The following is a 114,132-nucleotide window of genomic DNA, read 5'->3' as shown; positions in this document are numbered from 1 at the left end:
CGTTGGATATGAGCTTTGCCGAAGCGCTCGGGCCCGAAAATCAGGAAGCGCCGGATGCTTATGAGCGTTTGGTGATGGACGTGATCCGGGGCAACCAAACCCTGTTCATGCGCGGAGACGAGGTCGAGGCCGCTTGGGCCTGGACCGACCCGATCATTGCGGGGTGGCGGGCGCGCGGCGACGTGCCTAAACCCTATGACAGCGGCAGTACCGGTCCCGGCGACGCCGAACTGCTGATGAAACGCGACGGTCGCCATTGGCAAGGGATCAAGCCATGAAGATTCAGGAATATGCCGACAGGGACATGCTGGCCATTGATGTTGCCAACGTTCTGGCCGGAGAGTTGGAGGCTGCGCTGCTGCACAACGATGTCGTGGCTTTTGCGGTTCCCGGCGGCACCACGCCCGGACCGATCTTCGACAGCCTGTGCGCCGCGGACCTTGAATGGGAGCGTGTCCGTGTGCTGCCCACCGACGAACGCTGCGTCCCGGCAGACAGTGACCGGTCGAACGAACGATTGATCCGCGACCGTCTTCTGACCAACCGGGCGGCGGCGGCGGACTATGTCCCGCTCCATATTCCCGGCAAGGCGCCCGAAGAGGTTCTGCCCCAAATCGAAGCTCTGATCGAGCCGCTGCGCCCGTTGGCGGTGCTGGTTCTTGGAATGGGCGACGACATGCATACGGCCTCGTTGTTTCCGGGGATGGAGGGACTGGCGCAGGCATTGGCCAGCAACGCACCGGCATTGGCCGTTGCTCGCCCGCAGACGCAGCCCGAGACGCGCATCACACTGACGGGTCCGGTTCTGGATGGGGCGCTGTCCAAACACCTGGTCATCTATGGTGAACAAAAGCGCGCAGCGCTTGAGCGTGCCATGAGCCTGCCGCCCGAAGAGGCGCCAATTGCGGCAGTCTTGGATGGAATGACGGTACACTGGGCGGATTGATCTCATGCAACTGGACACTCTCAGAACCCTTGCCGCGCAGGCGGCGGATACCCGCATCCTCGACCTGTTTGCGCAGGATCCCGACCGGGCGCAGAGCTTCTCGGTCTCGACCGGCGATTTGCTGTTCGACTATTCGAAGACCCTGATCGACGCGGACATCCGCGCGGCGCTGATCGACCTGTGCGATCAAGCCGGTCTGGCCGAGCGGCGCGACGCGATGTTCCGCGGCGACAAGATCAACGAGACCGAAGGCCGCGCGGTGCTGCATACGGCGCTGCGCAATCTGGACGGCGGCCCGGTCGAGGTTGATGGCCAGGACGTGATGCCCGACGTTCTGGACACCCTGCAGCGCATGCGCGTGTTCGCCGAAGAGGTCCGGGGCGGAACGGCCCAGGGGGTAGGGGGCAGCTTTACCGACGTGGTGAATATCGGCATCGGCGGTTCGGACCTTGGGCCGGTGATGGCGACGCTGGCGCTGGCGCCCTATCACGACGGGCCGCGCCTGCACTATGTCTCGAACGTGGATGGCGCGCACATCGCCGACACGCTGCGCGAACTGGACCCGACGCGGACGCTGGTGATCGTGGCGTCCAAGACATTTACCACCATCGAAACCTTGACCAACGCGCGGACGGCGCGGGCCTGGATGCTGGACGGCGGCGGCGACCCGGGGCGGCAGTTCGCGGCCGTGTCCAGCGCCGTGGACAAGACGGCGGACTTCGGCATCCCGTCTGACCGCGTGTTCGGCTTCGCCGATTGGGTCGGCGGGCGCTATTCGGTCTGGGGTCCGGTTGGACTGCCGGTGATGATTGCGGTGGGCTCGAACGCCTTCGACGCGTTCCTGCGCGGCGGGCAGGCGATGGACGTGCATTTCCGCGCCGCGGGCTGGGCCGAGAACATGCCGGTGATGCTGGCGCTGGTGGGCTTCTGGCACCGTCAGGTGCTGGGTCATGCCAGCCGCGCGGTTCTGCCCTATGACCAACGGCTGCTGCGGCTGCCGGCCTACTTCCAGCAGCTCGAGATGGAATCGAACGGCAAATCGGTGGCCATGGACGGCTCGGCGCTGAGCGTGCCTTCGGGGCCGGTGGTCTGGGGTGAGCCCGGCACCAACGGGCAGCACGCGTTTTACCAACTGATCCATCAGGGCACCGACGTGATCCCCTGCGAATTCATGGTGGCCGCCGAAGGCCACAAGCCCGAACTGGCCCATCATCACCGTCTGCTGCTGGCCAACTGCCTGGCTCAGTCCGAGGCGTTGATGCGTGGCCGGTCGCTTGAGGAAGCGCGAGCGCGCATGGCCGAGATGGGCCTGCATGGCGACGAGTTGGAGCGTCAGGCCCGGCATCGCGTGTTCCCGGGCAACCGGCCCTCGACCACGCTGATCTATCCGCAGCTGACGCCCTTCGTTCTGGGCCAGATCATTGCGCTGTATGAACACCGGGTGTTCGTCGAAGGCGTGCTGTTGGGCATCAACTCGTTCGACCAGTGGGGGGTGGAGCTGGGCAAGGAGTTGGCCACCTCGCTGGGGCCAATCGTCGATGGCGATGCGGGCACCGAGGGCAAGGACGGCTCGACCGCCGCACTTGTGGCCTATGCGCTGCGGCACCGGGGCTGAAGCCCTGCAAATCTGACGGCCTGCCGCCACGGCAGGCCGCATTCTTTTATTGTCAGACAATTAAATGATTGGCAGGATCGGCCCCGAGGAGAAGCCCTGGGGCCGGCCATGCCGCCGTGTCGCCTGGCCGCAACAGACGCCGCATCAGGCCGGCGCGATGAATGGGAGGATGTCCATGCTGGGACAGATGATGACGCAGCCGCTGTTGATTTCGTCACTGATCGATCATGCTGCGCGCTATCATGGTCAGACCGAGATCGTGTCGGTCGAAACCGACGGAACCGTCACCCGGACGAACTGGGGCGAGATCGCCGCCAATGCCCGGCGACTGGGGTCGGCGCTGACCAAGCTGGGCTTGCAGCCGCAGGACCGGATCGGCACCCTGGCCTGGAACAACCGCCGGCATCTGGAAATCTACTATGCGGCCTCGGGTGCCGGGTTCGTCTGCCACACGATCAATCCGCGCCTGTTCCCCGAACAGCTGGTTTACATCATCAACCATGCGCAGGACCGGGTGCTGTTCTTCGACGCCACCTTCATCCCGCTGGTTGCCGCGATCCGCGATCAATTGACCGAAGTGAAGCATTTCGTCCTGATGGGACCGCGCAGCGAGGACGCACTGCAGCAGATCCCTGGACTGGAATTCTATGACGACTTGATCGAGACCGGCGACGCCGATTTCGAATGGCCGGTCTTCGATGAAAACACCGCCTCGAGCCTGTGCTACACCTCGGGCACGACCGGCCACCCCAAAGGCGTGCTGTATTCGCACCGTTCGACCGTTCTGCACAGCTTTGCCTCGAACACCCGCGACGTGATCGGGTATTCGGCGATGGATGTGGTGATGCCGGTGGTGCCCATGTTCCACGTCAATGCCTGGGGGTCGCCCTATGGCTGCGCCATGTCCGGTTCGCAGATGGTGTTGCCCGGGCCGGACCTGCATGGCGAGGCGCTGGTGAACCTGATCGACACCTATGGCGTGACTCTGGCGATGGGGGTTCCCACGATCTGGCAGGGTTTGCTGGCCCATGCCGCCAAATGCGGCACCAAGCTGGAAAGCCTCGAACGTACGGTGATCGGCGGCGCGGCGTGCCCGCCCTCGATGATCGCGACCTTCCGGGAAAAATACGGCGTCGACACCGTGCATGCCTGGGGGATGAGCGAGATGAGCCCGCTGGGCACTGCCAACATTCCGCTGGCCAAGCATCGCAAGCTGCCGATCGAGGAACAGCACAAACTGCGCGAGAATCAGGGTCGTCCGCCCTTTGGGGTCGAGCTGAAGATCGTCGATGACGACGGCAACGACTTGCCGCATGACGGGGTCACGCAGGGCGACCTGATGGTGCGCGGCCATTGGGTGTTGGACAGCTATTTTCAGCTGCAGGATCAAGATCTTCTGCAGGATGGCTGGTTCGCCACCGGCGATGTGGCGACGTTGGACCCCGATGGCTACATGACCATCCGCGACCGCTCCAAGGACATCATCAAGTCGGGCGGTGAGTGGATCAGCTCGGTCGAGCTGGAAAACATCGCCGTAGCGCACCCGAAACTGGCCACCGCGGCGGTGATCGGCGTGCCGCATCCCAAATGGGACGAACGCCCGCTGCTGGTGGCGGTCAAGGCTGAGGGCGAAGATCCGTCCGAGGCCGAGCTGCTGGAGTTTTTCGACGGCAAGATTGCCAAGTGGCAGGTGCCGGACAAAGTGGTCTTCGTCGACGCGCTGCCACTCAATGCGACGGGCAAGGTCCTGAAACGCAAACTGCGGGATGAATTCAAGGACGCCTTGGCAGGTTAACGCTTAATTTCTAAGGATTTTTGGCTCCGGCGGTAGGGATCGAACCTACGACCAATTGATTAACAGTCAACTGCTCTACCGCTGAGCTACGCCGGAACTGAGGGGCGTGTACCAATCTGCAAAGACGAGGTCCAGACGAAAATTGCTTTCTCCGGACGAATTGCGCGCTCCAGGTTTCCGTTTCGGATTTCAATCGGGCTGCACAGGTTTGTTGTTTCCTGCGGCAGTGAATCGTTGCGTTGATCTACGCGCCGGCCGCGACGTGATCGTTTCATCCGGATCAGAAAGAGACTAGCCTCTCGATAATGCACCATGCTTCGGTGAACCTGTTGAAACCGGAAAGGAACCCAAGATGCGGACAGCTTGCAGGATTGTAGCGAAGCTTTTCTTCTTTGTTCTTGCCGCGCCGGGGATCGCCCAAGAGGCCGGAACCCTGATCACCGGCGCTCGGATTTTCGACGGGGTCAGTTCCGACCTGATCGAGGGTCAGGACGTTTTGATCCGAGACGGCATGATCACGGCCCTTGGTCCTGATCTGGATGCGCCGGAGGGGGCGACGGTGATCGATGCGCAGGGTCGGTTCCTGATGCCCGGATTTGCCGACATGCATGCGCATCTGATGTTTCAGATGCCGTTCGGAATCGCGTTCAATGCCGATCGCGAATACTGGGCCTATGTTGCCGCAACCGTCGCCGAACAATACCTGATGCAGGGGTTCACGACGGTCCGCGATGTCGGCGGGAACTCGTTTTCACTGAAACGCGCCATAGATGAGGGCATCCTGGTGGGGCCTCGGGTCTATCCTTCGGGTCCCATGATCTCGCAGAGCTCGGGCCACTCGGATCATCGGACAGACGCAAACGAGCCCGGGTCATTGGTGTTCGAGCCCAGCATTCCGATGAAATACTTCCATGTCGCAGTTGCCGATGGGCGTGACGAGGTTCTGAAAACCGTGCGCGAGGTGTTGCGCCGCAGGGCCTCGCAGATCAAGATTTCCGTCGGTGGTGGGACCGGATCATTTGCTGATCCATTGGACACCACGCAGTACACGGCAGACGAAATCCGTGCAGCCGTCGAGGCGGCAGAAGACTGGAACACCTACGTAACCGCCCATGTCTACAACTCGGATGGCATCATCCGCGCCGTCGAGAATGGGGTGAAGTCCATCGAGCATGGCAATCTGATGAGCGAAGAGGCCATGCGCGTCATGATGGAGCATGATGCCTGGCTGTCGCCGCAGGTCATCGTCTACACATTCCATCCGGCAGGTTACAACGACGAACAAAAAGCCAAGCATGACGAAGCCTATGACGGCATCAACCAGATGTTCACCATGGCAAAAGAGCTTGGGTTCGAGAATATCGTCTTCGGCACGGATGTGATCACTTCTCCTGAGATGATCAAGCGCGCAAACGAGGAGTTCGTTCTGAGAACGGAATGGTTCGACAATGTCGAAATACTCCGTCAGGCAACCTCGAAATCAGCCGAGTTGCTTGCCTTGTCGGGGCCGCGCAATCCTTATCCCGGGGCGCTGGGTGTCATTGCGGAAGGTGCTCATGCGGATATCCTTCTGATTGACGGGAACCCTCTGGAGGACATGTCTGTCATGACCGAATACGAAGAGCGCTTCGATCTGATCATGAAAGGCGGGGTGATCTACAAAAACGAACTGTAGCGGACGGTCTGCTGTGCAAATGCATGGCGGACCAAACTTGCGTCACAGGCGCTGGAAAATCCTCTGATGTTTCCCGGGTGTGGATGACAGGATTGGGCTGATCGAAAGACCAAACCCGATCTAACGGCGCAGGTCCTTGGAAGCAGTCTGATCGCATGCGTTGAACCCGCTGAAAACTCCGCGTGTCGGATCGGCAACCGACTACACACGGGACGTGAGCGGTTGGGTGCGCCACAAACTTCTGAAATCAGAGGATTTTGGCTCCGGCGGTAGGGATCGAACCTACGACCAATTGATTAACAGTCAACTGCTCTACCGCTGAGCTACGCCGGAACTGAGGCGCATATAGCAATCCGGTTTTTCGGCGTCCAGAGGGGAAAAGCACCGAGAGCGAATTTTTTGCGCGTTCAGGAGATGCGATGAAAACTGGTTTGCACCGACAGTGCGCCCCGGGGGGCGACGCGGTCTTTTCCGGTCAGATCCACCAGATGGGCAAACACGTTGCGCTCGGCCGCTGGAAGCAGGGCAGGCGGGGTTTCGACATAGATCCGCTGGGCCAGATCCCGGGCTGTGCCCGGGCGCTCGGCCAGCGCGTCGAGGATTTGTGCCTCACGTTCGAGCCGGTGGCGGATCAACCATTCAAGCCGACCCGAAGGGTCTGTGATCGGCGCGCCGTGTCCGGCATGGAAGACGGACCAGTCGCGGGCGCGTAGCCGGTGGCAGGCTTTCATGAAGTCTGTCAGATCGCCATCCGGAGGCGAAACCAGTGAACTGGCCCAGCCCATTACGTGATCGGCGGTGAAACACACGTCTCCCCAGGCCAGCGCGATGTGATTGCCCAGATGACCCGGCGTGTGAATGACCTCAAGGCCCCATCCGTCCCCCTCGATCCTGTCGCCGTCCGCCAACTCGATGTCCGGGCGGAATTCCGTGTCGATTCCCTCGCCGCCGCCGGCGAGGCCTTGCTCGGCCAGTTGGGACATGATCGCGCTGCGCCCTGCCTGTGGCCCGCCAAAGGCGTAGATCGGGGCACCTGTCCGCTCTGACAGCGGGGCAGCCAGCGGCGAATGGTCCAGGTGGCTGTGGGTGACCACGATATGGCTGATCTTTTGCCCGGGTTGCAGCGCATCCAGAATGGCCTGCATGTGACTGCCGTTCAACGGTCCGGGGTCGATTACGGCAAGGTCGCTGGTGCCCAGGAGGTATGTGTTTGTCCCCAGATAGGTCATCGGCGACGGGTTTGGGGCCAGCAAGAGCCTGAGGCCCGGCTGCAGGGCGACAGGGATCCCCGGTTTCGGGTTGAAATCGTCTGCTGGCAGCATCTTGGCCTCTTTCTCTTGGCGGGGCAGCCCGCTAGGTTTAGCGCATGTCCTCGCGCTGGCTCAAACCCTATTTGCCCCGCAGCTTGTATGCCCGGGCGGCCCTGATTCTGGTGCTGCCGGTGATCGTGGTTCTGTTGGTGGTGTCGGTGGCATTCGTGCGTGAACACCTCGAGGATGTGACCGGTCAGATGACCCGGGCGGCGTCGCGCGAAGTGCGGCTGGTTCTGGAAGACATTCAGGGTGCCGAAACCCAACAGCAGGCGCTGGCCGCGGTGCGTCCGGATCTGAGGGTGCTGGACATGCAGGCCCGTTTTCTGGGGATCAACGAAACGCCTACGATTGAACCTCGGCGCTGGTATGATTTCATCGCACCGCAGATCGACGCTGATCTTCGAGAGCTGCTGCCGAACCTCGTAGCGGTATCGTTGCCGGACAGTCAGGTCGCGACTTTGTTCTTGAACACCCATCTGGGTGTGTTGGAGCTTGGCTTTGATCGCCGGCGTCTGTCGACGGTCGCTCCGCACCAGTTGATCGTCACGATGCTGTTCTTTGCGGTGATCATGACCTCGATTTCGTTCTTGTACATGCGCAATCAGTTGCGGCCGATCACTCGGCTGGCCGACGCGGCGCAGGCTTTTGGTCGCGGTCGGGTCGTGCCGTTCACCCCCGGAGGGGCCGTCGAGGTGCGGGCCGCTGGCAGCGCGTTTCTTGACATGCGCGCCCGGATCGAGCGGCAGATCGAGCAGCGGACCCTGATGCTGTCGGGTGTCAGCCATGACCTGCGAACGCCTCTGACCCGGCTCAAGCTTGGCCTGTCGATGCTGCCCGAGGAAGATGCAAAGCCGCTGCTTCAGGACGTGAATGAAATGCAGTCACTCTTGGATGCCTTTCTTGATTTCTCGCGCGGCGCGTCCGAGGGCGAGCAGGTCGAGGTTCGTCCGGATGAGCTTTTGCGCTCGATCGTGGATGATGCGCAACGGGCCGGACAAAGTGTCGAGTTGCTGTCGCCCGAAGGGCAGGGCGCAGTGATGCTGCGTCCGACTGCGATCCGCCGCGCCGTGGAAAACCTGATCGGCAATGCGGTGCGCTACGGGTCGCACGCGATGGTCAGCATGACCCTGACTGACAAATCGCTGCGCATTCGGGTTGAGGATGATGGCCCCGGCATCCCGCCCGAGCAGCGGACCGAGGCGGTGAAACCGTTCAGCCGGTTGGACCCGTCGCGGAACCAGAATCAGGGCAGCGGGGTGGGCCTCGGGCTGGCGATCGTTGCAGATATCGCCCGTGTCCACGGCGGTGTTTTGCGCCTGGGACAAAGCGAACGCTTGGGCGGTTTGTGCGCGGACATCATCATCGGGCGGTGATTTCGGCCGTATTTGGTAGGCCCGGAGGGACTCGAACCCCCAACCAAAGCGTTATGAGCGCTCTGCTCTAACCAATTGAGCTACAGGCCCGCCTGAGCGCTTGGGTACCACGCAGAACGGCCGCGTCAAGCCTGACCGTTGCAACGCGGCGCACAATCGACTAACCCGCGCTGAAAGCATTCATGAGGGAACGGCCATGACAGCGGGCAAGAACGGCATCACCTATGCAGATGCGGGCGTGGATATCGATGCGGGCAACGCGCTGGTCGACCGGATCAAGCCCGCCGCCAAGCGGACGAACCGCCCCGGCGTCATGAGCGGCCTTGGCGGGTTCGGCGCGCTGTTCGACCTGAAAGGGGCAGGGTATTCCGACCCGATCCTGGTGGGGGCAACCGATGGCGTGGGCACCAAGCTGCGGATTGCGATCGACACGGGCGTGGTCGATGGTGTGGGGATTGACCTGGTGGCCATGTGCGTCAACGACCTGATCTGCCAGGGGGCCGAGCCGTTGTTCTTCCTGGATTACTTCGCCACGGGCAAGCTGGACACCGAGACCGCCGCGCGGATCATCGAGGGCATCGCCGAGGGCTGCGTCCGATCGGGCTGTGCCTTGATCGGGGGTGAAACCGCCGAGATGCCGGGGATGTACCCCGATGGCGATTTCGACCTGGCAGGCTTTGCTGTCGGCGCGATGGAGCGCGGCAGCGATCTGCCCGCCGGTGTGCAGGCCGGGGATGTTCTGCTGGGGCTGGCCTCGGACGGGGTGCATTCCAACGGCTACTCGCTGGTGCGTAAACTGGTTCAGATCTCGGGCCTGGGATGGGATGCGGATTCGCCCTTCTGCGACGGGCCTTTGGGAGAGGCGCTGCTGACGCCCACGCGGCTCTACGTCAAACCCGCCCTGGCCGCGATCCGGGCCGGTGGCGTCCATGCGCTGGCGCATATCACCGGCGGTGGGCTGACCGAGAACCTGCCGCGCGTGTTGCCCGACGATCTGGGTGCGCAAATCGACCTGAACGCCTGGGATCTGCCGCCGGTGTTCCGTTGGATGGCGGAAACCGGGGGCATCGCCGAGGCGGAAATGCTCAAGACCTTCAACTGCGGGATCGGCATGATCGTCGTCTGTGCCGCCGACCGCGCCGATGACTTGGCCGCCCTGCTGTCGGATGCCGGCGAGAGCGTCGCGCGCGTCGGGTCGGTCACCGAAGGGGCGGGCGTCAGCTACGCAGGCAAGCTGCTGTGAGCCAAAAGCGCGTCGCCATTCTGATTTCAGGGGGCGGGTCGAACATGGTGTCGCTGGTCGACAGCATGACAGGCGACCACCCGGCGCGGCCCTGTCTGGTTCTGTCGAACAATGCGGATGCTGGCGGCTTGGCCAAGGCGGCTGATCGCGGGATTGCCACAGCCGTGGTCGATCACCGACCGTTCGGTGGTGACCGCGCCGCGTTTGAGGCCGAGCTGTGCAAGCCGCTGCTCGAGGCGCAGCCAGACATCGTCTGCCTGGCGGGGTTCATGCGCGTGCTGACTGGCGATTTCGTGTCCTGGTTTCATGGGCGGATGCTGAATATCCACCCCTCGCTGCTGCCCAAGTACAAAGGGCTCAACACCCACGCCCGCGCCATCGCCGCAGGGGATGCCGAACACGGCTGCACCGTCCACGAGGTCACCGCGGCGCTGGATGATGGTCCGATCTTGGGGCAGGCCCGGGTTCCGGTCGAACCCGGCGACACCCCGGATTCGCTTGCTCGGAAGGTGTTGGCCTGGGAACACAAGCTGTATCCGGCGGTTCTGGAGCGCTTTGCCCGTGGCGATCGCGCACCGGTGTTACTCCCCTGATCTTGCGCCAGAGATTTACATGAGCGGCCAATTCGGCCTATGGTCTGGCCAAGCGCTCGGGGCAGAAGAAACCAACGGGCAATGACCAGAGCAAGAGCAAGAATAGCAAGCGCATGAAGACCCTCAAAACCACGCGAGAGTTGGCTGACTTCTGCAAGGCTGCCGCCCAACACCCCTATGTGACCGTCGACACCGAATTCCTGCGCGAGCGGACCTACTACTCCAAGTTATGTCTGGTCCAGTTGGCCGTGCCCTCTGAAGACGAGGACAGCGCGGTATTGGTCGATCCGCTGGCAGACGGCTTGTCGCTTGAGCCGCTTTACGAATTGTTCCAGAACGAAAACGTCGTCAAAGTGTTCCATGCCGCCCGCCAGGACCTTGAGATTTTCTGGGTGGAGGCCGGTATTTTCCCCAAACCGCTTTTCGATACGCAGGTCGCTGCAATGGTTTGTGGTTTCGGGGAACAGGTTGGCTATGAAACGCTGGTTCGCAAGATCTGCAAACAGGGTCTGGACAAGACCTCGCGGTTTACCGATTGGTCGCGGCGCCCGCTGAGCGAGGCCCAGCAGACCTATGCGCTGGCGGACGTGACGCATCTGCGCAAAATCTATGAACATCTGGCCGCCGAGCTGGAGAAATCCAAGCGCAGCCATTGGGTGGCGGAGGAGTTGCGCGTTCTGACCGATCCCGCAACCTATGACATCCGCCCCGAAGAGGCATGGCGGCGGGTCAAGACCCGGACCAACTCGGCCAAGTTCCTTGCGGTGGTGCGGGAGCTTGCCCGGTTCCGTGAGGAATATGCCCAACAGAACAACGTGCCGCGCAGCCGCGTGTTCAAGGACGATGCGCTGGTCGAACTGGCGTCGACCAAACCACGTACGCATGCTGATCTGGGCAGCTCGCGTTTGCTGCTGCGCGAAGCGCGCAAAGGTGCCATCGCCGACGGTATTCTGGCCGCCGTACAGGCCGGTGTGAATTGCCCGCCAGAGGATCTTCCCAAGGTGGACAACAGCCGGGACAAGATCAAGGTGAACCCCGCGCTGGCTGATCTGCTGCGGGTATTGCTGAAGTCAAAGACGGAAACCGCAGGGGTCGCTGCCAAGCTCATCGCGACCAGCTCGGAGCTGGATCAGATCGCGGCTGGGGACCGTGACGTTGCTGCGATGTCCGGCTGGCGGTTCGAGGTTTTTGGTGAGGACGCGCTCAAACTCTGCAGAGGCGAGATTGCCTTGGCAGCGAAGGGACAAACTGTTCAGGTCGTCCCCCTGTAAGATCGAATTCAGCGCCGACGCGATTCAAGGGCGTTCTGCTGACCGACCACGCGGATCAGACGAATGCCTTCAAGATCCTGACGGCTGACATTGACCGCATCGGTCACTTCACGCGTACGTTCGGGCCCCTGCGCAGTGGCATAGGTCGGGTAGTTCACGCGGAAAACGAACTCCATAACGCCGTTCTTCCGGTTTTCCTCGGATTCGACGAAGGTGAGCTTTGCGTCATAGGCGCCCTGGCGGAAGGCGGTGCCTTGCGCGACAACGATTGCCCCCGAGGCGTTCGGTTCGATCCGCAGCTCGGTGATGGTGGTGATCGGTACGCTGGTATCTTCGGGTTCAGGGCGCGCGAACAGTCCCCGGCCCGAGCTTTGCTTCGGCACCAGCGCATCTGCGTCGCTGGCCGATGTCTCGACCGGGGCAGGGGTGCTGTTCCCGAACCAGTTCGACGGGTTTGCCCGGGAATCGCGCCAGCTGCTGCAGGCGGACAGGGTCAACAGGGCGACAAGAAGGACGGAAACAGTTTTTTGCATGGACCCAAAGCTTTGCAAGGTATTACCCGCACTGGGTTAGCCTACTTTCGGTCGTTTGAAAAGGCGCCCATGGGGGTGGACACCGGACATCGGGCGACTTAGGTCAGAACCAGAACCGCAACCAGAGGACCCACGTTCATGGCCACGCCTGCCTTTGAGGAGATTGTCGAGGATTTCGAGTTCCTTGAGGACTGGGAAGACCGGTACCGCCACGTGATCGAGCAGGGCAAGGCGATGGAGCCGCTGGATGACGCCTTGAAGGTGCCGGCAACCAAAGTCCATGGCTGCGCCAGTCAGGTCTGGCTCCATCCGGTGATCGAAGATGGTGTTTTTCGGTTTGACGGCGACAGCGACGCGCTGATCGTGCGCGGTCTGATCGCTGTATTGCGCTCGCTTTACAACGGTTTGCCCGTTGCCGAAGTGGAGAAGGTCGACGCCGCGGCCGAGCTTGCCCGATTGGGGTTGAATGAACATCTGTCGGCCCAGCGGTCGAACGGTGTGCGTGCGATGATCGACCGAATCCGAGACGTAGCGCGCGAAAACGCCTGAGCCGGATTCGCCACTCGGTGGCCAATCAGGAAGAATTGGGGCGTGCGCCGGCCCAGTCTTTCAGCGTGGTCTCGAGATCGCCATATCCGGTGAAACGCCGTTCGAACTCCAGCCCCATCCGATCCGCGCATTCCTGTGCCCGACGGGTCAGTTCGGGGTCATCTGTCTGCGCCTGGTAGATCAGCTTGGTGTAATTTCCGAAATACATGTCGCGCAGTTCCGGATGCCGATCCAGTCCCAGCGGCTTCCAGACGAACGCATCAAATTGTCTGGCCAGAAAGTCGGTCAGGTAAAAGGCCGTAGTCTCATCGTCGCCGCGTTCGGCGAATTTGTCGTTTCCTTCGAAGAAGGAATAACAGTGCGGCCCCCGCACCATCTCGACACCCAGCCGTTTGCACGCCTGCTCCAACAGTCCGCCGGTCCCGCAATCGGCATAGACGACAAAAATCCGGTCATACTGGTTGCGATGCTTGGCGACGGCATCCTCGACGGCCTGAGTGATCCGTTCGGGATAGACATGCAGGATGGCAGGCAGGCACGTCAGTGCAAGGTGGTGCCAGCCGTTGCGTGTCTTCAGGTCCAGAATCTCGCGCGCCAAGGCACCGCAGGCGATCAACAGGATGCTTTGCTGCGCATCCATCTCGTCAAACCCCTGTTCCGTCAGGCGTTTTTCGTCAGGTATGTCGTGGTGCGGCATGTGTCGCCTCCGCAAGGTTCCAATGTCAAATGACCGCGAAATAGCCCCGGATGCAAGTTCGCGGCCTTTGGGATCCACACTCGGCACCTGAGTTTCGATCTCGTTGTGATGCCACGGCCCGGAAATGAAAAAGCCGCCCGAACAGGCGGCTTTGACAAAACAAGGCGTGCAGGATCAACCCGCCAGTTGGTTGTGCTTGCGCGAGACGAACTCCTTGGCGGTTTCGACCGCAACCGCCGCGTCCCGGCAATAGGCGTCAGCGCCGATCGCCTTGCCGAACTCTTCGTTCAGCGGGGCGCCGCCTACCAGCACGATGTAATCGTCACGCTTGCCCTGTTCGACCAACGTGTCGATGACCACTTTCATGTACGGCATGGTCGTCGTCAGCAGGGCCGACATGCCCAGAATATCAGGCTGCTCGGTTTCAAGCGCTTCCAGGTAGTTTTCGACCGGATTGTTGATGCCGATATCGACAACCTCGAAACCGGCGCCTTCCATCATCATCGAGACGAGGTTCTTGCCGATGTCGTGGATGTCGCCCTTGACGGTGCCGATCACCATCTTGCCAACGCGCGGAGCGCCGGTTTCCGCCAGCAGAGGCTTGAGGATGGCCATGCCGCCCTTCATCGCGTTGGCGGCCAGCAGAACTTCGGGCACGAACAGGATGCCGTCGCGGAAATCCTGGCCGACGATAGTCATGCCGCCGACAAGCGCCTTGGTCAGAATGTCATAAGGTGCCCATCCACGTTCCAGCAGGATGTTCACGCCTTCTTCGATCTCTTCCTTCAGACCATCGTAGAGGTCATCAAACATCTGTTCGACGAGTTCGTCGTCGTTGAGTTCCGACAGGACGATGTCTTCTTCATCGGACATGGGTCATTTCCCTGAGCTGGCGGGCCTTGCGCCCTTGGTGGCTGTTTTTCCCGTTTTGGCCATTTCGCCGCAGTTAGACTGTGACGATTGCGACCTCGGCGGTTCCGAGACCGACCTATAGGTGAAAATCTTGCCGCGCTCGACGCCAAATTTCACATGATCTTTCTGAGCGGTATTCATGGGTTCTGTGCATGAGACAAGGCGGGCAACTGTGATGGCAGACTTGCCGCGGAAACCCGCAGATGCTAGGAATTACGTGAACAAAGAGGGAACAAATATGCCGTTGCGCCACACTATTTCCGGGCGAGGTGCCGTATCGAACGATGCTGGTCGGTACGAGGCGTATGCGCACGAAGCGGTCGATGACGGCTGGGAGGATCCCGAGCCTCTGCCTCCCTTGCGAACCTCGGTTCGGGACGAGGTCGCGAAATCGCTGATCACCTACAACAAGTCACCGGATCTGCCATTTGACCGGTCGATCAACCCGTATCGCGGGTGCGAACACGGTTGCGTCTACTGCTTTGCCCGACCCACCCATGCATATCTCGGTCTGTCTGCCGGGTTGGATTTCGAAACGCGACTGATCGCACGTCCGAACGCGCCGGATGTGCTTGCGCGCGAGCTTTCGTCCGCGCGGTACAAGGTGGCGCCGATTGCGCTGGGTACAAATACGGACCCGTATCAGCCGATCGAAAAAACACGTTCGATCACAAGAGCCTGCCTGGATGTTCTGAGAGATTTCAACCACCCGGTTGCGATCGTGACCAAGGGCGCTTTGATCGAACGAGACATCGATATTCTAGCTCCGATGGCCGCCCTTGGGCTGGTCCGGGTCGGCATCTCGCTGACCACGTTGGATGATGGTCTGTCGCGGCGGATGGAACCGCGTGCCCCTGCACCAAGACGCCGGCTGCTCATGATCCGAAAGTTGACCGAGGCCGGGATACCCGTTCGCGTCATGACGTCCCCGATCATACCGGGACTGACCGATCACGAGCTTGAAGCGTTGTTGGAGGCGGGCCGCGACGCAGGCGCGGATGCGGCCAGTTGGATCATGCTGCGGTTGCCCCGCGAAGTCTCGCAACTGTGGCAGGAATGGTTGACCGAACACGAGCCCGGTCGCGCCGAAAAGGTCATGGCGCGGTTGCGCGAAATGCACGGGGGCAGGGACTACGACCCGCGGTGGGGGCATCGGATGCGCGGCGAGGGAATCTACGCCGAAATGGTCGCCAAGCGGTTCAAGTCTGCGATTGCGAGGCTTGGCTTGGCGACCACAACTCCCAAACTGCGTTGCGACCTCTTTGCCCGGCCCGCGCGGGCCGGGGATCAATTGTCACTGTTCCAATAAGAAAAGACCCCGCTCGATGGCGGGGCCTGTTGTCTGTCTCAGCGGTTTTCGATGTCGACGTAGTCGCGCAGAGTTTCGCCCAGATACAGCTGGCGCGGGCGGCCAATCTTGTTCTGAGGATCGGCGATCATTTCTTTCCACTGGCTGACCCAGCCAACGGTGCGCGACAGCGCGAAGATCGGGGTGAACATCGAGGTCGGGAAACCCATCGCCTCGAGGATGATGCCCGAGTAGAAATCGACGTTCGGGAACAGCTTCTTGTCGACGAAATACGGATCTTCCAGTGCCTGTTTCTCAAGAGCCTTGGCGACCTGCAGTTTCGGGTTGTTCTCGATGCCCAGCAAGTCCAGAACCTCATCGGCCGACTGCTTCATCACTTTGGCGCGCGGGTCGAAGTTCTTGTACACGCGGTGGCCAAAGCCCATCAGGCGGAACGGATCGTTCTTGTCTTTGGCGCGTTCGATGAATTCGGGGATGCGGTCGACGCTGCCGATTTCTTCCAGCATCTCCAGGCAGGCCTGGTTGGCGCCGCCGTGCGCCGGGCCCCAAAGGCAGGCGATACCGGCCGCGATGCAGGCGAACGGGTTCGCGCCCGAAGACGAGGCCAGACGCACGGTCGAGGTCGAGGCGTTCTGCTCGTGATCGGCGTGCAGGGTGAAAATCCGGTCCATGGCGCGGCTGAGGATCGGGTTGACGACGTAATCCTCGGCCGGAACCGCGAAGCACATGTACAGGAAGTTCGACGCGTAATCCAAGTCATTGCGCGGGTAGATGAACGGCTGACCGATCGAGTACTTGTATGCCATCGCAGCAATTGTCGGCATTTTGGCGATCAGGCGGTGCGTCGCGATTTCGCGCTGGCGCTCGTCGCCCACGTCAGTCGAGTCGTGATAGAAGGCCGACATGGCTCCGACCACGCCCACCATCGTAGCCATCGGATGCGCGTCGCGGCGGAAGCCACGGAAGAAATAGTGCATCTGCTCGTGGATCATGGTGTGGCGGGTGATGGTCGTTTCGAACTCTTCCAGTTCGTCGGCCTTGGGCAGGTATCCGTACAGCAGCAGGAAGCACACTTCGAGGAAGTGCGATTTCTCGGCCAGTTGGTCGATCGGATAGCCACGGTGCAGCAATTCGCCCTTTTCACCGTCGATATAGGTGATGGTGCTGTCGCAGCTTGCGGTCGAAGTGAAGCCTGGGTCGTAGGTGAACACGCCGGCCTGACCGTAGAGCTTGCGGATGTCGACTACGTCGGGTCCGGCCGTTGGCGAATGAACCGGCAACTCATAGGTTTTTCCGTGGACGGTCAGAGTCGCTGTCTTGTTGCTCTCGGTCATGTTTTCCCTTCCTCAATCATACGAATGCCGGCTCGCTGACCGACAAAACGGGCGGTGATCGCGCAAGTCTGCGCGAGTCAGGTCGTAGCGGAGCAGCGTTACCCGAATGTGAAGTCAGGACTGTGCCGCTGCATCAGAAATCCGTGCAATGGTCTCATCCCGACCTAGCACGAGCATCATGTCAAAAACCGAAGGTGTGACGGCCCGACCCGCCAACGCAGCCCTGAGGGGGCCAGCCAGCTTGCCGAACTTCAACCCGTTTGCCTCGGCAAACGAATTGAGGGTCTCCTCCAGTTCGTTCCGGGTCCAGCTAGCATTTTGCAGCTGCGGCGTCAATTGATCCAGTATACCGTCGGATACAGAACTCAGCGCCTTTTCTGCCTTCTCATCGCGCTCGATCGGTCGCGAAGTCAGTGCAAAATGCGCCTTTTCAAGGAGTTCCGGAAATGTACGCGCCCGATCCTTGAGGCAATACATCGCACGTTCCAAATCACCCGATTGTGTTTCTGTCAGCGCAGGCAGGCCAGCGGCGTCCAGATATTCTTCGATTTCTTGCCGCAATGCAGCATCATCGGATATGGCGATGTGCTGTCCGCACAAGTTCTCGAGCTTTTTCAGATCGAACCGCGCCGGGCTTTTCCCGATTCCGTCCAGGTCGAACCATTCCTTGGCCTGTTCATCGGTAAAGAACTCGTCGTCCCCGTGGCTCCAGCCCAGGCGCGCCAGATAGTTTCGCATACCGGCGGCAGGATAGCCCATGGCCTGATACTCCTGCGCGCCCAATGCGCCGTGCCGCTTGCTGAGTTTCTTTCCGTCAGGGCCGTGGATCAGCGGGATGTGCGCCCAGACCGGAACTTTCCAGCCCATGGCTTCATAGATCATCATCTGCCGCGCCGCGTTGTTCAGGTGGTCGTCGCCGCGAATGACATGCGTCACACCCATGTCGTGGTCATCAACGACCACCGCCAGCATATAGACCGGTGTGCCGTCCGAACGCAGGAGGACCATGTCGTCCAGCTGATCGTTTCGGATGGTTACGTCACCTTGGACCTTGTCGCGGATGACGGTTGTGCCATCCTGCGGAGCCTTGATCCGCACAACGAAGGGGCGGTCGGGGTGTGTGCTGGGGTCGGCGTCGCGCCACGGGCTGCGGAACAGGGTCGACTTGCCCTCGGCCCGGGCCTGTTCACGAAAGGCCGCGATTTCTTCCTGGGTCGCAAAGCACTTGTATGCTTTGCCTTCTGCCAGCAGCTGATGCGCGACTTCGGCGTGACGAGCTGCGCCCTCGAACTGGCTGATGACATCTCCGTCGTGGTCGAGCCCGAGCCAGCTCATGCCCTTGAGGATGGCCTCGGTCGCTTCGGGCGTTGACCGTTCTCGGTCCGTGTCTTCGATCCGCAGCAGGAACTTTCCGCCTCGACCACGGGCGTAAAGCCAATTGAACAGCGCAGTACGGGCTCCGCCAATGTGCAGATAGCCGGTGGGCGAGGGTGCAAATCGGGTGACGACCTGATCGGACATTATAGTGATTAACCTTTTGGTAACCGCGTTGAGCGTAGAGTCGAGCCTGTCTAACGAGCCTCAAGGACGGGGGCAACCATGCGTGTTGTGGCGTGGGTCGAAGGTGCGTTGCTAAACCAGCGAGGGCACCTTTTGCCTTGGTCTCCGGTTTGTCTGGCCATCGGCATAGGCCTGTATTTCGCAATCCGATTCGAGCCGGATGCGCGGACTTATTCGGGCCTGTCCGGGTTGGCCCTGCTTGCCATTTGGGCCAGCCGCCGGATGTCGTCTGCCTGGGCTCCGTTGGCAATAGGGGGGGCGCTGGTCGCCGTTGGGTTCATCCTGGCGGGTGCTCGCGCTCACATGGTTGCAGAGCCGGTTTTGAAATGGCGCTATTACGGCCCGGTTGAGGGGAGGGTCGTGGCGTTGGATCGCTCTGCTTCGGATGCGCTGCGGGTTACGCTGGACCAGGTACGGATCGGGGACGTGCCGTCGGACCAAGCCCCGCGGCGCATCCGACTTTCGTTGCATGGCGACCATGTACCGATTGTGCCAGGGCAACGCGTTATGACGACGGCCCATCTGTCACCGCCGCAAGGCCCCGTCGAGCCTGGCGGCTTTGATTTTCGCAGACACGCCTGGTTTCAGCGCTTGGGCGCGGTCGGATACGCGCGCACGCCAGTGGTCACCGCCGCTCCGTCCCGCTTTGAGGCCGGGGTGCGTGTCGCTGCCGTGCGCATGGCCATTTCCGACAGAGTGAGAGAAGTGCTGCCAGGTGATGTCGGCGGCTTTGCCGCAGCTGTTTCGACCGGGGATCGCAGCGGCATCAGCGCCGCCGCTTTGGACAATTTGCGCGCGTCGAACCTTGCCCATCTGCTTGCAATCTCCGGCCTGCATATGGGGTTGTTGACGGGGTTCGTCTTTGTGACTTGCCGGGTGCTGCTTGCGGCCTTGCCCGCCTTGGCGTTGCGGTGGCCGGTTCGCAAGGTTGCCGCGGTCTGCGCGCTGATCGCTGCAACGCTCTATCTGTTGCTTTCTGGGGGCAATGTCGCGACCGAGCGCGCCTTCGTGATGGTATCGGTTCTGTTTGGGGCGGTTTTGATCGATCGGCGTGCCATATCTTTGCGGGCCGTCGCGGTTGCGGCGCTGTTGGTGCTGTTTCTTCGCCCCGAATCATTGCTCAGCCCCGGATTTCAGATGTCCTTTGCCGCCACGACAGCACTGGTCGCGGTTTTCGGTGCCCTTCGCGACGTTGAGGTTCCAAGAGTGCCCAAGTGGTTGCGCCCGGTGGGTGGGCTTCTGTGCTCCTCGGCGGTCGCTGGTTTGGCGACGGCCCCAATTGGTGCGGCACATTTCAACATGGTGTCGCACTACGGCTTGCTGGCCAACACCCTGTCCGTGCCGGTTGTGGGATCCGTCGTGGTTCCCTCGGCAGTTCTGGCAGCGATCCTCGCGCCTTTCGGGCTCGAGGCCGTTGCGATCCATGTGATGGGTATCGGACTGGCGTGGATCCTGGCCGTCTCGGACTGGGTGTCCGGCCTGGATGGTGCACGGGGCTTCGTTGCCAGCTCGCCCGGTTTTGTCCTGCCGCTGTTTTCCTTGGGTGCGCTGTGGGTCATTTTGTGGCAGGGACGCAGCCGCTGGGTCGGAGTTTTTCCGATGGCGTTCGCCGCAGTATTCTGGGGACAAGGCCAGCGGCCCGAGGTGCTGATCGCCGATTCAGGTGGTTTGGTCGGGGTGATGACCGAGAAGGGCCGCGCGTTGAGCAAGGAAAAAGGCGCTGGGTTCGTCGCTTCGGTCTGGCTTGAAAACGATGGAGACGGAGCAACCCAGCCGGAGGCTGCGGGCCGGTGGCCATCGGCCCCAGATCTTGTTCAGCGATATCCTTTGGAGGATTTCCAGCTGGTCCACATCACGGGCAAGCGCGCGGCGCAGCAGGTCACCGTTTGCCGACCGGGCGAACTCGTGGTTTCTGCCGTGCCGATCAAACTGACCGGTGACTGCGCCGTTTTTGATCCTGACCGACTGCGAAAGACCGGGAGCCTTGCGATCCGCCAAGGAAAGCTGTTCAGCAGCGCTGATGCGACGGGGCCGCGCCTTTGGTCACCGGCTCGGCCTGACGGCTTCAGTAAGTCCGAATAAGTCCGACGAGACGCCCTTGAACCTTAACCTTGTCCTCGGGCAATACCCGCGTTTCGTAAGCGGGGTTGGCGGCCTCGAGCGCGATCGCCTGGCCGCGCCGGAAGAACCTTTTGAGGGTTGCTTCCTGGTCTTCGACCAAAGCCACGACGATGTCGCCATTGTCTGCCGACGATGTTTCGCGGATGACGACCACGTCCCCGTCATTGATACCGGCGTCGATCATGGAGTCTCCGCGCACCTCAAGGGCATAGTGTTCGCCACGGCCCGATACCATCGTGCCCGGTACCGCAACATGATGGGAAACGTGGCTGATCGCCTCGATCGGAACACCGGCGGCAATTCTGCCCATCACTGGAAGTTCGAGAGCGTCCACCGACACAGGCTCGACATTGGCGGGGCGGGGCAAGCTGGGCTTGTCACCTTCGATCACGCGGGGCGTGAAGCCGGCGGTCGGCTCGCCTCCCAGACTTTCGGGCAGTTTCACGATCTCGATCGCGCGCGCCCTGTGGGCGAGACGCCGGATGAACCCACGCTCTTCCAGCGCGGTGATCAACCGATGGATGCCGGATTTGGATCTCAGGTCCAACGCCGTTTTCATTTCGTCAAAGCTGGGTGGAACACCGTCCGCCTGAACGCGTTTGTGGATGAATTCCAGCAAATCCAATTGCTTCTTGGTCAGCATCGCTCACACCTCGTTGCCCATGCGTTTTCTTTTGTTCTACGCATGTTCACGTTTTGTGTCAATGGATTTGCCGACTGAACCTAGATGGGCAGGTAGGACACCGTTTCCCCCGCAGCCCGCGCGGGATCGTTTGGAGGGCGCATCAGCAAGGCGTTCGACCGCGCCAGAACGCTGAGCAGCGAACTGTCCTGATCCTCGAATGCGCGTATCCCATTGCTTTCCAATCGAGCGCGCATGTAATGCTCGCGCGGGCCGTTCGGTGGCAGGGCTTCCGACAGGATGGCCTGATGGAGAATCGGATCAACAGTCTGGATGCCAAGCATCTTTTTGACCAAGGGGATCAGGAAGAGATATCCGCAAACCATCGCGCTGACTGGGTTGCCGGGCAACCCGATCATCGCCGCATCACCCAGCCGCCCCGCCATCAGTGGTTTGCCGGGGCGCATCAGGACCTTGTAGAAGGATTGTTCGAGCCCCAGCCGTTGCGATGCTTCGGCCACAAGGTCGTAGTCTCCCACCGACGCTCCGCCAATTGTCACGACCAGATCGGAGCCTTCGGCCAAGCCAAATGCGGTTTCCAGCGATGACAGTGTGTCTTGTGCCACTGGCAACATGCGAACATGTGCGCCAGCATTCTCAAGCAATGCTTTGATGCCAAACGAGTTCGAGGCAATGATCTGGTCAGGTCCCGGAGTTTCGCCCGGCGTGACCAGCTCGTTTCCCGTGGCGATCAGCGCGATCTGGGGTTTGGTGGCCACGGAGACGGTCGGAACATTCATCGCCGCCAGCAATGCAAGATCCTCAGGCGAGAGGACTCGCGGTGCACTAACCGTATCGCCGATGGTGAAGTCCACGCCTGCCAGTCGGATGTTGGTTTTTTGGCCGGGTTCTTCCGTGATCGTCAACAGATCGCCGCGCAGGTCGGTATCTTCCTGGATGACGACGAAATCTGCCCCGTCGGGGACCGGAGCCCCGGTGAAGATCCGAACCGCCTGGCCCGGGCCAACCGTGCCGGTGAAACGCTGGCCAGCGGCGGCCTCACCGATGACCTTGAACATCGCGTGACGTTCCACTTCGGCTGACTTCAGCGCATATCCATCCATTGAAGAGGCGGCAAAAGGGGGTTGGTCCCGCTCGGCTTTGACATCCCGCATCAGCACTCGACCGGCCGCGTCAGCAAGCGCAATCTGCTCTTCGGGCATGGTGGCTACCAGGCCGAACAGCAACTGTCGGGCTTCTTCAACCGTTATCATTTCGCCTCGTAACGACCTGACTTACCGCCATCTTTCAGCAGAACGCGGATCCCCCCAATTTCCATCGCCTTGTCAACGGCCTTGGCCATGTCATAGACGGTCAGCGCCGCGGTAGACACGGCTGTCAGGGCCTCCATCTCGACACCAGTCTGACCGGTGGTCTTGACCGTCGCTTCGATCTGCACGCCGGGCAGGTCCGGGTCCAACGTCAGGTCAACCGACACCTTGGTGACAGGCAAGGGATGGCACAGCGGAATCAGGTCCGGTGTCTTCTTTGCCCCCATGATCCCGGCCAACCGGGCAACCCCCAGAACATCGCCCTTCTTCGCGCGGCCTTCGGAAATGATTTCAAAGGTTTGTTGCGCCATTTTTACGTAACCCGCGGCAACGGCGACGCGGTTTGTCGTGTCCTTGTCCGATACATCGACCATATGGGCCTGGCCGTCGCTGTCAAAATGCGTCAGGGGCATCACATGACCCCCGGCACCAGCGGGTTCGACAAAATGTGACGGGTTGCGGCGGCGACGTCCTGCTGCCGCATCAGGCTTTCTCCGATCAGGAAACACCGGGCACCATAGCGGGCGATATCCGCAAGGTCTTCCGGGGTGTTCAGCCCGCTTTCGCACACGATCATGCGATCAGCGGGAACCAGCTTGGACAAACGACGAGTGGTATCAAGCGAGGTCTCGAACGTCTTGAGATTGCGGTTGTTTATCCCGATGAGAGGGCTTTTGAGATCGGCCGCGCGCTCAAGCTCGGCCTCGTCATGTACCTCGATCAGGACATCCATGTCCCAGTCAAACGCGGTCTGTTCCAGTTCGGCGGCTTGCTGATCGTCGACTGATGCCATGATGATCAGGATACAGTCGGCACCCAGCGCCCGCGCTTCGACCACTTGATAGGGATCATACATGAAGTCCTTGCGCAGTGCCGGCAGCGAGCATGCAGCCCGGGCGGCGGTCAGGAACTCCTTGGCACCCTGAAAGCTGGGTGTGTCGGTCAAAACCGAGAGGCAGGCGGCGCCACCTTCTTCATAGGCTTTTGCCAGCGCGGGCGGATCGAAATCCTCACGGATCAAACCCTTGGACGGGCTTGCCTTCTTGATTTCGGCGATCAGGCCATAACCGCGGCGACTTGCCGTGCGCAGAGCCTCCACAAAGCCGCGCGTTTCAGACGCTTCGCGGGCTTGTTGCTCGACCTCGTCCAGGGGAACTTGGGCTTTGTCGGCGGCGACTTCTTCCAGCTTGTAGGCCTTGATCTTGTCCAGAACGGTTTCGGTCATGCGGCTTCCTGTGTGAGTTGTGCCAGAGCAGCAATCTTGTCTTTCGCCTTGCCGCTGTCGATGCTTTCGGCGGCCATTTCGACGCCTTGTTTCAGGTCCGGTGCAGCTTCGGCGACCACAAGGGCCGCAGCCGCGTTCAGCAGGACCGCATCCCGGTAGGCCGACGGCGCGCCATCCAGCAATGCGCGGAACGCGACGGCGTTTTCCTCGGGTGTTCCGCCCAGAATATCTTCAAACGGATGAACCGGCAGGCCCGCATCTTCGGGATGCAGTTCGACCTCTTTCACCCGTCCGTCCTCAAGCGACGCGACCCAGCTGATGCCAGTAATCGTCATCTCGTCGGTCCCGTCCGAGCCATGTACCAGCCAGGCGTGCTCGGCCCCGAGCAGACCAAGGGTTTCCGCCATCGGTCGGATCAGGTCGCGGCTGAAGGCTCCGGTCAGCTGCCGCTTGACACCGGCGGGGTTGGTCAGGGGGCCAAGGATGTTGAAGATGGTTCGGGTACCAAGCTCTTGCCGGGTGGGCATGACATGGGCGATGGCCGGGTGATGCATGGGCGCCATCATGAACCCGATGCCGACGGTCTGCAAAGCCTTTTCAACGACTTGCGGCCCGACCATCACGTTGATTCCCATCTGTCCCAATGCGTCGGCGGCCCCGGATTTCGAGCTGAGATTCCGGTTGCCGTGCTTGGCCACGGTCACGCCCGCGCCAGCCACGACAAAAGCCGTTGCGGTCGAGATATTGAGCGTGCCTTTCCCGTCACCGCCGGTTCCAACGATGTCGATCGCGCCAGATGGCGCTTTGACCGCGTTGCATTTCGCGCGCATCACGGCGGCGGCGGCGGCATATTCCTCGACCGTTTCGCCGCGCGTCCGCATGGCCATCAACAGACCGCCGATCTGGCTGGGCGTGGCGCGACCCTCAAACAGGATCTCAAAGGCCTGTTCGGCTTCGGCACGGGTCAGGGCGCGATCGGCCGCAGCTCCGATCAGCGGTTTCAGCGCGTCACTCATGCGGGGACTTTCATTTCGTTCAGGAAATTCTTTAGCAGAGCGTGGCCGTGTTCCGAGGCGATCGATTCCGGGTGGAATTGAACACCGTGGATCGGCAGCTCTTTGTGTTGCAGGCCCATGATGGTGCCGTCTTCCAACTCTGCCGTGATTTCGAGGCAATCGGGCAGGGTATCCCGATCGACGACCAGTGAGTGGTAGCGGGTCGCTTCAAACGGTGACGGCAGGCCGGCGAACAGGCCTTTGCCAGTGTGATGCATGGTTCCCATTTTGCCGTGCACGATTTCGTGGCACCGCACGACCTTGCCGCCAAAGGCCTGACCAATGGTCTGGTGACCCAGACATACACCCATCAAAGGCGTGCGCGTTTCCGCAGCTGCCTCGGTCAGCGCGAGGCAGATCCCGGCCTGGTCCGGATCACAAGGGCCGGGGCTCAGCAAGATGCCGGCGGGGTTCATGGCCATCGCTTCCTGCACATCCAGCGCATCATTGCGGCGCACGACCATTTCCGCGCCCAATTCGCCCAAATAGTGGACAAGGTTGTAGGTAAACGAGTCGTAGTTGTCGATCAGCAGCAGCATTTGGCACTTGTCTTGTGTTTGGGCAATTCGGACTGGCGATACAGCCCCGCGCCACGGTATAGTGTTGGGACATACATGCTCAGGCTTGTGCGGCAGCGTCAAGGGGACAACCCCAACAAGGCGACCGGACGGGTGAGTGCCGCAAAGACGGTGCACGGGCTGCCGAGGCAGGATGAAAGACGAGAGGCAAGAACAGATGGGCGGATTTATCGGTGGACTGATCGCCGGCGCGGTCGTTGTGTTGGTTCTGGGCGCAGTGCTTTCCCTGAACACGCCACTTGGCAGCAAACCGGATATTCAGACAGCGGCGCCAGCGGCGGCGGAAGCCGATCTGCCCAAGGCGGATACGGAAGTGCAGGGCGCTGGTCCGGATTCCGATCTTGTCGAAATCGCACCACGAGCGCTTGAGGCACTGGACGATACGGCGGATGGGTCCACTGGACTGGATGGCATTCAGGCCGAGCCGGATGATCGTCCGCAGGTCGGTGACACCGTGGCAGGCTTGAACGACCCGGGTGCGGGAGACGCCGCTTCGGTCGATGTGACGACCGACGCGCCAGCCGCACCCCCGGCGCCTGGACCGGTTCCGTCCAGTCCGGACGAGGAGGTCCAGCCCGTTACCGTGGACGCGACACCGCCGGCCGCACCACAGCCCCCGGTGCAAGAGGTCACGGCCGGCGAGCCAGAGACCGCCGAACCAGAGACCACGGCAAATGCGGAACCTGAAGCGACCCCCGAGCCGGAAACAGCCGCGCTGCCGTCGACACCTGAGCCGGATCAACCGACTGGAACCGGCGACAGCCCGATCGCGGTCGAGGGGGACGAAGACACGCAGCCCCGCAAACGGGCCCGGATCGCGGCCTTGCCCCAGATCGGCGGCGAACAGGCAACGGCCTCATCTTCGATTGCCGGCAAACGCGTGATCCCGCTGACCGAACGCGATGATGCCCCAGCCGATCAGCCGGCAGAGGGTGAGGGCATGCCCGGTAAGCCGATCGATGCTTATGCCGCCGCCTTTGACAACCCGGATGCCAAACCTCTGATGTCGATCATCCTGATCGATGACGAAGGTGCGTTCGGGGCTGAGGCGCTGAAGGATTTTCCGTATCCCCTAAGCTTTGCGGTCAGCCCTTCGGATCCGCAAGCGGCGGAGAAGATGAAGCGCTATCGCGAGGCTGGGTTCGAAGTTCTGGCCTTGACCGACCTGCCAAAGGCGGCCAGCGCGCAGGATGCCGAAGTTTCGCTGGCGGTCTGGCTCGAAACCTTGCCTGAAACCGTTGGCCTGCTTGAGGGCGTGAACACCGGGATACAGGGCAACCGCAAGTTGGCCGATCAAGTGGCTGCCATCGCGGCAGGAACTGGCCGTGGGCTGGTCGTGCAGGACAACGGGTTGAACACCGTTCAAAAGCTGGCCGCGCGGAACGGCATTCCATCCAGTGTGGTGTTCCGCGACATCGACGGTGCGCGTCAGGATCCAACGGTCATGCGCCGGTTCCTGGACCAGGCCGCATTTCGTGCCGGGCAGGAAGGCGCAGTTGTGATGTTGGGCCGATTGCGGCCCGAGACAATTTCGGCGTTGTTGCTCTGGGGGCTTGAGGATCGCGGCAACCGAGTTGCCCTGGCCCCGATCTCGGCGGTGATGAAAAGCCAGATCCAGTAATCAGTGAAGAAAAAGAAGAAAAGGCGGCCAGATTGGCCGCCTTTTTTTATGAATTCCCGGATCCGGTGAACCGCGCCGCATCCGCCGCAGCTCGCCTGATGGCATTCGATTTGTGCACGGTTTCCATGTATTCGGCCTCGGGGTCGCTGTCATAGACGACACCACCACCGGCCTGGATATACAGTTTCTGGTCCTTCACGATGGCCGTACGCAGCGCGATGCACATGTCCATGTCGCCACCGGCGCTGAAATAGCCGACACCGCCGCCGTAGACACCGCGCTTTTCGGGTTCCAACTCGTCGATGATCTGCATCGCCCGGACCTTCGGTGCGCCTGACACCGTGCCCGCAGGCATCCCGGCAAAGAAGGCGTCCAGGGCATCCTTGTCGTCGGCCAACTCGCCCACAACGTTCGACACGATGTGCATCACGTGGCTGTAGCGCTCAATGATGAATTCCTCGGTCGGGCGGACGGTGCCGATTTTGGACACGCGTCCTGTGTCGTTGCGGCCCAGGTCCAGCAGCATGAGGTGCTCGGCCAGTTCCTTTTTGTCGGCCAGCAAATCCAGCTCGTTCGCCTTGTCCTCTTCGGGGGTGGCACCGCGAGGACGTGTTCCGGCGATCGGCCGGATGGTCACTTCGTTGCCGAACACGCGCACGAGTATCTCGGGGCTGGCGCCGATCACCTGGAAGCCACCGAAGTTGAAATAGAACATGAACGGCGACGGATTCGTGCGGCGCAAGGAACGATACAGCGCAAAGGGCGGCAGCGGAAAATCTTGTGTCCAGCGTTGTGCCGGAACCACCTGGAAGATGTCACCAGCCCGGATGTACTCCTTGGCCTTTTCCACGGCTTCCATGTAGCCCGACTTGGTGAAGTTGGATACCGGCGGCGCGATCTCGTGTGCTTCGCCCAGATCTCGAGACTCCGAGGGCATTGCGCGTTCCAGGTCGCGCACCGCGTCCATCACACGCTCGGCCGCCTGTGCGTAGGCGGCCTTGGCTGACTGCCCGTCGCTGGCCCAGGCCGGAGACACAATGGTGACTTCGCCTTTCACGCCGTCTAGGACCGCAACCACCGACGGACGCAGCAGTATCGCATCCGGCAGCCCCAAAGGATCGGGGTTCACATCCGGCAGGTGTTCGACAAGGCGCACCATGTCGTATCCCAGATAACCGAACAGGCCGGCGGCTGCCTGGGGCAGGTCATCGGGCAAGTCGATGCGGCTTTCGGCGAGCAGCGCACGCAGGTTGTCCATCGGGTTGCCATCTTGCGCGTCGAACGCATCCGCATCAAACCGCGCCGAACGGTTCAATTCCGAAGTTTCGCCCCGACAGCGCCAGATCAGATCGGGCTTCATCCCGATGATCGAATACCGCCCGCGAACTTCGCCTCCGGTCACCGATTCAAGGACGAAGGCGTCCTTCTGAGCGCCCGTCAGCTTGAGCATCAGCGAAACCGGCGTGTCCAGATCCGCGGCCAGACGGGTATAAACGACTTGGTTCTGTCCGGCCTCATAGGCGCGGGCAAAGCTGTCGAAATCGGGTGTCAGAGCCATTTTCGTTCCGGTCAGAAGTTGGCCTGAACCGCGTTCAGCGCGCGTTGGTCCAGGGTCGGCCGCGCGCGTGTCTGAGCGTCGCGCACATAGATGTCGAAGATGTTTTGGGCCAGTGCCTGGTTCAGCTGAGCGGCAGCGGCCTCTTGCATCAGGCGCTGTTCGTCGGATTCCGCAGGCGGAAGAACCTCGTCCAGCCGCACGATGAATGCCGCATCCGGTCCGGCGATCACGCGCAGTTCATTGGGCTCCATCTCAAAGATCTGGGTCATGAAATCGGCCGGAACGTTATCCAGAAACGCGGTGCGGGTCAGCGCGTTTTCGACACGGAATGGCAGCCCGGTCGCCGTGAAATCACCGTCGACGGCCAATTGAGTCACGATGCCGTTGGCCTGTTCCTCAAGCGCCTTGGCTGTCTGTTCCTGTACCCATGCGGCGGCGACGCGGTCGCGTGCGGACTCCAGCGGCTCGGGGCGCGGCGGCAGAACCTCATCCAGTCGCAGGGCAAAGATCGAACCATCCTCGAGGAATCCGATTTCAGGGAAGTCATCTTCGCGGACGGCCTGTGCAGCCTGGCGGAAGCCGTCATACGCGGCGATGCCGTCGTCGCTTTGACGGGTCCAGTCAATCTTGCCAAGCTCCATTTCGGTTTCGTTGGCCAATTCTTCCAGCGTGGCGCCGCCGGCCAGCATGTCGTTGATGTCTTCGGCCTGGCTTTCGATCAGGCGCCGGGCGCGTTCACCAGCCAGCTCTGCACGCAGTTCCGGTTCGGCGTCCTCAAAGCTCACGTTCTGTTCGGCCAGCGATCCGTTGACCCGGAACAGGGCCGGACCAAAGACCGAGGGCAGGGGACCCACGACCTGATCAATCTCTGCGGCAAAAACGGCATCCGCGGCCTCGCCCAAATCTTCGCGGGTCACATCACCCAGATCGACACTGCTCAGTTCAAGTTCGCGCTCGCGTACCAGCTGCTCAAAATCCGCCCCGCCGACTTCCAGCTGTGCCATCGCCGCAGTCGCCTCTTCTTCCGTGGGGTAGACCAACCGCTCAACCAGACGACGTTCGGGTTGCTGATACTGGTCCTTGCGCTGTTCATACAGGCGCTTGAGCGCGTCTTCGTCGATTTCGACCGTATCCTGCAGCATCTCCGGCGACAGGACGGCGTAGGTGATCTTTTTGGTGCGCGGCAGGGTGAACCGATCGGTATTCGCGTCGTAATACGCTTGGACCTCGGCGTCTGTCGGCTCTGGGATCGGGGTCGTCAGAGCGTCCGGCGACAGAGTTGCGACGGTAAAGCTGCGGCGAGCGAGAACATAGTCGGCCAGGGCCTTGGTCATGATCGCGGGCATTTCAACACCGTCCATCACCGCGCCTTGGACGATTGTCCGCGCTGTTTCCTTTCGCAGGTCTTCCTCGAACTCGGTTTCGGTCATGCCGATCTGTTCCAACTGGAACCGGTAGGCTTCGCGGTCAAAAGATCCGTCAGGGCCCTGAAAGGCCTGAATACCCACGATTTCCTTCTGCAGGTTGGCATCACCGATCGAAACACCCAGCTGTGCGACCTCGTTGTTCAGGGCTGCCAGCGAAACCAGACGCGCCAAGGCCCGCTGATCCAGCCCCAGCTCGCGGGCCTGTGACATCTGCATCGGTTGACCGGTCTGCGCCTCGACCGCGCGGATTTCGCGCTGTAGCTCGCGGACATAGGCATCGACCGAAACGTCCTCATCCCCGACCTGGGCGACTGTGCGAACCGTTCCGCTGAGGTTGACGGCGCCAAAACCGGCAAGACCCAGCATCAGCATGCCCATGAGAATCCAGACGAAGGTTTTGGAGAGTTTGTTAATGCCTGCGGCCATAGTGCCCTCTTGGATCTTGCGGCAGGGTTCTGCCGTGACTGTTGCGGCCCTGAATACGACGCGGGATGCCGGGGGGCAAGCTCAGAAGGACAGAGCCTGCAAGCGGTCGAACAATAGCCCGATTCCGGCGCGGTCCAGATTGGCGAAAGCAATGCGCACCTGGCGTTTCCCGGCGGGGTCGTGATCGGGCATGAACATCGTGCCCGGCAGCAGCAGAATACCGGCGTCACCGACCAATCTGCGCGCCAGTTCGTCCGACGGCATGTCGAACGGGTGTTCGAGATAGGCGAAATAGGCCCCCAGACCCAACAGCCGCCAGCCCTTGTCCGTCAGGCGGGGCATGTTCTCGGTGATTGCGGCGCGGCGATCCAGAATCTCGGCGCGTTCGCCCGCCAGCCACTGCGACAGGTTCCGCATCCCCCACAGCGCCGCGAACTGGCCCATCTGGCCGGGGCAGATGGCGACGGTGTCGAGGAATTTCTCGACCTCGGACAGCAGCGGCGCACCTGTGGCGATCGCGCCCACGCGGTGGCCGGTCAGGCGGTAGGCCTTCGAGAAGGAATAGAGATGCACCAGCGTCCGGTCCCAGTCGGGCTGCTGGAACAGCGCGTGCGGCGGGCCGCTGCGGCTGTCGAAATCACGATAGGTTTCATCGACCAGCAGGCGCAGGCCATGCTGTTGCGCCAGGTCATAGAAGGCACGGACCAGATCCGCCGGATATTCGACGCCACCCGGGTTGTTGGGCGTGACCAACGCGATCGCGCGTGTGCGCTCGCTGATCAGCGTGCGCGCCCTTTCCGGATCGGGCAGCAGGTCCGACCCGGTCGGCAGATCAACCGCCCGCACACCGGCCATGTCCAGCCACATTTTGTGGTTGAAATACCAGGGCGTTGGCAGGATGACCTCATCCTCTTGATCCGTGATCGCCGAGATGACCGAGGCAAAGGCCTGATTGCAGCCCGAGGTGATGGCTGTCTGCTCCGGCCGAACCTCGGCAGCGTAGTGATCGCCGATCTCACGCGCGAGCTCCGCGCGCAGATCGGGGTTGCCCAATACCGGACCGTAGAGATGTGCGGCGTCCTGATTGATCGCGAAATCGGCCATCGCCTGCCGCAGCGCCAAAGGCGGCGGATCAACCGGCGCCGCCTGGCTGACATTGATAAGGGGGCGGTCTTCCGAGAACCTAACCCCTTCGAGCCAACGCCGAGCCTCCATCACCGGAGGGGCGAAGGTGGCGGCGGTGCGGGTCAATGTCATCGGGTGTCCGGTCTTGCTGATTTGTGGTGGATAAGTGGGATCAGTCGGTGCCGCGATAGGGTTCGACATATTGCAGGGCCATATCCCAAGGGAAGAAGATCCAGGTGTCCTGGCTGACCTCGGTGATATAGGTGTCAACCATTGGGCGGCCCTTGGGCTTGGCATAGACCGTTGCGAAATGGGCCTTGGGGTACATCTTGCGCACCAGTTCCAGCGTCTTGCCGCTGTCAACCAGGTCGTCGATGATCAGTACGCCCTCACCATCCCCCATCAGATCGGCATCGGGGGCCTTGAGCACCTCTGCCTCGCCGCGTTCCTGATGGTGATAGGATTTGACGCTGATCGTATCGACGGTGCGGATGTCCAGCTCTCGGCTGACGATCATCGCCGGTGCCATGCCGCCGCGCGTGATCGCGACAACGGCGCGCCATGCGCCCTCATCCGGTCCCTGACCATCCAGTCGCCAGGCCAGCGCGCGGGAGTCACGGTGAATCTGGTCCCAGCTGATGTGAAAGCCTTTTTCGTGGGGCAGGCGGTCCTTTGCGCTCATGGTCTTATCCCTTTTCCACATCCGGCGCGTCGACGGCTTTCATGCCGACGATGTGATAGCCCGAGTCAACGTGCAGGTTTTCACCGGTCACGCCGCTGCTGAGGTCGGACAGAAGATAAAGGGCCGATTTGCCCACGTCATCGATGGTCACGTTGCGGCGCAGGGGAGAGTTGTACTCGTTCCACTTCATGATGTAGCGGAAGTCGCCGATGCCGCTGGCGGCGAGGGTCTTGATCGGCCCTGCCGAGATCGCGTTGATGCGGATGTTGTCCTTGCCTAGGTCCTCGGCCAGGTATTTCACCGACGCCTCGAGCGCGGCCTTGGCCACACCCATGACATTGTAGTGCGGCATGACCTGCTCAGCACCATAATAGGTCAGGGTGATGGCGCTGCCGCCGTCGGTCATCAGCTTCTCGGCGCGTTGCATCACGGCGGTGAAGGAGTAGACCGACACATCCATCGTCAGCTTGAAATTCGCGCGCGACGTATCGACATAGCGGCCGCGAAGTTCGTTCTTGTCGGAGAAACCAATGGCGTGGACGACGAAATCCAGCTTGCCCCATTTCTCTTTCAGCGCTGCGAACAGCTCATCGATCGACTCTTCGTCGCTGACGTCACAGGGCAGGACGATCTCGCTCCCCAGTTGGGCCGCCAACGGGTCGACCCGTTTTTTCAGTGCATCCCCCTGATAAGAGAAAGCCAGTTCGGCTCCGGCTTCGGACAAGGCGCGGGCGATTCCCCATGCGATTGATTTGTCATTGGCCAGTCCCATGATGAGGCCGCGCTTGCCGGCCATCAACTGATTTGACATGTTCGGTTCTCCGCCTGTCGTCGCGATGTGTTGCGTTGGTTTATGCCATTGATTGCGCTGCATCAAGGCCATGCACTCTTGCCCGGGGCGGGTTCTCGCCGTAGGGTCATGTTCAATTCGTTCCAGGGGATGGACATGAGTGAGCGAAACGGCATCTTTGCCGGTGACGATCCGTTCGTGATCGCGGCCCGTTGGTTGGCCGAGGCCGAAAAGACGGAACCGAACGATCCGAACGCGATTGCCCTGGCGACCGTGGACCCCGATGGTATGCCGAACGCACGGATGGTGTTGCTGAAGGATATCGAGGCGGACTCCTTCGTTTTCTATACCAACTATCACAGTGCCAAGGCCCAAGAGCTGGATGCGGCCGGCAAGGCCGCCTTTGTGATGCACTGGAAATCACTGCGGCGTCAGATCCGGGTTCGTGGTACAATCACCAAAGAAGACGGCCCCTTGGCCGACGAATATTATGCGTCACGCTCGCTGAAAAGCCGGCTGGGTGCCTGGGCATCGCGACAGTCGGAACCTCTGAGCAGCCGGGCTGCTCTGATGGCCGAAGTTGCGAAGGTAACGGCAAAGTTGGGATCCAATCCGCCGCGACCCGAATTCTGGGGTGGCTACAGGCTGACGCCGGTTGAAATCGAGTTTTGGGCGGATGGTGCCTTTCGGCTGCACGACAGGTTCCGCTGGCGGCGCGACCCGTCCGAGCAAAAGTGGAACGTACAGAGGTTGAATCCATGACGTTCGCGTATCGTGAAATGCAACACCCGGAAATGTCTGAATTTTTTCAGCTTGAATTTGCCCGACGTTTCCATACACATCAGACCCCTAACGACCCTTTGAATCTCGTGATGGGAACACCGTGCCAGAAGACCTGAACAGCATGTACCGCGTTCGTGGACACGTAAAATGGTTTGACCCCGCAAAGGGGTATGGCTTTGTCGTGTCCGACGATGGGGGTCCTGATATCCTGCTGCACGTGAACGTTCTGAGGAACTTCGGGCAAAGCTCGGTCGCCGATGGCGCGGGCATTGAGATCATGACTCACCGTACCGATCGTGGGGTTCAGGCGGTTGAGGTCGTGAGCATCGATCCGCCCGAGCGGGCCGACTCGGTGATGCTGGCGGATTTCGCCGAAATGGATCCCAATGAGATCGCGCATGCGCCGCTCGAGGCCGCGCGCGTCAAGTGGTTCGACAAGAGCAAGGGTTTCGGCTTTGCCAATGTCTTCGGCCGCAGCGAGGACGTGTTTTTGCATATCGAAGTTCTGCGCCGGTCCGGGTTGGCCGATCTCCAGCCGGGCGAGGCGCTGGCGATGCGGGTCATCGACGGCAAGCGGGGCCGCATGGCCGCACAAGTGCTTGCGTGGGAATCCGCGCTCAATGACTGAGCGCTGCGCGTGATGCGGATTCTGGCAGGTCTTCTTCTGAGTATTTTTCTGTCACAAGGCGCCTTTGCTGAATGCCGGTCTGACCGGGTGGACCTTCGCAATGACAAGGCACAGGTCCGGTTTCTGGTCGAATTGGCCGTTTCTCCGCAGGAGCGGGCAAAGGGTTTGATGTTCCGCGAAAGCATGCCTCAGGGCGAAGGGATGCTGTTCGTGTTCGATCCGCCCCAGCCGGTCGCATTCTGGATGAAGAACACATTGATCCCGCTGGACATGATCTTTCTGGATCGCACTGGCGTGGTGACCCGTGTTCATTCCGATGCCGTACCGGGGGATCTGACCCCGATCGAGGGCGGCGATTCGGTCTTTGCGGTTCTTGAGGTGAATGCGGGGCTTGCCGCGCGCTACTCGATCGCACCAGGCACGGTCATGCGCCACGAAATTTTTTCGCAAGGCCCTGCAATCTGGCCTTGTTAGGGCTTTTCAAATCCGAATGACGCCGTTAGGAAGGCGCACGGTCCGGGGCGTGGCGCAGTCTGGTAGCGCACCTGTTTTGGGTACAGGGGGTCGTGAGTTCGAATCTCGCCGCCCCGACCACTTTCCTTACAACGGAGTTCCACCGAAATATCGGTAGAGCCGTGTCAATTCATCATCCAGAACCGAGCTTTCGACGGGAACCTTGATCGTCGCTCCGTCCTTCTGGGGGACCAGGAAAAACAACTCGGCATCGACCCGGTAACCGGCCTGATTGCGGGTCGAAGACATGCGGCGCACCCCTTTGGGCAAGTCCTGCGGGTAACCGTCATAGTTGAGGATCAAGAACGCGGTGGTTTCCGGAGGCAGAGAGGAACGGCACTCGAAACTGCTGCGCTCGGGCCGTGTGAACCGTTCCTCCGGACCTTCGCAGCTGATCTCGAACGTGCTGAATAACTGATCGGGGTATTCGGCGAACTGAGCACTGCGTGAAGACTGTTCCGGCTCGGGCGTCGCACAAGCGGCCAGCAAGGTAAGGACCGGAAACAAACGGAAAATCGAGGTTCTCACGGCGCACTCCGTCATTTGTGTGTCGTGATGCGCCGCGTTGCGCTGCCACGAAGATTGGTGATTCTCCTCACAGTATGGGGCACGGGCGGGCAGGTGACCATTTTCTCGTAACCGGGCCGGGAAAAAAGAAAATCCGATTTGACCGATCTACACGGTTTTGTGGACAGCGTTGTGGAGGAATCGGCGCGTTCTGCCTTGGCCCATCCTGCGGTTTTGCGGTCAACAGAAAAGTTTTGGTTCGGAGCCAAAAAATGCCGTTGACCAACTATGGGTAGATACGCCAGATTGTATGGGCCGAGTGAGTTGCCACTAAATCTGGTAGGAATAGCCAGAGTTGGCATAGGGCGAGGGTCGGAAAGCACTCCAAACTGACGTGCGACCGTGCAAACGGGTTTGCGCTGCCAAAGGCAGCGCCCGGTCCTCTGCGTCCCTGATCGGCGGTCAAGGCGGGCGGCACCCCGCCACAAAACGGAATTGGTGCCGGACAACCGAATTTGGGCTGATTGATCTAGGGCGGCGGACATGAAGATTGAAAGAACATTTACCAAGGCAGGGCAAGACGCATACGCAGAGTTGGACTTCGTGTCCGTCACGTCCGAGATCCGCAATCCGGATGGAACGATCGTGTTCCGCCTTGATAACATCGAGGTCCCCTCTCGGTGGAGCCAGGTCGCCAGCGACGTGATCGCTCAGAAGTATTTCCGCAAGGCCGGCGTTCCCAGCAAACTGAAAAAAGTCCGTGAGAAGGACGTGCCCGAGTTTCTGTGGCGCTCGGTTCCGGCCGACGATGCCGAATTTGGTGGCGAAACGTCTTCGAAGCAGGTTTTTGACCGCCTCGCGGGTGCCTGGGCCTATTGGGGCTGGAAGGGCGGTTACTTCTCGACCGAGGAGGATGCGCGCGCCTATTTCGACGAGATGCGTTACATGCTGGCGACGCAGCGTGCCGCGCCGAACAGCCCGCAATGGTTCAACACCGGTCTGCACTGGGCCTATGGAATCGACGGCCCGGCCCAAGGGCACCACTATGTGGACTACAAGACCGGCAAGCTGACCAAGTCGAAATCGGCCTATGAACATCCGCAGCCGCATGCGTGCTTCATCCAGTCGGTCGATGACGACCTGGTGAACGAAGGCGGCATCATGGATCTATGGGTGCGCGAGGCGCGCCTGTTCAAATACGGCTCGGGTACCGGGACCAACTTCAGCCATCTGCGTGCAGAAGGCGAAGCGCTGTCGGGTGGCGGCAAGTCCTCGGGCCTCATGGGCTTTCTCAAGATCGGCGACCGCGCCGCTGGCGCGATCAAATCAGGCGGGACAACCCGTCGGGCAGCAAAGATGGTGATCGTCGATGCAGATCACCCTGACATCGAGCAATTCATCGAATGGAAGGTGATCGAAGAGCAGAAGGTGGCCTCGATCGTTGCCGGATCGAAGATGCACGAGAAGATGCTGAACGGCATTTTCGAGGCCATCCGCGCTTGGGACGGCGCGCAAGCGGATGCCTATGATCCCAAGAAGAACGACGCCTTGAAGACGGCGATCCGAGAGGCGAAAAAGGTCGCGATCCCCGAGACTTACATCAAGCGTGTGCTGGACTACGCCAAGCAGGGCCACGACAGCATCGAGTTCCCGACCTATGACACCGACTGGGACTCCGAGGCCTACAGCTCGGTCTCGGGGCAGAACTCGAACAACTCGATCCGTGTGACCAATGCCTTCCTGAAGGCGGTCGAGAAAGATGCCGATTGGGAGTTGATCAACCGTACCGACGGCAAGGTTGCCCGCACGGTCAAAGCACGCGATCTGTGGGAAAAAGTCGGCCACGCGGCCTGGGCCTGCGCCGATCCGGGCATTCAATTCCACGACACGGTCAACGAATGGCACACTTGCCCCGAAGACGGCGAGATTCGTGGCTCGAACCCGTGCTCGGAATACATGTTCCTGGATGACACGGCCTGCAACCTGGCCTCGATGAACCTGCTGACCTTCCTGAAGGATGGCGAGTTCCAGGCGGCCGATTACATGCACGCGGCCCGTCTGTGGACGCTGACGCTCGAGATCTCGGTGACGATGGCGCAGTTTCCGTCGAAAGAGATCGCACAACTGTCCTACGATTTCCGCACGCTGGGTCTGGGCTATGCCAACATTGGCGGATTGCTGATGAACATGGGCTATGGCTACGACTCGGACGAGGGTCGTGCGATCTGCGGCGCGCTGACTGCGATCATGACCGGCGTTGCCTACGCCACCTCGGCCGAGATCGCCGGAGAGCTGGGGCCGTTCGTGGGCTACAAGCGCAACGCCGAGCACATGCTGCGGGTCATCCGCAACCACCGTCGCGCTGCCCAGGGTGTGACCGAGGGCTATGAGAAGCTGTCGGTCAAGCCGGTGCCGCTGGATCACGCCAACTGTCCGGACAAACGCCTGATCGATCTGGCCATGAGCGCCTGGGATGAAGCGTTGAGCTTGGGCGAGAAGAACGGCTATCGCAACGCGCAGGCCACGGTGATTGCGCCGACCGGCACGATCGGTCTGGTGATGGACTGTGACACCACCGGGATCGAGCCCGACTTTGCGCTGGTGAAGTTCAAGAAACTGGCCGGGGGCGGCTACTTCAAGATCATCAACCGCTCGGTGCCGTCGGCGCTGGAGAAGCTGGGCTACTCTTCGGCACAGATCGAGGAGATCGTGTCCTACGCGGTGGGTCATGGCACCATCGGCAACGCGCCGGGGATCAACCACACCTCGCTGACCGGTCACGGTTTCGGCCCGAACGAGCTGGCCAAGATCGACGCCGCGCTGGAAAGCGCGTTCGACATCCGGTTCGTCTTCAACCAGTGGACGCTGGGCGAGGATTTCTGCACCGGTGTTCTGGGCATCCCGGCCAGCAAGCTGAACGATCCGACCTTTGACATGCTGCGCCATCTGGGCTTCAGCAAGGCGGATATCGATGCAGCCAACGACCATGTCTGCGGCACCATGACCCTGGAAGGGGCCCCGCATCTGAAGCCCGAGCACTACTCGATCTTCGACTGCGCCAACCCCTGCGGCAAGAAGGGCAAGCGGTTCCTGGGTGTTGACAGCCACATCACCATGATGGCTGCGGCGCAAAGCTTCATCTCGGGCGCGATCAGCAAGACGATCAACATGCCCAATGACGCCACGATCGAAGATTGCCAGAAGGCCTACGAGCTGTCCTGGAGCCTGGGCGTCAAGGCCAACGCGCTGTATCGCGACGGGTCCAAGCTCAGCCAGCCGCTGGCGGCGGCGCTGGTCGAGGATGACGACGAAGCGGCTGAAATCCTCGAAAGCGGCTCGATCCAGGAAAAGGCAGTGACTCTGGCCGAGAAGGTCGTCGAAAAGGTGGTGGTCAAAGAGATCATCCGCAGTCACCGCGAAAAGCTGCCGCATCGTCGCAAGGGTTATACCCAAAAGGCGATCGTGGGCGGGCACAAGGTCTATCTGCGCACCGGCGAATTCGAAGATGGGCAACTGGGCGAGATCTTCATCGACATGCACAAGGAAGGCGCTGGCTTCCGTGCGATGATGAACAACTTCGCCATCGCCGTCTCGGTCGGTCTGCAATATGGCGTGCCGCTGGAAGAGTTTGTCGACGCCTTCACCTTCACCAAGTTCGAACCCGCCGGGATGGTTCAAGGCAACGACTCGATCAAAAACGCGACGTCGATCCTCGACTACATCTTCCGCGAACTGGCCGTGTCGTACCTGGATCGCACCGACCTGGCGCATGTGAAGCCCGAGGGCGCAACATTCGACGACCTGGGTCGTGGCGAGGAAGAGGGTGTATCGAACGTCTCGGAGATCAGCGACAGCGCGGCTTCGAAATCCCTCGAGGTGCTGAAACAGATCAGCTCGACCGGTTATTTGCGCAAGCGTTTGCCGCAGGACCTGATGATGTTCAACGGCGCCGCCGGCGAAGCGACCGGACTGTCCGAAGCGGCCGTGACCTTTGAAACCAAGAGCGAAACCACTGTCGTCACCGAAACGGCCACCGGGATGGATGCCCGGACAAAAGCCAAAATGCAGGGATACGAGGGTGATCCTTGTGGCGAATGCGGAAACTACACGCTGGTGCGCAACGGCACCTGCATGAAATGCAACACCTGCGGGGCGACCAGCGGGTGTAGCTAAGGCAAACGCCCCGCCAGGCGGGGTGTAGGGACCTGGATTTCCCCCCGGACTTCCGGTCCCGACGAATTCGGAGCAGGGCAAAACCTGAGACTTACCCTAGGTTGCCCTGGTCCACTCGGCCGGCATGCCCGTGCTGGCCGGGAACAGGGTGGGGCGGAATATCGGTCCTTCCCACTCTCTCACGGGGCGGGTGCGCTCGTCCCATGTGCAGTCCAGGCCGCAGGCAAAAAAACACCGGGCGGTCAACGAATTGAGCCTGGACGGCAAAACTGACAGGGGGCTTCGGCCCCCTTTCTTTTTTGCGACTCGGTCAGGCTGAGCGGCGGATTGCCGGGAACAGGGGTACCGATGAGGGAAGTTGTGCCGATGCGCTGGCGGACGGCTTGGCGCAGCGAAAGCTTGCGAATCCAAATGGCCCAAACGGGCAGGGATTGGCGCGAATTGCGGGAAAATCTCTTCGGCCGATGACAGTGCGGCTGAGCGGGTGTTTTGTGTGCCTGTCCGGACAGACTACCACAAACCCCCTATCAGGAGACTGACAATGAACTCTCAGAAACTGGCCGTTCTGGCCGCAGTTGCCCTCGGGTTCCCTGCGCTTGCATTCGCGCAGAGCTCGGCTGACGCAAATGGCGACGGTGTTCTGACCATCGAAGAGGTTCAGGCCGTTGTGCCCGACATGGATGCCGATGCGTTCTCGCTTTTGGACGCGAATGGTGACGGCGCTTTGGATGAAGCCGAAATTGCAGCCGCGCAAGAAGCCGGTCTGCTGCCGCCCAGCAACGGTTAACAGCTTGAAGCACAAGGCAGCCCAGAGTGATCTGGGCTGCTTTTCAATTTGTTATGCAGGCAAGTGAATGTTGAACTTGCTTCTGAGTTCCGCATCCAGCGCCGGATCGAAACGCGCCGGAGACGGAGCGCCAAGGATCTCTTCTTTGCGTGCGGTGGCCTTTTCGACCAGGTCCGGCTTGCCCAGCTCGGCCCATTCCTTGGGCGAGGTCCGGTCGCCAAGCGCCGGATAGACATAGTCGGCCTGCATCCGGCTGAGTGTTGCGTCCGTTCCCAGGTAGTGACCCGGGCCACCGAGACAGACCGACGCGATCTGGTCCAGCGCCAGCGTGTCGTCCGTGACCTCGATTCCACGAACGCATCGCAGGGCCTGACCGATCAGATCGTCACCAAGGATCAGGCTTTCAAAGCAGAAACCCAACAGCGAAGCGTGCATGCCGGCTGCTTCGTAGACCATGTTCAGGCCGGACAGCCCGGCCATGACGTTGGAACACATCTGCTCCCATCCGGCTTGCATGTCGGGCAGTTTGGAGTCCGAAGCACCGGCTGCAGCGCCGCCGGGCAGGTCATAGAATTTGTGCATCTGGGCGCAGCCTGCCGTCAACAGGGCCTGCTCGCCAGACCCGACGCTCATCGCACCGGTCCTGAGATCAAGGCCAAAGGGCCAAGTGCCGAAAACCGCCGGAGCGCCCGGGCTTACGGCGTTTACATAAACCAGACCGGCCAAGCATTCCGCCGTAGCCTGGACAATCGCACCGGCCACCGTTGAGGGGGCCGTGGCGCCCGCCATCCCAGCGGATAGCAACAGGACCGGCATCCCCGCCTTGATGCATTCTTCCATCACTTGACAGCTCTCGGTCGCGAATTTCATCGGAGGCACGACAAAGCAGTTCGAGTTCGAGACGAAGGGCCGTTCACGCCATTTATCCTCGCCGCCAGCGATCATATGCAGCATTTCCATGGCCGGAGCTACATAGCTGGGGTCTGTGAAGGATGTTCCGATGTGTTTGTAAGTTCCGGAACAACAAGCATAAATCGTGTTCAGATCCATCTCGCGGTTGTCGGTGATATCACGGCATACCATGGGGCGCTGCACGAAATGGATATTGTCCAGTTGTTCGCAAATCCGCGCGGCATCGTGCAAGTCCTGCACAGTCGAGTCGCGGTAATTGCGGCCTTGGGCGTCGACCATGCTGACGGCTGCACCGGCGGTTCCATAATGAACACGTCCGCCGGACAGTTCGAGATCGGTTTTGCCGTCGCGGCTGTACAGCGTCACCGACCGGTTGGCGCGGGCGATCGCGTCCTCGACCAGTGCTCGGGGGAAACGGATGCGTCCGTCATCGCCCAGCGTACAGCCGGCATTGACAAGGTAATCGATCCCGCTGGGTGGCGCGTCGGCCAGACCGATGGTTTCGAGCGCATCGAGAGCGGCGGAGTGAATACGCTCCATGTCCTGTTGGCTGAGCGGTTTGTAGGTGCCGCCCTCAAGCCCCGGGCGGACGGGGCGCAGATGTTCGGGCAGGGCCGCGGCACGGGCGGCCCGACGGGCGGCGCGGCCGCCACTGCGGGACGTTGAGCGGGATTGGTCGTTCATGGTGAGGGTTCCAAATTGAAAGTCAGGTCAAAGGGGGGAAGCTTCAACCCGTCACGGCCGTCCTCGTGCCGCACGCCCCCGATCGGCACCGATGGTGCGGCTGATCAGGCAGATCTTCCAGATATCGTTTGGCATGTGGTCCTCAACTCCTGCGACGAATGGTGTCAGGGTCCGCGCAAGCAATCTGTCCTGTTTGCGACCGATGTCGCTTTTGGCCCCGAAAATTTGGAACTTCGATGAACGCCGCAGGAAATCCTCACGCAAGGGCGAAATATGTTATGCTTCCATTACTTATTGTTAAGATTTGCGTGACTTGAATTGATCTGACGGCACCAAAGCACATGTTTAATTGAGGTGCACATCACCGCATCTGTTGCAATCGCAAAGGGTGCTGAACAAAAACTGGAGGTCTGCATGAAACTGATCCGCGCCTTGCTGTCGGTCCTGCTGATTCCAGCGGCGCAGGTGGCGTTGGCCGAGGATTGGACCGGGCCTTATGCAGGGTTCACCTTCGGTTATACCGACGCGGACGGCCCCGGCGGCAGTGGGGGCAACTCGGGCAGCATCGGCGCGAATATCGGATACGATCTGGATCTGGGCAGCTTCGTCGTCGGGGGTGAGTTGGAATATGACCGGCTGAACCTCGACCTGGGCGCTTCGGAGGGCAGTTTGGACAGCGTATCCCGCGTGAAACTGCGCGGCGGGTACGAGTTCGGGCGCGCTTTGGGCTACGTCGTGGTGGGTGCCGCGCGGGCGAATACTTCGGGCGACAGCGACACGGCGGCCGTCTACGGGATCGGCGTAGCCTATCCTCTGGGCGACCGGCTGATCATCAGTGGCGAAGCCTTGCGGCAGAATTTCAACGATGTCACGCGGTCGCGCGGCGATCTGGATACCAACACCTTCAATCTGCGCACGACCTTCCGGTTCTGAGCGAAACCCGTCTCGGTCACTCGGCCGCTGTCTGACCCGCCAGCCGGGCGGCGAAATCGCACAGGGTCTGAAGGGCTGCGGCGAACCGTTCATCGTCGATGGTCATGGCCACGCGCACATGCCCTGCGGCGGCTTGGCCGAAGCTTTCTCCGGGCATGACCGCGATGGCGTGGGTGTCCAGCAGCGCATTTGCGAAGTCTTCGCCGCTTTGCCCGGTCGCGCGGATGTCCAGCATCAGATACATCGCGCCTTGAGCCGGGATCAGGCCAACGGTGTTCTGTCTGGCCAGAACCTGCATCGCCAAGGCGCGGCGGCGGCGGAAGGGGGCCGCAACCTCTTCCTCCAGTTCGTCCCCGGCGGTCAGCGCAAAGCTAGCAGCGTCCTGAATGAATCCCGGAACCCCGTAGGTGGTGTGCGTGGCAAGGTTGATCAGATGTTCGATGGCCTCTTCGGGGCCAACGATCCAGCCACAGCGCGACCCGGTCATGGCGTGGGATTTTGACATCGAGCCCACGACCAGGGTGCGGTCGGCCATACCGGGCAGGGCGCGGGGCGACAGGTGTGCGCCGTCCCAGACCTGCGTGTCATAGACCTCGTCCGAAATCAGCCAGATGTCGCGTTCGCGGCACAGATCGGCGATCTCGGTCAGAGTCTCGCGGGAATAGACGACCCCGGTCGGGTTGTTCGGCGTGTTGATCAACAGCGAAGCGGCACCCTCGGCCCGTTCGGCGATCAGGGTTGCGTCGGGTTGAAAGGCGTCCTCGGCCCGGGTCTGAACCGCGCGCGCGACAGCGTCCGCCCCGCGGATCGTGCCGGGATAGGTGGCGTAGAACGGATCGAGATAGAGGCCCACATCCCCCGGGTCGCACACGGCCATATGCGCGGCGAATAGCGCGGCCTGTCCGCCCGGGGTGATCAGCACGTTGTGGCGCGTGGTGGGAACGCCCGTCCGGGTCTGCACCCGCGCGGCCACGGTATCGCGCAGCAGATCGGTGCCCGGAACCATGGCGTATCCGGTATGGCCCGCGCGCGCCGACCGATCCATCTCGGCCAGGATCGAGGGGTGGGTTCGGATGTCATGCTCGCCGATGGTCAGCTCGGTCACGGCCTGGCCTTCGGCAATCATGCGGCGCGCACGATAGAACACGTCCCACCCGTCCGAACCGCCTCCGGTCAGATGTGTGATGCGGTGCGAAAGTTTCATGGCGCGCCTCCGTTGCAGCAAGTCCGCCGAATGGGTCAGAGCCGCGGTGATTTGTCAATCAGCTTCCCCGGTCGGCAACAGAAGTCTTGGCGTGCGGGACCGGGCGTGCTATGCGATGGGCCATGAACCGGAAGACCTGCATCATTATCTGCTGCATTCCCTGCTGAACTTTCACGCGGGCCGGTTTCTTTCGTTTTCTTCCCTGAGACAAGTTGCTAAGCCCGCGTCAACGCGCACGCTATTGCTGTATCCAGGAGCCAGACGCATGACGACGATCAAACTGCACAACACGCGGACCCGGACGAAGGAAGACTTCGTTCCGATCGATCCCGACAACGTGCGGATGTATGTCTGCGGACCCACCGTGTATGACCGGGCGCATCTGGGCAACGCGCGGCCTGTGGTGGTATTTGACGTGCTGTACCGTCTTCTGCGTCACGTCCACGGGCCCGAGCATGTGACCTATGTGCGCAACTTCACCGACGTCGATGACAAGATCAACGCGACGGCCTTGGCGCGCAAGCAGGCCGGGGCCGAAGGAACGCTCGAACAGTTGGTGCAGGAGCGGTCGGACGAGACGATCGGCTGGTACCTGCATGACATGGGCGCACTGGGGGCGCTGGAGCCCGACCAGATGCCGCGGGCCACGCGGTATATCGACCAGATGATCGCGATGATCGAGGACCTGATTGCCAAGGGGCACGCCTATGAGGCCGAGGAGCATGTTCTGTTCGCGGTGGACAGCTGGCGCGACGAGTATGGCAAGCTTTCGGGCCGGTCAGTCGATGACATGATCGCGGGCGCTCGGGTCGAGGTTGCGCCCTATAAAAAGAACCCGATGGATTTCGTGCTGTGGAAGCCCTCGGACGATGAACTGCCCGGTTGGGAGTCGCCCTGGGGCCGGGGGCGTCCGGGTTGGCATATCGAATGCTCGGCCATGAGCTATGAGTTGCTGGGCGAGAGTTTCGACATCCATGGCGGCGGCAATGACCTGATGTTCCCGCACCACGAAAACGAGATTGCCCAGAGCAAATGCGCCCATCCGCACGGCGAATTTGCGCGCTATTGGCTGCATAATGAGATGCTGCAAGTCGAAGGCAAGAAGATGTCCAAATCGCTGGGCAATTTCTTCACCGTGCATGACCTGCTGGATCAGGGCGTGCCGGGCGAGGTGATCCGGTTCGTCTTCCTGCAGACCCACTATCGCAAGCCGATGGACTGGACAGAAAAGAAGGCGCGCGAGGCCGAGGCCACGTTGCGCAAGTGGCGGGCGCTGACAGCGGGCATCGAACCCGCAGCCAGCGCGGCGCCCGCGGTGACCGAGGCGCTTGCCGATGACCTGAACACGGCGGGCGCCCTGGCCGAGCTGCATCGTCTGGCCTCGAACGGCGACGCCGCGACCTTGCTGGCCAGTGCGCGGATCCTGGGTCTGTTGGAGCCTGACATGGGGGCCTGGGCCGAAACCGACGGCGTGGATCTGTCGGCCCATGCCGACCGGCTGGCCCGTGTTCGGGCCGAGGCGATGCAGACCAAGGATTTCTCGGAAGTGGATCGGTTGAAGGCCGTCTATCTGGCGGCTGGTCTGGAAGTGCGGATGAGCAAGGACGGGGTCGAACTGGTGCCCGGCGCGGGCTTTGACGCCAGCAGGCTGGAGGCCGTGGAATGAGCAAAGAGCGCCTGTACCTCTATGACACCACGCTGCGCGACGGGCAGCAGACCCAAGGCGTTCAGTTCTCGACCGCCGAAAAGGTCCAGATCGCGCAGGCGCTGGATGCTTTGGGGGTGGATTATATCGAAGGCGGCTGGCCCGGTGCGAACCCCACCGACAGCGCGTTTTTCGACGCCGCGCCCAAGACGCGCGCCCGCCTGACCGCCTTTGGCATGACCAAGCGGGCCGGGCGCTCGGCCGAGAATGACGACGTGCTGGCCGCCGTCATGAACGCCGGCACGCGGGCGGTCTGTCTGGTGGGCAAGTCGCATGACTATCACGTGACCGACGCGCTGGGGATCTCGCTGGAGGAGAATGTCGAGAACGTCCGCGCCTCGGTCGCGCATATCGTGGCGCAGGGGCGCGAGGCGCTGTTCGATGCCGAGCATTTCTTTGACGGCTACAGGGACAACCCCGCCTATGCCATGCAGGTCTGCCAGGCGGCGCTGGAGGCCGGTGCCCGCTGGGTGGTGTTGTGCGACACCAATGGCGGCGCGCTGCCGGCCGAAGTGGGGCGGATCGTGTCCGAGCTGATCGCAGCGGGTTTTCCTGGCGACCGGCTGGGCATCCACACCCACAACGACACCGAAAATGCCGTGGCCTGTTCCCTGGCGGCCGTGGATGCCGGCGCGCGCCAGATCCAAGGCACGTTGAACGGGCTGGGTGAGCGCTGCGGCAACGCAAACCTGACCGCGCTGATCCCGACGCTGCTGTTGAAAGAACCCTATGCCTCGACCTTCGAGATCGGGGTCAGCCGCGACGCGCTGACCGGTCTGACCCGCATCAGCCGCATGCTGGACGACATCCTGAACCGGGTGCCCAGCAAACAGGCGGCCTATGTCGGCGCCTCGGCCTTTGCGCACAAGGCGGGGCTGCATGCCAGCGCGATCCTCAAGGACCCTTCGACCTATGAACATGTCGACCCGGCGACCGTTGGCAATGCGCGGATCATTCCGATGTCGAACCAGGCGGGGCAGTCGAACCTGCGCAAACGCCTGACCGAGGCCGGGTTGCAGGTAAAGCCGGGAGACCCGGAGCTGGGGCGCATCCTGGAACGGATCAAGGCGCGCGAGGCCGAGGGGTATTCCTATGACACCGCGCAGGCCAGTTTCGAGCTGTTGGCCCGCGATGAACTGGGCCAGCTGCCGCAATTCTTCGAGGTCAAGCGCTACAAGGTCACGGTCGAGCGGCGCAAGAACAAGTACAACCAGATGGTCAGCCTGTCCGAGGCGGTCGTCGTGGTGAAGGTGGACGGCGAGAAGAAGTTGTCGGTCAGTGAGTCGATGGACGAGAGCGGCAGCGACCGTGGCCCGGTGAACGCGCTGGCCAAGGCGCTGGCCAAGGATCTGGGGCAGTACTCGCCCATTCTGGACGATATGCACCTGGTGGACTTCAAGGTGCGCATCACCCAGGGCGGGACCGAGGCCGTGACCCGCGTCATCATCGACAGCGAAGACGGGCAGGGGCGGCGCTGGTCCACGGTAGGGGTCAGCGCGAACATCGTTGACGCCTCGTTCGAGGCTCTGCTGGAGGCCATCCAGTGGAAGCTGGTGCGCGATTGCAGCCCGCAATCGGTGGTGGCCGGGTGAGCGTGCCCTTCGACGACGACGTCAAGGCCTGCGCGGCGCTGGTCCACCGGGCCGACCCTGATCGGTTCATGGCCGCGATGGCGGCGCCGGTTCAGGCGCGGGCTGTGCTATTTCCCATCTATGCGATGAATATCGAGGTCGCCCGCGCGCCGTGGGTCACCCAAGAGCCGATGATCGCGGAAATGCGCCTGCAATGGTGGCGCGACGCGCTGCAGGAGATCGCTGAAGGACCCACGGTGCGGCGGCACGAGGTGGTCACGCCCCTGTCGCGCGTCCTGTCCCCGCATCTGGCGGCGATTCTGGATGAATATGTGGCCGTAAGGCGTTGGGATATCTACCGGGATCCGTTCGAGGATAAGGAACACTTCGAGGCATACCTGACCCACAGCGCGGGCTCGCTGATGGTCGCCTCGGCGCAAGCCCTGGGTGCCGCCGACGAAACGGTCCTGCGCGACTTTGGCTATGCGGTCGGTGTGGCGAACTGGTTTCGCGCCATCCCCGAGCTTGAAGCCCGCGGGCGCATTCCCCTGTTGGACGGGACGCCGAACGGGGTGCGCCAGTTGGCCGAGCGCGCGCTGGACAGGATGTCCGCGGCGCGAGCACGGCGCGCCGATGTTTCGGATCAGGCGCGCCCTGCGCTTTTTGTCGGCTGGCAGGCAGACCGTGTCCTGCGTCGTGTGCTGGCTGAGCCTGGTCGGGTCGCTGCTGGTGCGCTGGACGTGGGCGAAATCCGACGGCGCGTGTCACTGATCTGGACGGCTTCGACCGGACGGTGGTGATCAGGAGAGTTTGGCCTCGCGGGGCCTCAGCACCAGCCACAGCAGCGCGCCGCCCGCCAAGGTCAGCAGCGGCACCATCGCCAGGTTGACGGCGGTCCATCCCTCGACCGGGGATCCGCCCGAACAATTCATCAATCCGCCCGAGGCCAGCGACGCTATCGTCACGCCGCCGAACACCAGCAGGTCGTTCAGGCCCTGCACTCGGCCGCGTTCATGCACCTCGTGCTCGGCCGCCAGCATGCTGGTGGCGCCGATGAAGCCGAAGTTCCAGCCGATTCCAAGCAGCACGAGGGCTAGAAAGAAGTTCTCGATCTCAACGCCTTGTAGGGCCACAACGCCCGCGCCGCCCAAAATTGCCAACCCGATTGCGACCATCTTCTCGGCCCCGAACCGGGCGATCAGATGGCCGGTGAAGAAACTGGGAACATACATCGCCAGAACGTGGCTGGTGACCACATCCGCCGCATCACCTTCGGAGAAGCCGCAGCCGACGACCGCCAGCGGCGTCGAGGTCATCACCAGGTTCATCAGCGCGTATGAGACCATGGCACAGATGATGGCCACGGCGATGCGCGGGGTTTTCAGCAGCTCCAGCCGCGACCGGCCTTTGGGCGCATCCTGTGACGGGCGGTCGGGGGTCGGAATGTCCAGAAACAGGAACAGGACCGACCCGATGACGTTCACCGCGATCACCGCGAAATAGGTGCCCAGGAAGGGAATGACATAGGCCTGCGAGGTCAGTTTGACGATCTGCGGCCCGATGATGGCCGCAGCCAGACCGCCGGCCATGACATAAGAAATCGCCTTGGGCCGGAATGCGTCCGACGCGGTATCGGCGGCGGCAAAGCGATAGAAGCCATGTGCGCTCATGTAGATGCCGGTCAGCAGGCTGCCCAACAGGAACACGGGAAACGATCCCAGGTACAGGCCATAGGCGCCTACGGCGCCGCCCACCGCTCCGGCGGTGGCGCCGACGAGGAACCCAGCGCGGCGGCCCCAGCGCTGCATGATGGCCGAGACCGGCGTGGCCGCCAGCATCGAACCCAGAACGATCAGCGAAATCGGCAGCGTGGCGAGGCAAGCGTTGCTGGCCAGCGACTGGCCCGCCAATCCGCCGACGATGAAGATCATCGGCATCTGCGCGCCCAGAATCGCTTGGGCCGCCACCAGAACGGCAACATTCCGTTTGGCGCGGGTATCGTCGGGGGCGGTGCTGGTCATCGTCATGCGCAAATGGGTATCGGCGAACCGGCGGACATACAAGCGGGTTGCATATGCGACAAAGCAGCCTAACCTGCGCCCCGAACCGCCACCCGGAGCCGCCATGACCGTTGGTCGAATTATCGAGACACCAGAATGCGTTGCGGAAGGGGCCGAGTGGCTTTCTGACGCCTGTCCGCGCATGGCGCACGCAATCGAACTGACCAGCCCGTTGCCCTTGCGCCGTCGGCCCGACGGCTTCGCGCAACTGCTCAGCGCCATCGTCAGCCAGCAGGTCAGCGTGGCCTCGGCCAACGCGATCTGGAGGCGGATGCAGCAGGCGGGCCTGACCGGGCCGCGCAAGATCAAATGGGCCACCGACGACGATCTGCGTGCAGTGGGGCTGAGCCGCCAGAAGATCCGGTATGCCCGGGCGCTGGCCGAGGCGCGGATCGATTACAAGGCCCTGCGCGAGGCGCCCGATGACGTGGTCATTGCGGCCCTGACACAGGTGCCGGGCATCGGGGTTTGGACGGCCGAGATCTATGCCATGTTCTCGCTGGGGCGGGCGGATGTGATCGCGCCGGGCGATCTGGCCCTGCAGGAGGCCGCGCGGATGCTGTACGGCCTGCCGGATCGGCCGACCGACAAGGCGCTGCGGCAAATGGCCGAGGCGTGGTCGCCGTGGCGGTCGGTTGCAGCCCGGGTTCTGTGGGCCTATTACCGCGTGGCCAAGGATAGGGAAGGGATCAGATGACACGGGTTTTGAACGCGCTCCGCAAAGAGCCGGTTTCGGGCGACACGCGCTCGGTCGTGGTGTTCGTGCACGGCTATGGCGCCAACGGGGCCGATCTGCTGGGGCTTGCGGATGTTCTGGGCGAACACCTGCCCGACACGCTGTTCGTGGCCCCTGACGCACCCGAGCAGATCCCCGGCATGCCCAACGGGTATCAGTGGTTTCCGATCCCGTGGATCGACGGCTCGTCCGAGGAAGAGGCTCGGCGCGGCATGGAAATGGCGGTCGAGGATTTCAACGCCTTTCTCGATGCCCTGATGGTGGACGAGGACGTGCTGCCCGAGCAGGTGGTGCTGTTCGGCTTTTCCCAGGGCAGCATGATGAGCCTGCACGTGGCTCCGCGCCGCGAAGATCCGGTGGCCGGCGTGATCGCGTTTTCCGGCCGCCTGCTGGAGCCGGACCTGCTGGCCGACGAGGTGGTCAGCCGGATGCCTGTACTGCTGGTTCATGGAGATGCCGATGACGTGGTGCCGCCGCAATCGCTGCCCGAGGCCGCCGAGGCCCTGCAGCGCGCAGGCTTCAAGGAGGTCTTTGCTCATGTCATGAAGGGCACCGGCCACGGTATCGCGCCCGACGGGCTGGGCGTCGCCTTGGCCTTCATGCGCGACAAGCTGAGCCTGTGACGCGGCAGGGTCACCCCCACAGGTGACCCTCGGCAAACTCCACCGAATTTCCGGCCGGGTCGCGCACATAGAGCGATCGTGCCCCGTTGGGCCAGTCAAACTCGGCCTCGACCGGGACGTTCCAGTTCAGCAGATGCTTGCGCATCGACGCGATCTGGTCGCGCGTCAGGATCAGGCACACATGCCCCGGACCGCGTGCGCCATGCGGCGGCACCGGCAGGTCAGGGTTGGTCGGGGGCTGTTCCGTCTGGTCCGGGTTGAACAACAGCAACACCGAGGCGCCGACCCGAAAGAACACATGCCGACCTTTGACGCGCTGAATGCGTTCCAAGCCCAGTACCTCGCCATAGAACCGTTCGGCGGCGTCCAGATCATCGACATACAGCGCGGCCTCGAGAATGCCCGAAGGCGACGGGATTCCGGCTGCTACTTTCATGGAGATATGATAGCGGAAATCGCCGAAAAAGTCACCGCCGCGGTCGCCGGTCCCGCTTGCGTTGGGGGGCGGTTTCCAGAACGGGCATCGGCAAGCTGTCCCAGCTGCCGGGTGCGAGATCGTCCAGTGTCCAGTCTCCGATCTGGGCGCGGATCAGGCGCAGGGTGGGGTGGCCCACGGCGGCCGTCATGCGGCGCACCTGCCGGTTGCGCCCCTCGCGCAGGGTCAGTTCCAGCCAGCAGTCCGGCACCGTCTTGCGTTCGCGGATTGGCGGCGTGCGTGGCCACAGGCTTTGGGGTTCGTCGATCAGCCGCGCCTTGGCTGGGCGGGTCATGCCGTCATTCAACTCGACCCCGTCGCGCAGGGCCCGAATGGCCGCCGCATCCGGGATTCCCTCGACCTGGACCCAGTAGGTTTTGGGCATCTTGTGCTTGGGGTCAGAGATCTGGGATTGCAGCCGCCCATTGTCGGTCAGCAGCATCAGCCCCTCGCTGTCACGGTCCAGCCGCCCGGCCGGATAGACCCCCGGCAGGTCGATGAAATCCGACAGGGTGCTGCGGGGCGACTCGGCATTTTGCCGGTCGGTGAACTGCGGCAGCACGTCAAAGGGTTTGTTGAAGCGGATGAACCATGACATGAGCTCCGCCATACTCTCAGTTCCGGACCTGCGCAAGCTGTGGATAATTGTCACGGGATTGTTACGGATTCCGAATAGTCCGTTACCGAGATGTTGTGGAAAAACAGGACTTGTCAGAGTTTTAACACGATATATAGTTAAGTTAAGACCGGGGCGGGTGCTCCCCGCTCTGGTGTCCCATACAGGCAGCCGAGAGCGAGGAGCGATTCAGCCATGGACGGAGATTTCAGGACCGAATTTGTCAGGGAGCCAGGTGCCCTCAAGCACCATCCGGCATTGGTTTTGAACGCCGATTATCGCCCGCTTTCCTACTATCCGCTGTCGCTGTGGCCCTGGCAGGAGGCGATAAAGGCCGCCTGGCTGGACCGGGTCGATATCGTCGCCGAGTATGACGAAGTGGTCCGCAGCCCGAGTACGGTGATCCGAATACCGTCGGTGGTTGTCCTGAAAGACTATGTGAAACCCAGAAAGCGCGTGGCCTTCACGCGCTTTAATTTATTTCTGAGGGATGAATTCCGCTGCCAGTACTGCGGCAGCCGGGGCGAACTGACTTTCGACCATGTCGTGCCGCGTGCAGCAGGGGGTGTCACAAGTTGGCAGAACGTGGTGGCCGCCTGCAGTCCATGCAATCTGCGCAAGGGGTCGAAATCGCTGCGTCAGGCGGGGATGAGCCTGCGCAAGCCGCCTCGGCAGCCTGACGCCAGTATGCTGCAGAATATCGGACGGAAGTTTCCGCCGAACCACCTGCACGAAAGCTGGATCGACTTTCTGTATTGGGATGCGGAACTGGACGCCCAGTAGGATCAGCGCACGCGCCAGGCGGCCAGCCACACCAGAACCAGACCTGCGGACAGCAGTGCGTTCCACCCAGCCATGGACAGCCCGAACATTTCCCACGGGATATCATCGCACCGTACCAACGGGGCGGCCATGATCTGCTCCATCAGCTCCTCGGCGGACAGGCCGCTGATACTGCCGGATGTGCAACTGGACGGACCTTCCCACAGGCCGCGCTCGACCCCGGCGTGATAGACGCCGATGCCGGACGTGGCGGCGGCGGCGGCTGCGCCGAGGAGGGGCAGCAGGCGAACGCCCGGAAATGCAAAAGCCAGCACGCCGAGCAGCACAGCCGCACCATGAGGGTAGCGCTGCCAGATGCACAATTTACACGGGGCCATGCCGCCCAGATACTGGAACCCCCAAGCCGCAAGAAGCAATGCTGCAGACCCACCCGCGGCCAGCAAAATGAGTGTCCGTTTCCGCGTCATATGTATTTCACCACCAGAAATCCGCCGATCAGAAGAATGATGAACAAGGTGAACATCAGCCCAAGCCGCTTTTCGATGAAGTCCCGGATAGGCTCGCCAAAGCCCCAAAGCAACCCGGCGACGATGTAGAACCGCAAAGCGCGGGCGAGAATCGAAGTGGCGATGAAAGTTCCCAGCGGCATTCCCGTCCAACCGGACATGATCGTGATGACCTTGTACGGGAAAGGCGTGACACCGGCGGTCAGAACGGCCCAGAACCCGAAATCGTTGAACCTCTGGTTGAATTCCTGCATCGCGTGACCCTTGCCCATCGCTTCGAGGATGGGTTGTCCGATGCTGTCGTAGAAAAACGCGCCGATTGCGTATCCCAAAAGCCCGCCCAGGACCGAAAAAACCAGCGCAACGGTGGCAATCAGCCATGCCCGCGATGGGCGCGCCAGAATCATTGGGATCATCAGCACGTCGGGTGGAATCGGAAAGACCGAGCTTTCGATGAATGCCACAAATGCCAACACCCACAGGGCGTGTGGGTGGTCGGCCAGTCGGATCGTCCGATCATAAAGCGATTGCAGCATCAGCGCGAGTTCCCAAGCTTTGTCATGACGAGGCAAACCACGCGCCCGACGGGGCGTCAACCGATCTGTCTCGGGCTGATCGTCGATTGACCGATTTTTGCCTCTGGACCTTCGGCCAGATGGGCGGTAATTCAATGCGCGTGGCCCAAGTGGCGGAATGGTAGACGCAGGGGATTCAAAATCCCCCGCCTTCACGGGCGTGAGAGTTCGAGTCTCTCCTTGGGCACCACCACCGCACCCGTTTTGGTATAGTGTTCAGGGCATTTGCTCTGTCAAAGCTCGCGTGCTCGGCTGGCTGCACCTCAAGCATCCAGCCTCGAATTGGTGCGACGAAACTGCACGCGGAACAGTGGGATCCGGACCGTTGTCTGATGCGGTATCAGGTGCGGCGGTAGAGTTTCCAAATCGTCAACTATAGTCAGCGCAGGGGTCGTCTGTGTCTCCGTTGCACGGTGTCTCTGGCAGCGTATCCGCGCGTGACTGGGCGCTGAAGTGGGCGCATTCCAGAGTGACGTGATCCTTGAAGCTCGCGCAATATGAATACGGCCGCTTTGGGTGCGGAGCCGTCAAACACTTGAAAGAACGCGATTATGGTACAGCGTCACTGGGATAGGCCGTGACGCCATCATTTGGCCATAGAAATTGGTGAAACAAAGAGCCGTGACAGGCACTGACGTGATATCGAAGCAGGCTATGACGAGAAAGGTTGGCGGGCACGGCTGTGCAGTTGCCATGCCTTTTGAGCTTTGCAATAACGGACCTCATAGTTCCCCGTCCCGGGTAATGATTATAGTTGGTTGATTTATGTGCAAAATCCTTGTGGTAGATCTGGATGGCACTCTTTTGAAGAGTGACATGCTGTACGAAAGCTTTTGGTCGGCTTTCGGACGGAACTGGCGCAGCCCGTTTCACTCCGCCGCGGCTCTGTTGGGTGGACGCGCTTCTTTGAAACGTTACCTGGCCGAAGAGGCCGAAATTGACGTCACCTCGTTGCCTTATGATCCCAAGGTGGTGGAGTACGTCGAGAAATGGCGCGCTGATGGCGGCAAGACCGCCCTTGTGACGGCCTCGGATGAAGGCATTGCCCAAAGCATCGGAGCCCATCTGGGTATTTTCGACGAGGTTTATGGTTCCGACGGGTCGCTGAACCTGAAAGGTGAAAACAAGGCCGAGTTTCTGGACGAACGCTTTGGTCCGGGCGGATACGCCTATATGGGCGATTCCTACGCCGACCTTGCGGTGTGGCGAAGGGCCAATCTGGCGGTTTCCGTGAACGCGGGGCTGGGACTGGCGAAACAAGCGGAAGCGGTCGCACCCAAGGTCGAGCATCTGCACACACACGAAGTGACCGCCCGGTCCTATCTCAAGGCGCTGCGTCCGCATCAATGGATGAAGAACCTGCTGGTCTTTTTGCCGATGCTGGCGGCCCATCAACTGACGGGGCAGGTGTTTTGGTTGTCGTTGCTGGCTTTCATATCGTTCAGCCTGATCGCATCCAGTGTCTATGTTCTGAATGACTTGCTGGACCTTGCAGCAGATCGGGCGCATCCGCGCAAACGCGCGCGGCCGTTTGCTTCGGGCAGCATTCCGATTTCGTCCGGAACGTGGATGGCTGCCGGTTTGCTGATTTCAGGCTCGGTCATTGCAGCCACGGTCGGGCTGGAGTTTTTCCTGGTGATGGTGGCGTATTATGCACTGACGACCGGGTATTCATTGTATCTAAAGCGCCAGTTGGTCATCGACATCTGTGTCTTGGCCGGCCTTTACACGACCCGGATCGTGGCGGGTGGAGCGGCAACAAGGTTGGAGCTTTCGGTGTGGCTCCTGGCATTTTCGATGTTTCTGTTCCTGTCGCTTGCGGCGGTCAAAAGGCAGGCCGAGTTGGTGGACTATGCGGCACGCGGTAAATTGTCGGCAACCGGGCGCGGCTATCACGTGGATGACCTTCCGATTATCTCCATGATCGCCGTCAGTGCGGGTTATGTCGCCGTTCTGGTGATGGCGCTCTATGTCAGCTCGCCGGCGGTGGTGCAGCTCTACTCCTACCCGCAAGCCCTATGGGGCGTGTGTGCTGTCCTGCTGTTCTGGATCACCCGGACCGTCATGATTACGCATCGTGGCAACATGCACGATGATCCCGTGATCTACGCGGCCAAGGACCCTGTCAGCCTGCTTTGCTTTGCCATAATTCTGCTGTTCGTTGTCGCGGGGTCAATGCTGTGACGGTTCAGGGATTGATTCTGCGCTATTCCGCCTTTGCCATCGTGGCGATGGCCTTGAACCTGGCTGCGCAGCGCGCAGTCCTGTCGCTTGGCGAGGGTGGCTGGTACTTCGCGGCTGCAGTGTTTGCGGGTACTCTTGTCGGACTTTTGGTCAAATATACCCTCGACAAGCACTGGATTTTCTATGACCGGCAGACGGGACTGAAGGCCCACGGTCAGAAATTTTCGCTTTATACAGCGATGGGTGTGGTCACCACCGCAATATTTTGGGGCACCGAGACGGCCTTTTGGGTGGTTTGGAAAACCGATCTCATGCGCGAGGTTGGCGCGGTTATCGGGCTGACAGTGGGTTACGTGATCAAGTACCATCTGGATAAGCGCTTCGTATTCAACACCGGCGCGGCGGAGGCGCGGGCATGAGGCTTTCCGGCTGGGGCAGGTACCCCGTTCTTGAGACCAGAGTGATCGCGCCGCGCAGCGTCGAAAGCCTTCGATCGGTCGTGCGGGAAGGACCAGATGTGATCGCGCGCGGCAATGGGCGCGCCTATGGGGACAGCGCAATTGGCCTCACGACAACCGTACATACCCGGCATCTGAACAGGATGGTGTCCTTCGACAACCAGACCGGAGTGCTGGTTGCCGAGGCGGGGGTTCTGCTGGGCGACGTGATCGCAGCGTTTCTGCCTCGGGGTTGGTTTCCGATCGTTACACCGGGCACCAAATTCGTCACGATCGGCGGTGCCATCGCCGCAGATGTTCATGGCAAGAACCACCACCGTGTCGGTAGTTTCCGCCATTGCGTCGAATGGGTTGAGGTCATGGGCGATGACGGGGAGATCACCCGATGCAGCCGCGCGTCGAACAGCGCATTGTTCGATCACACCTTGGGCGGCATGGGCCTTACCGGGATCATCGTGCGGGCGGCGGTTCGGTTGCAGCCGGTCGAGTCAGGTTGGATCAAGCAAAAGACCATAGCCGCTCCCAGCCTTCAGGATGCGATGAATGCATTCGAGGCCGCACAGGATGCAACATACTCGGTCGCGTGGATCGACTGCTTGTCCACAGGCCGAAACCTGGGGCGGTCTCTGGTGATGCTGGGGGAACACGCTGCGGTCTCGGACCTGCCGGGGCGGTATGCCCGGCGACCCCTGATCTGCCCGACCAAGCGCAAAAAATCCGTTCCGATGGATCTGCCGTCGTTTGCCTTGAACCGCCATACGGTTCGGGCATTCAACGCCGGTTACTACTGGATGGGGGTTCGAAACGGCGATACCAAGCTGGTGAACTGGGATACGTTCTTTTATCCGCTGGACGCCATATTGGGATGGAACCGTATCTACGGTCGCAGCGGCTTTGCCCAGTTTCAATGCGCGTTGCCTATCCACCGTTCACGCGCCGGTCTGACCGAGCTTTTGCAAGCTATCGCTGGCAAAGGCATGGGTTCGTTTTTGTCCGTGCTGAAACGGTTCGGTCCACAGGACAGTCCGTTTTCCTTCCCCATGGAGGGATACACGCTGGCGCTTGATTTCCCGATTTCCGACAAAACGCTCATCCTCATGGACAAGCTGGATCGGATTACTCTGGAACATGGTGGACGGTTCTACCTGGCCAAAGACAGCAGAATGTCGGCCAATACTTTGAACAGATCAGACGATCGCGTGACCCGATTCCGCGAGGCGCGCAACGTCAATGGGTGGCGGGACCGGTTCCGCTCGGCCCAGTCAGAAAGGCTTGAAATATGACAATGGAACACGTTCTCGTTCTTGGTGCCCGGTCGGATATCGGCAAGGCCATCGCTCATGAGTTTGCCGAGCGGGGGCACCCGGTCCAGCTGGCTGCCCGGAATGCTGAGACGCTCGAGGCCGACAAGGCCGATATCGAACTGCGCTATGGTGTCGGGGCAACGTTGCACGAGTTCGACGTTCTGGAAACCGGCAGCTTCGATGGGTTCATCGATGCGTTGCCTGATTTGCCGGGGATCGTCGTGTGCGTTGTCGGGTACATGGGCGAGCAGACCGAGAATGAAGGGGACGCTGCCGCGGCTTCTCTGGTGATGCGCAGCAACTTCGAAGGGCCGGCTCAGATCCTCGGAGCGTTTGCCAACCGGTTTGAAGAGCGCGGATCGGGTACGATTGTGGGTGTCAGTTCCGTGGCCGGTGATCGGGGCCGGGCGACCAACTATGTTTACGGATCGGCCAAGGCCGGCCTGACTGCTTTTCTGTCCGGCTTGCGCAACCGGCTCGCCAAGAAAGGCGTGCATGTCGTGACGGTTCTTCCGGGATTCGTCGACACACAAATGACCGAAGGAATGGACTTGCCCGAGCGTCTGACGGCGCAGCCGTCCGAAGTTGCCGCCGCAACGGCCCGGGCGGTCGAGCGCGGTCGGAACGTGATCTACGTTAAGCCGATTTGGCAATTGATCATGGCGATCATCCGAAACATCCCCGAGCCGGTGTTCAAGAAGCTCAGCATCTGACCTCGCGTTGCCGGGTGAACCGGTCACCCGTTGCCGTCTCTGGGCGTAGTCGCGCGCTGGCTGTCGCTGGCTGCGAGGGCCTGAATGCAGCCCACGACAAAAAACGGCATGAAATACGTGACCAGACGACCGATATTGAACTGTACGTTCAACATGGCGATGAGCGAGAAAAACGCCAGCAGCGCCAAAACGTCCGTCCGGCGCAGGACCTGATTTGCAGCTTGACCGGTCACGGCAATCCACCAGCAGGCGGTCAGGACCAACACCGGCCAGACGTTCAGATACAGTCCTTTGACACTTGTGCTGCCTTTCAGCGTGGACAGCGCGCTGGTGATGAATTGCCCAATCTCTCTCTGATTGTCGTTCACGCCCGGAAACGGAAATGCGGTAATGACAACCAGAAATCCAACGAACAGGCAGAACAGGGCGGCCGTGACCCTGGCCTCGTCGCTGCGCAAGGACATCATTACCAATGCGCGCAGACCAAAGATCAGCAGCGTCACGATGATGATCTTTTCATTGATGAACGCGCCAAGAAACACGGTAAGAAGAAACCACTTCCATTTCTTCTCGGCAGCCAACAGAAGGGCCACCGTCAATGGAAAGACCGAGATGCCGTCATTGCCTTCCAGCGCCAGAAACTGCCCCAGAAACAGAACTGATGCGGCGCCGATAAATGCCCATTGCGCAGTGGTTCCCACACGCCGCAGCAAGTAGGCGTAAACCAGAAGCGCCGTCAGGACCAGGTAGAAGACGTTGGCGGCACACATAGCCGCCAGTGCCTTGGCGTCAGCAACGCTGTCAGGAAGAAAGACTTCTCCCGACCCGGTAGACAGTGACACGAACGGCAGATTGTAGAACGGCAGCGCAAGTATGACCGAGCCTATGCGGTAAACATGCGGCGAAGGGGGAACGCGACCACGCTCTTCATCCAGAAGATACAGCAGGTAGTGGGAATAGTCGTCGAAAGAGACGGCGCCGAAGTAAACGACGCGATACGTGTCGAAAAACATCTCTCCGGCGGCGACCGTAAAGACCAGCGCCAGAAACAAATGCCAGCGGAACTCGCTGATTGATGACGAATTGCTTTGCAATGAAGAATAACCAATCACGCTGTGAACTCACACGAACAGGAAAAAAACAAATAACCGATTGTCAGAAAACAAGAAATCTTCGAACTCAGCGACCTGAGAGATCATACTTGACGCGCCGCGGACCGGTCAACACGGTGCGACACCCATAGTTGCGGGGTCAAGCCGGGGAAATTTTCGGGTTCTACGTCATATGTGCGTCCCGGCGCCGGGGTCGGGCGCTTAACGCTTGACAACAGCGGTACGGGCAACAAACCATCGTGACTGTTGGGAGAATTCGGGAAAATTTGAGCTCATCCGTTGCCTGCTCATGCGGATTGTCATAATGGCTCGTCCCCCGGACAAGGGGCCTTTGGCCTGTCTTCCGTCCACAATAAGAATCTTGGGAGTTCCTAAATGATCAAGAAAAGCAAGCTCAGCCTCGGCGCGGTCGTGACCGCTGCCCTCATGGCTCCGGCGGCTTATGCCGAAGAATTCATCACCATCGGCACCGGCGGTGTGACCGGCGTGTACTATCCCACCGGTGGCGCGATCTGCCGTCTGGTGAACAAGGGCCGCAAAGAACATGGCGTGCGTTGCTCGGTCGAATCGACGGGTGGATCGGTCTACAACATCAACACCATTCGCGAAGGCGAGCTGGAATTCGGTGTGGCCCAGTCCGACTGGCAGTACCATGCCTACAACGGCACCTCGAAATTCGAGGAAAACGGCCCGTTCGAAGAGCTGCGCGCCGTATTCTCTGTTCACCCCGAGCCGTTTACCGTGGTGGCCCGTGCCGATTCCGGCATCAAGAACTTCGAAGACCTGAAGGGCAAGCGCGTCAACATCGGCAACCCCGGTTCGGGTCAGCGCGGCACCATGGAAGTTCTGATGGAAGCCCTGGGTTGGACCACGGATGACTTCGAACTGGCAACCGAGCTGAAGGCCGCCGAACAGTCTGCCGCGCTGTGTGACAACCAGATCGATGCGATGGTCTACACCGTCGGCCACCCGTCCGGTTCGATCCAGGAAGCCACCACTGCGTGCGACTCGGTTCTGGTGAACGTCAGCGGCGAAGCCGTTGACAAGCTGGTTGCCGACAACTCGTTCTACCGTACGGCCACCATCCCCGGCGGCATGTATCGCGGTTCGGACGCTGACACCCAGACCTTCGGTGTGGGCGCGACCTTCGTGACTTCGGCAAACGTGTCTGACGATGCGGTGTACGCGGTTGTCAGCTCGGTCTTCGAAAACTTCGACGACTTCAAAAAGCTGCACCCGGCCTTCGCCAACCTCAAGCCTGAGGAAATGATCAAGGACGGTCTGTCGGCCCCGCTGCATCCGGGCGCCGAGAAGTACTACAAGGAAAAAGGCTGGATCCAGTAATCCACCTTCAAGTCCAGAAACGAGGCGCTGTTCGCGCCTCGTTTTCACCGGTGAGAGGCCGGTAATGCCAAAACTGCGCCGGAAACCGGCCGTTGGACGGGGAGACATTTGATGAGCGCTGATCAACAGGGCAATCGTCCGTTATCCGAAGAAGAACTGCAGGAACTGGTCGCGTCCTCTGATGCGGGGGCGCGGGACCCGGCTGGCAATGTCGGCTTGTTCCTGGCCATCGTGGCCGCGATCTGGTCGATCTTTCAAGTCGTTCTGGCGTCACCGATTGCCAACTACGTGCTGCCCGGCAGCGTTGTGAACAACGCGCGTCAGTTTCATTTGGCCTTCGCGATGTTCCTGGCCTTCGCGGCTTATCCAGCGCTTAAATCCAGTCCGCGAAACTACATTCCGATCCAGGATTGGATCATGGGTGTTCTGGGGGCCGGTGTCGCCCTTTACGGTTATTTCTTCTACGACAAGATCGTCAATGCGGGCGGTCTGGCGGATGATGTCGATAAATGGATCGCCCTCGGTGGCTTGATCCTGTTGTTCGAAGCCGCGCGACGCGCGCTTGGCCCCGCCATGGCGATCATCGCGACGATCTTTCTGGCCTATGTGTTCTTCGGCTCGTCCGAGTGGGTGCCCGAGGTGATCCGGTGGAAAGGCGCCAGCCTGAAAAAGGCGATGAGCCACATGTGGATCACGTCCGAGGGCGTGTTCGGTATCGCCTTGGGTGTTTCGACGAAATTCGTGTTCCTCTTCGTTCTGTTCGGCGCTTTGCTGGATAAGGCCGGGGCAGGGAATTACTTCATCAAGATGGCCTTCGGCGCGCTGGGTCACCTGCGCGGCGGTCCGGCCAAGGCCGCCGTGGTCGGTTCGGCCGCGACCGGCCTGATTTCGGGCTCGTCCATCGCCAACGTCGTCACCACCGGCACCTTCACCATCCCGCTGATGAAGCGCGTTGGCTTTACCAGCGAGCAGGCAGGCTCGGTCGAGGTTGCCAGCTCGGTGAACGGCCAGATCATGCCGCCCGTGATGGGCGCCGCCGCCTTCCTGATGGTGGAATATGTGGGCATCTCATATGTCGAGGTCATCACCCACGCCTTCCTGCCGGCGGCGATTTCCTACATCGCGCTGGTCTACATCGTGCATCTCGAGGCCGTGAAGCGGAACATGCCCACCCTGGGCGACCGCGACGTGCATCTGGCGCGCACGGTCGTGGGAATGCTGATGTTCTTCCTAGTGTTTGCGGGGCTCTGCTATGGTTCGCAGTTCCCGGTGGATGCTGTAACAAGCTGGGCGCCGTCCAGCGCTGGTCTGATCCTAAGCCTGGCGGTGTGCGTCATCTATGTTGCTCTGCTGTACCTGGCCGCTCAGGTTCCGGACCTTGAGCCCGATGACCCGAACGCGACCGAAGTTAAGCTGCCGGTGATCTCCGAGATCTACAAGGCCGGCCTGCATTACCTGCTGCCGATCATCGTTCTGGTCTACTTCCTGATGATCGAACAGAAGTCGCCGGGTCTGTCGGCCTTCTGGGCAACCGCGCTGCTGTTCGTGATCCTGCTGACGCAGAAACCGCTCAAGGCGATTTTCCGGGGTCAAAGCGATCTGGCAAACTCCTTTGTCGATGGGGTTGCCGATCTGTGGCAGGGCCTGATCGACGGCGCGCGCAACATGATCGGCATTGCGCTGGCCACGGCCACGGCCGGCGTTATCGTCGGTACCGTGACCCTGACCGGTGTGGGGCAGGTGATGGCCGATCTGGTCGAGTTCCTGTCCGGCGGCAATCTGATCCTGATGCTGGTGATGGTCGGGCTGCTCAGCCTGATCCTGGGCATGGGTCTGCCGACCACGGCAAACTATATCGTCGTCAGCTCGCTGATGGCGGGCGTTGTGGTCGAACTGGGCGCGCAAAGCGGCCTGATCGTGCCGCTGATCGCGGTGCACCTGTTCGTGTTCTACTTCGGCATCATGGCCGACGTGACGCCTCCTGTGGGTCTGGCCAGCTTTGCTGCGGCCGCCGTATCGGGCGGTGACGCGATCAAGACCGGCTTCACTGCGTTCTTCTACAGCCTGCGTACCGTGGCGCTGCCTTTCGTGTTCATTTTCAACACCGACCTGCTGTTGATCGATGTCACCTGGGTTGAGGGGATCATAGTGGCCATATTCGCCACGATTGCGATCCTCGTGTTCACGGCCGGAACGATGGGATACTTCCTGACCCACAGCCGCATCTACGAAAGCATTGCGCTGATCGCGATCGCCTTCGCGCTGTTCCGGCCGGACTATTTCATGGATCGCATCTCGCCCTCGCACCTCGAGGTCGAGCCGGCCGGATTCGTGCAGGCCATTGGTGAGGCTGAACCCGGCACCGACGTGCGGGTGGTGGTCAGTGGTCCGGATTTCGACACCGGCAACATGACCGAGACCACGGTCGTCGTCACGGTGGGGTCCGAACCTGATGGTGCGGCGCGTGTTGATGCCATGGGCTTTTTGTTGATCGAGGAAGATGGCCTGGTGAAGATGGACGAACCTATGTTCGGCTCGCCCATCGCCGATGACCTGGCCAATTTCGACTATTACGCGGACGAGCCGGTGCGTATCGCATCCGCCGATCTGCCGGTCAGCCAGCCGCCAAAACAGTTGATCTATATCCCGGCCATGCTGCTGCTGGGGTTGATCGCCTTCCTGCAACGCGGCCGTGCCGCCAGACAAGAGGTGCCCGCATGACAAAATCCGTCCTGTGCGCCGTTGATATCAGCAACGGCAATATCGATGCTCCTGTCCTGAAAATTGCCGCGAAACTGGCCGATCTCGACGGGGCGCAGCTGGACGTGGTGACCGTACTGCCGGATTTCGGTGAAAGCTGGGTGTCCGGTTTTTTCCGGCCCGACTTCCACGACAAGGCGCAGCACGAAGCGCATGACAAGCTGGTTGAGCTGTGTGTCGATGCAGTCGGGTCGGAGCGCAATGCCAAGATCCGCCATGTCGTTGCAACCGGCACGGCCTATCAGGAGATCCTGAAGACCGCCGAAAGTGCCGGCAGCGATCTGATCGTGATCGGTGCGCACAAGCCGGATTTCAAGGACTACCTGCTGGGACCGAACGCGGCGCGAGTGGTGCGCCACTCGAACGTTTCGGTCTACGTGGTCCGCTAAGTCCCGCTAGTACCCGGTCATCTCAAGGTAGCCGCGCCCCTTGTGGCTGCCTGACACGGTGACCGGTCCCTCCCAATACTGAAAGCCCGTCCCCATCCAGGCTTGGGTATTCTGAGCTTGGACGCGAATGTCCAGATCCTCGCCCGGGATGGTCACGCGCCAATCCGTCGGAACATCGCGCTCCGCCACCCGGCTGGTTTCCAGTGGTGTGAATATAACCGACCCGTCCGGCAGGCTGCGGCTGGAACCGTCCGCGTTGATCCAGGTGGCTGAGGTATAGTCCCCACGTCCGCCGCGCAGGCGAAACGCCATCAACTTGTCGCCGTCCTCGAAACTGAGTGAGAACCAGTCCCACCCGGACTGATCGGCGGACAGAGGCTGGGAAGACCACTCTCGGTCCAGCCATCCGTTCCCGGTGACCGCTACATCGCCGTCGGGCAGATGCAGCGTGCCCTGGACGGCGTAGCCCGGCTGCGAATAATAGTAGCTGGCCTGCCCATCAGCGGATTTTACGGAAAAGCCATTCTCACCATGAAAAACCAGCGGCCCCGAGGCAGACAGGTTCAGGTCGTACCCGAAATCGGCTCCGTTTGCAGTCAGGGTCAGGGTCTGGAGCGTTGGTCCTGCCATGCGCCATTCGTCGATCCATGCTTCGAACGGGTCGGCCGTGACACCGGCCTGACCAATTCCACCACGAGACAGGCGCTCGGCAAAAAAGTGGCGTTCCGGAGTTGTCAGCGCGGCATGGCCCATCCAGATCTGTGGGCTTTGCCAGCCGGCGGTTTCAAATGGCTTCAAGGCAGAGCGAAACAGAGTCCACTGTATGCCGTAGTCCCGACCGTCCTCCCCGGTCAGGTTGGCCGTCAGGTACCACCATTCGATCCGATAGGACGGATGCGGGCCGTGGTCGGCGGGGAATTCGAACTGGTACTCTGGTTGTGGTACGTCAAACCCGTCGGCTGAACCGCCCAAACCGGCAAACCCCTGCGCCATTGCCGCAAGGGGCCAGAACAGCGCACACACGAGTAGTTTAGCGTTCATTGGCAAAGACCCTCAGCAGATCGGCCGGCGGCATCCGCCGAAGCCGCCAGGCAGGCAGCGCCGCGGCAAGGGCGGCGGCCACAAGTGTCCACAGCATGAGCTGCACCCATGACGACGGGAAAAGGTGCATGGGTAGCCGCCATCCAAACGCCTCGACATTGATGACGGCCAGCAGAATCCAAGCCAGTGCCAGACCCAGCGGCAAGGCGAGGCAGGCGGTAAGGAAAGCCAGAACCATGCTCCGCGCCAGTTCCAGTTTCGACAGATGCGACAGCGTCAGCCCCATTGCCCAGACCGGAGCGATCTGAGGCAGCCGCTGGGTCCAGAGCGTAAGCAAGCTGGTCAGAATGGCAAAGCCGGCCACGCCAAGCGTCAGGATGTTCAGAGCGGATGTCACGACAAATGTCTTTTCGAAGATCGCCATGGACTGCGCCTTCAGCGCGGCCTGCCGGATGATCGCGCCGGGGTCCAGATCAAACCTGTTCTGCAGATCCGCCGCCAGCTCATCTACGCGCTCCGCAGCGATGCGAATACCAAACCGTCGGTTTTCGGCATTTGGTGCGATCCTGCCGAACAGGTCCATTGAGACAATCGCTTGCCCGGTCGGATTGCCGTAGTCGGAATAGACGCCAGCGATTGCCAGAGTGTGATCGGCGTTGAGCGCAATCGAATCCCCGGGCCACAGATCAGCACGGCGGGCCAGTTGTTCGTTGATCAGGATGGCGCCGTCGGCCAGAACCTTGGTCCATACGTCCGGGACAGCGGCGACAAGGGGCCAGTTGTCCCGGTAGGTCGCGTGATCGACCACTCCGTACAGAAACAGCGGGCCTGTTGGATGATCCAGCTCCACATTCCGTATCGGTAGGACTGCGTCAACGCGCGGGGTCAGCCATGTCTCGATCTCGAGACCTTGATCCGAGTCCTTTGCCGTGATGTACAGCTCGGCCATCAGGCGCTGGTCCAGCCAACCGACGAAGGTAAGCCGGAAGCTGGACACCATGGTTCCGACACCGATATTGGCGGCCAGGGCCAGCAGCAGAGCCATCAGTGCAAGCGACAGGCCCGGCAGCTGGGCCTGCATGTCGGCCAGCACCCACTGCCGAACCGGGTCACGGGCGCGCCCCGCGCACAGGTGCAATATGCTGGACAGAACCAGAGGCAGCAAAAGGGCGCTGCCGGTCAGAATGCCTGCCATCAGAGCGAAACCAGCGACCAATCCGCCAAAGAGCAGAAAGATCACGACCCCGCCAAGAGCGAGCCCAACACCCGCCAGTCCGGTCACGACGGCTCGTGTGCTGCGTCCACGCCATGCCTGCAGGCCTGGGCCGGACAATATCGGCATTCGGCTCAGACGCCACAGGGCGTATCCGCTGGCCGCCAGGGTCCCTGCGATGGACATACCCAGTCCGGCCAGCACCCAGCCGCCCCTCAGTTGCAACTGGCCATCCACCGGAGCCCCATAGAGCCCGCGCAGGGTTGCGGCGACATCGGGCAACAACGCCCCGGCCAGGAAAAAACCCAGCAGAAGGCCCATGGATCCACCGATCAAAGCCAGACCTACAAGTTCGGCCAGAATGACGCGGGAAAGCGTCCCCATCGGGACACCCATCGCACGCAGACTGCGCACCATTCCGCGGCGCTGCGCAAAGGCCAGCCCAACCGTTCCATGTACAATGAACAGCCCGACGGCGAAGGACAGCAGGCCGAACGCGGAAAGGTTCAGGTGGAAGCTGTCGGTCAGGCGGGCAGTGTCGACGCTGTTTCCGGGGGGCTGGCGGTTCAGCTCTGGCGCAACCTGGGACAGGGGCGCAACTCCGCGAGGCTGATCGGGCAGGATGGCAAGTCGCGAAATCTCACCCGGTTTGTTCAGCAACGTCTCAGCTACGCCGATATCGGTCAGAACCACATTGGGGGGAAGCGCAGTGCTGGCGATCGCCGGTGGAAGATCGGGCCGATCCTCCAGCATCGGCACCAAGTCTGGTGGCGCCAGCAGTCGGCCGGGCGCGGTCAGCATGGCCGCCGGGTCGGGTGGGGCTTCTTCCTGTTCCAGTTGCGTTACCGCCGGAAGCGGGGGGTAGGCGACAAGGTCCACGCCGGTCAAAAGAACCGAGCGGTCCCCAACCCTGTACCGACCTTCCAGAACGGCCGCGACCTGCCATCCGGCGCGACGCAGATTTACGTATGTTTCCAATGGAATGTGGCCGGACGGATGCCGCAGCATCTCCATCTGCCCAAGCGCCAATTGTTGGTTGGCACGCGCATAGCTGGCCCGGGCTTCGGCGTTGATGGCCTGGACCGCCGACCAAAGGCCTGTCGCAAGCGCGATTCCGATCAGCAGCGTGGCCAGTTGGATACGGTGCCAACGCCAATGCGACCAGAGGGCCTGGATCACGGTGCGAGTCATGCGATCCGACCGTTTGCCAGATGCGCCGTTCGATCAAGCCGAGCCGCGATAACGGGCGAATGCGTGACCAGCAGCAGGGCCGCCCCTGTATCCGCAACCAAGGACAGCATAAGGTCCAGAACCGCCGCGCTTGCAGTCTCGTCCAGGTTTCCCGTCGGCTCGTCCGCCAGCAGCAGCTTGGGTCGGACGGCAAGGGCCCGGCCAATCGCGACCCGCTGTTGCTGGCCGCCCGACAGATGTTCGGGATAGCGTTGTGTCAAATCGGCGAGACCGAGCGTCGCGGTCAGATGCGCGAGCCACTCGGGGTCAACTCGATTTGCAAGCCGGGCATGAAATGACAGGTTCTGCGCAACCGTCAGTGACGGGATCAGATTGAATTGCTGGAACACCAGGGACACATCTTCGCGCCGTAGCAATGCGCGGCCGCGATCGTCCAGTCGCGACAACGCCGTGCCATCCAGAACGATCTCACCGCTGTCAAAACTGTCCAGCGCGCCGGCAAGGTTCAGCAACGTGCTTTTGCCGCTGCCACTTTCGCCGGTGATGGCAAGCGTCTGACCGCGTTCCAGCGACAACGATACGTCGTTCAGGACAGGCCGCCCGCGCGGGTAGGTTTTGTGGATATTCTGTATTTCCAACAACATGATCAGTCTCACCTGGTGCGCTCTACAATGTGCGGCGCGCCGATCCGCTGTCCAGCCTTCAAAAAGTTTCGGTTCTTTTCGTCGCACGACCGCCCGCTGTCCGGCCTTGTGCCTTGAGAGCAGAGCCGCCATTGTGCAGTTTCAGTTTCCGGGCCGATGCAGGGTATTACCATGACATTGTCGCAGCAGATCCTTTGGGGCAGCTTCTATCTCGGGCTGTGTTTCCTGATCGAGATCGGGCTGCTCACATGGTGCACCATCCTGGTGCGCAAGGTGATCGACAGATGGGAAGGGCAGGGAACCTTTCTGCCCACGGCGGGCCCGATCGCCTTGGCGCTGGCCGTCATCGTGGCGACGCATACGATCCAGGTGTGGATCTGGGCGATCGTCTGGGTGATGGGAGATGTCCTGCCGGACTGGAACTCGGCCCTTTATTTTTCGCTCGTGACCTTCACGACGCTGGGCTATGGCGACATTGTATTGGGAGAGGGGCTGCGGATATTCGGGGCCTTTGCCTCGGTCACCGGATTGTTGGCCTTTGGTCTTTCCACAGCATTCATGGTCGCGCTGATGACGCGCGTGTTCCAGGAACGGTTCCTGACCTAGAGGATCGGCGAGAACAACCGCGCCAAAGGCGCGCCATAGCGGATATGCGGCGGTTGCTGGGCTAGGCTTCTGGTCATTTCGTAGCTGGCTTCGAAATCGGTCTTCAGCATGTTCTCGGTGGCAGCGGCTGCCCGGCTGTCGAAAAACAGCGCCATCGCTTCAAAATTCAGACGGAACGAGCGGTTGTCCAGGTTGGTGGTGCCAACTGCGGCCAACGTGTCGTCCACCAGAATGACCTTTTGGTGCATGAATCCATCGGTATAGCGGAATACGCGCACGCCGGAATCCCGGATTTCATCGAAATAGGCAAAGGCCGCCAACCAGGGCAGGCGGTGGTCAATCATGTCCGGCACCAGAATGCGGACGTCGACGCCGCGCAGCGCGGCATGTTCCAGTGCTGTCATCACGTCGATATCCGGCACGAAATAAGGTGATGCGATCCACAACCGCTCCTGTGCCGCAGCGATGGTGGAAAAGAACATCAACGACCCAGTTTCAGTCGCGTCGCCCGGTCCGGTGGCGACCAGCAGCGCGTTCATGTCCTGATCGGATTCCGACCCCGCCCAGTCCAGAACGTCAATCAGGTCTTCTCCGCGGGCCCAGTGCCAGTCCTCGGTGAAAATCAGCTGCAACTGACGAACGATATGGCCGGTCATCTTGATGTGGGTGTCCCGCCAGCGGCCAAAATACGGATCCTGCCCCAGGTATTCGACGCCCACATTGTGCCCGCCGATGAACCCGGTTTCGCCGTCGATGATCACGGTCTTGCGGTGGTTGCGGTAATTCAGCTGAAACCGGAACTTCGGCCCGCGCTGGTCGCGTGGATCAGCGACATCCACACCGGCCGAGCGCAGCTCCTCCAGGTATGAGGACGGCAGGCCATAGCTGCCCACCGCGTCAGTCATGAACCGGACGCTGACCCCGCGTTTGGCCGCATCGATCAGCCTGTCCTGCAGTTCCAGCCCCAGCGCGTCATCGCGCACGATGTAGAACTGAATGAGGACATAGTTTTTGGCCGCATCGATCGCACGGAAGATGGATTGAAACGTCGCCTCTCCGTCGATCAACAGTTCGGCCCCGTTGCCGCGGGACAGGGGCAGGTGAGCCAGCGCCTCAAACGGGCGCGGATTGACGGTTAGCGTCGCTGGATCGGGTTTCGAGTGATCGGCAAAGCTGCGGATCCCTTCGACCACGCGCTCACTTTCCTTGCGGGCGATCCGATACCCTTTGAACCGGTGATGTCCCAGAAACAGGTATAGCGGCACCGCCAGAAACGGTGCCGAAAGCAGAAACACCACCCATCCCACGGCACCCTGCGGGGTGCGCGCCGTCTGGGCGGCTCGTACTGCGAAAAACACCGCGACACAGTAGATGGCAAAGACGGACAGCGAGGCGATGAATGTCCACATGTGTGTGCCGACCTTTCCGCGCTTTAGTTCGAGCCGGTGAAAACCCGGGACCAGTCCTTGGCCATATCCACAATAACCCAGCCCATTTCAGGGCCTTTGTCCAGCCCGTCGACCAGCCGACCGATGTGGCTGTCGCGATCATAGGCCCATTCCCGTTCGGCATCTGTGTGGTGGATCAGAACGCCCATCCGCGGCCCGTCGCCAGCGGTAGTCCATTCCAGCATGGCAAAATCACCGTCCGAGTTGCCGACCGCCAGGATTGGGCGTTTCCCGATCGTACGCTCGATGTTGATCGGCTTGCCCTCCTTGTCGTCGATGAACGCCAGCGCGGGCGCCTTCATGATCGTGGGCGTGCCGTCGACAAGGTCGTAGGTGCTGTCCGCATAGGTCCCCAAGATCTGGTTGGGCGGTATCCCATAGGCGTCCTCGGCGAAAACGCGCATGAAATGCAGGCCTCCGCCCGACACTATGTAGGTCGTGAACCCCTCGTCGCGTAGATACCGAAGCAGTTCGACCATGGGCTGATACGTCATCTGGTCATAGGCCAGCCCCGTATCGGGATGGCGTTCCGTCTGAAGCCATTCGGCGACGGAAGCCTGGAACGCATCGACGCTGAGCCCCGAATGCGTGGCGCTGACGACTTCGATCAAGGCATCTTCACCGCCCTTCAGCACGGTTTCGGTGTCGCCCTTGGCCGCGGCCTCCAAGGTCGGCGTGGTCAGGACCGAGGGATCGTCCTGCGCCATCTCGGCCAACTCATCCATGGCGTAGATGAACTGGAAATAGACCGGCTGCTCGGCCCAGAGCGTTCCGTCATTGTCAAAAACCGCCACCCTGTCTGCGGGGGTGACATAGCCGTCCGAGTTCGGCGTCGTCACCGTATCGACAAAGGCGATGATCCGTTCCTTGGCCGGACTGTCGGTCCAACTGGGCAGAGGGTCCGCCGCAAGGCCCGCAGGCAACGCGAAAACGGCGGCTGAGAAGATCAGGCGGAACATGAAATATCCTTTCGCATCAAAGAAATGAGGGTCGCCGATCAAGCCGGCGACCCTCGAGAGTAGAGCCGACTTTTATCAGTTGTTGGTCGGCGTCAGCATCTTTTCCATCACCTGATCCAGGCTGAAGCTCGCCGCCTTCTGGCGCGGCGGGAACTCCTGGAAGGTTGCGAGGAAATTCGCCACGTATTGCTGCGCGGGCACCAGGAAATACACGCGGTCGATCATCCAGTCGTAGTAGGTGTTGGACGTGCGATATCCGCGTTCATAGGGATCGCGGCGCAGGTTCACGATGATCGGAACGCGCAGTTCGGTCCATGGCTCCATCCAGGCGCGCAGGGTGGCCCAAGCCTTCTGCTCTAGGAAGATCAGCTTCCAGTCTCCGAAGCGCAGCGCCGTCATGTCGCCGTCATCCGAAAAATAGAAGATCTCCTTGCGCGGGCTTTCTGTGGTTTCACCCGTCAAGAGTGGCAGGATGTTGTAGCCGTCCAGATGCACCTTGTAGTCGCGACCCATCCCCGAGGACGAATAGCCTGCCTTCAGCTTGTCCTTGATCTCGGGGTCTCCGGCCGCCGCCAGATAGGTCGGGAGCCAGTCCATGTGATGCACGATCTCGTTGGTGACCGATCCGGGTTCGATCTTGCCGGGCCAACGCACCATCGAGGGCACGCGCCAGCCGCCTTCCCAGTTGGTGTTCTTTTCGCCCCAGAACGGCGTGGACGCAGCATCGGGCCACGTATTGTAGTGCGGTCCGTTGTCTGTCGAGTAATGGACGATCGTGTTGTCGGCGATGCCCAGCTCGTCCAGCAGATCGAGCAGCTGGCCCACATGCATGTCATGTTCGATCATGCCGGCCGAGTATTCGTCCATCACACGTCCGGTCATGTCATTGGCCTGCTGGCGCATCTCGTCTTTGACATGAGTGCGGAAGTGCATGCGCGTTCCGTTCCACCAGACATAGAAGGGCTGGCCTTGCTCGTGGGCCCGCTTGATGAAGTCGATCGCCGCAGCCACCGTTTCCTCATCTACGGTTTCCATCCGCTTCTTGGTCAGCGGTCCGGTATCTTCGATGGTTCCGTCGGCCTTGGACTTAATGACGCCACGGGGACCAAACGCTTCGCGGAAAGTCCGGCCATCGGGCAGAACGGTGTCACCCGGATAGTCTTCGTTCTCGGGCTCCTCTTCCGCGTTCAGGTGGTAGAGATTTCCGAAAAATTCGTCAAATCCGTGGTTTGTCGGAAGATGTTCATCTTTGTCTCCCAGGTGGTTCTTGCCGAATTGACCGGTGGCATAGCCGTGGTCCTTCAACAACCCAGCAATGGTCGGATCTTCGACCTGCATACCAAGATCGGCACCTGGCAGGCCGACTTTCGACAGCCCTGTGCGGAACACTGACTGACCCATGATGTAAGACGACCGCCCTGCGGTACAGGACTGCTCACCATAATAGTCGGTGAAGATCATACCTTCATTCGCGACCCGGTCGATATTGGGCGTACGGTATCCCATCATGCCTTTGGTATAGGCCGAGATGTTCGACTGACCGATGTCGTCGCCCCAGATGACCAGAATGTTGGGTTTCTGATCTTGCGCCCAGGCCGGCGCGGCCAGCGCGACAGAAACCGTAGCAACTGCCAATCGTCGCAGTCCTCTGCGCCATAGATGCGTAAAATTTCCCTGTGATGACATCTTTTTCTCCTTATGTGGTCAGGCAAAAACGGCCTTGCAGGAAAGTCAAAAAGGGGAAAATGCGTCCCCCGATCCGTCAATCATTCAACACGCCCTTCGCAGGTCAGGCGGTTCGGCAAAAAGGGGGAATCAAGACAAGCCCCTCTAGGCAATTGATAACTATCACAAAGACCAATCTAAAAATACTTATGTTTGAAGATAGCGCCTTGGGATTTGGCTCAGATTGTCTTGACGTAAGGTCAGCAATTGGCAACCGCGTCAGGGATTGAGCTGAGGCAAGGCGGATTGAGAGTGGCGCAAGGGGCGGACGATACGATCAAGGCAATCGCGGACCTTGCTCCAGTTTTCCGCTTGCTGATCGCCGCCGCCATATCTGGACGCGCCGATTTCGGCCAGAGAAGCCTCGAATTCAGCAGTGTCTGGCGGGTCGGCCAGTCGCCGTTTCCAGACTTCCAACGTTTGATAAACACGGGCCAAGTCTTGTTGGCGCACAGCCTGCTTGAGTTCCGAAAAGGCATGCGCTGCCGAGGCCTGCCTGCGTTGCCTGGCCGCTGCCCAGCGTGCCATAAGAACCGGATGTAGCTTGCGAAAAACAAACCATAATATCACGACCCCAATGAAGAAATAGCCGACCAGCTGCAGAACGGTTTCCCGGTCCGGAGGCTGCCAAGGCGGCGGCGCAAGAACGAGGTCGACGGAATCGGCGCGCGCAGTTTCAACCTTGTTGGTCTTGAGGTTGAACCAATCGATCTCGACAGCCGGCAATTGGGTCTGTCCGCCGTCCTGGGCCACATAGGTCACGCGGTCGGTGCGCTGGCCGGACAGAACGCCCCGGTCTTCGGTTTCCGACAGTCGGGGCTCATTGGGATAGGCTCGCAACAACGGGTCCTCAATCCCGGGTAACAAAGGCGGGATCATGATCGGGGTCGTTCCAGTGATCTTTGCCGTCAGGGTGCGGGTCAGTGCGTCTCCGGTTTGAAGGCTGGTATCGCCCTCAATCTCCTGCGACAGTTCGAAGCCGTCAGCGATTATCAGGGGATCCAATCCTCGGGCTGCGTCAGGAATCCCGACTGTCAGGCGAACGGCAGGCAGGGGAACCGAGACCTGAACGGGATCGTTGGTTTCGGGATCGGCAAATGTCACCTGCACCTCGGCCGCCGCAAATTCATACGTACCGGGGGCCAACGGATACAGCCGATAGCTGCGCTGAACCCCGGACCATGTTTGGCCTTCGACGCTCTCGCTGACCGGCCCCGAAGCGCGATCGGGCAGGCGTACCAGAAGGTTTTCCTGTTCAAGCGATGGAAAGACCGGCGGATTTGGCATGTAGGTCGGCACCAGCACCTTCAGGCGAACGATGGCGGGCTGGCCGACGATTGTCGGATCCGGCGGCACTTCGATCGTGACGCGGGGCTGGATGTCTGGTGCTTGCGCCGAAGCCTGGGCGGGCCACAGAAGCAGCATCAAGAGCGCGAAGTACCTCATTGGGAACGCTCCTGATTTTCAAGAACAAACCGGCTGCGCAGGAAGTCCTGCATGTCGGTGTCGATGGCGCTGATCCACTGGTCGGCCGACAAGGGCGCGGCGTCCCCGGTCTCGGCCTGTTGCGTGGTGTCCGCGCCCAAACCGGCTTCGTTGTCGAACACCACGTCATCCGCCCCGATGCCCGCCTCCTCGCCGGTATCGGATTGCTCGCGGGTGGATTCGACCTCGGCCAGAATGGCCTGGGCGACGGCCAGGTTGTACGCGGCCTCCGGCCAATCCGGGCGGCGCTCCAGCGCGGTTTCAAAGGCTGCGATGGCCGGACGATACTCTCGATTTCGGATGCGGGCCATGCCTTCGGCAAACGCTGCTTCGGGCGTGGAAAGCTGGGCAAAGGTCTCGGAGGCTTCGGCATATTGCCCGGCTTTCAACTGGGCATAACCACTGTGATACGGATCGTTAAACAGCGTGCTGGCGGCGGCGTAGTCCTTGCGATTCATGGCGATCTGGCCCTGCTGGTCCGGGGTCAGGAACCAGTCCTGCCAACCGTCTGCGCGCGCGCCGGTCGGTGGCAGAAACAGCAATGCCACAAACCCCCAGCGAATGACCCAGCCACGTCGGAACCACAGCAGCGCGATCAAGGCGACGGGCCAGGCCAGCATCCAGGCGCGGTCCTGCCAGTCGACGCGGTCATCCTCGCCCAGGGCCGCGGAAAAACTGCGGGTGATCCCGCGGTTCAGCCGGGTGATGTCGCGGTCGTCGCCCGAGAAGGGAACGATCGTGGCGCTGCGCAGGCCGTCCAGTTGCGGGATCTGGTGGCCATTCGGAAGCATTGTCAGAAAAAACAACGGGGTATCAGATTGTCCCAACGCGGAAACCTGTTGCGGACCGATATCGTCAATTACGAAGAGAACCGCACCTGTGCCCATCTGATCGCCCAGAATGTCCTGCGCCAGCGTCAGCGCGTCACCGGCGGCATCGCCCGCGACCGGCATGACTGCCGGGATCAACCCTTCGAGCAAGGGGCGCAGGATGTTGGCGTCTTCGGTCAGCGGCGCGACCCGGTGCGCCGTTCCGGCATAGGCGATCAGGGCGGTGGGCGCACCTGCGCGGGTGTTGATCAGATCGGTGATCTTCAACTTGGCACGGTCCAGCCGTGACGGCGCCAGGTCTGCCTCCTCCATGCTGTCGGTGACCTTGAGCGCGATCACCAGCGGCGCGGTGTCCGCGATCAGAGGGTTCGGCGCCCGTGACCATGTCGGCCCTGCCACGGCAAGGGTCAGAAGGCTAGCGGCGAGCGCGGCGAGGTCCAGCGGACCGACCCGCCGTTGATCTTCGGCCCCCAGACGCAGTGCCTGCGCCAGGTGGGGCGCGATGCCCGCAGGCAGGTCCGAGCTGCCCGATCTGCGCGGCCGGGTCAGCCACCAGACAGCGGCAATAGGCAGCAACAGCAACAGCCAGTAGGGGCGCAGGAAATGAAACTGGGCCAGAGCGTCAATCATGCCGCGCGCCTCCGACCATGTGAAAGGCGAAAGCCCAGAGTGCTGGCGAGGATGAGGAGCAGCGCCGCCGCCAGCGGATAATGCGCAAGGCTGACCCTCGGGCGGTAGCTTTGGGTTTCCACCACGCGGGGGTTCTGGGCGTCGATCTGCCGGTAGACCTCTGTCAGGGCGGCCTGGTCGTCGGCAAAGAAATACTGGCCTTGGGTTTTGTTGGCGATGTCCTTCAGCGCGTCCAGATCGACCCGGTCTTCGCCCGTGGCATCCGGGTCGCCGACGCCGATCGTGTAGATCACGACGCCCTTGTCCGCCGCAATCGACGCGGCATTGACCGGCGTCATGCGGCTTGAGGTGTCGGCACCGTCCGACAGCACGATCATCAGACGTTGGTCAACCTCGCTCGACTCGAAGGTCCGGATGCCCAGCCCGATCGCATCGCCCAGCGCCGTGTTCGGACCCGCCATGCCGACGGCAGTCTGGTCCAGAAAGCCGTTGAGGCTTTGCAAATCCTCGGTGAAAGGGGCCTGAACGAAAGCGCGGGTGCCGAAGATGATCAGCGCCATCCGGTCGCCGTCGCGCGCGGCGATGAAGGCGCGCAGAACGTCCTTGACGGCCTCCAGCCGCTGCTTGGGCGTGCCATCTGCGGCCTTGAAATCGCGCTGGTCCATCGAACCCGAGATGTCAACGGCCAGCACTACGTCGCGGGCGGATTTTTCGATGACAATCGGGTCGCCCAACCGTTCGGGCCGGGCCATTGCCAGAACCAGAAGCACCCAGATCAGGATCGCCAGACCGGTTTGCATCCGCGTCCGTCTCAGGGTTACCGAGCCGGATTGCGGCTCGGCCCCGGCCGCCTGTGCAACGTGGCGAAAGAACGGGATGCGAATGGCATCGACCCGTTGCCGGTGTGGCGGAGCAAAGAAATAGACCAGTGCCGGAACCGGCAGCAGAAGAAACACCCAAGGCGCGGCGAAACTTAACATCAGACCGCCCCCTTGGACCGATGCGACTTGATCCAGTGCCGCGCCAGTTCGGTGGCATCCGGATCGGTGACCCCCTTGCGGTAGGGAGCGGCCGCCAGATTGCCGAGGGCAGAGGCGGAAAACCCTGACAGATCAGCGGTTTGGCCCAGAAAATTCGTCCAGTCGTCACCGGTCAAACTGGCCACCTGAGACCGGTGAAAGGCGGCAAGGGCGGCACGGCGCACGATCTGGGCGGCTTTGGCCGGGTCATTCTGGCATCGGTCCAATTCCTTCAGGGCATACCGCCGATAGGCATTTGCCTGCCGGTGCCGCCAGATCGTCACGAGGATCAGACCAAGTACGAGCAGCAGCGCGACCGCCAGAGCAACCCAGCCCCAGGTCTGTGGCACCATGGAAATCGGTGCCGGCTCGGGCGCCGGTTTCAGCATGTCCAGCAGCTCGACCAGCGATTTGCCTTCGGTGTCCGGGGTCATGACCGCCCCCCTTGGTGGCCGAACAGCCTCAGGATTTGGGCCAGTGCGGGCTCGGCCGTGGTCAACGGGACGATCGGAAACCCGTATCGGCGCGACCAGGATTGCAGCTGCGTCAGCCTCTGCTCCATCGCTTGGGTCACGCGGTCCGACATTTGGCGGTCTGACGCATCCAGTTCGATCTGCTGGTCGCCGTCCGAGACCGTCAGCCGCAGCTCGGGCGGCATGTGGCGCGAGATCGGGTCGGAAATGTCGAACAGGATCAGGTCATTGGAATGGGCCAGGTGGCGCAGCAGCCGTTCGGACCCGTCGGTCAGGCCGTCAAAATCCGAGAATACACAGACCAAGGCATTGGTATGTGCGACGCGCGCAGCCTGTTGCAGCACTTGGTTCAGCGAGACCGTGGTTTGCGGGCGCAACCCAGCATGCAAGCTGCAATTGAGCGCGCCGAGCGAGGACAGAAACCGCCGCAAGGCCGCCGGGCGGCGTTGTGGTCGATGTTCGGCCAGGTCGGTATCGCCGAACACGATACCGCCGACGCGGTCGCCCTGTGCCAAGACCCGATGGGCGGCGATGGCCGCGGCCTCGGCCGCCACCACCGATTTCATGTAAACTTGGGTACCGAAGAACATCGAAACCCGCTGATCCACCAGCAGCAGCGCCGGGCGGTCACGCTCTTCGGTATAGACGCGCACATGCGGCTCGCCCGTTCGGGCCGTCACTTTCCAGTCGATCGTGCGGATGTCGTCGCCGGGCAGATAGGTGCGCAGTTCCTCGAAATTCAGGCCGCGCCCGCGCAGGCGCGAGGCATGGCGGCCGTTCAGCACCGAACGGGCAGGCTGTCGCGGCAAAAGGCTGAGTGCGCCGGTGCGCCCGCCGAGGCTCAGCAGGTGGCGGGCATCAACATGGATGCGTGGGTCGCGGGATGTCGCTGCGGTCGGGGACACGCGGCTCTCCTTTGTTGCGATCAGGGCAGGGCGACGAGCTTTAGGATCTCGTCGATCACGTCATCGGCGGTCTTGGCGTCCCCCTGCGCTTCGAAACTCAGCGTGATGCGGTGGCGGAACACGTCATGGGCAATGGCACGGATGTCCGCCGGGTCCACATAGTCGCGCCCATTCATCCAGGCATGGGCCCGGCCGCACTTGTCCAGCGCCAGCGACGCCCGCGGGCTGGCGCCGATCTCGATCCACGCAGCGAGGTCATCGCTGAGCGCGGACGGCGTCCGGGTGGCTTGAACCAGATCGGCCATGTACCGATCCATAGCATCCGAGACATGGATCTTCCCGATCTCCTGCCGGGCGGCAAAAACGGCATCTTGCGGGATCGGTGAGGGTTTCTCGGCGGTGGTCCCGGAATTGGCGGCGGTGTCTTCGCCGCGGACCAGACGGATCACCAGCACCTCGTCCTCGACGGGGGGGTAGGTGATCTGAACATGCATCAGAAACCGGTCCATCTGCGCCTCGGGCAGCGGATAGGTCCCTTCCTGCTCGATGGGGTTCTGAGTGGCCATCACGATGAACAGCGGCTCCATCTTATGGGTGGTGCCGGATACGGTGACCTGCCGCTCCTCCATCGCCTCAAGTAGCGCAGCCTGAACCTTGGCCGGCGCGCGGTTGATCTCGTCCGCCAGGACGATGTTGGCGAAGATCGGGCCGGGCTCGAACCGAAAGGTGCCGCCCGCTTCGGTCTGGGTATAGACCTCGGTCCCGGTCACGTCGGACGGCAGCAGGTCGGGCGTGAACTGGATGCGGCTGAACTCGGCATCAAGATTGCGCGCCATCGCCTTGACGGCACGGGTTTTGGCCAGGCCCGGCAAACCTTCGATCAGCAGGTTCCCGTTGGCCAGCAGCCCGATCAGAAGGCGGTCGATGACCTGAGTCTGTCCAATGATCGATTGGGCCATCCGGGCTTTGAGATCGTTGATTTGGTCAAGCGGTGTCATGGCGGTCCAATCATCAGAAACGGTCAATCATGCGTTTGCGCCGGACCCGCTGGATCTTTTCGGTCAATCCATTGCAATATTTGAAAGTTAGCAGCGCACTCGGGACCGATCCACCCCCGATTTCAGGGTGTTCAACCCTGATCAGGGCCGTGCCGACTTGACGTCGTCGGCCAAACGTCCATCCAGCGACATCAGGACGGCGATCGGGCGCAGGGCCGGAATGTGACTGAAGATGATCAGAATGCACACGGTCAACGGAACGCTGAGAAACGCGCCGATCAGGCCCCAGACCGTGGTCCAGAAGGTCAGTGCGAGGATGACCAGAAATGTCGACATGTTCAGCGAACGGCCCAGCAGGGCCGGGTCAAGGAAGTTGCCGATCAGGAACTGGATCGTGCCGCACCCGAAGACGATGATCAGGAACGGGCCGATCGTCTCGAACTGAACAAGGGCGATCATCGCGGGAAAGATCACCGCGATGATCGACCCGATTGATGGGATGAAGTTCAGAGCAAACGTCAGAACAGCCCAGGTTTCCGCGTATTCCAGGCCCAACACGCGAAAAACCGAATAGCTGATTCCAGCGGTAACGAGGCTGATGAAGGTCTTGACTCCGACATAGCGCTGCAAGCTGAAGGTAATCGCATCCAGAACCGAAGAAAGCTCGGCTCCGGTGACGGGGTTGCCGGCTGCAATCCGCAGCTTTTTGCGGAAGGCCAGCCGTTCGGCCATAAGGAAGGCCACATAAAGGCTGATCAGGAAGAACTGGTTCAGCATCGAGGTGGCGCTGCCCAGCAAAATCCGCGCGACCGAGGTTATGTCGATGCTGATCAGGTTGTCCCGGACAAAAGAGGTGACATCATTCCCGACCAGACCGGTGACGCGGTTGATCACGCCGTCGAACTGGCTTTCATAGGTACCCGCTGTTCGCGCGAACTGCGTGGCTTGACTGCCGAGGATGTAGGTGATCATGAACAGGCCCGCCAGAACCACCGTGACGGCGGCCAGGTTGGCCAGCCAGACCGGAGCACGGGTCAGCGCGATCACCCGATCACTGAGTGCGATGATCAGCACGTTGATCAGCAAGGCCATGGTCAGTGGAACCAGAAAGCTGGCGCCTGCGTAAAGACCCAGAACCACAAGCGTCAGCACGATGGTGACGTCGCGGACGACACTCAACCTCAGCGGTGTGCGGGTGGGGGGCTCTGATGGCGTCATGTGGGGCCTCGGCTATACCGGTGCAAGCCGGCAGCGATTGGAGTTTTGTGGGGCAATCCTGCACAGGCGGCGGGCTTTATGCAATCGGGCCAGACAGTTATTCGGAAGAATCTCGTGCAATTGGCACATTGGCCGGTTCTTCCAACGCGGATTGCAGGCTAGAGTTTCCCAATGACACGTCTTTCGATTCCCGTTTTTGGCCGGTTTGGCCGGGCGCTGTGGCTGGCGGTCCAACGCTTTGGCGACAAAAACGGTTTCGTCATGAGCAGCCATGTGGCGATGTCGCTGATGCTGGCGCTGTTTCCGTTTGTTCTGTTCACCGTCGCTTTGGCCGGATCGTTGTCGCAGGGGTATGTGACGGACGAACTGATCGAGTTGATTTTCGGTGCGTGGCCACAGGACGTGGCCCAGCCCATCGTGGCAGAACTGCGCGCGGTTCTGGACGGGTCGGGTTCGGGTGTGATCACGCTGGGCGGTCTGCTGGCCGTCTACTTTGCCTCGAACGGAGTGGCGGCGGTACGTGCCGCCATGAACCAGGCTTATCATGACAATGACAGCTGGCCATTCTGGAAGACGCGCCTGCTGTGCCTCGGGTTGGTCATTTTGGGCGGAACCGCGATCCTGCTGATCGCGGCGGTTGAACTGGTGCTGCCGGTCTACACACGTCTGGTGTCCGAGAATACTGCCGTGGACGTGGGCGAATGGCTGTCGGTTGACCGTTTGCGGTGGACCTTCACGGTGGCGGTGCCGGCGGGAACGGTTCTGCTGGCCCATTTGATCCTGCCGACCAAGCGTCACCGCATCATGCAAATCCTGCCCGGCGTGGCGCTGACCCTTCTGTTGTGGGCGGCCGGAGGGTGGGGGTTCTCGGTCTATATCGCGCAGTTCGCGACGTACAGCGCCACCTATGCTGGCCTGGCCGGGGCCATGGCCGCGTTGATTTTCATGTATCTGTGCGCCGCCATTCTTATTTTCGGCGCAGAGTTCAACGGCGCGCTGATGGACATCGACAACCAGGGCGAGGTCGGACCTTCATGAGAAATTGGCACCGCATCGCCTGGATCATTGTGTTTTCCGGATGCGCCCTCTTGCAAAACAGCGGTTGGGCGTGGGCGCAGGACTATGTCGGCTCGGACGCTTGTCGTGATTGTCATGACGAACAGGTGCAAGCCTGGGCGGGATCCCACCACGCCTTGGCCTGGACAGAGCCCACGCCAGACACCGTTGTGGCCGATTTTGATGAAACGACCTTTTCTCATGACGGCATGTCCGTCACGTTTCGGCAGGAGGGGTCGGACTATCTTGCCGACGTGACCGAGAAGGACGGCCAAAGCCGGCAATACAGGGTTCATTCCGTCGCGGGGATTGAGCCGTTGCAGCAATATCTGTTTGAAACCGAGCCCGGCCGATTGCAGAGCTTTGATGTGGTCTGGGACACGCAGGCCGAGCGCTGGTACCACCTGTATCCCGATCAGGACTTGCCGCCAGACGATGGGTTGCACTGGACCGGCCCCTACAAGAATTGGAACGGCCGCTGCGCGGAGTGCCACGCGACAGGGTTCGAAAAGAACTTTCAGCCGCAGACCCAGTCCTTTGCTTCCGACCAGGTCGAGATCGGCGTGGGCTGTGAGGCCTGCCACGGCCCCGGCTCGGCCCATCTGGATTGGACAAAAGGTCAGCCCGCGCCTGCCGGGCTGAACGAGTTTGGCTTTCCTGCCATCTGGGGTACGGGCGACACCGAGGTCGAGATTCAGCAATGCGCCGGCTGTCATTCCCGCCGCGAAGCGATGGAGGACGGAAACCCGCTGCCTGGCACGCCATTCCACGATGCCTACAATCTGGCGCTTCTGCGTCCGGGTCTGTACCAGCCCGACGGCCAGATACTGGACGAGGTCTATGTCTATGGATCGTTTCTGCAGTCCAAAATGTATGCGCAAGGCGTCGGCTGCCTGAACTGCCATGAGGCGCACAGTGCAATCTTGAAAGCCGAGGGCAATGCGGTCTGTACGCAGTGCCATTCCCCGGCTGGCAATCCCGATTTTCCGTCACTGCGAAAGGCGCAATACGACGATCCCCCACACCACCACCACCCGGAGGGAGGCGAGGGGGCGCAGTGCAAAAGCTGCCACATGATCGAACGCCTCTATATGGGCGTCGATGGCCGGCGCGATCACAGTTTTCGTGTGCCGCGCCCCGATCTGGGCTTGGGAGAGGATGCCTGCACTGATTGCCACACGGATCAGGATCAGCCCTGGGCCGCCGCCGCCATCAATGACTGGTTCCGGGACTCCGATCATCGTACGCCCCATTTCGGGACTGCATTCGCCCCCGCATTTGTCGGAGAGGTCGACGACCCGGCCGCGTTGCTGGCTGTTGCTCAGGACGGTGCGCAACCCGGCATCGTGCGGGCGACGGCCGCCTATCTGCTGCAACCCTTCGCGACCCCCGAAATGGCCGAGCAAACAGCAGCGATGTTGACGGACGAAGACCCATTGGTTCGCGCCAACGCGGCGGTGTTGCAGCGGGCAGCAGGGCTGGACGACAGGGTGGCCCGTTTGTCGCCGCTGTTGTCCGACCCAGTGCGAAGCGTACGCCTTGCCGCTGCCAAGGAGTTCCTGCCCATTCCCGCCGCGGCATTGACACCCCTGCAGCGAAACAACGCGCGTGAGAACATGGCGGATTGGCAGCGCTCTTTGTCCAACCGTCTGGATTTCCCGGAAACCCATCTGGTCCTTGGGGGGATGGCGCTGACGCTGAGAAACCCTGTCGCCGCCGAACAGGCCTTTCGTCAGGTGGTATCCATGGATCCCCAGCGCGAGGATGCTTGGCCAATGCTGATCCAGCTGGCCCAAATCAACCGCGGCACGGATGCAGCCCGACAGGTATTGGATGAGGGTCTTCGGACTCTGCCCGACAGCCCAGCGCTTCAGGATCTTGCGCGGCAACTGGGCCGGTAAACCGGCATCGAAGCGACGCAGTTGCGCCATTTTGCAGTCCCATTTACCGGCCAACATCCATGGTCAAGTCATTGACCAGTTCAGGATGTGGTAATCCATGTTGTATTTGAAACGCCCGTCGACAAAGCTCGACCAACCTGTGGCAACGCGCCGGGTCTCGCTGGATCAGCGGATCGACGAGTTGCGCAACAAGCCGGCCAGGTATCTTAACCATGGCGAGGCGTTGCTGCTGCAGGGGATCGCGGCGGCGTCGTTGCGGCCGCAGCGGATTGTAGCCGACAAAATCGCGCTGGACGACGACTGATCAGCCCCGAAAACCGGTTGCCACCACGAATTTTTCCGAACTGTCCGACCGTGAAGCTGGCGGTTTGACGTTTGCCACTTTCTCGAATTTCTGCTTCAGAAGTTTCTGCAGATCGCCTTCGGCGCCACCAGCCAGAACTTTTGCGACAAAGGTTCCTCCGACCTCCAGCACGTCAAAGGCGAAGTAGGCGGCGGTTTCGCACAGCGCCATGATCCGCAGGTGGTCAGTCTGCTTGTGCCCGGAAGACGCGGCGGCCATGTCCGACATGACAACGTCGGCCTTGCCGCCAAGCCACTGTTTTACTTTCTCGTCGGCATCGTCTTCCATGAAGTCCAGAACGTGGGTTTCGGCACCCGCCACGGGCTCGACCTCTTGCAGGTCGACGCCCAGAACCGTCCCGATCCGTTTGCCCGATTTCTCGCCCAGCGCATTCACGCGTTTGACCGCGACCTGGCACCAGCCACCGGGCGCGCAGCCAAGGTCGACCACGCGTGCGCCCGGAACCAGAAAGCGGAACTTGTCGTCCAACTCCAGAATCTTGTAGGCCGCGCGCCCCCGATACCCCTCGGCCTGCGCTCGCTTAACATACGGATCATTCAGCTGCCGCTCGAGCCAGCGGGTCGAACTGAGCTTGCGTCCGCGCGCGGTTTTGACCTTGACCTTCAGGTCACGCTGCCCGCGTCCCGAAGTGTTTTTGCCGCTGGGTTTCTTGGCCATTGAAAAGGTCTCCTGAAGACTGCGAGGCCTTTACCCGCTTGTTCATGTGGCATCAAGCCGATGATATCAACCGCTCCCTCAATAGCAGATCGGGCCAGGGCGTAGAAACACCAAATGCCGCCCATCCCAGACCGTTCAAGACCTTCCCGCCGAGGGTGCCGGATGTCGGCGGTGACGCCGAAAAACTGTGCAGCAGTTCTAGTGCCTCTGCCGAGTCGACCGCTGGCACGGCGATCCCAATGCCGCCAATCGCCAAAGCATAATGCGGAACGGTGTTGGCGACATGAAAACCCGGGCTGAATACCTTGAACCCGGCAGCCTCAAGCGCACAGATCGTGGTTGCGGCCGTCGAAACCCGGTAGGCGATCGCTATGGTCGCAAGCGGCATTCAGCGCAGAGCTTTCTCAAAACGGCCCGTCTTCCAGGACGCCATCGGCGCTCATCTGTGCATAAAGCAAACCCTCGCGCAGCCCGCGGTCCGCCACCGAGAGGCGGTCGGTCGGCCAGCAGCGCAACAGCGCCTGCAAGATGGCAGATCCGGACATGATCAGGGCCTGCCGGTCCTCGCCGATGCGCGGATCGCGACGGCGGCCTTGAGGGCCAAGCTCCAGATAACCGCGAATGACTTTGTCGATCTGATCGCTGGTCATGCGCAGGCCGTCCACCTTGGTCCGGTCATAGCGTTTCAGGCCCAGATGAGAGGCAGCGACCGTTGTGACGGTGCCGCTGGTGCCAACGATCTGAAACCCCTCGCGGGCCTGTTCGTCCTTATAGGGCGCAAAATCGGCGAGGTTTTCTTCAAAAAACCAACTCATCAGGGCAAAGCGGGCAGCATCGTCTTCGACATCGTGGAACTGATCGCGCAGTGTGGCGACGCCTAGTGGAACGCTGATCCAGTCCACCACCTTGGCGGCGGGAAAAGGACTGTCGACCGTGTGAAACCCGTTGTGCAGCCGCATGATCGCCGTTGAACGGTCGCGTCGCGGAACCGAGGACAGGTCGATCCAGACCAGCTCGGTCGAGCCGCCGCCGATATCCACGACCAGCAACTGCTCGGTCTTGGTGCTGACCAGCGGAGCACAGGAAATGACCGCCAGACGGGCTTCTTCCTCGGGTTGGATGATTTCAAGGGTCAGGCCGGTCTCACGCTTTACCTGACGTATGAAGTCGCGTGAGTTTCGGGCGCGGCGGCAGGCTTCGGTCGCCACCAGCCGCATGCGCTTGACCTTGTTGCGCTTCAGCTTCTGCTGGCAAATGCGCAAGGCTTGAATTGTGCGCGCCATGGAGGACCGCGACAGCCGTCCGGTCCTTTCAAGCCCCGAGCCCAGTTGCACGGACTTCGAGAAGCTGTCCACCACATGGAACCCGCTGCCCTTGGGCTGGGCGATCAGCATGCGGCAGCTATTTGTTCCCAGATCCAGCGCAGCATACAGGGCGTCTGGATCGGGTCTTGCCGGCGCGGGGCTTTCGACCACCTTCGGGAACGCGCCCGCACCTTTGGGACGCTTGGGCGCCATCGTCACGCCCTCCGATTTTCGAGTTACCCCGACCTTAGGTCGCGGGCGCGCGTCGTGCAAGACGCTCATTAAAGTCATGAGGATTTTGATGGACCCCGAGACTGGAGAAACCGGTGCAGGGCCTGTATCCCGAACTGCAAAACGTCGCTGTAAAAGCCCCGGGTGTCGAAATCCGACCGACCCGCCCCCACATAGCCGTTTAGAACCGGACCATCTGGTTAGGAGGAATCAAGATCAATGCCTGACGTCACCATCGTTTACTGGCGCGACATCCCCGCTCAGGTCATCGTGGGCAAGGGCCGCCGTGGCGCAAAGCGACAGTTGGATGTGCGGTTCGAGCAAGCCATCGACCGCGCCGCCATGAAGGTGAACGCCAAGGACAGTGATGCCTATCTGGCCGAGTGGCGCAAAGCCGAGCCGTTCGAGGTTGAGGGTGACCCGACCGAGATCGCCGAGGCTGAAGCGCTACGCCTGGAAACGGAATACGATCAGGACCGCATCAAGGTCCTGATCGCAAATGACGGTTGGGCATGAGCCCCAGATCTTTATGGGAGGCCGCAATGGCTTTGCTGAACTTCAAGAAACGTGATGCGGCCGATAAGGCCCCGGTGAACCCGACCGTCGAAGCCTTTTTGCAGGGTTATTCGATCGAAATCATGCCGCGCACAGCCGAGAAGGTCGAGGATTTCCGCGACCTGCTGCCCGAAGGCACGCGCGTCTACATCGCCCATATCGAGGGCACACCCATCGAGGACATGGTCAAGACCGCCAAGCGGATTGCGGCCGAGGGCTATCCTGTCATGCCGCATTTCCCGGCCCGCATCATAAAGGACGCGGCGACGTTGGAGAACTGGATCGCCATGTATCAGGGCGAGGCGGGTGTCGAGCAGGCCTTGCTGCTGGCCGGGGGCGTGGACAAGCCGCATGGCCAGTTCGACAGCTCGATGCAGTTGCTGGAAACGGGTCTGTTCGACAAGGCGGGCTTCAAGCGTCTGCACGTCGCAGGCCACCCCGAGGGCAACAAGGATATCGACCCGGACGGTTCGACCAAAAACGTGGACGAGGCATTGCGCTGGAAGCAGAAATTCAGCGAAACCACCGACGCCGAAATGGCGCTGGCCACCCAGTTTGCCTTTGACGCCAAGCCGATCATCGCATGGGCCGACGGCCTGAAGGCGGCAGGGATCGACCTGCCGATCCACATCGGCATCGCTGGCCCAGCCAAGCTGCAGACCCTGATCAAATTCGCGATCGCCTGCGGTGTGGGCCCATCACTGAAGGTGCTGCAGAAGCGCGCCATGGACGTGTCCAAGCTGCTGCTGCCCTACGAGCCGACCGACGTGATTACCGAATTGGCCCAGCACAAGGCGGCCAACCCCGACTTCAACATCACCAACGTGCACTTCTTCCCGCTTGGCGGCATCAAGACCAATGCCAACTGGGCCATCGAAAACGGCGGCGCCTCGGCGAAGCCTGCAAACGCTTAAGGACCGGACATGACCCGTACAGTCGTAGAATCAAAGACCAAAACCGCGATCATCGGCTTCGATCAGCCGTTCTGCGTGATCGGCGAGCGGATCAATCCGACCGGCCGCAAGAAGCTGGCCGCCGAGCTGGAAGCGGGCGATTTCTCGACCGTCGAGCAGGACGCGCTGGCACAGGTCGCGGCCGGGGCGACCGTGCTCGATATCAACGCGGGTGTGGTCTACAACTCGAACCCCAACCCCAATGAGACTGAACCGCCGCTGATGCGACAGATCGTCCAGCTGGTGCAGGGTCTGGTCGACGTGCCGCTGTGCATCGACAGCTCGGTTCCGGGTGCGTTGGAGGCCGGGCTGGAGGCCGCCGAAGGCCGTCCGCTGCTGAACTCGGTCACCGGTGAGGAGGACCGCCTGGAACTGGTTCTGCCGCTGGTCAAGAAATACAACGTGCCGGTCGTGGCGATCTCGAACGACGACACGGGCATTTCCGAAGACCCCGACGTGCGCTTTGAAGTTGCCAAGAAGATCGTTCAGCGCGCGGCTGACTATGGCATTCCGGCCCACGACATCGTTGTGGACCCGCTGGTGATGCCGATTGGCGCGATGGCTACTGCCGGCCAACAGGTCTTTGCCCTGGTACGCCGCCTGCGCGAGGAGCTGGGCGTGAACACCACCTGCGGTGCGTCCAACATCTCGTTCGGTCTGCCGAACCGTCACGGCATCAACAACGCCTTCCTGCCGATGGCGATGGGCGCGGGCATGACCTCGGCCATCATGAACCCGGTGGCGCTGCCGGTGACGCAGAAGAAGATCGCCGAGAAAAAGGCCGAGGTTGCGGCAGCGGGCATCATCCTGCCCGACGGCATGGACGACGAAACCTTCGTTCAGATGTTCGGGCTGGGCTCGACCAAGCCGCGCGCGGGCAAAGAGATGGAGGCCATTCGGGCCGCCAACCTGCTGACCAACAACGACCCGCATGGCGGCGAGTGGATCAAGTACAACAAACCTGCCGATGCTGCAGGCACCGAAGGCGAGAGCGCACGTGGCCGCCGGGGCGGTGCTCGACGTCGTCGGGCCTGAGCAGGCTGCTTTGTCAACGGGCCGGGCAATCTGCCCGGCCTTTTTGTTTGCCGCGCTGATCGAAGCATCTTGAACTCTGCAAAGGACGGGTGATATTCAGCACCGAGCGGCGGGTATGATGTAATGGTAGCCTGTCAGCTTCCCAAGCTGAACGCGCGGGTTCGATTCCCGCTACCCGCTCCAAGCACTTTGATATTGGCCCGCTTGAAGCTCAAAAGCTGAGCTGGACTCGGACTATTTCGCGCCAAAATCCTGCCACAAAAAAAGCCAAAATGAACGAATTCTCGCGTTAAACGGGAAATCCTTTTCGTTTGTGGGGAGGTTTGCCAGATACGGGCTCGATACGATTTGAACTGACGGGGGAACCCTCGTTCCTGTGCGAAATTCGCACATTAATGAGTACAAACTGGAGTTCAAATCATGTCAAAGGCAATTCGTAGTCTATTTATTCGTCTGCGCCGTGACGAGCGTGGCGCCACTCTTGTCGAATACGGTATCGCACTGTTCATCGCGATCGCTGTTGGCGGGACCCTGCTGACCGGTCTGGGCGGCACAACCAACACCAACTTCAATGACGCCAACACGGCTGCAACACGGCCGTAATCCTGCTGTTTTGGCCTGAAAAGCAACTGGTTTTCCGCCGCGAGGACGGCGGGAAGCCAGAACCAGACCAGTCTCGGCATACTGCGCCCCGCGTGAAGCAGTTTCGGCCTAGGACTGGCCCCACGTTTTCAGAATGACCGGCCCGGCTATTTGGAGGGACCTATGCGATTGAAATCCTTGATGATGACTATTCTTGGCGTGGGTCTGGCGGGTGGCGCCGTGATGATCGCGCAGGAGCAGCTGAGACGGAGCCAGGCCGCCGCTGATCCGACGATCGTTCGCGTGGTCGCAGCAGCAGAAGAGATCCCGTTCGGATCTCCGATTGAAGGTCACAAGTTGACCGCCATCGACTGGCCAGCGGATTCTGTGCCGGCAGGTGTATTTACAAGTTTCGAAGATGTTCTGCCCACAGCAGGTGTCGACCCGCGACGCGCCAAGCGCGCGTTGGCGCAGGGTGAAATCCTGTTGGCGTCAAAGGTTTCTGACTTCGGTGAGAAGGTCACCATCGTTCAGACCTTGGGCGAGAACAATCGTGCAATGGCCATCAATGTGGATGCGCAGACCGGTGTTGGCGGGTTCGTCACACCAGGTGACTTTGTTGATATCGTGCTGACGCAGGGCAAGAACGAGTCGCTGCGGGCGGTGACGATCCTGCAAAACATCCGGGTCATTGGGGTTGATCAGACGGCTGATGAAGATGTCGACCAGCCCGGGATTGCCCGAACGGTGACTGTCGAAGTCACGCCGGACCAGGGACAGCGGTTGGCATTGGCTCAGAAGGCCGGGCAACTCAGCCTGTCACTGCGGTCCCTGCAAATCCAGGAAGACAAGCCGTTGGAGGCTATCCGCCTCAGCGACATTCTGCTTGAAAAGTCGCCGGTTGCAGAGGGCGCGCCCAAGCCGATCGTGAAGGTGCGTCGGGGTACCACGGACGTCCAGGAAGTTCCTGTTGCCGGCAACCCCTCGAATGCAACCGTGTCCAACTGATCGCTCGCGAGGTCTGTTCATGCCCACGTTGCGCAACATAAAGGACGACGAACGGGGGACCATTCTGGTTTTCGTCGGAATTTGCATGACCGTGATCGTTGGCATGGCGGCGTTGACCTTTGATCTTGGGCGACTGGCTTCTACGCAGACCGACCTGCAGGCTTATACCGATCACGTGGCTCTGGCCGCCGCCGGAGAACTGGATGGCGGCAGTGACGCGATCACACGCGCCACGGCCGCTGCAGCCGGAATGATCGAAGACTCCCAGTTCTTTGCCGAGGGCAGCCAAGATCTCGGGACGGCCGCAGATTATTCGCTGCGGTTTCTGTCGGGACTGCCCGATCCTGCCGCCGATCCGGATGACAATGATCCAGTCGATGGGTTTGTTACGACCGATCCCGCTCTGGCCGTTCTGGTTGAGGTGACCGCGACCCCTAGAACCGTTTTCCTTCCGTTCGGTCGGGCGCTCGCTGACTTGTTGGGCGTGACTCGCCCGGATGAGGATGTCGAGGCCGTCGCGATTGCGGGTTACACCCAATATGCCTGTGATGTGACGCCGTTGATGTTCTGCATCCCTTCCGGCTGGACAGCGAATGCGAACAAAGGGTCAACCATCAAGTTGCGCACTGGAGGTAACGGTGCCGCTTGGGGGCCGGGGAATTTTGGTTTCCTCGACCCGACGGACATCGGCATAAACCCCAACGGTCCTTGCGCGGGGCAGACCGGATCAAAACTCTATATCTGCCTGATCGCGGCGCATGGAAACCTGACGCAATGCGTGTCTCAACGCGGTGTTGATACCGAGCCCGGTCAGCGCAATGGCATTGGCAGCGCAATCTACAATTCACGGTTCGATATTTTCCACTCGACGATGAGCAACCTCAAGAATGATGAAGACTATGCGCCGGGACCGCAGGTCATCGCGGGTTGGGAAAACTCTGGCGGAAGCTGTCTGAAGAACAATCCCGAGGTTTCGACCGACTCGATGCCGTTTCCGCCCGACGATTGCTTCGCCGCCGGCACCTGCGCGCATGGCGGCCGTTTTGGAAACGGTGTCTGGACCTCCGGCAAAGCGGCTTATTTGGACATGAACTATGGCGACGGTCCGGCCAATGATCTGACGCCGCACCCGCTGGGTAACCCGACGGGTAACACGCGATACGAAATGTATCTCGACGAGATCGCCAGGGCTGGTACGGGTGATGTGCTGTTTGGGCGCAGCGAGTCCGGCCGCCCGCAATGCGCGAGCACAACGCTGGACGACCCTGACCGCCGCACATTTATCGCAGCCGCCATAAACTGCGGTGCCAATCCGGTCGCGGGACGCGCGGAGAACGTTCCGGTGCAGGAGTTTGTAAAGGTTTTCCTGATCCAGCCGCTCGAAGAATCTTCGGGAACTGATTTTGACATCTATGTCGAGGTGGTCGAGCAGGTCGGCGGTGGAGTCGGTGGCAGCAGCGATGATGGCATCTTTCGCGATGTCGTGAGGTTGTATCGATGACTCGGCTTGTTCGACACATCCGACGGTTGCGGTCGTGCGAGGCCGGCGCCCCGATGGTCGAGTTCGGGATCGTACTTCCGTTGATCCTGCTGTTCTTTGCCGTGATCATCGAAGGTGGGCGTATCACTTGGATTCATCAGGCAACGTCGGCCGGTGTGCGTGACGCCTCGCGTATGATCGCGCGGATCGCGCCGTTGGACTTGTGCGCAGCGGGCGGGGTCGGCAGCTATGACGCGCTGGCCACGGACATCGTCCAAAACCAGTTGGGCGGTTCGTCGATCATGCCGCATGGCACAACCGTTATCGACGTCACGCCGCGCTGTATCTCGCGGGCTGGCGTGTACCGGATCAATCCGACTTCGGTGGTCGAGGTCACGGCTCAGATCCGGATCGAGTACCTTTTTGGAAACGTTTTCAGCCTTTTCGGGGCAGCGCTGGGGCCTCTCGACACCGAGATCTCGGATCAGAGCCGGGTGTTTGGGGTATGACGGGTAACCTGCATATGCTGCGCGCTTTCTGGCGACGTGAAAACGGATCGGCCCTGGTCGAGCTGGGCATGGTCGTTCCGTTGTTCCTGGTGCTCGTGTTTGGAATTCTCGAGTACGGACGGCTCTACTGGTCCACGACGATGGCGCAGAAAGCGATGCAAAAAGCCTCTCGGCTTGCCACGGTCGGGCCGCCACTGTGTGGCGCGATGCCAGCCACGCACACGCTGGCCGGTGGCGCCCCCGCAACAACCAAGTTCGGCGCGCTGTGCCGCAGCGGCAGCATCTGCGCCACTCCGAACCTGCCGGCGCCGTGTCAGCTTGACGCATCAACCGCCTATGGCAGCCGGATCTGGGACGAGATCGAAATGCTGCTGCCGCCCGGAGCCACCGCGGCAAATGTGCAAATCAACTATTCGCACGATCCTCGTCTTGGTTTTCTTGGTGGACCCTATACGCCGGTGGTTACAGCCGAACTGGTAAACCTGGACTACGATTTCGCGCTGCCAATTGGGCCTCTGGTCGCCCTTGCTGCTGGCAACCCTGCTATATCCGCCAGCAGCCCCAACACCATTTCAATCCCAACGATGAGCACATCCGTCCCAGCCGAGGATCTTGCCATCGGTGCCGTTGAGTAAGGAGAAGAGTCATGAGTGCCAAGCAGATTTCAGTGCTGTTGATTTCACCGGACGAAGAGATTTTCGCGGCAATCGAAACCTCGTTGGAAGGGCTGAGCAATTGCCGCTTTACGGGCCGCAAGGACACTGTCGCGCGGGTCAACGGGACGGCCGTTGCCTTGTCAGCGCGTCATGACGTGGTTCTGTTCGATGTGGATGACAGTTCGCCAGAGCTGCTGCAGACCGCACAGCAGATTTGTGATGCGCGCATGCCCAATGCGATCATTATCGCCTTGGCGTCCGAAGATCTGCCGCTTGAGAAGGCCCGACAGCTCAAAAAGCTTGGAGTTGATGACGTGCTGCCGCGCAATGCAATCCATGAGGAAATCATTCCGCAGGTGGATGCGATCCGTGCCCGGCGGCAGGCGCAGCTTCCCGCCGTTTGGGGTGGGCAAGCCACACTTGGCAAGTTGATCGCGGTTGGCAAATCTCGTGGTGGCGTCGGATCGTCCTTGGTTGCCGCCAATATGGCGAACGAGCTTCAATCCAAGGCCGGATTCCTGAAAAAGACGGCGTCGAACTCGGTTGCGCTGGTGGATCTGGACTTTCAGTTCGGCTCGATTGCGGCCTTGATGGATGTCGCCGAAAGCGACGCGATGTGGCGTATGGCCATGGAAGGCAGCATTCCCGACAGTGCCTTTTTGGAGCAGGCGATGGTCAAGTCGCCCTGCGGGGTCGATATCCTGGCGGCTCCGTCGCGCTATGGTCCGTTGACTGCGATCAAAGAAGAGCAGATATCGGCCATTCTGGATTCCCTGAAACGTACCCATGACTACGTCGTGGTAGATTTGCCGCGGGCGCTGGTGGAATGGATTACGCCCGTCCTGACGCAAGCGGACCGCCTTTATTTGGTGACGGACGTTGCTGTTCCGTCTGTTCGCTCGGCCCGCAAGCTGATGGATTTCTACCAAGCGGAAAATCCAGCACTGGAAATTCAACTGGTCGCCAACCTTGAAAAGAAACCCATCATTCCGGCGGCGCACCACAGAGCGGCGGCAAAACTCCTTGAAAAGGACTTTGCATTTTGGGTGCCGCGCGACGAGCGCACAGTACGCGAGTCAGTCGATCGGGGCGTGCCGTTGGAAGATGTTTCATCCCGCGCACCCATGACACGCGCAATCCGAAAGCTGGCACACGAGACATGCCTGTCATTGCCGCCCCGGGTCGGCCAGCACTGAGGCAGAGTGTTTCGGAATAGTTAAATATTTGCAGAAGGTTAAGTAGATGTTTCGAGAATTCGACCGACCAGGCCAGGAAAAACCGGACGCTTCGAAAGTTGTGCCGTTGGACACCAAGCAGTTTGCTCAAATCGGCAAGCCGGTTCATGGCTCCGGCGATGACCTCGTATTGATGCATGACATCCAGAACGATCGGATAGATCTCAAGGCACGACTGCATAACTCGTTGCTGGACAAGCTTAACCTCGCCGTTATCGAAAAGGTCGAGGAAGAAACACTGCGGGGTGAAATTGGGCGACATGTCACCGAACTGCTGCGCGCCGAAGGCCGGGCGATGCGCAGCGAGGAGGTCAAGCAGCTTGTCGAAGAGCTGATGCACGAGGTGCTTGGCCTGGGGCCGCTGGAGCCGTTGTTGGCTGACCCCACGATCAACGATATCCTCGTGAACGGCCACACGCAGATTTTTGTCGAGCGCTCCGGCATCCTCGAAAAGACATCGGCACGTTTCCGGGACGAACGTCATCTGCTGCGGATCATCGACAAGATCGTCAGCCGGATTGGTCGCCGTATTGATGAACGGCAACCGTGGGTGGATGCGCGGTTGGAAGATGGCAGCCGCGTCAACGCGATCATTCGGCCCTGCGCACTGGACGGGCCGGCGCTTTCCATTCGAAAATTCTCGCGGGTTCCGCTGACGATGGAACGCCTGATCAAGAACGAGGCCTTGAACGAAAGCGCAGCCAAGCTGCTGCGGGGATTGGTTGAAGCCAAGATGAACGTGCTGATCTCGGGCGGAACCGGATCGGGCAAGACCACGATGCTGAATGCATTGTCGTCGTATATCAGCCCTCGGGAGCGGATCGTCACGATTGAAGACGCGGCAGAACTTCAGCTTCAGCAGGAACATGTCTTGCGCATGGAAACTCGGCCTGCTGGACTCGACGGTACTGGCGCCGTTGCCCAACGAGACCTTGTGCGAAACGCACTGCGGATGCGTCCGGATCGGATCATCATCGGCGAGGTGCGCGGCTCCGAAGCATTCGACATGTTGCAGGCGATGAATACCGGCCATGACGGGTCGATGACGACGGTACACGCCAACAGCCCACGCGATGCACTTTCCCGGGTCGAGCAGATGGTGCAAATGGGCGGGCTGGAGCTGCCGCATGCAGCCATCCGCGCCACCATCGCTTCGGCAATTCACTTCGTTCTGCAATTGAACCGCCTGTCTGATGGTACGCGCCGTGTCACCTCGATTGCCGAGATCACCGGCATGGAGGGCGATATCGTAACCATGCAGGACATCTTCGTCTTCAAACGTGAAGGCAAGGACGAGGCCGGCAACATCCTCGGGCGCTTCATGCCGACCGGTATCCGACCGAAATCCAGCGATGCGCTGGCGGCGGCGGGTGTCGACCTTTCATCGATCAAGTTCAACTGAGGGACCCGGCCATGTTGGAAGATCTCAGATCCTTCTTTTCGACGCACAGCATAGACTCGTTGATCGGACCAGAGATGGAAGTGGGCGGTTACGATGTCCGCTTTGTTCTGTCACTCTTGATATTTCTCGGCGCCCTGATTGCCTTCGAAGGGGTCCGTCAGCTTTTGAAGCGCGGAGAAAACCGGGAAGAGGCGATAAACCGGCGCATCCAGATGCTGAACCAGGGAAAGACTGGCGAGGACGTTCTGGAATTGCTCAAACCGCGGGAAAGCAAACCTCTCATGAAGTCGTTTCCGCTGGTCGGCGACTTGCCGGGTGCCCTTGCGGCATCGGGCCTGCACATGGTGCCGGAAATGTTCCTGTTGGGATGTGGGGGCGCTTTTCTGGTTTCGGCGATCGGAGGCTCACTGGTGGCCAACCCACTGACGGTCATACCTGTAAGCGCTGTGTGCTTCCTGTTGGCCCCGTTGGTCTACCTTGGCGCCAACCTCAGACGGCGCAAGGCCGCGCTGATCAAGCAATTGCCGGATGCGTTGGACCTGATGTCGCGTGGGTTGAAGGTCGGACATCCGTTGAACACGACCTTGCAGAGCGTGGCAAACGAAATGCCCGATCCGATCGGAACTGAATTCGGTCTGGTCGTGGACCAAGTCGCTTATGGGGAAGAGTTGACGACCGCCATTCGCAACATGGCAGACCGGGTAGATGAAGAGGATATCCAGTACCTCTCGGTCGCGCTGACGATGCAGCACGGTACTGGCGGCGATCTGGCCGGCATTCTGCGGACATTGGCGCGCGTCATCCGTGCCCGCATGTCTCTGCGGCGCAAGATCAAAGCTATTTCTGCCGAGGGTCGGATGACCGCCTATATCCTGTCGTTCATTCCTGTCGGGATTGCCCTCGTGATGACGGTCATGACGCCGGACTATTACGGAAGCGTGGTGCAATACCCGATTTTCTGGCCCGTCATGAGCGTCATTTCAGCGGCCATCGTTTTGAACGCCATCGTTCTGTTCAAGCTTGTCAATTTCCGGATCTGAGGGAGGGTTGTCGAAATGGAAATCGTGAACTCGCTACTCGACACTGGTCTTTTTTCCCAACTCATGATCCTGGGCGTTGTTGCCGCCGGCGCGATCGTTGCATTCTTTGGGATATCATCGTCGCTCGGCGATCGGTCTACAGCAGCCGAACGGATGCTGCCCAAACGAACAAGGGGCCAGAGCCTTGCACGTCTTGTGCCGGAAAAGGTGGAGGGCGATACACCGACCGGGCTGAGCGCCGCACTTATCCCCAGCGATGCAAGTGTCAGGTTCGAAGTTGGCCAAGTGCTTGCGCGCTCAGGGTTTCGTGGCCGGAATGCAATCGCCAATTTCTATCTGATCCGTTTGGGCTTGGCGACGTTTCTGCCGCTTGTCTTTCTTGTCCTCATGTCTTGGCAGCCTGCGTCCAGTATCGGCGCCACGATCAACGATTATGTGTCTGGTCTGAATTCATTTCAGATCTTGCGGAACCTTGGCATCCTCTGCGGCATCGGGTTCTTCATCCCCCAGCTTTGGATGAGCGCTCGGATCAAGGAGCGTAAACGTCGGATGGAAAATGCGTTCCCGAACATGCTGGACTTGCTCCAGATTGGGATCGAGGCGGGAATGGGGTTTGACCAGGCGCTTCTCAAAGTTGCAGTGGAAATGCAGACTGTATCGCCCGAAATGTCCGAGGAAATTCTGATTGCCCTGAGCGAGATTCAGGCCGGGCGCGACCGTGAAGTTGCGTTGATGAGAATGGCGCGCCGGACGGGGATCGACGAAATGAGTTCGTTCGTGAGCGTCGTCCTCCAGTCGTCCCGGTTCGGCGTCCCGTTGTCGGCCGCCTTGACTACGTATTCCGAAGAAATGCGCGAACTGAGAGAGCTTCGCGCGCAGGAGAAAGCCAACAAGTTGCCGGTGCAGATGTCCGCGGTCATGGCGAGCCTGATGTTGCCCTCGATCGCGGGGCTGATCCTTGCACCGATCATCATTCGATACGTCGAAACCTTCGTGAAATGACGTTGTTTTTGTGGGTGCGGCGCTCCCGGGTCCACACGAGGTCAACTGTGCGTCCCCGACTTGGGTCGCGTTCTTTCAGGCGCTGTAAGGCAGCATCGACCAGCCGGCCAGGATCAGGCCCGAAAGGCCTATGGCAATCCCAAGAGGAAACTCGCGTCCGCTGAGCGTTGCTGCAAGCTTTCCTGTCGGTTGTCGGACGCACAGGCGCAGCAGGGTCAAGCTGGTCAGTCCAAACGCCATCGCGGCAGAAAGCAGCAGCATATATGTCGAAAGGGCTTGGGTCGGTATCGCCAGGAAGACCACCGGTAGCATTTTGGCGTCTCCGCCCCCCAGCCAACCGGCGGCGAAAAGGGCAAAACAGATCCCAAAGCAAAGCCCGGCGGCGATCAATCGCAATCCAACTTCATGCAAACCGAGGGCAGGGGACCCTACCAGAAACAGGGCAACCCCTATCAGGCAGTACAGGTTCGGTATCCGGTATTCGGTTAGGTCCGTCCACGCCACCGCCACAAACAGCGGCACCATCAACCACAGAGGTACCCAACTATGCCAAGGCAGATCAATCATCATGCGCGTGCCTGATTGTGTCTGCCGTGCAAGGCTTCGCGTTCTTCGATCGAAACCAGCCGTCTGGCCAACATGTGGAAGTTCTCCATTCCTGTCTTGCCGTAGATATGCTTGAGATGCGTTCTCACAGTCGCCGGACCAATCTCGAGCTCGGATCCAATGGACTGTTGCGACAGTCCTCGTGAAATCAGAACGCAGACCCGCCATTCGGCCCGTGTCAGGCCCGCTGGGTTTTCGAGGCTCATCAGCGGCGCGTCATTCACCGCCCTTTGGATGGTCGTTACGGATTGGCGGGAAATTGCTTCGGTAATCAGACCGGCGCGTCTGTTGCGGTAGATTTCGGAAATTTCGGGTGCGACTGTCTCTATCGCTTCGCGCCAGCCGGGTTCGAGACCTTTGGCGAAATGCAGCTCCAGAAAATCGATTTCGCAGCCTTGGTTGTCGAGACAGACGAACAGGATATCGTGCAGCTTGCGGTGCGAGATCCAGTCCAGAACAACGGCAGAAAACTCGTTTACGGGTTTCCCGTGATCCTTGAGACTGAAGACGACGCCTTTCTTTGGCTTGCTCGCAAACGGACCAATCACGTCGTTCGTGAAGGAAAGGAAAAGCGGCCGACTTATTGTCTGGTCACGGGTATCTGCGCGCGCAGCTACTCGGCTGCCACCTTTATTGAGCCAGACACGGCTGAGGGTACCACAATCGGCTCCAAACGCGTTGACAACTTCGGTCAACGCAGCGTCCAGAACCACTCCGCCCTGGCTCCATTGAATGAAACTGATCAATGCGCGTGTGTGTTGCGTGTTCGGTAGCCACGCACCTGCACGGCCCATCCCCCTGTCCATATAGCACCAACTGGTAAACGTCTTACTCACTAAAGCGAGCCGGTTCAGCGGCTTCTGTAGATTTGAATTACTCTGCCCAATACATTCATATTTTACGATTTTTACGCAAAAATCACCAAGAATCTTATTAAGTTTCCGGATGGTGAGAAAAACACTGGCAAAAACGCAGACAATTAGGCTCAAAAGGCTGCAAAGAGTTGACGATCGGAAACAATACCGGTCAGCGGGTATGATTGGCCAAGGGCGACACGATCTGGTGTATCAGGAGGGCTTGCGGGCCTGAAAGACGTTGATGACCGCCGGGATGCCAAACCCATCTGCCGTTTGAAAACTCGAAAACTCCTCAGCTACGGCGCTTTGGATTTTTCGTTCGTCGGCCTCATCGCCTTCAAAATGCGCTATCACGCGCGCGGCCGGCCCGACCCGGGTGCATAGCTCGGCGGTGGCCTCCACCGATCCAAGCCCCGGCAGTCGGAGGCTTACAGGGTTGGCGAAGATGTCATCCAAACCTGCCGTTGCCATCATCCCGGTCACATGATCGATGTCATGAAAGGCCAGTGGCCCGGGTGCGTAGCGTCCATATTTTGGAGGGTGGCCCAGATGCGCTGTGGCGGCCATGTGGGGAATCCTGAACCAGGGATTGTCGGCCAGCGGCCCCCACGCGGCAAAGGTCATCCGTCCGCCGGGGACCAGAGCTTTTGCGATGTTGGCGAACGCCGCAACCGAATCCTGAAAGAACATGACACCGAAGCGCGATATCGCAGCGTCGAACGCACCCTCGGGGAACGGGGCGACCTGAGCGTCGACGCATTGGAAATCGACGTTTTCAACACCCGCGGACAAGGCCCTTTCCCGCGCTCGGTTTAGGAACGGCTCAGAAATGTCGCCGCCAAGAACATGACCCAGCGGTCCGACACGCTGGGCGGCCGCGATGGTGCTGGCGCCGGTCCCGCAGCCGATGTCCAGCACGCGCATTCCGGGTTCCAGTTCGGCCTGTTCCAGAACGAGGTCCAGAACCGGGGCCAGCATGTGGTCCAGTTTGTCCTCAAAAGTCAGCCACTTGGTGCCGGATTCGGAGTTGCCCCAGTATTCAGCCTGATCTTCGTTTGCTGTTTGCATGGGGGTCCTCCGCAGTTTTTCGGACTATGCCTTTCTGCGGCGACGGCGGCCAGTTTTTTCCGCATCGCCTCCGGTGTTGAAGGACGGAGCGGGGAGGGTGACGATCTTAACCAGTTCCGGGAACGGGTCGGTCTTGTGCGGAATCGCGTTGGCGGCGACGAAATGCTCCTGGAATTTCGGCTCGATCGCGGTTTCGACCTTGGTGATCTCGCGCACCACGCGTTCGATCTCGGCCCGGGCGGCGATGTTGCACAGCGCGATGCGTGCGCCGGTGCCGGCGGCGTTGCCCGCGCTTTGGACCTTGTCCAGCGGCGCGTCGGGGATCATGCCCAGAACCATCGCGTGTTTGGTCGAGATATGGGCGCCGAACGCCCCGGCCAGCACCACGCGATCCACACGGTCCACGCCCATCTCGTCCATCAGCAGCCGCGCCCCGGCATATAGCGCGGATTTCGCCAGCTGGATCGCCCGGATGTCGCCCTGTGTCACGGTGATGCGCGGGCCGCCCTCGGCGCTGGCGTCATGGATCAGATAGGAATGGGTTCGGCCCTCGGGGATGCAGCGGCTGGAGCCGGTCTGTTCGGCCGAGCCGATCAGGCCGCTCTCGTCCAGCAGGCCGGCCATGCGCATTTCGGCCACCGCCTCGATGATGCCCGACCCGCAGATGCCAGTGATGCCGGTGGTGGCGATGTCGGCGTCGAACCCGTCTTCGTCCGACCACTTGTCCGAGCCGATCACGCGGAACCGGGGTTCCTTGGTCACGGGGTCTATCTGAATGCGCTCGATCGCGCCGGGCGCGGCACGCTGGCCCGAACTGATCTGCGCACCTTCGAAGGCCGGTCCGGTGGGCGAGGAACAGGCCAGCACGCGGGTCGTGTTGCCCAGCAGGATCTCGGCGTTGGTGCCGACGTCCACGATCAAAACCAGGTCCTGCGACTTGCCCGGCTCTTCGCTCAGCGCCACGGCGGCGCAGTCGGCCCCCACATGGCCCGCGATGCAGGGCAGGATGTAGACCTGCGCACGGGGGTTCATCGTGGTCAGATCCATCTCGCGCGCGGGCAGCGAGACGCTTTCCGACGTGGCCAGCGCAAACGGCGCCTGGCCCAGTTCAACCGGATCGAGGCCCAACAGCAGGTGGTGCATGACCGGGTTGCACACGAACACGGTTTCCACGATCAGGGCCGGGTCGACCCCGGCCTCGTCGGCGATCGAGGTGACCAGATCGTTGATCGCCTCACGCACGGCCCGGGTCATCTCCTGATCACCGCCGGGGTTCATCATCGCGTACGAGACGCGGCTCATGAGGTCCTCGCCGAACCGGATCTGCGGGTTCATCAGGCCGGAGGAGGCCTTGACCTCGCCGGTTTCCAGATCGGTTAGATGCGCGGCGATGGTGGTCGAGCCGAGGTCGATGGCCAGCCCGTTTAGGCCGTTTTCGTGCAGACCGGGCCAGATTTCGACGATGCGCGCCACGCTGTCCTTGTGGCCCTTGTGCAGGGCGACAGTGACCTCCCACTTGCCCTTGCGCAGGGTCGGCTGCAGTTTGGATAGAAGCGAAAGGTCGGCGGTGACGGCATCGATCTGCCACTGCTCGCGCAGGGCGCGCTCCAGCCGTTCCAGATCGCCGGTGGGCGAGTGCATGTCGGGTTCTTCGACCACCACGAAATAAAGGCGCGTGGCCGGGTCCATGGTGATGGCCCGCGCGGCGGCGGCCTTGCGCACCACCTGGCGGTGCACCTGGCTTTCAGGCGGGACGTCGATCACCACGTCGCCCTGAACGGTGGCCTGACAGCCCAGCCGCCGGCCCGGTTTCAGACCGCGCTTGTCGTCATAGCGCTGCTCGACCGCGTTCCATTCGCTCAACGCGTCTTCGCGGACCGTGACGCCGTGTTTGGGAAACTCGCCATAGCTGGGCGTGATCTGGCATTTCGAGCAGATCCCGCGCCCACCGCAGACCGAATCCAGATCGACCCCCAGCTGCCGGGCCGCCGTCAGGATCGGAGTGCCAACGGGGAAATGTCCGCGTTTGCCCGAAGGGGTAAAGACGACAAGGGGATCGGTGGTCATGACGGATGCCTTTTTGGTGTTCGCGCATATGGCGGCAAGATATGGGTTTCGCGGCAAAGGGAAAGGCCAATCCGCGGCAGGTTTTGCGCGGCTTGCGTCGTTTTCCGCGCCATCGCGGCGGTTTGTGGGCGAACAAGTTGGGGCAGGGGCTTTTCCTTTGGTCGAAACCATGCAATAGGGTCACCGCCAAACGGGGTTTTGCATGGGGTTAGCAGATGCAGATTCGTGAGGCACTCACCTTTGATGACGTTCTTTTGGTTCCGGCGGCCTCGTCGGTGCTGCCGGCAACTGCGGACACGTCGACGCGCGTGACGCGCGCGATCACCATGAACATACCGCTGCTCAGCTCGGCCATGGACACGGTGACCGAGGCGCGGATGGCCATCGCAATGGCCCAGGCCGGGGGCATTGGGGTGATCCACAAGAACCTGACCGTCGAGGAGCAATCGCGTGAGGTGCGCCGGGTCAAACGCTTCGAATCCGGCATCGTCTACAACCCAGTCACCCTGCGCGCCGATCAAACGCTGGCCGATGCCAAGGCCTTGGTCGAGCGCTACAACTTCACCGGCTTCCCGGTGGTGGATGACGACGGCCGCGTCGTGGGTATCGTGACCAACCGCGACATGCGTTTTGCCACGTCGGACGACCAGCCGATCCGCGCGATGATGACCACTGATAATCTGGCGATGCTGCAGGAGCCGGCCGACCTGGAAGAGGCAAAGAGCCTGATGAAGGCTCGCCGGATTGAAAAGCTGCTGGTCGTCGACGGATCGGGCAAACTGACCGGTCTGCTGACCTTGAAGGATACGGAACAAGCGGTGCTGAACCCCACGGCCTGCAAAGACCATCTGGGTCGGCTGCGGGTTGCGGCGGCCACGTCGGTTGGCGATGCCGGCTTTGAACGATCCGAGCAATTGGTCGACTCTGGCGTCGACATCATCGTGGTCGACACGGCGCACGGCCATTCCCAAGGGGTGCTGGACGCGGTGAAGCGGATCAAGGCCCTGTCGAACGAAGTGCAGATCATCGCGGGCAACGTCGCAACGGGCGACGCAACCAAGGCCCTGATCGACGCTGGCGCCGATGCGGTCAAGGTCGGGATCGGGCCGGGCTCGATCTGCACCACGCGCATGGTGGCCGGTGTCGGCGTGCCCCAGTTGACGGCAATCATGGATTGCTCGGCTGCGGCTGGCGACGTGCCGGTCATCGCCGATGGTGGTATCAAGTTCTCGGGCGATTTCGCCAAGGCCATCGCGGCGGGCGCGTCCTGCGCCATGGTTGGCTCGATGATCGCCGGCACCGACGAAAGCCCGGGCGAGGTGATCCTGTATCAGGGCCGCTCTTTCAAATCCTATCGCGGCATGGGCAGCCTGGGCGCGATGGCGCGCGGCTCGGCCGATCGTTATTTCCAGAAAGACGCCGCGAATGACAAGCTGGTGCCCGAGGGGATCGAGGGTCAGGTGCCTTACAAGGGCTCGGCCAGCGCCGTCGTTCATCAACTGGTCGGCGGTCTGCGTGCGGCCATGGGCTATACCGGCTGCGCGACCGTCGATGAAATGCGCCGCAATTGTCAGTTCGTGAAGATCACCGGAGCGGGTCTGAAGGAAAGCCACGTGCATGACGTGCAGATCACTCGCGAAAGCCCCAACTACCGCGTGATGTGACGGTTTCCGTCGGACTCAGGACCTCGACATGACCCCAGGCGCGCGCGTTCAGGCCGCTATCGAAATCCTAGACGATTTTCTGGGCGGAACTCCCGCCGAGAAAGCGTTGACGGGCTGGGCGCGGCGCAGCCGATTTGCGGGATCGAAGGACAGGGCGGCGATCCGCGACCATGTCTTTGACGCGCTTCGGCATCTTCGGTCTTTCGCTGCGATCGGCGGTGCAAGGACGGGGCGAGGCCTGATGTTGGGCGCTCTGCGGTCCCGGGGCAAGGACCCGGTCGATCTGTTCAACGGAGTTGGTCACGCCCCAGACCCCGTCACGGCGGACGAGGTCGGACGTCCATTCGAAACGGAAGCCGAACAGTTTGACATTCCCGAGTGGCTCTGGCCGGTGTTCGAGCGGTCGCTTGGTGAAAGTGCCAGAGAGGCCGCCGCCGCGCTGCAATCACGCGCTCCGGTTCACCTGCGGGTCAATCTGGCCCGCACGAGTTTGCAAGAGGCGGTGGATGCACTGGCGCGGGAAGGGATTTCCACTGCGCCGCACCCGGCCTGCGAGACGTCGCTTGAAGTTGTCGATGGTGCCCGGAAGGTTTCGCAATCCCAAAGCTATCGTGACGGCTTGGTCGAGTTGCAGGATGCGGCGAGCCAAGCTGTCGTTGCCGCATTGAACCTTAGAGCCGGCATGAGGGTTCTGGACTATTGTGCCGGGGGTGGCGGCAAGGCGTTGGCCATGGCCGCCTCTGGCGGTGTCGAAGTCTTCGCCCATGACGCCAACCCCGGGCGCATGCGTGACCTACCTGACCGAGCGCAACGGGCGGGAGCGCGTATTACAATCCTGTCCACAGACGACCTGGAAAAACTCGGCCCGTTTGATGTGGTGCTGACTGACGCCCCCTGTTCCGGGAGCGGCTCGTGGCGGCGCGCACCCGCGGGCAAATGGGCATTGACGCCCGAGCAATTGACCCAGTTGCCTCAGACACAATTGTCCATTCTGGACGCAGCCGCACCCCTCGTCGGTGATGACGGTGTATTGGCCTACGCCACCTGTTCGATGCTGGATGTCGAAAACAGAGGCGTCATAGACACGTTCCTGTCGTCGCATCCGGAATGGCAATGCACGTTCAGCCGATTGTGGCAGGTTGTACACGGCACCGACGGCTTCTATTCCGCCCACTTGACGCGACGCTGATACGCTGAAAACAACTTAAAGGAGAATATCCGCTGGATTTCTTAAGCGGATATTAACTCTTTGTGCCACGAAATGCCCTGGATTGATTTTGAATCGAGTTGTTGATGACCGAAGTCGCTCAATTTTCGCCAAGCTTGACTGGGCGACACTTTCCCAGCTGGTCGCGAGCCGTTTCTCTGGTCGGTGTCGCGCTTTTGTTGGTCATTCTCGCACAGCTCTTTCCGATCTCACCCCAGTTGGTTTCTGGCCTGCTGGCGGTCGGAGGGTCTTTTCTGGCCGTTGGCGCGTTTGTTCTGTTGCGCGGATGGTTCTCGTACCGCGTTGACAAACAGGCGCAAACCATTCTCGCGTCGTTTCTGGAAAAAGAGCCCGCTCCGGGTTTCATCACGGATGCCAACGGGCGGGTGCTGATCGTGAACTCCCCAGCGCGGGACAGGTTCAACGCCTCGACAGGCGCAAGGCTGGACATGTGTTTGCGGTCCGTTTTCGCCAATCCTGCGGCAATACTGGTTCGGATGCAGTCATTGGCGCAAGTCCAAGGGCGCGCAGCAGAAGACATCGTGACAAAGGGCACGACAATTCCAGTTCTGGCGATCGACCTTGGCGATGATCTGTACCTGTGGCGGATCAAGGCCTCGGGTCGGCAACCTTGGGCGTATGCTTCGCTTCCAATCGTGACGCTCGGGCGAAATGACGTGGTCCTGAACATGAATGCCGCCGCCGAGGCGATGCTCCGAGGCAGCGAGGTGGGCGCGGCCGAGGCTCTGACGCCGGAGGTCATATCCGGTGAAACGGTTCTGCGCCTGCCTGCTCAAGAAGGTGCGCGGCGGGTATTCGTGTGCGAGGTTCAAAAAACCAGCGCGGGCCGGGACATAGCGCTGGTCGTGCTTGACGACGCGCCTGCAGATCAGTGGACCACGACTTTCGCCGACGTCCCGGTGCCCATGATGCACCTGGCTCCGGGCGGAGAGATTCTGGATGCCAATCGATTGGCGCGCAAGCTGATCGGTGATGTTGAATTGGGTCAGACCAATATCGACACGATTCTGAGCGGATTGGGGCATCCCTTGCGGGACTGGCTGCTTCAGGTCGCCGCGTGCGATGGGCCACCACGTTCCGAATTTCTGCGGCTGGGTGGAAAGGACCGAGAGGTCTTCGTGCAACTGACCTTGACCCGCATCGTCAAGAACGGTGAGGTGCGCCTTGTTGCCGTGCTGAACGACGCGACCGAACTCAAGACGCTGGAGGCTCAGTTCGTCCAGGGGCAAAAGATGCAGGCGGTCGGGCAGCTGGCGGGCGGTGTGGCGCATGATTTCAACAACCTGCTGACCGCCATTTCCGGACATTGCGACCTGCTGCTGCTGCGCCATGATCAAAGTGATCCGAACTACGGCGATCTCGTCCAGATATACCAGAATGCCAACCGGGCCGCTGCGTTGGTCAGCCAGTTGCTGGCCTTTTCCCGAAAACAGACTCTGCGACCCGAAGTGCTGGATCTGCGCGATACCATTTCCGACCTGATCCACTTGTTGAACCGCCTGGTGGGCGAGAAGGTCAAGCTGATCCTCAGTCATGATCCGGTTCTCAAGCCCGTTCGCGCAGACAAGAGGCAGTTGGAGCAGGTCGTCATGAACCTTGTGGTGAACGCGCGCGATGCCATGCCCGACGGCGGAGAAATCCGTATCGAAACCGAGGTGTTTTCTTTGACCGAGCCGCTGATGCGGGACAGGGCGACGGTTCCGGTGGGTGAATATGTTTCGGTCAAGGTCATCGACAGTGGCGTGGGTATTCCGTCAGACAAGCTGCAGAAGATTTTCGAACCATTCTACACAACCAAACGGACAGGCGAGGGGACCGGGCTGGGTTTGTCGACGGTCTATGGCATCGTCAAGCAAACCGGCGGCTTCATCTTCGTGGACAGCACCGAAGGGCGTGGGACCGAGTTCAACGTCATGCTGCCGGTCTGCTTGGCACGGGACACCGAGGTTGCGATCGAACCGCCGGCACAACCGGAACCGAACGCGCATCAAGGCGAAGGTGTCGTTTTGCTGGTCGAGGACGAGGCGCCGGTACGCGCCTTTGCCACCCGTGCCTTGCGCCTCAAGGGCTATACCGTCTTTGAGGCGGGCTCGGCCGAGGACGCGTTGCGCATTCTTGAGGATCAGAACCTGCACGTCGACGTCTTCGTTACGGACGTGGTCATGCCCGGAATGGATGGTCCAACCTGGGTTGCCAAGGCGCTTGAAAGCCGGCCCGATGTGCGGGTGGTCTTCATGTCGGGCTATACCGAAGGCGCGTTTGGCGATGCTGGGCCGGAGATCAGACATTCGACCTTCCTGCCCAAGCCTTTTTCACTGACACAATTGACCGAGGCGGTGTTTCAGTACCTCAACTAACGCGCCTGCTGATGCAGACGAAACTCGGCGGCATGAGCCTTGCGGAATGTATCCAAGGTCTGGTCAGACAGTATCAGTTCCCGCTTGGGCGATACATTTTCGCGGGTCAGATCGATCCGGGCGCTCAGTCGATCTTGAAGGAAGTCCAGAATCTCGTCCTGGTGTTCGTAGCGAAAGATATGCGAAGCACCGGCGCCATTGCTGCGGGTCCGGAAGAATTCAGTTTGGCTGCCGACATCGGCGAACACGGGACGGGGCGATTGCATATAGGCTTGGACAAACTTGTCGAAAGACATGCCGTCGGTCGAATGCGGGTGGCCCGTCAATTCGGTGCGCGTCCTGTAACGGTACCAGCTGCCCAGCCAATCGACGGGTTCGCGCACGATGGCCATGATTTCCATTTCAGTGTCGTACATCTTGCGGAAAATGTTCTGGAAGAAACGGTCATAGCGACGCACCGGCGCATGTTTTAGATCCGGTGGACCCGACACCACGATATCCGCCCGGTCCCGCAACGCGACCTGATAGGCGGTGCTTCCGGTTTTGGGCAGGGACAAAAGCGCAAGGCGTTCCTTGAAGAAGATCAGCATTTCATGTCTTTCCTGCGCCGAAGGCTGTCGTGCCACATGATTGTCCGCCCCGGCAGCCAAGGTCAATTGCTTCCGCACAAAATCGCCAGCCTGCGCAAGCAAAGTTTCATTGAAAAGACAGAGCCTTGGGCATGATTGAGAAGTTTCGAGGTCTGAGTAAACGACTTTTTAACCTCTTCATCGAATGGTAAGGAATGAAAGTTTTTGTTGAAATGTTCTCTTTTTGATCTCATAAGGAACAAGAGGCGAACAAAGCAGCGATTGCCGCCCGGTGATGGGTGTGACAAAAGGGAAGGCGACAGGACAATGGCGGATCTTCTGACAATGAACGACAAGAAAAACCCCGACAAGCAAAAGGCGCTGGACAGCGCGTTGGCGCAGATCGAGCGGCAGTTCGGCAAGGGCTCGATCATGAAACTGGGCGATGGTGCCCGGCAGGAGATCGAAGCCAGTTCGACCGGGTCACTTGGGCTGGATATCGCTCTTGGCATCGGCGGACTTCCGATGGGTCGGATTGTCGAAATCTACGGCCCGGAAAGCTCGGGCAAGACGACCCTGACCCTGCATTGTATCGCAGAGCAGCAGAAACGCGGCGGCGTCTGTGCATTCGTCGATGCGGAACATGCGCTGGACCCGCAATACGCCCGCAAGCTGGGGGTGGATCTGGATGAACTGCTGATCTCGCAGCCCGACACGGGTGAGCAGGCGCTGGAAATCACCGATACGCTGGTGCGTTCCGGGGCGGTCAACATGGTCGTGGTGGACTCGGTGGCGGCGCTGACGCCGAAATCCGAGCTGGAAGGCGACATGGGCGACAGCAACGTGGGTGTGCAGGCCCGGCTGATGAGCCAGGCGATGCGCAAACTGACAGGGTCGATCGCCCGCAGCAACTGCATGGTGATTTTCATCAACCAGATCCGCATGAAGATCGGCGTCATGTTTGGAAGCCCGGAAACTACGACCGGGGGCAACGCCCTGAAATTCTACAGCTCGGTCCGTCTGGACATCCGCCGGATCGGCGCGATCAAAGACCGCGATGAGGTGGTCGGCAACCAGACCCGCGTGAAGGTGGTCAAGAACAAAGTGGCCCCGCCGTTCAAGCAGGTGGAATTCGACATCATGTATGGTGAGGGCATCAGCAAGATGGGCGAACTGCTGGATCTTGGCGTCAAAGCCGGAGTGGTCGAAAAGTCCGGCTCGTGGTTCAGCTATGGGGATGAGCGGATCGGGCAGGGGCGTGAAAACGCCAAGCAATACCTGCGGGACAACAGTCGGGTTGCGCTGGAAATCGAGGATAAGATCCGTGCCGCGCACGGGCTTGATTTCGACATGCCGCCTGCGGCGGATGAGGATGATATCCTCGAAGCCTGATCGGAAGATCAGAGAGAACACTGGCAAGGTGAGCCCTCGGGTTCACCTTGTTTCGTTTGCACTGCAGCAATCCTGTGGACTATCGGCGGGCAGGGGGCTAAACCGTCGCGATAGATCATGAATGCGCGCTGAGAGAGCCCAATGCCCACGCTGAACGATATCCGCTCAACCTTTCTGAACTACTTTGCCAAACAAGGGCACGAAGTGGTCGCGTCGAGCCCGCTTGTGCCGCGCAACGACCCGACGCTGATGTTCGTTAACTCGGGCATGGTGCAGTTCAAGAACCTGTTCACCGGCCTTGAGACCCGCGACTACACACGTGCTACCACGGCGCAGAAATGCGTGCGCGCCGGCGGCAAGCACAACGACCTGGACAATGTCGGCTACACGGCCCGCCACCACACGTTCTTCGAGATGCTGGGCAACTTCTCGTTCGGCGATTATTTCAAATCGGAAGCGATTCCGTTCGCTTGGGAGCTGATCACCAAGGAGTTCGGGATCGACAAGAACCGTCTGCTTACGACCGTCTATCATACCGATGACGAGGCGTTTGAAATCTGGAAGAAAGTCGGCGTCCCCGAAGACCGGATCATCCGCATCGCCACCAGCGACAATTTCTGGCAAATGGGCCCGACCGGTCCCTGCGGCCCCTGTACCGAGATCTTCTATGATCACGGCGACCACATCTGGGGCGGACCTCCGGGATCGGCCGAGGAAGACGGTGACCGGTTCATCGAGATCTGGAACATCGTTTTCATGCAGAACGAGCAGTTCGAAGACGGCTCGATGCGTGAACTGGACATGCAGTCGATCGATACCGGCATGGGTCTGGAACGGATCGGCGCGTTGCTGCAGGGCAGCCATGACAACTATGACACCGACCTTTTCAAGACACTGATCGAGGCCTCGGCCGAGGTCACGCATGTGGACCCCTATGGCAATCAGAATGTGCACCATCGGGTGATTGCCGACCACTTGCGGTCGACCTCGTTCCTGATTGCAGACGGGGTCATGCCCTCGAATGATGGTCGCGGTTATGTCCTGCGCCGGATCATGCGCCGGGCCATGCGCCACGCGCATCTTCTGGGCGCCAAGGATCCGGTCATGCACAAACTTGTTCCGACACTGGTTCAATTGATGGGCGCGCAGTATTCCGAGCTGGGTCGTGCTCAGGCTCTGATCGAAGAGACGTTGTTGTTGGAGGAAACCCGGTTCAAGCAGACGTTGGACCGGGGGCTCAAGCTGCTGGATGACGAAGTGGCGGGCCTGCCGGATGGGGCGCCACTGCCCGGGGATGCCGCCTTCAAGCTGTATGACACCTATGGCTTCCCGCTTGACCTGACCCAGGATGCCCTGCGCGAGAAAGGTCGGACGGTTGATACCGCCGGATTCGACACCGCCATGGCCGAGCAGAAGGCGAAGGCGCGCGCCGCCTGGGCTGGTTCGGGCGAGGCAGCAGATCAGGCGGTCTGGTTCGACATACTGGACGCAAGCGGTGCGACCGATTTCCTGGGCTACGAAACCGAAATGGCCGAGGGTCAGGTTGTGGCTCTGGTGGTCGACGGTGACCTTGTGGACCGTATCGAGCAGGGCGGATCCGGCTGGGTGGTCGTAAACCAGACACCCTTCTACGGCGAGGCCGGTGGCCAAGTTGGCGATTCCGGCAGCATCCGGCGTCTTGAAGACCGCACCCAGAGCGCGACGGTCGAAGACACCAGGAAGTTCGCGGATGGCAAGGTCTATGCACACAAGATCGTCGTGGACAGCGGTGCGATCGCCAAAGGTGATGCCGTCGAGCTCGAAGTTGATCACGCCCGGCGCTCGGCCATCCGAGCGAACCACTCGGCGACCCACCTACTGCACGAAGCGCTGCGAGAAACGCTTGGCGATCATGTTGCACAGCGCGGATCGTTGAATGCTGCCGACCGTCTGCGGTTTGATTTCAGCCACGCCAAAGCGCTGACACAGGCTGAGTTGCAGACCGTGGAACGCGAGGTGAATGAGTTCATTCGTCAGAACTCGACGGTCGAAACCCGTATCATGACCCCGGACGATGCCCGCGCCTTGGGGGCACAGGCGTTGTTCGGTGAGAAATACGGCGACGAAGTCCGGGTTGTCTCGATGGGCAAGGCCCAGACCGGCAAGGGCCATGACGGCCAAACCTGGTCGATCGAACTGTGTGGCGGTACGCATGTGCGCCAGACAGGAGATATCGGGACCTTTGTCATTCTGGGTGACAGTGCAAGCAGCGCGGGCGTGCGTCGGATCGAAGCTCTGACCGGGGACGCTGCATTGCGGTACTTGACCGAGCAGGATCGGCGCCTCGGTCAGATTGCTGCCGAGTTGAAGGCGCAGCCGGATGATGTCGTGGATCGCATCAAAGCTCTGCTGGACGAGCGCAAGTCGTTGCAGAACGAAGTGGCGCAGCTGCGCCGCGATCTGGTGATGGCCGGTGGAGCCGGTCAAGGCGGCGGCGCGGATGCCAAAGAGATCAACGGCGTCAAGTTCCTGGCACAGGCTCTGAATGGTGTGTCGGGCAAGGATCTGCCGGCCCTCATTGATGAGCACAAAGCGCGGCTGGGATCGGGCGCCGTTCTACTGATCGCCGACACGGGCGGCAAGGCTGCAGTTGCTGCCGGTGTCACAAGCGACCTGACGCAGTCGATATCGGCCGTCGATCTGGTCAAGGCCGCCGTGCAGGAACTGGGCGGCAAGGGCGGCGGCGGGCGTCCCGACATGGCGCAGGGCGGTGGTCGCGATGCCGCCAACGCCGCGGCGGCCATCAAGGCCGCGGAAGAGGTTTTGGGAGGATAAGATGCCAGCACTCTGGATTGCACATGTCACGGTTACTGATGCCGAAGCTTATGGCAAATACGCCGAGCTTGCCGGCCCGGCCATTTCCAAACATGGGGGCACGTTCATTGCCCGTGCAGGACGCTATGTCCAACTGGAAGGCAAAGAGCGGCCCCGCAATGTCGTGGCGAAGTTCCCGTCGGTTGAAGCCGCCGTCGCCTGTTATAACTCGGCTGAATACCAAGAAGCCCTGAGCCACGCCCGGGGCGCAAGCGAGCGCGAATTGCTGGTCGTCGAAACGACCGAGTGAGAATCAACCGGAGCCGGTCTTGGATTGGCTCCGGAACCCGCTTTGGGTGACGCAACGTCAGCCAAAGTTGCGACGCCGATCCTGGAATTGGGCCGATAGTGTTCCGGTGATCACGTCCCGCAACAAAATTTCCCTCAAACTTTCAATGGGTTGAGCTTTTTTGTGGCGGCGAAATTATGACGCTCTACCTCTAATTGTGTCAGGCTTCGCCATTTTCTTGCGCAGAAAAGGTCATATTGAGTTACGAATTTCCGCCGTTTTTTGCCGACAACCTGACCGAGGATTGCCAGAGCCAGTCTGTTAACGGATAGTTTCCAAAAGCAGAATATGGTCCTCAGAAGCGGCAGTCAGTCGAACGTATGGGATCGAGGGACAGGCATGAATCGGGTTTTGGACAAGCTCAACACAGTGGCAAGTCGCGCGGCCAGCAAGGCCACATTGGCTCTGGGTGTGTTGGGAGTGATCGGCGGTGCCGTTCTTGCGACAGGACAAGCCAGCGCTTCAGAGACAGCTTTCATTTCGGGGTTTTCGGCTTCGCCACCGCCGTCGGGCGCACGGACCTTGTGCCGCCAGTATGCTTGGGCTTGTGCGAACAAGAAGTCGGTTTCGCTGCCCAGCCATCAGGAACTGCGACTGGTCAAGCAAATCAATGCCCAGGTCAATGCGACAACGCGTGAGGTCACGGACCAAGTGCAGTACAAGACGCGGGAGCGTTGGGCCCTGCCAACATCGCGCGGCGGTGATTGCGAGGATTTTGCGCTGCTGAAAAAGCGTGACCTGATCAAGGCTGGAATTGATCCCAACAAGCTTTTACTGGCGACCGTTTTGGACACCCGCCGCGGCCCCCACGCGGTTCTGGTTTACCGCTCCAATCAAGGTGATCTCGTGCTGGACAACCTGACCAATCGGATCAAACCCTGGTCGGCCACACGCTATTTGTTCCTGCGGATGCAGGATCCGAAACAGCCCCAGCGTTGGGTTGGGATTTACGGGCGAAGCTAAGAAGCCACAGCGATTTGAGTTTCTTGAAGGCTCCAGCAAAAAAAGGGCGATGAATTCATCGCCCTTTTTCATTTGTATGCCAGATTGCCACTGAAACGTGGCATCACGACCAAAGGCGGTTAGTCCTCGTCATTGTTGGCGTTGTTGCCCTGACCAGGGCTTGCGCCTTCCGGTCCATTTCCACCGCCATTATTACCGTTGACGCCGCCGCCGTTACCGTTGCCGCCGCCGTTACCGTTGCCGCCGCCGTTACCGTTGCCGCCGCTTGAGCTGCCACCGTCGCCGCCGCCCGAGCCGCCATCACCCGAGCCGCCGCCGTCACCGCCGTCGCCACCGCCCGAGCCGCCATCGCCGGACCCACCGCTGGAGCTACCGCCGCTTGAGCTGCCGCCATCACCGGACCCACCGCTGGAGCTACCGCCGCTTGAGCTGCCGCCATCACCGGACCCACCGCTAGAGCTACCGCCGCTTGAGCTGCCGCCATCACCGGACCCACCGCTGGAGCTACCGCCGCTTGAGCTGCCGCCATCACCGGACCCACCGCTGG

At 61.0% G+C, this 114,132-nt stretch carries 104 protein-coding genes and 6 tRNA genes (1 of these 110 only partly in view); 58 read left to right on the top strand and 52 right to left on the bottom strand.

Going from position 1 to position 114,132, the window contains the following annotated elements; all coding sequences use genetic code 11:
* The 4 genes from zwf to ACR0EF_RS06505 form a co-directional block, all read left to right on the top strand.
* On the top strand, positions 1–278 hold the 3' portion of the coding sequence (gene zwf, locus ACR0EF_RS06520) for a glucose-6-phosphate dehydrogenase (protein ID WP_170372492.1). Its footprint begins 1,177 nt before the window's first position; only the last 278 of its 1,455 coding nucleotides appear in the window; the start codon falls outside the window, past its left edge; it ends in the stop codon at positions 276–278.
* Positions 275–946 carry a 6-phosphogluconolactonase gene (gene pgl, locus ACR0EF_RS06515; RefSeq protein ID WP_170370542.1) on the top strand — a complete coding sequence of 224 codons (672 nt, stop codon included), beginning with the start codon at positions 275–277 and terminating at the stop codon, positions 944–946. The genes zwf and pgl overlap by 4 nt, the downstream gene beginning before the upstream one ends.
* A gap of 4 nt (positions 947–950) precedes the next feature.
* A complete protein-coding gene (gene pgi / locus ACR0EF_RS06510) occupies positions 951–2,561 on the top strand; it encodes a glucose-6-phosphate isomerase (protein ID WP_170372494.1) in 1,611 nt (536 codons plus the stop codon).
* Between the two features lie 175 nt (positions 2,562–2,736).
* Entirely contained in the window at positions 2,737–4,356 is a 1,620-nt protein-coding gene (locus ACR0EF_RS06505; RefSeq protein ID WP_170372496.1) for a long-chain-fatty-acid--CoA ligase, read from the top strand.
* A 21-nt stretch (positions 4,357–4,377) separates the two neighbouring features.
* On the opposite strand, the gene ACR0EF_RS06500 is transcribed toward ACR0EF_RS06505, so the two are convergent.
* Positions 4,378–4,452, bottom strand: a tRNA-Asn gene (locus ACR0EF_RS06500).
* A gap of 256 nt (positions 4,453–4,708) precedes the next feature.
* On the opposite strand from ACR0EF_RS06500, the gene ACR0EF_RS06495 reads away from it, so the two are divergent.
* Positions 4,709–6,031 (top strand): metal-dependent hydrolase family protein, encoded by a 1,323-nt coding sequence (locus ACR0EF_RS06495; RefSeq protein ID WP_217354731.1) that lies wholly within the window; start codon positions 4,709–4,711, stop codon positions 6,029–6,031.
* A 258-nt stretch (positions 6,032–6,289) separates the two neighbouring features.
* Here ACR0EF_RS06495 and ACR0EF_RS06490 read toward each other — a convergent pair.
* Both ACR0EF_RS06490 and ACR0EF_RS06485 read right to left on the bottom strand, forming a co-directional pair.
* Positions 6,290–6,364: transfer RNA gene (locus tag ACR0EF_RS06490), tRNA-Asn, on the bottom strand.
* A gap of 74 nt (positions 6,365–6,438) precedes the next feature.
* Positions 6,439–7,353, bottom strand: a complete 915-nt coding sequence (locus tag ACR0EF_RS06485; RefSeq protein ID WP_170373316.1) for an MBL fold metallo-hydrolase — start codon at positions 7,351–7,353, stop codon at positions 6,439–6,441.
* A 44-nt stretch (positions 7,354–7,397) separates the two neighbouring features.
* Between ACR0EF_RS06485 and ACR0EF_RS06480 the strand changes: the two genes are divergently transcribed.
* Positions 7,398–8,717, top strand: a complete 1,320-nt coding sequence (locus ACR0EF_RS06480; protein ID WP_170370537.1) for an ATP-binding protein — start codon at positions 7,398–7,400, stop codon at positions 8,715–8,717.
* Positions 8,718–8,730: 13 nt separating this feature from the next.
* Here the strand turns inward: ACR0EF_RS06480 and ACR0EF_RS06475 are convergent.
* Positions 8,731–8,807, bottom strand: a tRNA-Ile gene (locus ACR0EF_RS06475).
* 106 nt (positions 8,808–8,913) lie between these two features.
* Here ACR0EF_RS06475 and purM point away from each other — a divergent pair.
* From purM to rnd, 3 genes are all read left to right on the top strand, one after another.
* Entirely contained in the window at positions 8,914–9,960 is a 1,047-nt protein-coding gene (gene purM, locus ACR0EF_RS06470; RefSeq protein WP_170373317.1) for a phosphoribosylformylglycinamidine cyclo-ligase, read from the top strand.
* Positions 9,957–10,553 (top strand): phosphoribosylglycinamide formyltransferase, encoded by a 597-nt coding sequence (purN, locus tag ACR0EF_RS06465; RefSeq protein ID WP_170373318.1) that lies wholly within the window; start codon positions 9,957–9,959, stop codon positions 10,551–10,553. Before purM ends, purN begins: the two co-directional genes overlap by 4 nt.
* A 113-nt stretch (positions 10,554–10,666) precedes the next feature.
* Positions 10,667–11,824 (top strand): ribonuclease D, encoded by a 1,158-nt coding sequence (gene rnd / locus ACR0EF_RS06460; protein WP_170373319.1) that lies wholly within the window; start codon positions 10,667–10,669, stop codon positions 11,822–11,824.
* A gap of 8 nt (positions 11,825–11,832) precedes the next feature.
* Here the strand turns inward: rnd and ACR0EF_RS06455 are convergent, their stop codons facing one another.
* On the bottom strand, positions 11,833–12,357 hold the full coding sequence (locus ACR0EF_RS06455) for a hypothetical protein (protein ID WP_170338953.1): 525 nt from the start codon (positions 12,355–12,357) through the stop codon (positions 11,833–11,835).
* A 138-nt stretch (positions 12,358–12,495) separates the two neighbouring features.
* On the opposite strand from ACR0EF_RS06455, the gene ACR0EF_RS06450 reads away from it, so the two are divergent.
* Complete coding sequence (locus ACR0EF_RS06450) at positions 12,496–12,906, top strand: SufE family protein (RefSeq protein ID WP_170373320.1); 411 nt, start codon at positions 12,496–12,498, stop codon at positions 12,904–12,906.
* A gap of 25 nt (positions 12,907–12,931) precedes the next feature.
* On the opposite strand, the gene ACR0EF_RS06445 is transcribed toward ACR0EF_RS06450, so the two are convergent.
* Positions 12,932–13,603 (bottom strand): DUF1638 domain-containing protein, encoded by a 672-nt coding sequence (locus ACR0EF_RS06445; RefSeq protein WP_170373321.1) that lies wholly within the window; start codon positions 13,601–13,603, stop codon positions 12,932–12,934.
* A 174-nt stretch (positions 13,604–13,777) separates the two neighbouring features.
* Positions 13,778–14,476: a corrinoid protein gene (locus ACR0EF_RS06440; protein ID WP_093962188.1), complete on the bottom strand. Its 699-nt coding sequence runs from the start codon at positions 14,474–14,476 to the stop codon at positions 13,778–13,780.
* 277 nt (positions 14,477–14,753) lie between these two features.
* Between ACR0EF_RS06440 and ACR0EF_RS06435 the strand changes: the two genes are divergently transcribed.
* Positions 14,754–15,824, top strand: coding sequence for a PA0069 family radical SAM protein (locus ACR0EF_RS06435; protein ID WP_170373322.1), 1,071 nt, complete (start codon positions 14,754–14,756; stop codon positions 15,822–15,824).
* Positions 15,825–15,862: 38 nt separating this feature from the next.
* Here ACR0EF_RS06435 and gltA read toward each other — a convergent pair whose 3' ends face one another.
* Both gltA and gltX read right to left on the bottom strand, forming a co-directional pair.
* Positions 15,863–17,158: a citrate synthase gene (gene gltA, locus ACR0EF_RS06430; RefSeq protein WP_170338439.1), complete on the bottom strand. Its 1,296-nt coding sequence runs from the start codon at positions 17,156–17,158 to the stop codon at positions 15,863–15,865.
* A gap of 114 nt (positions 17,159–17,272) precedes the next feature.
* Positions 17,273–18,679, bottom strand: a complete 1,407-nt coding sequence (gene gltX, locus ACR0EF_RS06425; RefSeq protein WP_170363384.1) for a glutamate--tRNA ligase — start codon at positions 18,677–18,679, stop codon at positions 17,273–17,275.
* 78 nt (positions 18,680–18,757) lie between these two features.
* Between gltX and ACR0EF_RS06420 the strand changes: the two genes are divergently transcribed.
* The gene (locus ACR0EF_RS06420) at positions 18,758–20,800 is read left to right on the top strand and encodes a ComEC/Rec2 family competence protein (RefSeq protein ID WP_170370529.1); all 2,043 of its coding nucleotides are present in this window, start codon (positions 18,758–18,760) and stop codon (positions 20,798–20,800) included.
* On the opposite strand, the gene lexA is transcribed toward ACR0EF_RS06420, so the two are convergent.
* The 6 genes from lexA to ACR0EF_RS06390 form a co-directional block, all read right to left on the bottom strand.
* Entirely contained in the window at positions 20,784–21,482 is a 699-nt protein-coding gene (lexA, locus tag ACR0EF_RS06415) for a transcriptional repressor LexA (RefSeq protein ID WP_170338965.1), read from the bottom strand. The two genes, ACR0EF_RS06420 and lexA, sit on opposite strands and share 17 nt — an antisense overlap.
* An 80-nt stretch (positions 21,483–21,562) precedes the next feature.
* Complete coding sequence (locus ACR0EF_RS06410; protein WP_170373323.1) at positions 21,563–22,735, bottom strand: molybdopterin molybdotransferase MoeA; 1,173 nt, start codon at positions 22,733–22,735, stop codon at positions 21,563–21,565.
* The gene (gene moaC, locus ACR0EF_RS06405) at positions 22,732–23,205 is read right to left on the bottom strand and encodes a cyclic pyranopterin monophosphate synthase MoaC (protein ID WP_170338969.1); all 474 of its coding nucleotides are present in this window, start codon (positions 23,203–23,205) and stop codon (positions 22,732–22,734) included. The genes ACR0EF_RS06410 and moaC overlap by 4 nt, the downstream gene beginning before the upstream one ends.
* Positions 23,205–24,017: an indole-3-glycerol phosphate synthase TrpC gene (gene trpC / locus ACR0EF_RS06400; protein WP_170338444.1), complete on the bottom strand. Its 813-nt coding sequence runs from the start codon at positions 24,015–24,017 to the stop codon at positions 23,205–23,207. Before trpC ends, moaC begins: the two co-directional genes overlap by 1 nt.
* On the bottom strand, positions 24,014–25,033 hold the full coding sequence (gene trpD, locus ACR0EF_RS06395) for an anthranilate phosphoribosyltransferase (RefSeq protein WP_170363388.1): 1,020 nt from the start codon (positions 25,031–25,033) through the stop codon (positions 24,014–24,016). Before trpD ends, trpC begins: the two co-directional genes overlap by 4 nt.
* Positions 25,030–25,611 (bottom strand): anthranilate synthase component II, encoded by a 582-nt coding sequence (locus ACR0EF_RS06390; protein WP_170338975.1) that lies wholly within the window; start codon positions 25,609–25,611, stop codon positions 25,030–25,032. The genes trpD and ACR0EF_RS06390 overlap by 4 nt, the downstream gene beginning before the upstream one ends.
* 196 nt (positions 25,612–25,807) lie before the next feature.
* Between ACR0EF_RS06390 and ACR0EF_RS06385 the strand changes: the two genes are divergently transcribed.
* Positions 25,808–27,271, top strand: a complete 1,464-nt coding sequence (locus ACR0EF_RS06385; RefSeq protein WP_170338976.1) for a divergent polysaccharide deacetylase family protein — start codon at positions 25,808–25,810, stop codon at positions 27,269–27,271.
* Between the two features lie 46 nt (positions 27,272–27,317).
* Here ACR0EF_RS06385 and trpE read toward each other — a convergent pair whose 3' ends face one another.
* The 5 genes from trpE to fabI all read right to left on the bottom strand — a co-directional run bounded on the left by trpE (position 27,318) and on the right by fabI (position 33,300).
* Positions 27,318–28,829 carry an anthranilate synthase component I gene (gene trpE, locus ACR0EF_RS06380; protein ID WP_170338978.1) on the bottom strand — a complete coding sequence of 504 codons (1,512 nt, stop codon included), beginning with the start codon at positions 28,827–28,829 and terminating at the stop codon, positions 27,318–27,320.
* A gap of 11 nt (positions 28,830–28,840) precedes the next feature.
* A complete protein-coding gene (locus ACR0EF_RS06375) occupies positions 28,841–30,682 on the bottom strand; it encodes a peptidyl-prolyl cis-trans isomerase (protein WP_170338981.1) in 1,842 nt (613 codons plus the stop codon).
* An 81-nt stretch (positions 30,683–30,763) separates the two neighbouring features.
* Positions 30,764–31,939: an aminotransferase gene (locus tag ACR0EF_RS06370; protein ID WP_170370523.1), complete on the bottom strand. Its 1,176-nt coding sequence runs from the start codon at positions 31,937–31,939 to the stop codon at positions 30,764–30,766.
* A gap of 40 nt (positions 31,940–31,979) precedes the next feature.
* Positions 31,980–32,489 (bottom strand): xanthine phosphoribosyltransferase, encoded by a 510-nt coding sequence (gpt, locus tag ACR0EF_RS06365; protein ID WP_170359094.1) that lies wholly within the window; start codon positions 32,487–32,489, stop codon positions 31,980–31,982.
* Positions 32,490–32,493: 4 nt separating this feature from the next.
* Complete coding sequence (gene fabI, locus ACR0EF_RS06360; protein WP_170370522.1) at positions 32,494–33,300, bottom strand: enoyl-ACP reductase FabI; 807 nt, start codon at positions 33,298–33,300, stop codon at positions 32,494–32,496.
* Between the two features lie 135 nt (positions 33,301–33,435).
* Here fabI and pdxH point away from each other — a divergent pair, with 135 nt between their 5' ends.
* The 4 genes from pdxH to ACR0EF_RS06340 all read left to right on the top strand — a co-directional run bounded on the left by pdxH (position 33,436) and on the right by ACR0EF_RS06340 (position 35,284).
* Positions 33,436–34,041: a pyridoxamine 5'-phosphate oxidase gene (gene pdxH, locus ACR0EF_RS06355; protein WP_170338455.1), complete on the top strand. Its 606-nt coding sequence runs from the start codon at positions 33,436–33,438 to the stop codon at positions 34,039–34,041.
* A 121-nt stretch (positions 34,042–34,162) separates the two neighbouring features.
* A complete protein-coding gene (locus ACR0EF_RS06350) occupies positions 34,163–34,690 on the top strand; it encodes a cold-shock protein (RefSeq protein WP_093962172.1) in 528 nt (175 codons plus the stop codon).
* A gap of 12 nt (positions 34,691–34,702) precedes the next feature.
* A complete protein-coding gene (locus ACR0EF_RS06345) occupies positions 34,703–35,164 on the top strand; it encodes a DUF192 domain-containing protein (RefSeq protein ID WP_093962171.1) in 462 nt (153 codons plus the stop codon).
* A 43-nt stretch (positions 35,165–35,207) separates the two neighbouring features.
* Positions 35,208–35,284 (top strand) — tRNA-Pro (locus tag ACR0EF_RS06340).
* A 6-nt stretch (positions 35,285–35,290) separates the two neighbouring features.
* Here the strand turns inward: ACR0EF_RS06340 and ACR0EF_RS06335 are convergent.
* Complete coding sequence (locus ACR0EF_RS06335; RefSeq protein ID WP_367646430.1) at positions 35,291–35,731, bottom strand: hypothetical protein; 441 nt, start codon at positions 35,729–35,731, stop codon at positions 35,291–35,293.
* Positions 35,732–36,253: 522 nt separating this feature from the next.
* On the opposite strand from ACR0EF_RS06335, the gene ACR0EF_RS06330 reads away from it, so the two are divergent.
* Entirely contained in the window at positions 36,254–39,883 is a 3,630-nt protein-coding gene (locus ACR0EF_RS06330; protein WP_170373324.1) for a vitamin B12-dependent ribonucleotide reductase, read from the top strand.
* Positions 39,884–40,424: 541 nt separating this feature from the next.
* On the top strand, positions 40,425–40,670 hold the full coding sequence (locus ACR0EF_RS06325; RefSeq protein ID WP_093962168.1) for an EF-hand domain-containing protein: 246 nt from the start codon (positions 40,425–40,427) through the stop codon (positions 40,668–40,670).
* Between the two features lie 51 nt (positions 40,671–40,721).
* Here ACR0EF_RS06325 and ACR0EF_RS06320 read toward each other — a convergent pair whose 3' ends face one another.
* Positions 40,722–42,266, bottom strand: coding sequence for a trimethylamine methyltransferase family protein (locus tag ACR0EF_RS06320; RefSeq protein ID WP_170373325.1), 1,545 nt, complete (start codon positions 42,264–42,266; stop codon positions 40,722–40,724).
* 51 nt (positions 42,267–42,317) lie between these two features.
* Entirely contained in the window at positions 42,318–42,530 is a 213-nt protein-coding gene (locus tag ACR0EF_RS06315; RefSeq protein ID WP_217354749.1) for a hypothetical protein, read from the bottom strand.
* A 150-nt stretch (positions 42,531–42,680) separates the two neighbouring features.
* On the opposite strand from ACR0EF_RS06315, the gene ACR0EF_RS06310 reads away from it, so the two are divergent.
* Positions 42,681–43,199 carry an outer membrane protein gene (locus ACR0EF_RS06310; protein ID WP_170367167.1) on the top strand — a complete coding sequence of 173 codons (519 nt, stop codon included), beginning with the start codon at positions 42,681–42,683 and terminating at the stop codon, positions 43,197–43,199.
* A gap of 16 nt (positions 43,200–43,215) precedes the next feature.
* Here the strand turns inward: ACR0EF_RS06310 and ACR0EF_RS06305 are convergent, their stop codons facing one another.
* Entirely contained in the window at positions 43,216–44,403 is a 1,188-nt protein-coding gene (locus ACR0EF_RS06305) for a pyridoxal phosphate-dependent aminotransferase (protein WP_170373326.1), read from the bottom strand.
* Between the two features lie 265 nt (positions 44,404–44,668).
* On the opposite strand from ACR0EF_RS06305, the gene cysS reads away from it, so the two are divergent.
* Genes cysS through ACR0EF_RS06290 form a run of 3 tightly spaced genes read left to right on the top strand, consistent with a single transcriptional unit; the run spans position 44,669 to position 48,479 of the window.
* Entirely contained in the window at positions 44,669–46,069 is a 1,401-nt protein-coding gene (cysS, locus tag ACR0EF_RS06300) for a cysteine--tRNA ligase (RefSeq protein ID WP_170373327.1), read from the top strand.
* Positions 46,066–47,700: a citramalate synthase gene (gene cimA, locus ACR0EF_RS06295; RefSeq protein WP_170373328.1), complete on the top strand. Its 1,635-nt coding sequence runs from the start codon at positions 46,066–46,068 to the stop codon at positions 47,698–47,700. The genes cysS and cimA overlap by 4 nt, the downstream gene beginning before the upstream one ends.
* A 2-nt stretch (positions 47,701–47,702) precedes the next feature.
* Positions 47,703–48,479, top strand: a complete 777-nt coding sequence (locus tag ACR0EF_RS06290; RefSeq protein WP_170373353.1) for a squalene/phytoene synthase family protein — start codon at positions 47,703–47,705, stop codon at positions 48,477–48,479.
* Here the strand turns inward: ACR0EF_RS06290 and ACR0EF_RS06285 are convergent, their stop codons facing one another.
* Positions 48,480–49,706 (bottom strand): MFS transporter, encoded by a 1,227-nt coding sequence (locus ACR0EF_RS06285; protein ID WP_170373329.1) that lies wholly within the window; start codon positions 49,704–49,706, stop codon positions 48,480–48,482. It lies immediately after the preceding gene.
* A 97-nt stretch (positions 49,707–49,803) separates the two neighbouring features.
* Between ACR0EF_RS06285 and ACR0EF_RS06280 the strand changes: the two genes are divergently transcribed.
* Together ACR0EF_RS06280 and ACR0EF_RS06275 are read left to right on the top strand one after the other, a co-directional pair.
* Complete coding sequence (locus ACR0EF_RS06280) at positions 49,804–50,436, top strand: DNA-3-methyladenine glycosylase family protein (protein WP_170370515.1); 633 nt, start codon at positions 49,804–49,806, stop codon at positions 50,434–50,436.
* Positions 50,433–51,098, top strand: coding sequence for an alpha/beta hydrolase (locus ACR0EF_RS06275; RefSeq protein ID WP_170338468.1), 666 nt, complete (start codon positions 50,433–50,435; stop codon positions 51,096–51,098). The genes ACR0EF_RS06280 and ACR0EF_RS06275 overlap by 4 nt, the downstream gene beginning before the upstream one ends.
* 10 nt (positions 51,099–51,108) lie before the next feature.
* Here ACR0EF_RS06275 and ACR0EF_RS06270 read toward each other — a convergent pair whose 3' ends face one another.
* Both ACR0EF_RS06270 and ACR0EF_RS06265 read right to left on the bottom strand, forming a co-directional pair.
* On the bottom strand, positions 51,109–51,534 hold the full coding sequence (locus tag ACR0EF_RS06270) for a VOC family protein (RefSeq protein ID WP_170370514.1): 426 nt from the start codon (positions 51,532–51,534) through the stop codon (positions 51,109–51,111).
* 31 nt (positions 51,535–51,565) lie between these two features.
* Complete coding sequence (locus ACR0EF_RS06265; protein ID WP_170373330.1) at positions 51,566–52,171, bottom strand: rRNA large subunit pseudouridine synthase E; 606 nt, start codon at positions 52,169–52,171, stop codon at positions 51,566–51,568.
* Positions 52,172–52,384: 213 nt separating this feature from the next.
* Here ACR0EF_RS06265 and ACR0EF_RS06260 point away from each other — a divergent pair, with 213 nt between their 5' ends.
* A complete protein-coding gene (locus ACR0EF_RS06260) occupies positions 52,385–52,972 on the top strand; it encodes an HNH endonuclease (protein WP_093962158.1) in 588 nt (195 codons plus the stop codon).
* A 2-nt stretch (positions 52,973–52,974) separates the two neighbouring features.
* On the opposite strand, the gene ACR0EF_RS06255 is transcribed toward ACR0EF_RS06260, so the two are convergent.
* Both ACR0EF_RS06255 and ACR0EF_RS06250 read right to left on the bottom strand, forming a co-directional pair.
* Entirely contained in the window at positions 52,975–53,439 is a 465-nt protein-coding gene (locus ACR0EF_RS06255) for a disulfide bond formation protein B (RefSeq protein ID WP_170373331.1), read from the bottom strand.
* A complete protein-coding gene (locus ACR0EF_RS06250) occupies positions 53,436–54,014 on the bottom strand; it encodes a YqaA family protein (protein ID WP_093962156.1) in 579 nt (192 codons plus the stop codon). The genes ACR0EF_RS06255 and ACR0EF_RS06250 overlap by 4 nt, the downstream gene beginning before the upstream one ends.
* Positions 54,015–54,157: 143 nt before the next feature.
* Between ACR0EF_RS06250 and ACR0EF_RS06245 the strand changes: the two genes are divergently transcribed.
* The 5 genes from ACR0EF_RS06245 (at position 54,158) to ACR0EF_RS06225 (ending at position 58,712) form a co-directional block, all read left to right on the top strand.
* A tRNA-Leu gene (locus ACR0EF_RS06245) sits at positions 54,158–54,243 on the top strand.
* 575 nt (positions 54,244–54,818) lie between these two features.
* Entirely contained in the window at positions 54,819–56,237 is a 1,419-nt protein-coding gene (locus tag ACR0EF_RS06240; protein WP_170370513.1) for a UbiA family prenyltransferase, read from the top strand.
* An 11-nt stretch (positions 56,238–56,248) separates the two neighbouring features.
* Positions 56,249–56,656 (top strand): GtrA family protein, encoded by a 408-nt coding sequence (locus ACR0EF_RS06235; protein WP_254437671.1) that lies wholly within the window; start codon positions 56,249–56,251, stop codon positions 56,654–56,656.
* Positions 56,653–57,978 carry an FAD-binding oxidoreductase gene (locus ACR0EF_RS06230; protein ID WP_170370512.1) on the top strand — a complete coding sequence of 442 codons (1,326 nt, stop codon included), beginning with the start codon at positions 56,653–56,655 and terminating at the stop codon, positions 57,976–57,978. The genes ACR0EF_RS06235 and ACR0EF_RS06230 overlap by 4 nt, the downstream gene beginning before the upstream one ends.
* Positions 57,979–57,980: 2 nt before the next feature.
* Positions 57,981–58,712 (top strand): SDR family oxidoreductase, encoded by a 732-nt coding sequence (locus ACR0EF_RS06225; RefSeq protein WP_244952411.1) that lies wholly within the window; start codon positions 57,981–57,983, stop codon positions 58,710–58,712.
* 23 nt (positions 58,713–58,735) lie between these two features.
* Here ACR0EF_RS06225 and ACR0EF_RS06220 read toward each other — a convergent pair whose 3' ends face one another.
* Positions 58,736–59,824, bottom strand: coding sequence for a hypothetical protein (locus tag ACR0EF_RS06220; RefSeq protein ID WP_170373332.1), 1,089 nt, complete (start codon positions 59,822–59,824; stop codon positions 58,736–58,738).
* Between the two features lie 375 nt (positions 59,825–60,199).
* Between ACR0EF_RS06220 and ACR0EF_RS06215 the strand changes: the two genes are divergently transcribed.
* The 3 genes from ACR0EF_RS06215 (at position 60,200) to ACR0EF_RS06205 (ending at position 64,317) form a co-directional block, all read left to right on the top strand.
* Complete coding sequence (locus ACR0EF_RS06215; RefSeq protein WP_170338481.1) at positions 60,200–61,168, top strand: TAXI family TRAP transporter solute-binding subunit; 969 nt, start codon at positions 60,200–60,202, stop codon at positions 61,166–61,168.
* A gap of 111 nt (positions 61,169–61,279) precedes the next feature.
* Entirely contained in the window at positions 61,280–63,889 is a 2,610-nt protein-coding gene (locus tag ACR0EF_RS06210) for a TRAP transporter permease (RefSeq protein ID WP_170370510.1), read from the top strand.
* Positions 63,886–64,317 carry a universal stress protein gene (locus ACR0EF_RS06205; protein WP_170339026.1) on the top strand — a complete coding sequence of 144 codons (432 nt, stop codon included), beginning with the start codon at positions 63,886–63,888 and terminating at the stop codon, positions 64,315–64,317. Before ACR0EF_RS06210 ends, ACR0EF_RS06205 begins: the two co-directional genes overlap by 4 nt.
* 6 nt (positions 64,318–64,323) lie before the next feature.
* Here the strand turns inward: ACR0EF_RS06205 and ACR0EF_RS06200 are convergent, their stop codons facing one another.
* Genes ACR0EF_RS06200 through ACR0EF_RS06190 form a run of 3 tightly spaced genes read right to left on the bottom strand, consistent with a single transcriptional unit; the run spans position 64,324 to position 68,406 of the window.
* The gene (locus ACR0EF_RS06200; protein WP_170370509.1) at positions 64,324–65,358 is read right to left on the bottom strand and encodes a lipocalin-like domain-containing protein; all 1,035 of its coding nucleotides are present in this window, start codon (positions 65,356–65,358) and stop codon (positions 64,324–64,326) included.
* The gene (locus tag ACR0EF_RS06195; protein WP_170373333.1) at positions 65,348–67,762 is read right to left on the bottom strand and encodes an ABC transporter permease; all 2,415 of its coding nucleotides are present in this window, start codon (positions 67,760–67,762) and stop codon (positions 65,348–65,350) included. Before ACR0EF_RS06195 ends, ACR0EF_RS06200 begins: the two co-directional genes overlap by 11 nt.
* A complete protein-coding gene (locus ACR0EF_RS06190; RefSeq protein WP_170338488.1) occupies positions 67,759–68,406 on the bottom strand; it encodes an ABC transporter ATP-binding protein in 648 nt (215 codons plus the stop codon). The genes ACR0EF_RS06195 and ACR0EF_RS06190 overlap by 4 nt, the downstream gene beginning before the upstream one ends.
* Positions 68,407–68,577: 171 nt before the next feature.
* Here ACR0EF_RS06190 and ACR0EF_RS06185 point away from each other — a divergent pair, with 171 nt between their 5' ends.
* Entirely contained in the window at positions 68,578–69,012 is a 435-nt protein-coding gene (locus tag ACR0EF_RS06185; protein ID WP_170373334.1) for an ion channel, read from the top strand.
* On the opposite strand, the gene cls is transcribed toward ACR0EF_RS06185, so the two are convergent.
* The 10 genes from cls to ACR0EF_RS06135 form a co-directional block, all read right to left on the bottom strand.
* Positions 69,009–70,421, bottom strand: coding sequence for a cardiolipin synthase (cls, locus tag ACR0EF_RS06180; RefSeq protein ID WP_170373335.1), 1,413 nt, complete (start codon positions 70,419–70,421; stop codon positions 69,009–69,011). The genes ACR0EF_RS06185 and cls overlap by 4 nt on opposite strands.
* Positions 70,422–70,444: 23 nt before the next feature.
* Complete coding sequence (locus ACR0EF_RS06175) at positions 70,445–71,419, bottom strand: HAD family hydrolase (RefSeq protein ID WP_170373336.1); 975 nt, start codon at positions 71,417–71,419, stop codon at positions 70,445–70,447.
* 75 nt (positions 71,420–71,494) lie between these two features.
* Entirely contained in the window at positions 71,495–73,105 is a 1,611-nt protein-coding gene (locus ACR0EF_RS06170) for an arylsulfatase (RefSeq protein WP_170370506.1), read from the bottom strand.
* 258 nt (positions 73,106–73,363) lie between these two features.
* Positions 73,364–74,590 carry a BatD family protein gene (locus ACR0EF_RS06165; protein ID WP_170370505.1) on the bottom strand — a complete coding sequence of 409 codons (1,227 nt, stop codon included), beginning with the start codon at positions 74,588–74,590 and terminating at the stop codon, positions 73,364–73,366.
* A complete protein-coding gene (locus ACR0EF_RS06160; RefSeq protein ID WP_170373337.1) occupies positions 74,587–76,089 on the bottom strand; it encodes a vWA domain-containing protein in 1,503 nt (500 codons plus the stop codon). Before ACR0EF_RS06160 ends, ACR0EF_RS06165 begins: the two co-directional genes overlap by 4 nt.
* Positions 76,086–77,069: a vWA domain-containing protein gene (locus ACR0EF_RS06155; protein ID WP_170373338.1), complete on the bottom strand. Its 984-nt coding sequence runs from the start codon at positions 77,067–77,069 to the stop codon at positions 76,086–76,088. Before ACR0EF_RS06155 ends, ACR0EF_RS06160 begins: the two co-directional genes overlap by 4 nt.
* Entirely contained in the window at positions 77,069–77,542 is a 474-nt protein-coding gene (locus ACR0EF_RS06150) for a DUF4381 domain-containing protein (protein WP_170373339.1), read from the bottom strand. The genes ACR0EF_RS06155 and ACR0EF_RS06150 overlap by 1 nt, the downstream gene beginning before the upstream one ends.
* A complete protein-coding gene (locus ACR0EF_RS06145; protein ID WP_170373340.1) occupies positions 77,539–78,486 on the bottom strand; it encodes a DUF58 domain-containing protein in 948 nt (315 codons plus the stop codon). The genes ACR0EF_RS06150 and ACR0EF_RS06145 overlap by 4 nt, the downstream gene beginning before the upstream one ends.
* Before the next feature lie 20 nt (positions 78,487–78,506).
* Entirely contained in the window at positions 78,507–79,484 is a 978-nt protein-coding gene (locus ACR0EF_RS06140) for an AAA family ATPase (RefSeq protein WP_170373341.1), read from the bottom strand.
* Between the two features lie 141 nt (positions 79,485–79,625).
* Positions 79,626–80,702: an AI-2E family transporter gene (locus tag ACR0EF_RS06135; protein WP_170373342.1), complete on the bottom strand. Its 1,077-nt coding sequence runs from the start codon at positions 80,700–80,702 to the stop codon at positions 79,626–79,628.
* Between the two features lie 171 nt (positions 80,703–80,873).
* Between ACR0EF_RS06135 and ACR0EF_RS06130 the strand changes: the two genes are divergently transcribed.
* The 3 genes from ACR0EF_RS06130 to ACR0EF_RS06120 all read left to right on the top strand — a co-directional run bounded on the left by ACR0EF_RS06130 (position 80,874) and on the right by ACR0EF_RS06120 (position 83,963).
* A complete protein-coding gene (locus tag ACR0EF_RS06130) occupies positions 80,874–81,740 on the top strand; it encodes a YihY/virulence factor BrkB family protein (RefSeq protein ID WP_170338509.1) in 867 nt (288 codons plus the stop codon).
* A complete protein-coding gene (locus tag ACR0EF_RS06125) occupies positions 81,737–83,659 on the top strand; it encodes a multiheme c-type cytochrome (protein WP_170373343.1) in 1,923 nt (640 codons plus the stop codon). Before ACR0EF_RS06130 ends, ACR0EF_RS06125 begins: the two co-directional genes overlap by 4 nt.
* A gap of 139 nt (positions 83,660–83,798) precedes the next feature.
* On the top strand, positions 83,799–83,963 hold the full coding sequence (locus tag ACR0EF_RS06120; protein WP_480771320.1) for a hypothetical protein: 165 nt from the start codon (positions 83,799–83,801) through the stop codon (positions 83,961–83,963).
* Here the strand turns inward: ACR0EF_RS06120 and ACR0EF_RS06115 are convergent, their stop codons facing one another.
* From ACR0EF_RS06115 to ACR0EF_RS06105, 3 genes are read right to left on the bottom strand one after another with little or no spacing between them, the layout of a single operon-like run.
* Positions 83,964–84,680 (bottom strand): RlmE family RNA methyltransferase, encoded by a 717-nt coding sequence (locus ACR0EF_RS06115; RefSeq protein WP_170339056.1) that lies wholly within the window; start codon positions 84,678–84,680, stop codon positions 83,964–83,966. It abuts the gene before it with no gap.
* A gap of 52 nt (positions 84,681–84,732) precedes the next feature.
* Positions 84,733–85,068 (bottom strand): hypothetical protein, encoded by a 336-nt coding sequence (locus ACR0EF_RS06110; RefSeq protein WP_170367142.1) that lies wholly within the window; start codon positions 85,066–85,068, stop codon positions 84,733–84,735.
* A gap of 16 nt (positions 85,069–85,084) precedes the next feature.
* A complete protein-coding gene (locus ACR0EF_RS06105) occupies positions 85,085–86,197 on the bottom strand; it encodes a Ppx/GppA phosphatase family protein (protein WP_093962132.1) in 1,113 nt (370 codons plus the stop codon).
* 237 nt (positions 86,198–86,434) lie between these two features.
* Between ACR0EF_RS06105 and ACR0EF_RS06100 the strand changes: the two genes are divergently transcribed.
* The 13 genes from ACR0EF_RS06100 (at position 86,435) to ACR0EF_RS06040 (ending at position 97,672) form a co-directional block, all read left to right on the top strand.
* Positions 86,435–86,731 (top strand): virulence factor, encoded by a 297-nt coding sequence (locus tag ACR0EF_RS06100; protein WP_170373344.1) that lies wholly within the window; start codon positions 86,435–86,437, stop codon positions 86,729–86,731.
* 26 nt (positions 86,732–86,757) lie between these two features.
* A complete protein-coding gene (locus tag ACR0EF_RS06095; protein WP_170373345.1) occupies positions 86,758–87,684 on the top strand; it encodes a methylenetetrahydrofolate reductase in 927 nt (308 codons plus the stop codon).
* Between the two features lie 9 nt (positions 87,685–87,693).
* The gene (locus ACR0EF_RS06090; RefSeq protein WP_170359174.1) at positions 87,694–88,758 is read left to right on the top strand and encodes a methyltetrahydrofolate cobalamin methyltransferase; all 1,065 of its coding nucleotides are present in this window, start codon (positions 87,694–87,696) and stop codon (positions 88,756–88,758) included.
* Positions 88,759–88,867: 109 nt separating this feature from the next.
* A tRNA-Gly gene (locus tag ACR0EF_RS06085) sits at positions 88,868–88,941 on the top strand.
* 237 nt (positions 88,942–89,178) lie between these two features.
* Entirely contained in the window at positions 89,179–89,361 is a 183-nt protein-coding gene (locus ACR0EF_RS06080; RefSeq protein WP_093962121.1) for a Flp family type IVb pilin, read from the top strand.
* A 162-nt stretch (positions 89,362–89,523) separates the two neighbouring features.
* Positions 89,524–90,348, top strand: a complete 825-nt coding sequence (gene cpaB / locus ACR0EF_RS06075) for a Flp pilus assembly protein CpaB (RefSeq protein ID WP_170367139.1) — start codon at positions 89,524–89,526, stop codon at positions 90,346–90,348.
* On the top strand, positions 90,329–91,849 hold the full coding sequence (locus ACR0EF_RS06070; protein ID WP_480771319.1) for a pilus assembly protein TadG-related protein: 1,521 nt from the start codon (positions 90,329–90,331) through the stop codon (positions 91,847–91,849). Before cpaB ends, ACR0EF_RS06070 begins: the two co-directional genes overlap by 20 nt.
* On the top strand, positions 91,846–92,337 hold the full coding sequence (locus ACR0EF_RS06065) for a TadE/TadG family type IV pilus assembly protein (protein ID WP_170338526.1): 492 nt from the start codon (positions 91,846–91,848) through the stop codon (positions 92,335–92,337). Before ACR0EF_RS06070 ends, ACR0EF_RS06065 begins: the two co-directional genes overlap by 4 nt.
* Positions 92,334–92,972 carry a TadE/TadG family type IV pilus assembly protein gene (locus ACR0EF_RS06060; RefSeq protein ID WP_170339072.1) on the top strand — a complete coding sequence of 213 codons (639 nt, stop codon included), beginning with the start codon at positions 92,334–92,336 and terminating at the stop codon, positions 92,970–92,972. Before ACR0EF_RS06065 ends, ACR0EF_RS06060 begins: the two co-directional genes overlap by 4 nt.
* 11 nt (positions 92,973–92,983) lie before the next feature.
* The gene (locus ACR0EF_RS06055; protein ID WP_093962116.1) at positions 92,984–94,189 is read left to right on the top strand and encodes a CpaE/TadZ family protein; all 1,206 of its coding nucleotides are present in this window, start codon (positions 92,984–92,986) and stop codon (positions 94,187–94,189) included.
* Between the two features lie 46 nt (positions 94,190–94,235).
* The gene (locus tag ACR0EF_RS06050) at positions 94,236–95,630 is read left to right on the top strand and encodes a TadA family conjugal transfer-associated ATPase (protein ID WP_170338532.1); all 1,395 of its coding nucleotides are present in this window, start codon (positions 94,236–94,238) and stop codon (positions 95,628–95,630) included.
* 11 nt (positions 95,631–95,641) lie between these two features.
* Entirely contained in the window at positions 95,642–96,670 is a 1,029-nt protein-coding gene (locus ACR0EF_RS06045) for a type II secretion system F family protein (RefSeq protein ID WP_170359187.1), read from the top strand.
* Positions 96,671–96,685: 15 nt separating this feature from the next.
* Positions 96,686–97,672 (top strand): type II secretion system F family protein, encoded by a 987-nt coding sequence (locus tag ACR0EF_RS06040; RefSeq protein ID WP_170359189.1) that lies wholly within the window; start codon positions 96,686–96,688, stop codon positions 97,670–97,672.
* Positions 97,673–97,747: 75 nt separating this feature from the next.
* Here the strand turns inward: ACR0EF_RS06040 and ACR0EF_RS06035 are convergent, their stop codons facing one another.
* The 4 genes from ACR0EF_RS06035 to ACR0EF_RS06020 form a co-directional block, all read right to left on the bottom strand.
* Entirely contained in the window at positions 97,748–98,242 is a 495-nt protein-coding gene (locus tag ACR0EF_RS06035; protein WP_170373347.1) for an A24 family peptidase, read from the bottom strand.
* Complete coding sequence (locus ACR0EF_RS06030; RefSeq protein ID WP_170373348.1) at positions 98,239–99,267, bottom strand: helix-turn-helix transcriptional regulator; 1,029 nt, start codon at positions 99,265–99,267, stop codon at positions 98,239–98,241. Before ACR0EF_RS06030 ends, ACR0EF_RS06035 begins: the two co-directional genes overlap by 4 nt.
* 78 nt (positions 99,268–99,345) lie before the next feature.
* Positions 99,346–100,203 (bottom strand): class I SAM-dependent methyltransferase, encoded by an 858-nt coding sequence (locus ACR0EF_RS06025; protein WP_170373349.1) that lies wholly within the window; start codon positions 100,201–100,203, stop codon positions 99,346–99,348.
* A 24-nt stretch (positions 100,204–100,227) separates the two neighbouring features.
* Positions 100,228–102,270 carry an ASKHA domain-containing protein gene (locus ACR0EF_RS06020; protein ID WP_170373350.1) on the bottom strand — a complete coding sequence of 681 codons (2,043 nt, stop codon included), beginning with the start codon at positions 102,268–102,270 and terminating at the stop codon, positions 100,228–100,230.
* Positions 102,271–102,485: 215 nt separating this feature from the next.
* Between ACR0EF_RS06020 and guaB the strand changes: the two genes are divergently transcribed.
* The 3 genes from guaB (at position 102,486) to ACR0EF_RS06005 (ending at position 107,519) form a co-directional block, all read left to right on the top strand.
* Positions 102,486–103,934 carry an IMP dehydrogenase gene (gene guaB / locus ACR0EF_RS06015; protein WP_170339091.1) on the top strand — a complete coding sequence of 483 codons (1,449 nt, stop codon included), beginning with the start codon at positions 102,486–102,488 and terminating at the stop codon, positions 103,932–103,934.
* 28 nt (positions 103,935–103,962) lie between these two features.
* On the top strand, positions 103,963–105,123 hold the full coding sequence (locus ACR0EF_RS06010) for an RsmB/NOP family class I SAM-dependent RNA methyltransferase (protein WP_170373351.1): 1,161 nt from the start codon (positions 103,963–103,965) through the stop codon (positions 105,121–105,123).
* A gap of 104 nt (positions 105,124–105,227) precedes the next feature.
* A complete protein-coding gene (locus ACR0EF_RS06005) occupies positions 105,228–107,519 on the top strand; it encodes an ATP-binding protein (protein WP_170373352.1) in 2,292 nt (763 codons plus the stop codon).
* Here ACR0EF_RS06005 and ACR0EF_RS06000 read toward each other — a convergent pair.
* Positions 107,516–108,109, bottom strand: coding sequence for a sulfotransferase family 2 domain-containing protein (locus ACR0EF_RS06000; RefSeq protein WP_170370487.1), 594 nt, complete (start codon positions 108,107–108,109; stop codon positions 107,516–107,518). The genes ACR0EF_RS06005 and ACR0EF_RS06000 overlap by 4 nt on opposite strands.
* A 306-nt stretch (positions 108,110–108,415) precedes the next feature.
* On the opposite strand from ACR0EF_RS06000, the gene recA reads away from it, so the two are divergent.
* The 4 genes from recA to ACR0EF_RS05980 all read left to right on the top strand — a co-directional run bounded on the left by recA (position 108,416) and on the right by ACR0EF_RS05980 (position 113,585).
* Complete coding sequence (recA, locus tag ACR0EF_RS05995) at positions 108,416–109,480, top strand: recombinase RecA (RefSeq protein WP_170339099.1); 1,065 nt, start codon at positions 108,416–108,418, stop codon at positions 109,478–109,480.
* A 141-nt stretch (positions 109,481–109,621) separates the two neighbouring features.
* The gene (alaS, locus tag ACR0EF_RS05990) at positions 109,622–112,294 is read left to right on the top strand and encodes an alanine--tRNA ligase (RefSeq protein ID WP_170370486.1); all 2,673 of its coding nucleotides are present in this window, start codon (positions 109,622–109,624) and stop codon (positions 112,292–112,294) included.
* Between the two features lies 1 nt (position 112,295).
* Positions 112,296–112,583: a DUF1330 domain-containing protein gene (locus tag ACR0EF_RS05985; protein ID WP_093962104.1), complete on the top strand. Its 288-nt coding sequence runs from the start codon at positions 112,296–112,298 to the stop codon at positions 112,581–112,583.
* A 378-nt stretch (positions 112,584–112,961) separates the two neighbouring features.
* Positions 112,962–113,585 carry a transglutaminase-like cysteine peptidase gene (locus ACR0EF_RS05980; RefSeq protein WP_170370485.1) on the top strand — a complete coding sequence of 208 codons (624 nt, stop codon included), beginning with the start codon at positions 112,962–112,964 and terminating at the stop codon, positions 113,583–113,585.
* A gap of 119 nt (positions 113,586–113,704) precedes the next feature.
* Here ACR0EF_RS05980 and ACR0EF_RS05975 read toward each other — a convergent pair.
* The coding region (locus ACR0EF_RS05975) for a hypothetical protein (RefSeq protein WP_480771318.1) at positions 113,705–114,132 on the bottom strand (428 nt) is incomplete at its 5' end.

The sequence above is a fragment of the Ruegeria sp. CG8 genome (assembly GCF_056537165.1).
Note: the sequence above shows the minus strand (reverse complement) of the source record. Positions and strands in the feature narration are given on the sequence as shown.

Bases quoted from the DNA above. Each gene is read 5' to 3' on its own strand.
- ACR0EF_RS06040 (WP_170359189.1), top strand. From the start codon at position 96,686: ATGGAAATCGTGAACTCGCTACTCGACACTGGTCTTTTTTCCCAACTC.
- alaS (WP_170370486.1), top strand. From the start codon at position 109,622: ATGCCCACGCTGAACGATATCCGCTCAACCTTTCTGAACTACTTTGCC.
- ACR0EF_RS06135 (WP_170373342.1), bottom strand. From the start codon at position 80,702: ATGACGCCATCAGAGCCCCCCACCCGCACACCGCTGAGGTTGAGTGTC.
- ACR0EF_RS06255 (WP_170373331.1), bottom strand. From the start codon at position 53,439: ATGACGCGGAAACGGACACTCATTTTGCTGGCCGCGGGTGGGTCTGCA.
- ACR0EF_RS06200 (WP_170370509.1), bottom strand. From the start codon at position 65,358: ATGAACGCTAAACTACTCGTGTGTGCGCTGTTCTGGCCCCTTGCGGCA.
- ACR0EF_RS06050 (WP_170338532.1), top strand. From the start codon at position 94,236: ATGTTTCGAGAATTCGACCGACCAGGCCAGGAAAAACCGGACGCTTCG.
- ACR0EF_RS06045 (WP_170359187.1), top strand. From the start codon at position 95,642: ATGTTGGAAGATCTCAGATCCTTCTTTTCGACGCACAGCATAGACTCG.
- ACR0EF_RS06240 (WP_170370513.1), top strand. From the start codon at position 54,819: ATGTGCAAAATCCTTGTGGTAGATCTGGATGGCACTCTTTTGAAGAGT.
- trpD (WP_170363388.1), bottom strand. From the start codon at position 25,033: ATGAGTGACGCGCTGAAACCGCTGATCGGAGCTGCGGCCGATCGCGCC.
- ACR0EF_RS06390 (WP_170338975.1), bottom strand. From the start codon at position 25,611: ATGCTGCTGCTGATCGACAACTACGACTCGTTTACCTACAACCTTGTC.
- ACR0EF_RS06305 (WP_170373326.1), bottom strand. From the start codon at position 44,403: ATGAAACTTTCGCACCGCATCACACATCTGACCGGAGGCGGTTCGGAC.
- ACR0EF_RS06175 (WP_170373336.1), bottom strand. From the start codon at position 71,419: ATGTTCCGCCTGATCTTCTCAGCCGCCGTTTTCGCGTTGCCTGCGGGC.
- ACR0EF_RS06150 (WP_170373339.1), bottom strand. From the start codon at position 77,542: ATGACCCCGGACACCGAAGGCAAATCGCTGGTCGAGCTGCTGGACATG.
- ACR0EF_RS06025 (WP_170373349.1), bottom strand. From the start codon at position 100,203: ATGCAAACAGCAAACGAAGATCAGGCTGAATACTGGGGCAACTCCGAA.
- ACR0EF_RS06100 (WP_170373344.1), top strand. From the start codon at position 86,435: ATGCCTGACGTCACCATCGTTTACTGGCGCGACATCCCCGCTCAGGTC.
- ACR0EF_RS06435 (WP_170373322.1), top strand. From the start codon at position 14,754: ATGCCGTTGCGCCACACTATTTCCGGGCGAGGTGCCGTATCGAACGAT.
- ACR0EF_RS06205 (WP_170339026.1), top strand. From the start codon at position 63,886: ATGACAAAATCCGTCCTGTGCGCCGTTGATATCAGCAACGGCAATATC.
- ACR0EF_RS06505 (WP_170372496.1), top strand. From the start codon at position 2,737: ATGCTGGGACAGATGATGACGCAGCCGCTGTTGATTTCGTCACTGATC.
- trpC (WP_170338444.1), bottom strand. From the start codon at position 24,017: ATGACCGAAACCGTTCTGGACAAGATCAAGGCCTACAAGCTGGAAGAA.
- ACR0EF_RS06375 (WP_170338981.1), bottom strand. From the start codon at position 30,682: ATGGCCGCAGGCATTAACAAACTCTCCAAAACCTTCGTCTGGATTCTC.
- ACR0EF_RS06165 (WP_170370505.1), bottom strand. From the start codon at position 74,590: ATGAGGTACTTCGCGCTCTTGATGCTGCTTCTGTGGCCCGCCCAGGCT.
- trpE (WP_170338978.1), bottom strand. From the start codon at position 28,829: ATGGCTCTGACACCCGATTTCGACAGCTTTGCCCGCGCCTATGAGGCC.
- ACR0EF_RS06095 (WP_170373345.1), top strand. From the start codon at position 86,758: ATGGCTTTGCTGAACTTCAAGAAACGTGATGCGGCCGATAAGGCCCCG.
- ACR0EF_RS06000 (WP_170370487.1), bottom strand. From the start codon at position 108,109: ATGCTGATCTTCTTCAAGGAACGCCTTGCGCTTTTGTCCCTGCCCAAA.
- ACR0EF_RS06370 (WP_170370523.1), bottom strand. From the start codon at position 31,939: ATGACATTGACCCGCACCGCCGCCACCTTCGCCCCTCCGGTGATGGAG.
- pgi (WP_170372494.1), top strand. From the start codon at position 951: ATGCAACTGGACACTCTCAGAACCCTTGCCGCGCAGGCGGCGGATACC.
- ACR0EF_RS06385 (WP_170338976.1), top strand. From the start codon at position 25,808: ATGGGCGGATTTATCGGTGGACTGATCGCCGGCGCGGTCGTTGTGTTG.
- ACR0EF_RS06190 (WP_170338488.1), bottom strand. From the start codon at position 68,406: ATGTTGTTGGAAATACAGAATATCCACAAAACCTACCCGCGCGGGCGG.
- ACR0EF_RS06285 (WP_170373329.1), bottom strand. From the start codon at position 49,706: ATGACGATGACCAGCACCGCCCCCGACGATACCCGCGCCAAACGGAAT.
- ACR0EF_RS06345 (WP_093962171.1), top strand. From the start codon at position 34,703: ATGCGGATTCTGGCAGGTCTTCTTCTGAGTATTTTTCTGTCACAAGGC.
- ACR0EF_RS06445 (WP_170373321.1), bottom strand. From the start codon at position 13,603: ATGCCGCACCACGACATACCTGACGAAAAACGCCTGACGGAACAGGGG.
- ACR0EF_RS05985 (WP_093962104.1), top strand. From the start codon at position 112,296: ATGCCAGCACTCTGGATTGCACATGTCACGGTTACTGATGCCGAAGCT.
- ACR0EF_RS06115 (WP_170339056.1), bottom strand. From the start codon at position 84,680: ATGGCCAAGAAACCCAGCGGCAAAAACACTTCGGGACGCGGGCAGCGT.
- ACR0EF_RS06485 (WP_170373316.1), bottom strand. From the start codon at position 7,353: ATGCTGCCAGCAGACGATTTCAACCCGAAACCGGGGATCCCTGTCGCC.
- ACR0EF_RS06410 (WP_170373323.1), bottom strand. From the start codon at position 22,735: ATGATAACGGTTGAAGAAGCCCGACAGTTGCTGTTCGGCCTGGTAGCC.
- ACR0EF_RS06195 (WP_170373333.1), bottom strand. From the start codon at position 67,762: ATGACTCGCACCGTGATCCAGGCCCTCTGGTCGCATTGGCGTTGGCAC.
- ACR0EF_RS06110 (WP_170367142.1), bottom strand. From the start codon at position 85,068: ATGCCGCTTGCGACCATAGCGATCGCCTACCGGGTTTCGACGGCCGCA.
- ACR0EF_RS06480 (WP_170370537.1), top strand. From the start codon at position 7,398: ATGTCCTCGCGCTGGCTCAAACCCTATTTGCCCCGCAGCTTGTATGCC.
- pgl (WP_170370542.1), top strand. From the start codon at position 275: ATGAAGATTCAGGAATATGCCGACAGGGACATGCTGGCCATTGATGTT.
- gltX (WP_170363384.1), bottom strand. From the start codon at position 18,679: ATGTCCGATCAGGTCGTCACCCGATTTGCACCCTCGCCCACCGGCTAT.
- ACR0EF_RS06310 (WP_170367167.1), top strand. From the start codon at position 42,681: ATGAAACTGATCCGCGCCTTGCTGTCGGTCCTGCTGATTCCAGCGGCG.
- gltA (WP_170338439.1), bottom strand. From the start codon at position 17,158: ATGACCGAGAGCAACAAGACAGCGACTCTGACCGTCCACGGAAAAACC.
- ACR0EF_RS06080 (WP_093962121.1), top strand. From the start codon at position 89,179: ATGTCAAAGGCAATTCGTAGTCTATTTATTCGTCTGCGCCGTGACGAG.
- cimA (WP_170373328.1), top strand. From the start codon at position 46,066: ATGAGCAAAGAGCGCCTGTACCTCTATGACACCACGCTGCGCGACGGG.
- ACR0EF_RS06185 (WP_170373334.1), top strand. From the start codon at position 68,578: ATGACATTGTCGCAGCAGATCCTTTGGGGCAGCTTCTATCTCGGGCTG.
- ACR0EF_RS06440 (WP_093962188.1), bottom strand. From the start codon at position 14,476: ATGTCCGATGAAGAAGACATCGTCCTGTCGGAACTCAACGACGACGAA.
- ACR0EF_RS06065 (WP_170338526.1), top strand. From the start codon at position 91,846: ATGACTCGGCTTGTTCGACACATCCGACGGTTGCGGTCGTGCGAGGCC.
- gpt (WP_170359094.1), bottom strand. From the start codon at position 32,489: ATGAGCGCAAAGGACCGCCTGCCCCACGAAAAAGGCTTTCACATCAGC.
- ACR0EF_RS06320 (WP_170373325.1), bottom strand. From the start codon at position 42,266: ATGAACGACCAATCCCGCTCAACGTCCCGCAGTGGCGGCCGCGCCGCC.
- ACR0EF_RS06160 (WP_170373337.1), bottom strand. From the start codon at position 76,089: ATGATTGACGCTCTGGCCCAGTTTCATTTCCTGCGCCCCTACTGGCTG.
- cls (WP_170373335.1), bottom strand. From the start codon at position 70,421: ATGTGGACATTCATCGCCTCGCTGTCCGTCTTTGCCATCTACTGTGTC.
- ACR0EF_RS06325 (WP_093962168.1), top strand. From the start codon at position 40,425: ATGAACTCTCAGAAACTGGCCGTTCTGGCCGCAGTTGCCCTCGGGTTC.
- pdxH (WP_170338455.1), top strand. From the start codon at position 33,436: ATGAGTGAGCGAAACGGCATCTTTGCCGGTGACGATCCGTTCGTGATC.
- ACR0EF_RS06230 (WP_170370512.1), top strand. From the start codon at position 56,653: ATGAGGCTTTCCGGCTGGGGCAGGTACCCCGTTCTTGAGACCAGAGTG.
- ACR0EF_RS06455 (WP_170338953.1), bottom strand. From the start codon at position 12,357: ATGCAAAAAACTGTTTCCGTCCTTCTTGTCGCCCTGTTGACCCTGTCC.
- ACR0EF_RS06210 (WP_170370510.1), top strand. From the start codon at position 61,280: ATGAGCGCTGATCAACAGGGCAATCGTCCGTTATCCGAAGAAGAACTG.
- ACR0EF_RS06275 (WP_170338468.1), top strand. From the start codon at position 50,433: ATGACACGGGTTTTGAACGCGCTCCGCAAAGAGCCGGTTTCGGGCGAC.
- moaC (WP_170338969.1), bottom strand. From the start codon at position 23,205: ATGCCCCTGACGCATTTTGACAGCGACGGCCAGGCCCATATGGTCGAT.
- recA (WP_170339099.1), top strand. From the start codon at position 108,416: ATGGCGGATCTTCTGACAATGAACGACAAGAAAAACCCCGACAAGCAA.
- ACR0EF_RS06270 (WP_170370514.1), bottom strand. From the start codon at position 51,534: ATGAAAGTAGCAGCCGGAATCCCGTCGCCTTCGGGCATTCTCGAGGCC.
- fabI (WP_170370522.1), bottom strand. From the start codon at position 33,300: ATGTCAAATCAGTTGATGGCCGGCAAGCGCGGCCTCATCATGGGACTG.
- ACR0EF_RS06055 (WP_093962116.1), top strand. From the start codon at position 92,984: ATGAGTGCCAAGCAGATTTCAGTGCTGTTGATTTCACCGGACGAAGAG.
- ACR0EF_RS06140 (WP_170373341.1), bottom strand. From the start codon at position 79,484: ATGACACCGCTTGACCAAATCAACGATCTCAAAGCCCGGATGGCCCAA.
- ACR0EF_RS06090 (WP_170359174.1), top strand. From the start codon at position 87,694: ATGACCCGTACAGTCGTAGAATCAAAGACCAAAACCGCGATCATCGGC.
- ACR0EF_RS06035 (WP_170373347.1), bottom strand. From the start codon at position 98,242: ATGATGATTGATCTGCCTTGGCATAGTTGGGTACCTCTGTGGTTGATG.
- ACR0EF_RS06130 (WP_170338509.1), top strand. From the start codon at position 80,874: ATGACACGTCTTTCGATTCCCGTTTTTGGCCGGTTTGGCCGGGCGCTG.
- ACR0EF_RS06250 (WP_093962156.1), bottom strand. From the start codon at position 54,014: ATGCTGCAATCGCTTTATGATCGGACGATCCGACTGGCCGACCACCCA.
- ACR0EF_RS06105 (WP_093962132.1), bottom strand. From the start codon at position 86,197: ATGGCGCCCAAGCGTCCCAAAGGTGCGGGCGCGTTCCCGAAGGTGGTC.
- ACR0EF_RS06280 (WP_170370515.1), top strand. From the start codon at position 49,804: ATGACCGTTGGTCGAATTATCGAGACACCAGAATGCGTTGCGGAAGGG.
- ACR0EF_RS06330 (WP_170373324.1), top strand. From the start codon at position 36,254: ATGAAGATTGAAAGAACATTTACCAAGGCAGGGCAAGACGCATACGCA.
- ACR0EF_RS06005 (WP_170373352.1), top strand. From the start codon at position 105,228: ATGACCGAAGTCGCTCAATTTTCGCCAAGCTTGACTGGGCGACACTTT.
- rnd (WP_170373319.1), top strand. From the start codon at position 10,667: ATGAAGACCCTCAAAACCACGCGAGAGTTGGCTGACTTCTGCAAGGCT.
- lexA (WP_170338965.1), bottom strand. From the start codon at position 21,482: ATGCTGACCAAGAAGCAATTGGATTTGCTGGAATTCATCCACAAACGC.
- ACR0EF_RS05980 (WP_170370485.1), top strand. From the start codon at position 112,962: ATGAATCGGGTTTTGGACAAGCTCAACACAGTGGCAAGTCGCGCGGCC.
- cpaB (WP_170367139.1), top strand. From the start codon at position 89,524: ATGCGATTGAAATCCTTGATGATGACTATTCTTGGCGTGGGTCTGGCG.
- ACR0EF_RS06450 (WP_170373320.1), top strand. From the start codon at position 12,496: ATGGCCACGCCTGCCTTTGAGGAGATTGTCGAGGATTTCGAGTTCCTT.
- ACR0EF_RS06070 (WP_480771319.1), top strand. From the start codon at position 90,329: ATGCAACCGTGTCCAACTGATCGCTCGCGAGGTCTGTTCATGCCCACG.
- ACR0EF_RS06125 (WP_170373343.1), top strand. From the start codon at position 81,737: ATGAGAAATTGGCACCGCATCGCCTGGATCATTGTGTTTTCCGGATGC.
- ACR0EF_RS06215 (WP_170338481.1), top strand. From the start codon at position 60,200: ATGATCAAGAAAAGCAAGCTCAGCCTCGGCGCGGTCGTGACCGCTGCC.
- purM (WP_170373317.1), top strand. From the start codon at position 8,914: ATGACAGCGGGCAAGAACGGCATCACCTATGCAGATGCGGGCGTGGAT.
- ACR0EF_RS06060 (WP_170339072.1), top strand. From the start codon at position 92,334: ATGACGGGTAACCTGCATATGCTGCGCGCTTTCTGGCGACGTGAAAAC.
- ACR0EF_RS06495 (WP_217354731.1), top strand. From the start codon at position 4,709: ATGCGGACAGCTTGCAGGATTGTAGCGAAGCTTTTCTTCTTTGTTCTT.
- ACR0EF_RS06420 (WP_170370529.1), top strand. From the start codon at position 18,758: ATGCGTGTTGTGGCGTGGGTCGAAGGTGCGTTGCTAAACCAGCGAGGG.
- ACR0EF_RS06020 (WP_170373350.1), bottom strand. From the start codon at position 102,270: ATGACCACCGATCCCCTTGTCGTCTTTACCCCTTCGGGCAAACGCGGA.
- ACR0EF_RS06265 (WP_170373330.1), bottom strand. From the start codon at position 52,171: ATGTCATGGTTCATCCGCTTCAACAAACCCTTTGACGTGCTGCCGCAG.
- ACR0EF_RS06260 (WP_093962158.1), top strand. From the start codon at position 52,385: ATGGACGGAGATTTCAGGACCGAATTTGTCAGGGAGCCAGGTGCCCTC.
- ACR0EF_RS06155 (WP_170373338.1), bottom strand. From the start codon at position 77,069: ATGTTAAGTTTCGCCGCGCCTTGGGTGTTTCTTCTGCTGCCGGTTCCG.
- ACR0EF_RS06170 (WP_170370506.1), bottom strand. From the start codon at position 73,105: ATGTCATCACAGGGAAATTTTACGCATCTATGGCGCAGAGGACTGCGA.
- cysS (WP_170373327.1), top strand. From the start codon at position 44,669: ATGACGACGATCAAACTGCACAACACGCGGACCCGGACGAAGGAAGAC.
- ACR0EF_RS06010 (WP_170373351.1), top strand. From the start codon at position 103,963: ATGACCCCAGGCGCGCGCGTTCAGGCCGCTATCGAAATCCTAGACGAT.
- guaB (WP_170339091.1), top strand. From the start codon at position 102,486: ATGCAGATTCGTGAGGCACTCACCTTTGATGACGTTCTTTTGGTTCCG.
- ACR0EF_RS06225 (WP_244952411.1), top strand. From the start codon at position 57,981: ATGGAACACGTTCTCGTTCTTGGTGCCCGGTCGGATATCGGCAAGGCC.